This window comes from Mesorhizobium sp. M0571 (genome assembly GCF_040320985.1).
Taxonomy (GTDB): Bacteria; Pseudomonadota; Alphaproteobacteria; order Rhizobiales; family Rhizobiaceae; genus Mesorhizobium.
The window spans coordinates 1-112,869 of record NZ_JAMYQT010000004.1 but is presented as its reverse complement, the minus strand read 5'-3'; the positions used below and the strand labels follow the sequence as shown (position 1 = coordinate 112,869).

106 protein-coding genes, 3 pseudogenes and 1 riboswitch are annotated in these 112,869 nt (G+C 62.4%); of the genes and pseudogenes, 63 read left to right on the top strand and 46 right to left on the bottom strand.

The features are described 5' to 3' along the window. Positions 1 to 7: 7 nt before the first annotated feature. The 3 genes from NKI85_RS06950 to NKI85_RS06940 form a co-directional block, all read right to left on the bottom strand. On the bottom strand, positions 8 to 595 hold the full coding sequence (locus NKI85_RS06950) for a LysE family translocator (RefSeq protein ID WP_352527110.1): 588 nt from the start codon (positions 593 to 595) through the stop codon (positions 8 to 10). Between the two features lie 50 nt (positions 596 to 645). Further along, positions 646 to 804, bottom strand: coding sequence for a hypothetical protein (locus tag NKI85_RS06945; protein ID WP_352527109.1), 159 nt, complete (start codon positions 802 to 804; stop codon positions 646 to 648). 112 nt (positions 805 to 916) lie between these two features. After that, entirely contained in the window at positions 917 to 1,747 is an 831-nt protein-coding gene (locus NKI85_RS06940; RefSeq protein WP_352527108.1) for an SIR2 family NAD-dependent protein deacylase, read from the bottom strand. A gap of 327 nt (positions 1,748 to 2,074) precedes the next feature. On the opposite strand from NKI85_RS06940, the gene NKI85_RS06935 reads away from it, so the two are divergent. From NKI85_RS06935 to NKI85_RS06895, 9 genes are read left to right on the top strand one after another with little or no spacing between them, the layout of a single operon-like run. Then, a complete protein-coding gene (locus tag NKI85_RS06935) occupies positions 2,075 to 3,868 on the top strand; it encodes a methanol/ethanol family PQQ-dependent dehydrogenase (RefSeq protein ID WP_502896061.1) in 1,794 nt (597 codons plus the stop codon). Beyond that, positions 3,849 to 4,718, top strand: coding sequence for a substrate-binding domain-containing protein (locus tag NKI85_RS06930; protein ID WP_352527106.1), 870 nt, complete (start codon positions 3,849 to 3,851; stop codon positions 4,716 to 4,718). Before NKI85_RS06935 ends, NKI85_RS06930 begins: the two co-directional genes overlap by 20 nt. Further along, positions 4,715 to 5,248, top strand: a complete 534-nt coding sequence (locus NKI85_RS06925) for a c-type cytochrome (protein WP_352527105.1) — start codon at positions 4,715 to 4,717, stop codon at positions 5,246 to 5,248. The genes NKI85_RS06930 and NKI85_RS06925 overlap by 4 nt, the downstream gene beginning before the upstream one ends. After that, positions 5,245 to 6,261 (top strand): cytochrome c oxidase subunit II, encoded by a 1,017-nt coding sequence (gene coxB, locus NKI85_RS06920; protein WP_352527104.1) that lies wholly within the window; start codon positions 5,245 to 5,247, stop codon positions 6,259 to 6,261. Before NKI85_RS06925 ends, coxB begins: the two co-directional genes overlap by 4 nt. Continuing rightward, on the top strand, positions 6,258 to 8,234 hold the full coding sequence (gene ctaD / locus NKI85_RS06915; protein WP_352527103.1) for a cytochrome c oxidase subunit I: 1,977 nt from the start codon (positions 6,258 to 6,260) through the stop codon (positions 8,232 to 8,234). Before coxB ends, ctaD begins: the two co-directional genes overlap by 4 nt. Continuing rightward, the gene (locus NKI85_RS06910; RefSeq protein WP_352527102.1) at positions 8,231 to 8,836 is read left to right on the top strand and encodes a cytochrome c oxidase subunit 3; all 606 of its coding nucleotides are present in this window, start codon (positions 8,231 to 8,233) and stop codon (positions 8,834 to 8,836) included. The genes ctaD and NKI85_RS06910 overlap by 4 nt, the downstream gene beginning before the upstream one ends. 40 nt (positions 8,837 to 8,876) lie before the next feature. Further along, positions 8,877 to 9,179 (top strand): hypothetical protein, encoded by a 303-nt coding sequence (locus tag NKI85_RS06905; protein WP_352776452.1) that lies wholly within the window; start codon positions 8,877 to 8,879, stop codon positions 9,177 to 9,179. Next, the gene (locus tag NKI85_RS06900) at positions 9,176 to 10,060 is read left to right on the top strand and encodes a cytochrome c oxidase assembly protein (protein ID WP_352527101.1); all 885 of its coding nucleotides are present in this window, start codon (positions 9,176 to 9,178) and stop codon (positions 10,058 to 10,060) included. The genes NKI85_RS06905 and NKI85_RS06900 overlap by 4 nt, the downstream gene beginning before the upstream one ends. Continuing rightward, positions 10,041 to 10,610, top strand: coding sequence for a c-type cytochrome (locus NKI85_RS06895; RefSeq protein WP_352527100.1), 570 nt, complete (start codon positions 10,041 to 10,043; stop codon positions 10,608 to 10,610). Before NKI85_RS06900 ends, NKI85_RS06895 begins: the two co-directional genes overlap by 20 nt. Positions 10,611 to 10,690: 80 nt before the next feature. Here the strand turns inward: NKI85_RS06895 and NKI85_RS06890 are convergent, their stop codons facing one another. From NKI85_RS06890 to NKI85_RS06865, 6 genes are read right to left on the bottom strand one after another with little or no spacing between them, the layout of a single operon-like run. Further along, positions 10,691 to 11,164, bottom strand: coding sequence for a DUF2269 family protein (locus NKI85_RS06890; protein WP_352527099.1), 474 nt, complete (start codon positions 11,162 to 11,164; stop codon positions 10,691 to 10,693). Then, complete coding sequence (locus NKI85_RS06885) at positions 11,164 to 12,450, bottom strand: SDR family oxidoreductase (protein WP_352527098.1); 1,287 nt, start codon at positions 12,448 to 12,450, stop codon at positions 11,164 to 11,166. Before NKI85_RS06885 ends, NKI85_RS06890 begins: the two co-directional genes overlap by 1 nt. 34 nt (positions 12,451 to 12,484) lie before the next feature. Further along, on the bottom strand, positions 12,485 to 12,823 hold the full coding sequence (locus NKI85_RS06880; RefSeq protein WP_352776451.1) for a hypothetical protein: 339 nt from the start codon (positions 12,821 to 12,823) through the stop codon (positions 12,485 to 12,487). Then, positions 12,823 to 13,185, bottom strand: coding sequence for a hypothetical protein (locus NKI85_RS06875; protein WP_352527096.1), 363 nt, complete (start codon positions 13,183 to 13,185; stop codon positions 12,823 to 12,825). The genes NKI85_RS06880 and NKI85_RS06875 overlap by 1 nt, the downstream gene beginning before the upstream one ends. Continuing rightward, complete coding sequence (locus NKI85_RS06870; protein ID WP_352527095.1) at positions 13,185 to 14,405, bottom strand: NRAMP family divalent metal transporter; 1,221 nt, start codon at positions 14,403 to 14,405, stop codon at positions 13,185 to 13,187. The genes NKI85_RS06875 and NKI85_RS06870 overlap by 1 nt, the downstream gene beginning before the upstream one ends. Next, positions 14,402 to 14,800 (bottom strand): hypothetical protein, encoded by a 399-nt coding sequence (locus NKI85_RS06865; protein ID WP_352776450.1) that lies wholly within the window; start codon positions 14,798 to 14,800, stop codon positions 14,402 to 14,404. Before NKI85_RS06865 ends, NKI85_RS06870 begins: the two co-directional genes overlap by 4 nt. Positions 14,801 to 15,018: 218 nt before the next feature. Here NKI85_RS06865 and NKI85_RS06860 point away from each other — a divergent pair, with 218 nt between their 5' ends. Further along, complete coding sequence (locus NKI85_RS06860; RefSeq protein WP_352776449.1) at positions 15,019 to 15,231, top strand: DUF2934 domain-containing protein; 213 nt, start codon at positions 15,019 to 15,021, stop codon at positions 15,229 to 15,231. Positions 15,232 to 15,621: 390 nt separating this feature from the next. Here NKI85_RS06860 and NKI85_RS06855 read toward each other — a convergent pair whose 3' ends face one another. From NKI85_RS06855 to NKI85_RS06830, 6 genes are all read right to left on the bottom strand, one after another. After that, on the bottom strand, positions 15,622 to 16,392 hold the full coding sequence (locus tag NKI85_RS06855; RefSeq protein ID WP_352527092.1) for a GntR family transcriptional regulator: 771 nt from the start codon (positions 16,390 to 16,392) through the stop codon (positions 15,622 to 15,624). 112 nt (positions 16,393 to 16,504) lie between these two features. Next, positions 16,505 to 17,287, bottom strand: a complete 783-nt coding sequence (locus tag NKI85_RS06850; RefSeq protein WP_352527091.1) for an SDR family NAD(P)-dependent oxidoreductase — start codon at positions 17,285 to 17,287, stop codon at positions 16,505 to 16,507. A 96-nt stretch (positions 17,288 to 17,383) separates the two neighbouring features. Next, complete coding sequence (locus NKI85_RS06845; protein WP_352527090.1) at positions 17,384 to 18,301, bottom strand: PfkB family carbohydrate kinase; 918 nt, start codon at positions 18,299 to 18,301, stop codon at positions 17,384 to 17,386. Continuing rightward, on the bottom strand, positions 18,298 to 19,497 hold the full coding sequence (gene uxuA, locus NKI85_RS06840; protein WP_352527089.1) for a mannonate dehydratase: 1,200 nt from the start codon (positions 19,495 to 19,497) through the stop codon (positions 18,298 to 18,300). Before uxuA ends, NKI85_RS06845 begins: the two co-directional genes overlap by 4 nt. 159 nt (positions 19,498 to 19,656) lie before the next feature. Next, positions 19,657 to 20,316 (bottom strand): ThuA domain-containing protein, encoded by a 660-nt coding sequence (locus NKI85_RS06835; RefSeq protein ID WP_352527088.1) that lies wholly within the window; start codon positions 20,314 to 20,316, stop codon positions 19,657 to 19,659. 11 nt (positions 20,317 to 20,327) lie between these two features. Continuing rightward, on the bottom strand, positions 20,328 to 21,425 hold the full coding sequence (locus NKI85_RS06830; protein ID WP_352527087.1) for a Gfo/Idh/MocA family protein: 1,098 nt from the start codon (positions 21,423 to 21,425) through the stop codon (positions 20,328 to 20,330). A gap of 351 nt (positions 21,426 to 21,776) precedes the next feature. Here NKI85_RS06830 and NKI85_RS06825 point away from each other — a divergent pair, with 351 nt between their 5' ends. Further along, positions 21,777 to 22,733 (top strand): dihydrodipicolinate synthase family protein, encoded by a 957-nt coding sequence (locus tag NKI85_RS06825; RefSeq protein WP_352527086.1) that lies wholly within the window; start codon positions 21,777 to 21,779, stop codon positions 22,731 to 22,733. Here the strand turns inward: NKI85_RS06825 and NKI85_RS06820 are convergent. From NKI85_RS06820 to NKI85_RS06795, 6 genes are all read right to left on the bottom strand, one after another. Next, positions 22,687 to 23,085 (bottom strand): DUF1801 domain-containing protein, encoded by a 399-nt coding sequence (locus NKI85_RS06820; protein ID WP_352527085.1) that lies wholly within the window; start codon positions 23,083 to 23,085, stop codon positions 22,687 to 22,689. The genes NKI85_RS06825 and NKI85_RS06820 overlap by 47 nt on opposite strands. A 92-nt stretch (positions 23,086 to 23,177) precedes the next feature. Continuing rightward, positions 23,178 to 23,648 (bottom strand): DUF1801 domain-containing protein, encoded by a 471-nt coding sequence (locus NKI85_RS06815; RefSeq protein WP_352527084.1) that lies wholly within the window; start codon positions 23,646 to 23,648, stop codon positions 23,178 to 23,180. Between the two features lie 4 nt (positions 23,649 to 23,652). After that, complete coding sequence (locus tag NKI85_RS06810; RefSeq protein ID WP_352527083.1) at positions 23,653 to 23,883, bottom strand: hypothetical protein; 231 nt, start codon at positions 23,881 to 23,883, stop codon at positions 23,653 to 23,655. 87 nt (positions 23,884 to 23,970) lie between these two features. Further along, positions 23,971 to 24,363, bottom strand: coding sequence for a VOC family protein (locus tag NKI85_RS06805; protein WP_352527082.1), 393 nt, complete (start codon positions 24,361 to 24,363; stop codon positions 23,971 to 23,973). A 74-nt stretch (positions 24,364 to 24,437) separates the two neighbouring features. After that, positions 24,438 to 24,848: an SRPBCC family protein gene (locus tag NKI85_RS06800; RefSeq protein WP_352527081.1), complete on the bottom strand. Its 411-nt coding sequence runs from the start codon at positions 24,846 to 24,848 to the stop codon at positions 24,438 to 24,440. After that, the gene (locus NKI85_RS06795; protein ID WP_352527080.1) at positions 24,845 to 25,168 is read right to left on the bottom strand and encodes an ArsR/SmtB family transcription factor; all 324 of its coding nucleotides are present in this window, start codon (positions 25,166 to 25,168) and stop codon (positions 24,845 to 24,847) included. The genes NKI85_RS06800 and NKI85_RS06795 overlap by 4 nt, the downstream gene beginning before the upstream one ends. A gap of 609 nt (positions 25,169 to 25,777) precedes the next feature. On the opposite strand from NKI85_RS06795, the gene NKI85_RS06790 reads away from it, so the two are divergent. From NKI85_RS06790 to NKI85_RS06780, 3 genes and pseudogenes are all read left to right on the top strand, one after another. Then, a complete protein-coding gene (locus NKI85_RS06790) occupies positions 25,778 to 26,356 on the top strand; it encodes a TetR/AcrR family transcriptional regulator (RefSeq protein WP_352527079.1) in 579 nt (192 codons plus the stop codon). An 86-nt stretch (positions 26,357 to 26,442) separates the two neighbouring features. Then, positions 26,443 to 27,732: a beta-ketoacyl-ACP synthase II gene (fabF, locus tag NKI85_RS06785; protein ID WP_352776444.1), complete on the top strand. Its 1,290-nt coding sequence runs from the start codon at positions 26,443 to 26,445 to the stop codon at positions 27,730 to 27,732. Positions 27,733 to 27,819: 87 nt separating this feature from the next. Then, positions 27,820 to 28,549: pseudogene (locus NKI85_RS06780) on the top strand (NADPH-dependent F420 reductase). Between the two features lie 93 nt (positions 28,550 to 28,642). Here the strand turns inward: NKI85_RS06780 and NKI85_RS06775 are convergent. From NKI85_RS06775 to NKI85_RS06765, 3 genes are all read right to left on the bottom strand, one after another. Next, entirely contained in the window at positions 28,643 to 29,899 is a 1,257-nt protein-coding gene (locus NKI85_RS06775) for an RNA polymerase sigma factor (protein ID WP_352776442.1), read from the bottom strand. Positions 29,900 to 29,984: 85 nt separating this feature from the next. Further along, positions 29,985 to 30,377: a YciI family protein gene (locus NKI85_RS06770; RefSeq protein ID WP_352776440.1), complete on the bottom strand. Its 393-nt coding sequence runs from the start codon at positions 30,375 to 30,377 to the stop codon at positions 29,985 to 29,987. Positions 30,378 to 30,774: 397 nt separating this feature from the next. After that, positions 30,775 to 31,710 carry a GNAT family N-acetyltransferase gene (locus tag NKI85_RS06765; protein WP_502896060.1) on the bottom strand — a complete coding sequence of 312 codons (936 nt, stop codon included), beginning with the start codon at positions 31,708 to 31,710 and terminating at the stop codon, positions 30,775 to 30,777. A 209-nt stretch (positions 31,711 to 31,919) separates the two neighbouring features. Here NKI85_RS06765 and argE point away from each other — a divergent pair, with 209 nt between their 5' ends. The 6 genes from argE (at position 31,920) to NKI85_RS06735 (ending at position 38,621) form a co-directional block, all read left to right on the top strand. After that, a complete protein-coding gene (argE, locus tag NKI85_RS06760) occupies positions 31,920 to 33,044 on the top strand; it encodes an acetylornithine deacetylase (protein ID WP_352530278.1) in 1,125 nt (374 codons plus the stop codon). Between the two features lie 116 nt (positions 33,045 to 33,160). Then, positions 33,161 to 34,084, top strand: a complete 924-nt coding sequence (locus NKI85_RS06755) for a 2-hydroxyacid dehydrogenase (RefSeq protein WP_352530276.1) — start codon at positions 33,161 to 33,163, stop codon at positions 34,082 to 34,084. A 24-nt stretch (positions 34,085 to 34,108) separates the two neighbouring features. Further along, positions 34,109 to 34,465, top strand: a complete 357-nt coding sequence (locus tag NKI85_RS06750) for a cupin domain-containing protein (RefSeq protein WP_352530274.1) — start codon at positions 34,109 to 34,111, stop codon at positions 34,463 to 34,465. Between the two features lie 158 nt (positions 34,466 to 34,623). After that, positions 34,624 to 36,087 carry an aldehyde dehydrogenase family protein gene (locus tag NKI85_RS06745; RefSeq protein WP_352530272.1) on the top strand — a complete coding sequence of 488 codons (1,464 nt, stop codon included), beginning with the start codon at positions 34,624 to 34,626 and terminating at the stop codon, positions 36,085 to 36,087. A gap of 16 nt (positions 36,088 to 36,103) precedes the next feature. Beyond that, complete coding sequence (locus tag NKI85_RS06740; protein ID WP_352776435.1) at positions 36,104 to 37,147, top strand: tartrate dehydrogenase; 1,044 nt, start codon at positions 36,104 to 36,106, stop codon at positions 37,145 to 37,147. Between the two features lie 16 nt (positions 37,148 to 37,163). Further along, complete coding sequence (locus NKI85_RS06735) at positions 37,164 to 38,621, top strand: NAD-dependent succinate-semialdehyde dehydrogenase (RefSeq protein WP_352530268.1); 1,458 nt, start codon at positions 37,164 to 37,166, stop codon at positions 38,619 to 38,621. 15 nt (positions 38,622 to 38,636) lie between these two features. Here NKI85_RS06735 and NKI85_RS06730 read toward each other — a convergent pair whose 3' ends face one another. Together NKI85_RS06730 and NKI85_RS06725 are read right to left on the bottom strand one after the other, a co-directional pair. Then, a complete protein-coding gene (locus tag NKI85_RS06730; RefSeq protein WP_352530266.1) occupies positions 38,637 to 39,914 on the bottom strand; it encodes an NAD(P)/FAD-dependent oxidoreductase in 1,278 nt (425 codons plus the stop codon). A 13-nt stretch (positions 39,915 to 39,927) separates the two neighbouring features. Further along, the gene (locus tag NKI85_RS06725) at positions 39,928 to 40,596 is read right to left on the bottom strand and encodes a haloacid dehalogenase type II (RefSeq protein WP_352530264.1); all 669 of its coding nucleotides are present in this window, start codon (positions 40,594 to 40,596) and stop codon (positions 39,928 to 39,930) included. 308 nt (positions 40,597 to 40,904) lie between these two features. On the opposite strand from NKI85_RS06725, the gene NKI85_RS06720 reads away from it, so the two are divergent. Beyond that, positions 40,905 to 41,741, top strand: a complete 837-nt coding sequence (locus NKI85_RS06720) for a GNAT family N-acetyltransferase (RefSeq protein ID WP_352530262.1) — start codon at positions 40,905 to 40,907, stop codon at positions 41,739 to 41,741. Positions 41,742 to 41,755: 14 nt separating this feature from the next. Further along, positions 41,756 to 43,129, top strand: a complete 1,374-nt coding sequence (locus NKI85_RS06715; protein ID WP_352530260.1) for an aspartate aminotransferase family protein — start codon at positions 41,756 to 41,758, stop codon at positions 43,127 to 43,129. A gap of 27 nt (positions 43,130 to 43,156) precedes the next feature. Here NKI85_RS06715 and NKI85_RS06710 read toward each other — a convergent pair whose 3' ends face one another. Beyond that, complete coding sequence (locus NKI85_RS06710) at positions 43,157 to 43,633, bottom strand: Lrp/AsnC family transcriptional regulator (protein ID WP_111548027.1); 477 nt, start codon at positions 43,631 to 43,633, stop codon at positions 43,157 to 43,159. A gap of 335 nt (positions 43,634 to 43,968) precedes the next feature. Here NKI85_RS06710 and NKI85_RS06705 point away from each other — a divergent pair, with 335 nt between their 5' ends. After that, positions 43,969 to 45,294: an NAD(P)/FAD-dependent oxidoreductase gene (locus NKI85_RS06705; RefSeq protein WP_352530257.1), complete on the top strand. Its 1,326-nt coding sequence runs from the start codon at positions 43,969 to 43,971 to the stop codon at positions 45,292 to 45,294. A gap of 4 nt (positions 45,295 to 45,298) precedes the next feature. Here the strand turns inward: NKI85_RS06705 and NKI85_RS06700 are convergent, their stop codons facing one another. From NKI85_RS06700 to NKI85_RS06670, 7 genes are all read right to left on the bottom strand, one after another. Continuing rightward, a complete protein-coding gene (locus tag NKI85_RS06700; RefSeq protein ID WP_352530255.1) occupies positions 45,299 to 47,125 on the bottom strand; it encodes an ABC transporter ATP-binding protein in 1,827 nt (608 codons plus the stop codon). Then, positions 47,122 to 47,988: an ABC transporter permease gene (locus tag NKI85_RS06695; RefSeq protein WP_352530253.1), complete on the bottom strand. Its 867-nt coding sequence runs from the start codon at positions 47,986 to 47,988 to the stop codon at positions 47,122 to 47,124. The genes NKI85_RS06700 and NKI85_RS06695 overlap by 4 nt, the downstream gene beginning before the upstream one ends. After that, complete coding sequence (locus NKI85_RS06690) at positions 47,985 to 48,932, bottom strand: ABC transporter permease (RefSeq protein ID WP_352530251.1); 948 nt, start codon at positions 48,930 to 48,932, stop codon at positions 47,985 to 47,987. The genes NKI85_RS06695 and NKI85_RS06690 overlap by 4 nt, the downstream gene beginning before the upstream one ends. A gap of 67 nt (positions 48,933 to 48,999) precedes the next feature. After that, positions 49,000 to 50,613, bottom strand: a complete 1,614-nt coding sequence (locus tag NKI85_RS06685; RefSeq protein ID WP_352530249.1) for an ABC transporter substrate-binding protein — start codon at positions 50,611 to 50,613, stop codon at positions 49,000 to 49,002. Positions 50,614 to 50,823: 210 nt separating this feature from the next. After that, entirely contained in the window at positions 50,824 to 51,546 is a 723-nt protein-coding gene (locus NKI85_RS06680; RefSeq protein WP_352530247.1) for an HAD-IA family hydrolase, read from the bottom strand. 77 nt (positions 51,547 to 51,623) lie between these two features. Continuing rightward, complete coding sequence (locus NKI85_RS06675; RefSeq protein ID WP_352530245.1) at positions 51,624 to 51,788, bottom strand: hypothetical protein; 165 nt, start codon at positions 51,786 to 51,788, stop codon at positions 51,624 to 51,626. A gap of 53 nt (positions 51,789 to 51,841) precedes the next feature. Beyond that, on the bottom strand, positions 51,842 to 53,896 hold the full coding sequence (locus NKI85_RS06670; RefSeq protein WP_352530243.1) for an oxidoreductase: 2,055 nt from the start codon (positions 53,894 to 53,896) through the stop codon (positions 51,842 to 51,844). Between the two features lie 436 nt (positions 53,897 to 54,332). On the opposite strand from NKI85_RS06670, the gene NKI85_RS06665 reads away from it, so the two are divergent. Further along, entirely contained in the window at positions 54,333 to 55,286 is a 954-nt protein-coding gene (locus tag NKI85_RS06665) for a LysR substrate-binding domain-containing protein (protein ID WP_352530241.1), read from the top strand. A 52-nt stretch (positions 55,287 to 55,338) separates the two neighbouring features. Here NKI85_RS06665 and NKI85_RS06660 read toward each other — a convergent pair whose 3' ends face one another. The 4 genes from NKI85_RS06660 to NKI85_RS06645 are packed head-to-tail and all read right to left on the bottom strand — an operon-like array spanning position 55,339 to position 59,255. Then, a complete protein-coding gene (locus tag NKI85_RS06660) occupies positions 55,339 to 56,379 on the bottom strand; it encodes a membrane dipeptidase (RefSeq protein ID WP_352530239.1) in 1,041 nt (346 codons plus the stop codon). Between the two features lie 22 nt (positions 56,380 to 56,401). Further along, on the bottom strand, positions 56,402 to 57,553 hold the full coding sequence (locus NKI85_RS06655; RefSeq protein ID WP_352530237.1) for an NAD(P)/FAD-dependent oxidoreductase: 1,152 nt from the start codon (positions 57,551 to 57,553) through the stop codon (positions 56,402 to 56,404). Continuing rightward, the gene (locus NKI85_RS06650) at positions 57,550 to 58,953 is read right to left on the bottom strand and encodes an FAD/NAD(P)-dependent oxidoreductase (protein WP_352530235.1); all 1,404 of its coding nucleotides are present in this window, start codon (positions 58,951 to 58,953) and stop codon (positions 57,550 to 57,552) included. Before NKI85_RS06650 ends, NKI85_RS06655 begins: the two co-directional genes overlap by 4 nt. Beyond that, a complete protein-coding gene (locus NKI85_RS06645; protein ID WP_352530233.1) occupies positions 58,935 to 59,255 on the bottom strand; it encodes a (2Fe-2S)-binding protein in 321 nt (106 codons plus the stop codon). Before NKI85_RS06645 ends, NKI85_RS06650 begins: the two co-directional genes overlap by 19 nt. A 74-nt stretch (positions 59,256 to 59,329) precedes the next feature. Between NKI85_RS06645 and NKI85_RS06640 the strand changes: the two are divergent. The 10 genes and pseudogenes from NKI85_RS06640 to NKI85_RS06595 all read left to right on the top strand — a co-directional run. Continuing rightward, positions 59,330 to 59,539: pseudogene (locus tag NKI85_RS06640) on the top strand (LysR family transcriptional regulator); the annotation flags it as partial. Between the two features lie 57 nt (positions 59,540 to 59,596). Continuing rightward, positions 59,597 to 60,274, top strand: coding sequence for a LysR substrate-binding domain-containing protein (locus NKI85_RS06635; protein WP_352530286.1), 678 nt, complete (start codon positions 59,597 to 59,599; stop codon positions 60,272 to 60,274). Between the two features lie 300 nt (positions 60,275 to 60,574). After that, complete coding sequence (locus NKI85_RS06630; protein WP_502896051.1) at positions 60,575 to 62,221, top strand: ABC transporter ATP-binding protein; 1,647 nt, start codon at positions 60,575 to 60,577, stop codon at positions 62,219 to 62,221. A gap of 320 nt (positions 62,222 to 62,541) precedes the next feature. Next, positions 62,542 to 63,030, top strand: a complete 489-nt coding sequence (locus NKI85_RS06625) for a MarR family winged helix-turn-helix transcriptional regulator (RefSeq protein ID WP_352530229.1) — start codon at positions 62,542 to 62,544, stop codon at positions 63,028 to 63,030. Continuing rightward, on the top strand, positions 63,027 to 63,746 hold the full coding sequence (locus NKI85_RS06620) for an SDR family NAD(P)-dependent oxidoreductase (RefSeq protein ID WP_352530227.1): 720 nt from the start codon (positions 63,027 to 63,029) through the stop codon (positions 63,744 to 63,746). The genes NKI85_RS06625 and NKI85_RS06620 overlap by 4 nt, the downstream gene beginning before the upstream one ends. 2 nt (positions 63,747 to 63,748) lie before the next feature. Beyond that, positions 63,749 to 65,080 carry an NAD(P)/FAD-dependent oxidoreductase gene (locus NKI85_RS06615; RefSeq protein WP_352530225.1) on the top strand — a complete coding sequence of 444 codons (1,332 nt, stop codon included), beginning with the start codon at positions 63,749 to 63,751 and terminating at the stop codon, positions 65,078 to 65,080. A gap of 145 nt (positions 65,081 to 65,225) precedes the next feature. Next, a complete protein-coding gene (locus NKI85_RS06610) occupies positions 65,226 to 66,809 on the top strand; it encodes a peptide ABC transporter substrate-binding protein (RefSeq protein ID WP_502900641.1) in 1,584 nt (527 codons plus the stop codon). A gap of 108 nt (positions 66,810 to 66,917) precedes the next feature. Then, positions 66,918 to 67,868: an ABC transporter permease gene (locus tag NKI85_RS06605; RefSeq protein ID WP_352776424.1), complete on the top strand. Its 951-nt coding sequence runs from the start codon at positions 66,918 to 66,920 to the stop codon at positions 67,866 to 67,868. Positions 67,869 to 67,879: 11 nt separating this feature from the next. Further along, complete coding sequence (locus tag NKI85_RS06600) at positions 67,880 to 68,767, top strand: ABC transporter permease (protein WP_352529862.1); 888 nt, start codon at positions 67,880 to 67,882, stop codon at positions 68,765 to 68,767. Positions 68,768 to 68,778: 11 nt separating this feature from the next. Beyond that, complete coding sequence (locus tag NKI85_RS06595) at positions 68,779 to 70,101, top strand: NAD(P)/FAD-dependent oxidoreductase (protein WP_352776422.1); 1,323 nt, start codon at positions 68,779 to 68,781, stop codon at positions 70,099 to 70,101. A 284-nt stretch (positions 70,102 to 70,385) separates the two neighbouring features. Here the strand turns inward: NKI85_RS06595 and NKI85_RS06590 are convergent, their stop codons facing one another. After that, positions 70,386 to 70,865, bottom strand: coding sequence for a TetR/AcrR family transcriptional regulator C-terminal domain-containing protein (locus tag NKI85_RS06590; RefSeq protein WP_352529866.1), 480 nt, complete (start codon positions 70,863 to 70,865; stop codon positions 70,386 to 70,388). Here NKI85_RS06590 and NKI85_RS06585 point away from each other — a divergent pair. The 9 genes from NKI85_RS06585 to NKI85_RS06545 all read left to right on the top strand — a co-directional run bounded on the left by NKI85_RS06585 (position 70,785) and on the right by NKI85_RS06545 (position 77,947). Further along, entirely contained in the window at positions 70,785 to 71,147 is a 363-nt protein-coding gene (locus tag NKI85_RS06585) for an ArsR/SmtB family transcription factor (protein ID WP_352529868.1), read from the top strand. The two genes, NKI85_RS06590 and NKI85_RS06585, sit on opposite strands and share 81 nt — an antisense overlap. Beyond that, positions 71,128 to 71,649: an SRPBCC family protein gene (locus NKI85_RS06580; RefSeq protein WP_352776420.1), complete on the top strand. Its 522-nt coding sequence runs from the start codon at positions 71,128 to 71,130 to the stop codon at positions 71,647 to 71,649. Before NKI85_RS06585 ends, NKI85_RS06580 begins: the two co-directional genes overlap by 20 nt. 106 nt (positions 71,650 to 71,755) lie before the next feature. After that, the gene (locus NKI85_RS06575) at positions 71,756 to 71,932 is read left to right on the top strand and encodes an ISAzo13-like element transposase-related protein (RefSeq protein ID WP_352776419.1); all 177 of its coding nucleotides are present in this window, start codon (positions 71,756 to 71,758) and stop codon (positions 71,930 to 71,932) included. 665 nt (positions 71,933 to 72,597) lie between these two features. Next, positions 72,598 to 72,714, top strand: a riboswitch (TPP riboswitch). Between the two features lie 104 nt (positions 72,715 to 72,818). Beyond that, a complete protein-coding gene (gene thiC / locus NKI85_RS06570; protein ID WP_352529874.1) occupies positions 72,819 to 74,654 on the top strand; it encodes a phosphomethylpyrimidine synthase ThiC in 1,836 nt (611 codons plus the stop codon). Continuing rightward, positions 74,651 to 75,652 (top strand): glycine oxidase ThiO, encoded by a 1,002-nt coding sequence (gene thiO, locus NKI85_RS06565; RefSeq protein ID WP_352529876.1) that lies wholly within the window; start codon positions 74,651 to 74,653, stop codon positions 75,650 to 75,652. The genes thiC and thiO overlap by 4 nt, the downstream gene beginning before the upstream one ends. Then, positions 75,621 to 75,818, top strand: a complete 198-nt coding sequence (gene thiS / locus NKI85_RS06560) for a sulfur carrier protein ThiS (RefSeq protein ID WP_352529878.1) — start codon at positions 75,621 to 75,623, stop codon at positions 75,816 to 75,818. Before thiO ends, thiS begins: the two co-directional genes overlap by 32 nt. Position 75,819: 1 nt before the next feature. Next, positions 75,820 to 76,593: a thiazole synthase gene (locus NKI85_RS06555; RefSeq protein WP_352529880.1), complete on the top strand. Its 774-nt coding sequence runs from the start codon at positions 75,820 to 75,822 to the stop codon at positions 76,591 to 76,593. Further along, positions 76,590 to 77,195 (top strand): thiamine phosphate synthase, encoded by a 606-nt coding sequence (locus NKI85_RS06550; protein WP_352529882.1) that lies wholly within the window; start codon positions 76,590 to 76,592, stop codon positions 77,193 to 77,195. Before NKI85_RS06555 ends, NKI85_RS06550 begins: the two co-directional genes overlap by 4 nt. Continuing rightward, positions 77,186 to 77,947 carry a hydroxymethylpyrimidine/phosphomethylpyrimidine kinase gene (locus NKI85_RS06545; RefSeq protein WP_352529884.1) on the top strand — a complete coding sequence of 254 codons (762 nt, stop codon included), beginning with the start codon at positions 77,186 to 77,188 and terminating at the stop codon, positions 77,945 to 77,947. Before NKI85_RS06550 ends, NKI85_RS06545 begins: the two co-directional genes overlap by 10 nt. Before the next feature lie 725 nt (positions 77,948 to 78,672). Here NKI85_RS06545 and NKI85_RS06540 read toward each other — a convergent pair. Further along, complete coding sequence (locus NKI85_RS06540) at positions 78,673 to 79,659, bottom strand: methyltransferase (RefSeq protein WP_352776415.1); 987 nt, start codon at positions 79,657 to 79,659, stop codon at positions 78,673 to 78,675. Between the two features lie 31 nt (positions 79,660 to 79,690). Beyond that, positions 79,691 to 79,918, bottom strand: a pseudogene (locus tag NKI85_RS06535) (transposase); the annotation flags it as partial. A gap of 411 nt (positions 79,919 to 80,329) precedes the next feature. Here NKI85_RS06535 and NKI85_RS06530 point away from each other — a divergent pair. From NKI85_RS06530 to NKI85_RS06515, 4 genes are all read left to right on the top strand, one after another. After that, positions 80,330 to 80,593: a hypothetical protein gene (locus NKI85_RS06530; protein WP_352529888.1), complete on the top strand. Its 264-nt coding sequence runs from the start codon at positions 80,330 to 80,332 to the stop codon at positions 80,591 to 80,593. Positions 80,594 to 80,855: 262 nt separating this feature from the next. Further along, positions 80,856 to 82,070 carry a glycosyltransferase family protein gene (locus NKI85_RS06525; protein ID WP_352529890.1) on the top strand — a complete coding sequence of 405 codons (1,215 nt, stop codon included), beginning with the start codon at positions 80,856 to 80,858 and terminating at the stop codon, positions 82,068 to 82,070. 1 nt (position 82,071) lies between these two features. After that, entirely contained in the window at positions 82,072 to 83,316 is a 1,245-nt protein-coding gene (locus NKI85_RS06520; RefSeq protein WP_352529892.1) for a glycosyltransferase, read from the top strand. After that, positions 83,313 to 84,491: a glycosyltransferase family protein gene (locus tag NKI85_RS06515; protein WP_352529894.1), complete on the top strand. Its 1,179-nt coding sequence runs from the start codon at positions 83,313 to 83,315 to the stop codon at positions 84,489 to 84,491. Before NKI85_RS06520 ends, NKI85_RS06515 begins: the two co-directional genes overlap by 4 nt. Before the next feature lie 213 nt (positions 84,492 to 84,704). Here the strand turns inward: NKI85_RS06515 and NKI85_RS06510 are convergent, their stop codons facing one another. Then, complete coding sequence (locus tag NKI85_RS06510) at positions 84,705 to 85,373, bottom strand: class I SAM-dependent methyltransferase (protein WP_352529932.1); 669 nt, start codon at positions 85,371 to 85,373, stop codon at positions 84,705 to 84,707. Between the two features lie 130 nt (positions 85,374 to 85,503). Here NKI85_RS06510 and NKI85_RS06505 point away from each other — a divergent pair, with 130 nt between their 5' ends. The 4 genes from NKI85_RS06505 to NKI85_RS06490 all read left to right on the top strand — a co-directional run bounded on the left by NKI85_RS06505 (position 85,504) and on the right by NKI85_RS06490 (position 90,140). Next, positions 85,504 to 85,824, top strand: coding sequence for a hypothetical protein (locus NKI85_RS06505; RefSeq protein ID WP_352529896.1), 321 nt, complete (start codon positions 85,504 to 85,506; stop codon positions 85,822 to 85,824). 17 nt (positions 85,825 to 85,841) lie between these two features. Beyond that, a complete protein-coding gene (locus NKI85_RS06500) occupies positions 85,842 to 88,556 on the top strand; it encodes an ABC transporter transmembrane domain-containing protein (RefSeq protein ID WP_352529898.1) in 2,715 nt (904 codons plus the stop codon). Positions 88,557 to 88,713: 157 nt separating this feature from the next. Beyond that, complete coding sequence (locus NKI85_RS06495; protein ID WP_352529900.1) at positions 88,714 to 89,163, top strand: cyclic nucleotide-binding domain-containing protein; 450 nt, start codon at positions 88,714 to 88,716, stop codon at positions 89,161 to 89,163. Between the two features lie 122 nt (positions 89,164 to 89,285). After that, positions 89,286 to 90,140 carry an MBL fold metallo-hydrolase gene (locus NKI85_RS06490; protein WP_352529902.1) on the top strand — a complete coding sequence of 285 codons (855 nt, stop codon included), beginning with the start codon at positions 89,286 to 89,288 and terminating at the stop codon, positions 90,138 to 90,140. A gap of 1 nt (position 90,141) precedes the next feature. Here NKI85_RS06490 and NKI85_RS06485 read toward each other — a convergent pair whose 3' ends face one another. After that, entirely contained in the window at positions 90,142 to 90,906 is a 765-nt protein-coding gene (locus tag NKI85_RS06485; protein ID WP_352529904.1) for a polysaccharide deacetylase family protein, read from the bottom strand. Further along, positions 90,903 to 91,991, bottom strand: coding sequence for a glycosyltransferase family 4 protein (locus tag NKI85_RS06480; RefSeq protein ID WP_352529906.1), 1,089 nt, complete (start codon positions 91,989 to 91,991; stop codon positions 90,903 to 90,905). The genes NKI85_RS06485 and NKI85_RS06480 overlap by 4 nt, the downstream gene beginning before the upstream one ends. A gap of 74 nt (positions 91,992 to 92,065) precedes the next feature. Here NKI85_RS06480 and NKI85_RS06475 point away from each other — a divergent pair, with 74 nt between their 5' ends. From NKI85_RS06475 to NKI85_RS06440, 8 genes are all read left to right on the top strand, one after another. Then, on the top strand, positions 92,066 to 93,244 hold the full coding sequence (locus NKI85_RS06475; RefSeq protein WP_352529908.1) for a DUF3095 domain-containing protein: 1,179 nt from the start codon (positions 92,066 to 92,068) through the stop codon (positions 93,242 to 93,244). Between the two features lie 105 nt (positions 93,245 to 93,349). After that, positions 93,350 to 94,693, top strand: coding sequence for a nucleotide sugar dehydrogenase (locus tag NKI85_RS06470; protein WP_352529910.1), 1,344 nt, complete (start codon positions 93,350 to 93,352; stop codon positions 94,691 to 94,693). A 51-nt stretch (positions 94,694 to 94,744) separates the two neighbouring features. After that, a complete protein-coding gene (locus NKI85_RS06465; RefSeq protein WP_352529912.1) occupies positions 94,745 to 96,085 on the top strand; it encodes an adenylate/guanylate cyclase domain-containing protein in 1,341 nt (446 codons plus the stop codon). Positions 96,086 to 96,234: 149 nt separating this feature from the next. Further along, the gene (locus tag NKI85_RS06460) at positions 96,235 to 98,130 is read left to right on the top strand and encodes an ABC transporter ATP-binding protein (protein WP_352529914.1); all 1,896 of its coding nucleotides are present in this window, start codon (positions 96,235 to 96,237) and stop codon (positions 98,128 to 98,130) included. Continuing rightward, positions 98,127 to 100,025: an ABC transporter substrate-binding protein gene (locus NKI85_RS06455; RefSeq protein WP_352529916.1), complete on the top strand. Its 1,899-nt coding sequence runs from the start codon at positions 98,127 to 98,129 to the stop codon at positions 100,023 to 100,025. The genes NKI85_RS06460 and NKI85_RS06455 overlap by 4 nt, the downstream gene beginning before the upstream one ends. A gap of 2 nt (positions 100,026 to 100,027) precedes the next feature. Next, entirely contained in the window at positions 100,028 to 101,026 is a 999-nt protein-coding gene (locus tag NKI85_RS06450; protein WP_352468851.1) for an ABC transporter permease, read from the top strand. Continuing rightward, positions 101,023 to 102,204 (top strand): ABC transporter permease, encoded by a 1,182-nt coding sequence (locus tag NKI85_RS06445; protein WP_352529918.1) that lies wholly within the window; start codon positions 101,023 to 101,025, stop codon positions 102,202 to 102,204. Before NKI85_RS06450 ends, NKI85_RS06445 begins: the two co-directional genes overlap by 4 nt. Before the next feature lie 174 nt (positions 102,205 to 102,378). Further along, positions 102,379 to 102,858 (top strand): class I SAM-dependent methyltransferase, encoded by a 480-nt coding sequence (locus NKI85_RS06440; protein ID WP_352529920.1) that lies wholly within the window; start codon positions 102,379 to 102,381, stop codon positions 102,856 to 102,858. Between the two features lie 39 nt (positions 102,859 to 102,897). Here the strand turns inward: NKI85_RS06440 and NKI85_RS06435 are convergent, their stop codons facing one another. Beyond that, a complete protein-coding gene (locus NKI85_RS06435; protein ID WP_352529922.1) occupies positions 102,898 to 104,313 on the bottom strand; it encodes an adenylate/guanylate cyclase domain-containing protein in 1,416 nt (471 codons plus the stop codon). A 205-nt stretch (positions 104,314 to 104,518) separates the two neighbouring features. Here NKI85_RS06435 and NKI85_RS06430 point away from each other — a divergent pair, with 205 nt between their 5' ends. The 3 genes from NKI85_RS06430 (at position 104,519) to NKI85_RS06420 (ending at position 107,523) form a co-directional block, all read left to right on the top strand. Next, the gene (locus NKI85_RS06430; RefSeq protein WP_352529924.1) at positions 104,519 to 105,343 is read left to right on the top strand and encodes a hypothetical protein; all 825 of its coding nucleotides are present in this window, start codon (positions 104,519 to 104,521) and stop codon (positions 105,341 to 105,343) included. 74 nt (positions 105,344 to 105,417) lie between these two features. After that, a complete protein-coding gene (locus tag NKI85_RS06425) occupies positions 105,418 to 105,942 on the top strand; it encodes a GNAT family N-acetyltransferase (RefSeq protein ID WP_352529926.1) in 525 nt (174 codons plus the stop codon). Between the two features lie 195 nt (positions 105,943 to 106,137). After that, on the top strand, positions 106,138 to 107,523 hold the full coding sequence (locus NKI85_RS06420; protein WP_352529928.1) for a hypothetical protein: 1,386 nt from the start codon (positions 106,138 to 106,140) through the stop codon (positions 107,521 to 107,523). Positions 107,524 to 107,610: 87 nt separating this feature from the next. Here the strand turns inward: NKI85_RS06420 and NKI85_RS06415 are convergent, their stop codons facing one another. Beyond that, entirely contained in the window at positions 107,611 to 109,383 is a 1,773-nt protein-coding gene (locus NKI85_RS06415; protein WP_352776408.1) for an adenylate/guanylate cyclase domain-containing protein, read from the bottom strand. Between the two features lie 242 nt (positions 109,384 to 109,625). On the opposite strand from NKI85_RS06415, the gene NKI85_RS06410 reads away from it, so the two are divergent. Beyond that, on the top strand, positions 109,626 to 112,869 hold a 3,244-nt coding region (locus NKI85_RS06410; protein ID WP_352776406.1), incomplete at its 3' end, for an adenylate/guanylate cyclase domain-containing protein.

Here is a 112,869-nt window from a genome sequence, read left to right as displayed (position 1 = left end):
TCGATCCTCAGCGGTGCGCGCCACCGATTGCCATGCGGATACCGAGACCGACGACGAAGCAGCCTGCCACGCGCTGCTGCCAGAGCCTTACCTTCGGTCGTCTCATGGTCCAGGCCCCGAGCGTACCGGATGCGAGCGCATATGTGCCCAGCACCAGCACACCGGTCATCTTTTGGGTGCCGCCGAGCAGCAGCAATTGCAGTGTGACCGATCCGCGCGCGGGATCGACGAACTGTGGAAGGAAAGCCACCATGAAGGTTATTGGCCAGGGATTTACCAGATTGGCGATCATCCCTTCGCGCGCTGCCGCGAGCGGCTCAACGGCCCTAGGCTCCTCGAGGGCCACGCCGGCCGACGGCGACAATACCAGACGTGATCCAAGCCAAACCAGATAGGCTGCACCCACCCAGCGAAGCATGGCAAAGGCAAGGGGCGATGCCTGGAGCAGCGACGATATGCCGAGGGCAAGGAGCGGCAACTGGACCATGCCGGCGCCGAGGGTCATTCCCAGGACGGTGAACAGGGCAACCTCACGGCCCTGCCCGATGCCACGCGCCATCACCAGCAGACTGTCAGGCCCCGGCGGCATCTGCATCAGGATGACCGTCCCAAGAAAGGCCGCCCACGAGGCGGGACTCTATGCCGCTACTTCGCCCCGGTTTCGTAAGATGCCTTCGCGCCATCCTTGAACCGACCGGCATCTCGCATCATCTTGAGCGCTTCGTCCCTGGTCAGGCCGCACCTGCGGGCAAAGAAATTGATCTCGTAGGCCTGCTCGGCCGACAGGCCATGTTTGGTATGCATTCTTCGCTTGTGTTTGCGTCCGCTCATACAGGCTGGATCCCCGTGAGACTTAGCCTCCCCAACTCACTTCGGGCCAGCCGGTTCCCCACAGCTTCGTCACTGCGCAGGCTTTTCAGGCGCCGTCGGGCCGGCCGATGCTGTCCTTGAGTTCGTTCAGGAATGCGAGCAGCGCGTCCTCAGGATCGTCGGCCTCTTCGGTCAGCATATCGATTCCCCAGCGGCCGAGGACAGCCTCCTGGACGATGCTCGGCTGCGACATGAAGATGAAGGATTTCGGGCGATTCTTCTCGTAACCCGACCGCCGCCAGGTCTGCCAAAGCCTATGCAGCAGCAGACGGATGTTCATATCGGACATGCTGTAGCCGATGAACAGGATAGTACGCCCAAGCGCGTCGGCGCGAAACTTCACGTCGAGCGGCGAATCGAATGAAAGCCGGTCGAAATAGTCGGTCTCCGCCAGGACCAGCGATTTGTCGTCGTCGAAATCGCCGTGGAATTTGATGATCTGGGTGACCTCGCCGGTCGTCTTGGGCAAGTCCTTTGCATTGGCCACTTTCACAAAGGGCCGGCCATGTATCTCGAAGGCAACCTCGAGGTTGCGATCATAATTGGTGGTGTAGATGATCGGAAAATCGAGCGACACGATAAGCTTGTGGATCGCCGAACCCCGCACTTTTTCCCGCGACACGCTCCATTCGCGATCCATCCACCTGCGCAACGAGCCGAGGCTCCCCTGCTTCAGCCGGTAATATTCGGCAAGGGCCTGATAGCTGGCCTCCGGTGCGCCGGTCGTGTCGTCATCGAGACCGAGCTCGTTTTGCATGTGCTCGATGAGCTTTTGCCAGGACGGCAAGCCGACGCTCATCGACACCCCGGCTCCAACGAACAAGATCGCTCGCCGCTCTTTCACCGATTGAGCCAGTTGCTCGACTGCAGACAGCATTCGACACAACTGCGAAAAGCGCCGCTCCGTTCCAGCCGAACCCGGACCGCCGCGGGAGCAGTTTTATTTCCGACTTGAATACGAACACTCGGATCGGCTGTCCCGACCGCCCGGCCGTCGACTTTGGCCAACCGAATCCGACATTTATTTCATTCCATTGGCACTTCTGCGCCGCTCACGCGTTGGAGAGTGTTCAACAAACACGGCGCCGCTGCAGCTAATGGAGCTCGGCGCCAACGTCGGCAGCTCGACATGCAAATGAGGCAAGCGCGACTGGTGGCGGCGAGAATTAGGCCTGGCAAAGCGGGAAAGAGGCCAATGGCGGCGATGCTGGGTTGGACGCTGCTGGCAGGGTTTGCGCTGATCGCCGCGGCGGTTGCTCAGCCCGCATCAGGCCCTGCGATAAATCCGCCGGCCGCAGCTGCTCCGCCCGACGACGGCCAGTGGACGATGCCGGCTAAGAACTATGCCTCGACCCGCTACAGCGAACTTGCGGAGATCACTGAGGACAACGTCAAGAACCTGCAGGTGGCCTTCACCTTCTCGACCGGCGTCAACAAGGGTCACGAGGCCGCGCCGCTGGTCATCGGCAACACCATGTACATCGTGACGCCGTTTCCCAACATCCTCTACGCGCTTGACCTTACCAAGCCTGGCGCGCCGATGAAGTGGAAGTTCGAGCCCAATCCCGAGCCCGCGGCGCAGGGCGTTGCCTGTTGCGACGTGGTCAACCGCGGCGCGGCCTTCTTCGACGGGCGCATCTATTTCAACACGCTTGACGGCCACGCCATCGCCGTCGATGCGGCCACCGGCAAGCCGGTCTGGAACACCCATATCGGCAACATCAATATCGGCGAGACCATCACCATGGCGCCGCTGGTGGTGAAGGGCAAGGTGCTGGTCGGCAATTCCGGCGGCGAAATGGGCGTGCGCGGCTGGATCAAGGCCCTCGACGCCGGCGACGGGCACGTCGTCTGGACGGCCTACAACACCGGCCCCGACGCCGAGGTGCTGATCGGCCCCGATTTCAAGCCGCATTACGATATGGACAGGGGCAAGGATCTCGGCGTGACCTCGTGGCCGCCCGACGCCTGGAAGATCGGCGGCGGCAATGTGTGGGGCTGGATCTCCTATGACCCGGATCTGAACCTGATCTTCCACGGCACCGGAAATCCCGGCCCGTGGAATCCGGATCTGCGACCCGGCGACAACAAATGGACCGCCGGCGTCTTTGCCCGCGATCCCGATACCGGCGCGGCCAAATGGTTCTATCAATGGACCCCGCATGACCTGCACGATTATGACGGCATCAACGAACAGGTGCTGCTCGACATGACTTGGCAGGGCAAGCCCCGCAAGGTGCTCGTGCGGCCGGAACGCAACGGCTACGTCTACCTGTTGGATCGCACGACCGGCGAGGTCTTGTCGGCGGTGCCGTTCGGGCCGGTCAATTCCAGCAAGGGGGTCGATCTCAAGACCGGCCGGCTGATTGCAAATCCGGACAAAAAGACCGGCACCGGCAAGGTGGTGCGCGACATCTGCCCGACCGCATCAGGCCTGAAGGATTGGCAGCCCTCGGCGTTCTCGCCCAAGACCGGCCTGCTCTATATCCCGCACAACAACCTGTGCATGGACGAAGAAGGCGTCGAGGTGAATTACATCGCCGGCACACCCTATGTCGGCATGAATGTGCGCATGATCCCCGGGCCGGGCGGCAATCGCGGTGCATTCACCGCCTGGGATGTCGCTGCCGCCAAGCCGGCATGGAGCCTGAAGGAGGGTTTTCCGGTGTGGAGCGGCGCCGTCGCCACCGCCGGCAATGTCGTGTTCTACGGCACCATGGAAGGCTGGTTCAAGGCGGTCAGCGCCAGGACCGGCGAACTGCTTTGGCAGTTCAAGACGTCGTCCGGCATCATTGGCCAGCCGATCACCTATCGCGGCCCGGACGGGCACCAATATGTCGCGATCCTTTCGGGCGTCGGCGGCTGGGCCGGCGCGATCGTGTCCGGCGATCTCGACCCGCGCGACGCCACCGCTGCGCTCGGCTTTGTCAACGTCATGAAGGATCTGAAGGATGTAACCACGCCGGGAGGTACGCTGTATGTGTTCCGGCTGCCTTGAGAGGATCGACCGCGTTGCGCGCCCACGGCGAAAGCGTTCCCGGCACCTTGCCGCCGCGATCGGCGCACTGGCGCTCTCGCTTGTCGCCACCCTTGCCGATGCGCGCGAGCTGAGGGTCTGCGCCGATCCCAACAACATGCCATTCTCCAATGCCGCCAGAGAGGGCTTTGAAAACAAGATTGCCGAACTCGTCGCCAGCGAGCTTGGTGCGACGGTTTCCTACACCTGGTGGGCACAGCGCCGTGGCTTCGTCCGCAACACACTGAAAGCCGGCCTGTGCGATCTGGTGCCCGGCACGCCCGCCAATCTCGAGATGCTGCGCACCACCGCGCCCTACTACCGGTCTTCCTACGTGTTCGTGACACGCGAGGATGCGCCGGAAATTACGTCCTTCAACGATCCTCGCCTGCGCGATCTGCATGTCGGCGTCCAGCTGATCGGCGACGACGGCGCCAACTCGCCGCCCGTCCAGGCGCTGGGGCGCCGCGGCATTGTCGGCCATCTCATCGGTTTCCCGGTCTATGGCGACTATTCAGCGCCGAACCCGCCGGCGCGCATCATCGAGGCGGTCGCCAATGGCGACATCGATATGGCCGTCGTCTGGGGACCGTTGGCCGGCTACTTCGCCGCCAGGCAAAAAGTGCCGTTGCGGATTACGCCGGTTGCGCCGCGCATCGACGGCCCGCTGCTGCCGATGATCTACGACATCTCGATGGGCGTGCGCCGCCAGGACGATGCGCTGCGCAGCGAAGTAGACGCCGCTCTCGCCAAGCACCGCGCCGAAATCGGTGCAATCCTGGCGGAATATGGCGTGCCCCGCTTGGACATCACCGGGACAGCAGCGCGATGAACCGCGGCCTTCCATGCTTGCTGTCGGCAATGCTCGTCCTTGTCGCTTGCCAGCGCGAGGAACGCGATACGCGTCCACAGTCGGCGCTTGGCTCGGGTGACCAACCGGCAGCCGTCACAGCCCTTGAACCGGGCGGCCAGCGGCCGGCCGCGTCCGACGACAAGGCCGGCGTGTTCGAGGCCAATGCCTTCCACCTCAGCGAGGGCAAGCGCCTGTTCAACTGGTTTAACTGTTCCGGCTGCCACGCCAATGGCGGTGGCGGCATGGGCCCGGCCCTCATGGACCAGAAGTGGCTCTATGGCAGCTCGATCGAAAGCATCCACGCCACGATCAGGGACGGCCGGCCAAACGGCATGCCGAGCTTTCGCAACAAGATCCCGGATGACCAGATCTGGGAGCTTGCCGCCTTCGTCCGCGCGCTGAGCGGCAACGCACCGAAGTCCGCTGCGCCGGGCCGCGACGACGACATGATGCCCCATCCATCCGAAAATCGCCTGCCGCATGCCGCGACGCTGGGAAAGTCGCCGTGAACCGCCTTGTCTGCAAGGTGTGCTGCTGCACAACCTGCACGCTGCTCCTTGCAGGGTGCAGCGGCTGGCAATCCGCGCTCGACCCAAAAGGCCCGGCCGCGGGCGAGCTCGCATGGCTGATCTGGTTCTTCACCGCGCTTTGCACGGTGGTCTGGCTTCTGGTGATGGCCGTGCTGATCATGCCATTGGCCCGGCGCCCGGCTCCGCTCGGCGATCCGCTTGTCCTTGATCCCGCCGCCGAGCGCCGCAAGATGCGAATTGTCGTCGCCGCACTCGCCGCTACTGCCCTGATCCTGGTCGGCCTGACGCTGCTGAGCTACTTCGCCAACCGGACGCTCGCCGCCATCGGCTCGGATGCGGCGCTGACGATCCGGGTGACCGGGCATCAATGGTGGTGGGAGGTGCGCTACGAAAACGATCAGCCGAACCGCATCCTGACGACAGCCAATGAAATCCACATCCCGGCGGGCGAGCCGGTGCGGCTTGTAGTGACTTCGACCGACGTCATCCATTCCTTCTGGGTGCCGAACCTCTCGGGCAAGCTGGACCTCATTCCAGGCCACGAGAACATTCTCGATCTGAAGGCGGACAAGCCCGGCGTCTATCGTGGCCAGTGCGCCGAGTTCTGCGGTGCGCAGCACGCCAATATGAGCACCTTCATCGTCGCCGAACCCCGGCCTGTTTTCGACGCCTGGCTGAACGATCAGCTGCGGCCGGCCATCGCTCCTGCCTCGGCCGAGGCGAAAGCCGGCCATGACCTGTTCCTCAAACGGCCCTGCGTGATGTGCCACAAGATCGGCGGCACCATCGCCGGCGGCACGGTCGCCCCCAACCTCACCCATATCGCGAGCCGGCAAACGCTCGCCGCCGGGACGCTGACGATGAGCCGTGGCAATCTCGCAGCCTGGATAGCCGATCCGCAGGGGATCAAGCCAGGTGCCCACATGCCCGTGGTGGGACTGAACGGCGACGAGCTGAATGCGATCGTCGCCTATCTCGAGGGCCTGAAATGAGCAGCGCCAACCTGGCCCATGAGCGTCACCTCGCCCAGCAACGCGAGGCGGCACAAAAGGGTGACCTGGCTCCCGAGCGCGACGGTCCTCGCGATACCGGTCTCGACGACGCCAGCCTTGACCGCTGGCTGGCGCGGACATGGCAGACGACGCCGGGCATCATCGGTGCGCTGTCGAGCGTCGACCACAAGATCGTCGCGCGGCGCTATTTGATCACCGCTTTCGTGTTCCTGTGCCTCGGCGGCCTCAGCGCCGTTGCCATGCGCATCCAACTGTCGGGGCCGGAGCGGGGACTGATCGGGCCCGACCGCTACAACCAGCTGTTCACGATGCATGGCGTGACCATGATGTTCCTGTTTGCGGTGCCGATCGTGCAGGCGACCGGCATCTACCTCGTGCCGCTGATGGTCGGCACCCGCAACATCGCCTTTCCGCGCCTGAATGCGTTCAGCTTCTGGATCTATCTCTCGGGAGGCCTCTTCGCCTGGGTGTCGTTTGCACTCGACATGGCGCCCGACGTCGGCTGGTTCTCCTACGTGCCGCTATCGGGCCCCGAATTCGGGCCAGGCAAGCGCTCCGACGTGTGGGCGCAGATGATCACCTACACCGAAGTGTCGTCGTTGGCGGTCGCCGTCGCCACCATCGTTACCGTGCTGAAGCAACGCGCGCCGGGCATGTCGCTGGACAGGATTCCGCTCTACGTATGGGCGATGCTGGTCACCTCATTCGTGATCGTGTTCGCCATGCCGGCGGTCATGATCACGTCGACGTTCCTGATCCTCGACCGGCTGGTCGGCACCCATATTTTCAATCCCGCGGAGGGCGGCGACGTACTGCTCTTCCAGCACCTGTTCTGGTTCTTCGGCCACCCCGAAGTCTACATAATATTTCTCCCGGCAACCGGCATCGTGTCCTCGATCATCGCCGCTTTCGCCCGGCGTCCGGTATTCGGCTATCTGGGCATGGTTCTGTCCTTGATTGCGGTCGGATTCCTGTCGTTCGGACTGTGGGTTCATCACATGTTCGCAACCGGCCTGCCGAAGCTCGGCGCGAGCTTCTTCACCGCATCGAGCATGATGATCGCCATTCCGAACGGACTGCAGATCTTCTGCTGGCTGGCGACGTTGTGGGACGGAAGGCCGATAGTCAGGACGCCGCTGCTGTTCGTGTTCGGCTTCTTCTTCACGTTCGTCGCGGGCGGCCTGACCGGCGTGATGCTGGCGTCGGTGCCATTGGACCTGCAAGTGCACGACACCTACTTCGTGGTCGCGCACTTCCACTACGTTCTGATCGGCGGCTCGGTGTTCCCATTACTGGGCGCGACCTATTTCTGGTTCCCCAAGATAACCGGCCGGATGATGAGCGAACGTCTCGGACGCTGGCACTTCTGGCTCGCCTTCATCGGCTTCAATGCAGCGTTCTTCCCGATGCACATTGTCGGCCTGTGGGGCATGCCGCGCCGCGTCTACACCTACCCGGTGGAGCTCGGCTGGGGCAACATCAACCTGTTCATCACAGCCGGGGCGGTCATCCTGTTTGTGAGCTTCGTGCTGTTCACCGTAAATCTGGTGCACAGCGCCTTGAGAGGTGACCCGGCCGGCGACAATCCCTGGCATGCGGGCACGCTGGAATGGGCGACGGCGTCTCCGCCGCCGAGCTATAATTTCGCTCGGATTCCGGTGGTTACGCACTCCGAGCCGCTCTGGGCCGAACGCGATACGCTGCCCGTAGCGATCGGGCTTCGCGTCGACGTGCGCGAACTTGTTATTTCGACGGTGGCAGAGGCGCATCCCGATGTGCGCGAGACGTCGGTGACGCCATCGATCTGGCCATTGTTCGCCGCGCTCGCGATCGGCGCAACCTTTCTTTATTCGATCTTCAGCCCGTGGGCGGTGGTCTGGGGAGCCGGGCCGATCGCCATCACTCTGATCGGCTGGTTCTGGCCAAAAGGCGACCCGGAGGATGAGGAATGAAACAGCGCCTTGCCGCCGATCTTTCCAAACTCCCGACCTTCGGGCTCGGACCACGCAGCCCGACCTGGTGGGGCACTCTCGCCTTCATGGCACTGGAGGGCACTGGGTTCGCGCTCGCCGCAGGCGCCTATCTTTACCTTGCGTATCTGTCGCCCGAATGGCCGCCAGGCGTGCCGCCGCCCAACCATTGGCCAGGCACCATCGTCACGCTGTTGCTGCTCGCCAGCGTGGTGCCTAACCACATACTGAACCGCTATGCCGAAGCCTGTGCGATGGTGCCGGTTCGCATCGGCCTGGTGGTGATGTCGGTGCTCGGCATCGCACCGCTTGTCGTGCGCTGGTTCGAGTTTCCGGCCCTCAACATCTATTGGGATGCCAACGCCTACGGCTCGATGCTGTGGGTCCTGCTCGGCCTTCACACCACACACCTGATCACCGATGTCGGCGACACGCTGGTGCTGACGGTCCTGATGTTCACGCGCCATGGCTACAGCGGTCGACGTTTCGGCGATGTGGGCGACAACGTCTTCTACTGGGATTTCGTGGTCGCGACCTGGATCCCGATCTATCTGTTGATCTACTGGACACCGAGGCTTGGTTGAAATGCGCGCGGTTCGGTATGGAACTTCATGGGGTGGGCTGTTGTCGGGGCCATTGGCCTGGGCGGTGTCGACGCAACTGAATTACGCGGTTGTCGAGTGGCAGTGCGCCCACGGTATTCCTGTCATACCAGTCATTGCACTGGTGCTGGCAGTGCTGGCCCTGCTTGGCGGCGCGCTGTCGTGGCGGGCGCGACAGCAAGGCGGCGCCGCCTTCAAACCGGAGCGTACGCGCGGCACCGAAGATTTCGTCGCCAATGTCAGCATTCTCAGCGCGGTGCTGTTTGCGCTGGTAATCGTCATGCAGGGCGCTGCCTCGCTCATTCTTGACGGCTGCATACGATGAGCTTCGAGGCACTCTTCTCGACCTCGATCTGCTACGGTGCCGGCGCCCCGCAGGCCGGTTGGACGCTGGCGCTGCCAATCACGCTGCCGTTGGCAGCGATCGCACTGCTTTACACGGCCGGAGCCGCTCGGTTGTGGCGGCGGAGTGCTCGCAGCCGCCCGTTGCGGCTGTGGCAAGCCCTGCTGTTCGCGGCCGGCTGGGTCATCCTGGCAGCAGCGCTGGTCAGTCCGCTCCATGCATTGGGTGAGCGCGTTTTCACCGCCCATATGATCGAACATGAGCTGCTGATGGCGGTGGCGGCGCCCTTGCTGGTCGCCTCCTGTCCGGCCGCGGCGATGATGTGGGCATTGCCGATCAAGCTGCGGCAGGCGCTGGGCACAGCCGGGCACGCCAAGATGCTGCGAGCGATTTGGGCCGCCATCAGCCGCCCTGCAGCCGCCACCGTCCTGCACGGCGTCGCGATATGGGCGTGGCACGTTCCGGCCCTGTTCGAGGCAGCGCTTGCACAGGGTGCCCTGCACTATGCGCAACATGCCAGCTTCCTCGGTAGCGGCCTGCTGTTCTGGTGGGTGCTGCTGCCGCGCCCCGGCCGCGAACAAGCCTATGGCAGCGCGGTCATGCACCTTTTCTTCACCTCGCTGCACACTGGTCTGCTCGGAGTGCTGCTGCTGGTCTCGCCAAGGCTGTGGTACCCGGAAAACGCCGCCGGCGCAGAATTGTGGAGCCTTAGTCCGCTCGAGGACCAGCAACTCGCCGGTCTGGTGATGTGGGTTCCGGCCGGCCTGATCTATGGCGGCGCGGCGTTGCTGTTGGCCGGCCTGTGGATCCGCTCCAGCGGCCGAAAGGATCGGGAGGCGTCGCATGCGCTCCACCCTGTCTAAGATGGTCATTGGTGCCGGGACGGTGATTGCCGTGTTGGCCACAGCCTGGGTGGCCTTGACATTATGGCAGAAGCATCCCGACCGGGTCGAGCATGAGGCCGACAATGCCACCAGCGGCGTTGGCGTGCGCAGCACACCGCGCTTCATGCTGTCTGGACCGGTAATCGGCGCCGGGGCAATCGTTGTGATCGTTGCAGCTTTGGCTGGGGTCACGTTGTACTCGGAGCAAAGCCGCCGAGTCGAGGACAAGGCCAACAGGGCGACCGGCGGTGTCGCCGCCCGCGCCATACCGATCATGACGGCCAATGGCTGCACCGGTTGCCATACAATAACCGGCGTCCCTGGTGCGCAAGGATTGGTCGGTCCACGCCTCGACGCCAGCCTGGCAGCTAAGGTCTATGTCGGCGGCGTATTGTCCAACAAGCCGGAAAACATGATCCGCTGGCTACGCGCCGCAAGGGAGGTCAATCCGCATACGGCGATGCCTTCGACCAGAATTTCCGAGCAGGAGGCGCGGGATATCGCGGCCTATCTCTATTCGCTGAAATGAAAGTCATTGCTCGCCGCGTCGGGACGGGAGGCGGTGCCGGACCGGAATAGCTAAACCGCGGCAGCTGCCGCCGCTTGTCTTCACCAGTCGATCGCAGGCCGCGCGATCATCAGCCAGAAAATCCCGAGCACCGCAGCGAAGGCGGGAAAGCCGAAGGCGAACCACAGCCAGAAGAGCCGATGATAGCGCGGCGGCAACGGCGCGCCTGCAGCAGCGGCTAGCGAGGCCAGCTTGCGCATCTCCATTTGCATCCAGACGACCGGAAGCCAGAACATTCCTGTGAAGATGTAGAGCGCAATCGAAAGCACGATCCAGCCCTCGGACAGCGAGTAGCCTGCCTGCCAGGCGAGCGCGGCTCCGGTCAGCGGCTGCGCCACGACGGCTGTTGCGGTGAACAGAAAGTCGGCGACGACAACGATGCGCGCCACCGCCGCAACCGTCGCCGCGTTGCCGCTCCTGTGGGCGAGCAGCATGAAGAAGGCGATGCCGGCGCCGGTGCCAAGCAGCACGGATGCGCCGATGACATGCAGAAATTTCAGCAGGAAATAGAGCATCAACGCTCCTCCAGCACTGCCAACGCCACAAAATGCAGCACCAGGATCGGCAACACTTTGAGGAACGGTCCAAGCGGTTCGTTCCACAGCTCCGGGCGCAGGAAGCTTCCCACCACTAGATAGAAGAGCGACAGCGCGATCCCGCCATAGAGGCCCTTTCGCGTCGTCGACCGCCAGGCTATGAGTGCCCCGACGGCGATGTCGGCAAGAGCGCCGGCGATCACGGTCGGCGCCGACAAAATGCCAGCCCCCGTGCTTTGCATCAGGCCGATGCCGCTGTCATAGCCGGTGGTCAGCGACACAATTCCCGTCACTATCCAGAAGAAGGGCAGGACGACGAATATCGCCGGCTTGATGAAATACAGCCGGGCAAACCATTTTTCCTGCACCGTCGCCGGATTGAGCGCGAGGAATCCCGCCAGGGTCTGCGGCCGTATGCCGGTCGAGGCGGTCCAGTCCGAGGGATCTCCGACCGCCCCTCGTGCGATCTCCCTGGCCGCGTTGGTGCGCATCGGAGGCCGCCAGCCGAACATCGCGGCAAGATCACCGAGGCGGTAGAGAAGCTTTGCAAGTATCCCGGGCAAGACAAACCTGGTTGCCGGAGCCCAGCCGAGCCATCGGCGATAGGTGCCGACGACCTCGTCCATGCTCAGCGGTTCGGGACCGACAAGTTCCAGCACAATGCGAGACGGACTGGCCGGATCGAGAAAGAAGACGACGGTAGAGACCACGTCGTCGAGTTGCACCACCTGCAGCCGGCCGGTGTCGGGCATGGACGGCAGCATCGGCAGCGAGGCGAGACCCCGAAACAATGCGCTGGCTCCAAACACCGGCCGGCCTAGCACCACGGACGGGCGAAGGATCGCCCAGTCCAGATCAAGCGCCATAAGCGCTTCATCGCCGGCTAATTTCGTCGCCGAGAACGACGAAGGCTGCGCCCGATCGACGCCTATCGCCGAGAAGTGGATCACCCGGGCAACCCCTGCCCGCGCACAGGCAAGGAAGAGCGCAGCCGCCGCATCGCGATGGACTTCGCGCGTCTTTTCGCGGGGGCTGTCCTGCAGAACGCCCGCACAATTGACGACGGCGTCGACGCCCGTCAGATGCGGCAGCCAGTCTTCGGGCTGCAGCGCCACCGTCATGTCCAGCACCAGCAACTGATAATTGCCGGCCCGGTTTGCGCCGGGGTTGCGGACCAATCCGATCACCTCATGCCCTTCGGAAAGAAGGCGTGCGACGACCGAGGCACCGATCAGGCCGGTGGCGCCGGTAACCAGAACTTTCACTGGACCGCATTCTCCGACGGCGGGAAAGTATCGTTCATTCCAGCGTATCGCCCTCGATACTCCCCTTCATACCTGAAAGTTCTTCCTTCGTGCATAACAGTCGCGGCCGCGACGGGTCGGAGATGTCGAGCTTGTCCCAGGGAATGCGGTACATGCTGTCGCGACTGCGCAGTCGAAAGATATCGAGAACCGCTATGCCGATGGCCGAAGCGGAAAGACGCTCGAATGCGGCGTAAATGCCGACATGGTACTCGGTGATCACGAGGTCGTCGCCCTCCGGTTCGGCGCGTATCTCCTCGATATGGCCGATGCTTTTGCCGCGCTGCGAAAGCACATTTCTGCCAGCCAATTGCTCAAGGTTGACAGTGGCCATCATCCGGCCCCCGGGATACGCCCAATGACATGGTCGCGCAGCCAGTCCTGCCAGTCGAGAATCGCGGTTTCGCGGACGTCGATGTCGAACTCGATGTCGACGCCGATGTCGCGCACCTTGTTCCAGGCGATGCGGTGCGGCTCGGCATGGCGCTTGCCGCCAAGCCTCGCGGCAAGCCGCGCCATCCAGCGCCCGGGCCGCTCGCCAAGCCTCCGCGCCAGCGTGATCGAGCCGAGCTCGACGGCAACGATTTTGGGCGGCTTGCCTGGCCTGAGCTCAACCACCAGCCCGTCCACCTTGCCGATTTTGACCTGCTCGCGGTCGACAACTTGCTTGTCCAGAATGTCGCGCAGCAAATCCATCACGTGCCTCCGAATATCTGCAACGGAATGGTCACGACTGCGAGCACGAAACCGAGTGCGATAATGAAGATGACCGCGGCGTTCGAGATCATGCCATTGCGGTGCTCGCCGACATACCGCTCGTCGTTCAGCAAGAAGAGGAACGGAACCACGGAGAGAGGCAGGCTGGCGGCCGTCAGTGCCATGGAAAAGATCGTGAGCCTCAGTGGATCGAGACCCAGCGCGATCGGAATGGCGGCGAGGAGCAACGAGACCGTGTAGACGGTGCTGAAGCCCGGATCGTCGCGCGGTTTCTGGTCCTCGCCCCAGGTCCAGCCAAAACCTTGCGCCACGAGGTAAGCTTGCTGCAGCCCGACTTCCAGCGCAGCACCGAAGCAGGCTATGCCAAGTGAAGCGACGAACAGGACGAACCCCCAGAAGCCGAAGATCGGGATCAGCATCAGCGGCAGTTGGTGGTAATCGTCGACCTGGTCTATGCCGTGTGCCGCAAGCACGAGCGCCGCCACGATCAACACACCGATCGCGATCGTGCCGCCAAAACTCATGCCCAAGCCGGCAATGGCCCGATTGGTCCCGAGATAACTCTTGTCCCACTGGTCCTCGATCGCTCCCGACGAATAGAACATGAACAGGTAAGGCGATATCGACGCGCCAAGAATGCTGACCGCCATGAACCAGTATTTGGCGGCGTCGTGGTCCGGCAGAGTGGGCACGGCGCCGGCCGCGACCTGCCCCCAATCGGGTCCCAGCATGACGGCGCCAACCACGAAGCATAGCGTGACGAGGCCGAGGATCGAGACGCCTTTTTCGATGAAGCCGAACGTGCCTTTCCAGAGGAACAGCCATGCCAGAAAAGCGACCGGCAGCGCCCACCATTGAAAGCCGATGCCGGTCGCGAGCTCGAGCGCAATGGCAGCGCCGCCGATCTCGGCGGACATCACCAGGAAGTTGACCAGCAAAGTCGCAAGCAAGGGCCACAGAAAGACGTTGAAGCCAAACCGTTCCCGGATCCCGTCGGCGATGGTGTGATGACTTACGGCGGCGAACCGGCCGGCCATCTCGACCAGAAAGATGATGCAGATCGTGCCCAGAACGACGGCCCAGATCAGCTGGAACCTGAACGCCGCGCCCGCCTGAGCGGCGGTTGCCATCGATCCGACCTCGAGAAAGCCACCAACGCTGGTGACGATACCCAACGATATTTCGAGCAGCTTCTTCATGGTTTCGGCGCGAAATATTTGGACTGGGACGCGTTCAGGGCCGCAGTGGCAGCCCGGAGATCCTGCTGCGCCTGTTCCACTCCCGGGCGGTTGCCGTCCTGCACTGCCGTCGCGGCGCGTGTCACCGCCGTCGAAAGCTGTCCGACTGCCGCCGTCAGACCGGCTTGCTCGCTGGCTTCAGGCGACTTGGCGGACTGGATTTGCGCACCGGCATCGGCGAGCGTCTTGCCTACCGATTGCAAGGTGCGCGACGTGTATTTCGAGGGGGCCGCCCCTGAAGCCCAGGCATCCAGCACCAGCGATGCGGTCTGTGCGGCGGAAGCCGCGGTTTTCGACTGCTGCTCGATCTGGTCGGAAGGCGAGCATGCCGTCAGCACAAACATCGTCAGCAGCAAGCACAGGCGGTCTGGTCGAAGACCGACAGCTGCAATGGCATCTACAATACGTGCTTGTAGCGTGGCTGCCACACGATTGCTCTCCCCGCACCAAGCGACTTCCGCGTGCAATTTGATCTAGAGCGCTCGGTGATCACGTCAACTAACCGCGATGACTGCCCTGGCCGCCCGGAACAAACCACCGATCGCCGGATTAGGGGGATGAGGAGGCAAAGGTCATGGACAGGGAAGAGCGTATCAGGCAGCGAGCCCATGAGATCTGGGAGCGCGAAGGCCGTCCGCAAGGACGCGAGCGCGAGCATTGGGATCAGGCCGTGCAGGAGATCGAAGCTGAGGCTTCCGAGGCCGAACGCGGTCCGGTCGTGCCCGATCCAACGGTCGGGGCCGGCTCCGATCCCGAGGCGCGCGGCAGCAAGCGGCGGGGGAAATGAGGCCCAATGCCTCGTCTCGTTGCCTGGATCGTGGTCGTACTGGTCGTGCTCTTCGCCGCATGGCTGATGCTTGGGCGCGACAGAACCAGTGGCGGTCCTCAGCCCGCGCCTCATGCAATAGACCAGAATGGATAGGAGCTGACATGACGGCTAGGGAAAGCCATCCCGAACAAGACCCTGCGGAAGGATCGCGATCGACAGTGGAAAAGCAACTCCGCAAGGAGCAAGGCGGCGAGGGGCAAAAACGCGAAGCCAAGCCGGCTTCCGACAAATCCCGCAGCAAGACCAAAACGCCTTCGGAACCGCCGAAGAAAGGCTCAGGCCTGGACTGAGCCGGCTGGTTTCACGTTTTCACGTCGTCTCCTCCTCGCTCTGTCGCGCGACCGGTTGTCATTCGGGCAGACCGCCGGCAGCCGCTTCTGTCCTCTTTCCCGTCGAGCCTGGTGCCTCGAAATAATGGGGATAGCGCTCCTGGACGATTTCGAGCACGTCGAAGATGCGGCGAAGATGCGTTCGCATCGCCTCTTCCGCCGCAAGCGCGTCGGCCTGCTCGAGCGCATCGACAATCCGCCGATGTTGGCCGAGGACCACGGACATGCTGTCGAGGCGCGGGAAGGACAGGAAGCGGAAGCGGTCCATGTGCAGCTTCGCCGCACTGATGTCGGCCCAGATTCCGGGGAAGCCGGCATGGCTGGCGATGTGCTGATGGAACAGCTCGTCCGACTTGAAGAAGCGCCTGTCGTCCGCGATAGAGGCGAACGTCTCCTGGACCGCCAGTTCGCCTTTGAGCATGGCGAGCAGTTCGGCGCGGCGCGGGCTCTCGACCGCACGCTTGATCAGGCCGACTTCAAGCGATTCGCGCAGAAATTGCGATCTCTCGAGATCGGCGATCCGGAGCGGCGCCACCATGCTGCCGCGCTGCGGATAGATGTCGATCAGGCCAAGACCGGCGAGCCGGGCGAGCGCCTCCCTGACCGGCGTGCGGCTCACGCCGAGGGCTTCCGACATCGCCTTTTCGGATATCAATTCGTGCGGCTTCAGCCGGAAGGTCAGGATCTGGTCGAGCAAAACCTCGAAGGTTCTCGCCGCGACCGATACGCCGGGGCCAGATTCGAGCAGCCGTCCCTCGGTGATGGTCCGCATTCCCAAAAGCCCCGCCATCGGCAATCCCCTTAAAGACTCTCGCCAGCACTGTGGCCGTCATGACGAGGTTGGGCGAGCCATGGCGATGCGCTGGCGCTGGCCGTCCAGGCTGACATGAGACACAACGGCGTTATTCCTTGCGCGGAGAACCGCCGATGCGCGCCAGCAGGCCGCCATCGACGCGCACGACCTCGCCGGTGACGAAGGAGGCATCGTCGGACAGCAGGAAGGCAACGACGGCGGCAATCTCTTGCGGCCGGGCCGTGCGGCCGAGCGGATGCATATTGTCGAGGATGCGCAGGATCTCCTCGGGGTTGTCGTTGAGCTTGACCGCATCCCGCAGCATCGGCGTGTCGACCGCGCCCGGAGCGACGGCATTGACGCGCACGCCGAGCGGCGCATAGTCGACGGCCATCGACTTTACGAGGCCGATCAGGCCGTGCTTGGCCGTGGTATAGGCCAGAACGCCTTCCTGGCTGGCCAGGCCCTGCACCGAACTCATATGGACGATGGCGCCGCGGCTTTGGCGCAGCAGCGGCATCGCCGCGCGCGACAGCAGATAGGCAGCCTTGAGGTTAACGTTCATCACCTCGTCCCAAAGCGCCTCGTCGGTGGTTTCCACCGTTCCGTAACGCTGGATGCCGGCATTGTGGGAAAGCATGTCGAGCCCGCCGAACGCGGATCGGGCAAGCTCGACGGCGCGGCCGCAGGTCTCAGCATCGGCGGTCGAGCCAAGTATGGTGCGCACGGTCACGCCGCGCGTCGAAAGCTGCGCCGCGACCTCATCCAGCTGATCGCCCGCCCGGTCGAACAGGACCAGGTCTACGCCTTGCTCGGCCAGCCTTTCGGCGACGGCACGGCCGATACCCATGGCCGCCCCGGTGACCAGCGCGCGTTTTTTGAATTCAGCCATTTATCCTCCACGAGCGGTTGTACAGCGATTACCATGGTAGTCGATCAGCGCTACTTGACGTGCCCTTTTCCGTCGAGCCGGCAAGCGGGTTCGGCGTCATGTCGGCGATCCTTGCATGAAGGCCAGCGTTTCCGCGCGCGTCGGTGCGCCGAGACGTCCGCCAAAGCGCAGGCATTTCAGGGCGGCGGCAGCGCTGGCCACTGCTATGGCCCACTCTTCATTCCAGCCTTCGGCCAAACCCAGAGCGAAGGTGCCGTGAAACACGTCGCCCGCCGCCAGGGTGTCGACGGCTTCGACCCGTGGCGACGGCAGATGACGGACATCATTGCTGCCCGGGTGCTGGAACGCGGTGCCGTTCGCCCCATCGGTGACCGCGACGAAGGCGCCGGTCCGTTCGCCGAGAATGGCGACGGCGGAACCAGCGGAAGCCTCTGGACCGCACAGAATACGCGCCGCCGGCAGCGAAGCAACGACATGCGAGGCGAGCGGCAGTAGCCGGTCGAGCACCGGTCGCGACGCGACATCGGCGTCAAGGATCGCCGGAATGCCGCATTCGCGGGCTTTCGCCAGCGCCAGCGCGGCGGCTCCCGGCCAGCGTACGTCGACCAGGACGGCGTCGAAGCGGGAAAAATCCGCGGGCGGAAGACGGTCCGGATCGGCTTGTGTGATGGCATCATAGAAGGGCACGATCATGCGCTCGCCGACGGCGTCGACCAGGATCGTGGCAATGGCGGAGCGGCCACCTTCGACCCTGCGCACCAGCGAACAGTCGACCCGCTCCGCCTCCATCTGGGCGATGACGTCGCGGCCGACGGCATCGTTGCCGACGCTTGCCCATAGCCAGACCTGCCCGCCCTGGCGGCTGGCCGACGCGGCGGCACTTGCCGCCATGCCGGCCGCGATCTGCACGGCCTCGCTCGGCAGGAACTTGCCGGCGCCGGAGGGCAGGACGTCGAGGCGCAAGATCGTGTCGTAGGTGAGCGCGCCGACACAGAGCAGGCGGGGCGCCGTCATTGAAGTCGGTAGCCGCGCTGATGAGCAATCGCCGTCATTACGCCTCTCAGTTCGGCAAGGCCGCGAAGACGACCGATCACGGGGTAGCCGGGATGGGTGTGCCGCGTGGCGTCATCGATCAGCTCGTGGCCATGATCCGGACGAAACGGCAGCAGCGCCGCCGGCTCTCCGGCATCGCGGCGGCGTTGCTGCTCGTCGAGCAGGATCGAGACCACCGAAACCATGTCGACATCGCCGTTCAAATGCTCGGATTCCATGAAGGAGCCGTCCGGATCCTTGCTGACATTGCGCAGGTGCACGAACTTGATCTTATGCGCAAAACGCCTGGCGATGGCAGGCACGTCATTGGCCGGATTGGCGCCCAGCGACCCCGTGCACAAGGTAAGTCCACTGTTGGCCGAGGGCACGGCGTCCAGGATAAAGGCGATGTCTTCGGCATTCTTGACGATCCGGCACAGTCCGACGAGATCGCGCGGCGGGTCGTCCGGATGGATCGCCAACGTGACGCCCGCCTCTTCGGCCGCCGGCAGCACGTTTTCGAGAAAACGGACGAGATTCTCGCGCAACCGGTCGTGCGACAGGCTCGACTGCTCGGCCACCACTTCGCGCAATTCCGCTATGTCGTAGCGCTTGAAGGCACCCGGCAGGCCGGCCATGATATTGGCGAGCAGACGTTCTTTCGCCGCATCCGGCGTCGTCTCGAACCACTCGCTCGCCCGCTGGAGAACATCGGACGCATAGTCGCGCTCCGACCCTTTGCGCTGCAGCATGTAGCAGTCGAACGCGGCAAGCTCATGCATGTTCAGGCGCAGCGCCCGTCCGCCGCCCGGCAGCGGCACAGCCAAGTCGGTGCGGGTCCAATCAAGGATCAGCATGAAATTATAGCAGACCGTGCGCACACCGCAGGCGCCGAGATTGCGCAAGGTCTGCCTGAAATTGTCGTAGAGCCGGTCGAGATCGCCGCGGCCGAGCTTGATGTCCTCGTGCACGGGCACGCTCTCGACGACGCTCCATTTGAGGCCCATCACCGGATCCGCTTCGATCTGCGCCCGGCGCTGCCTGATGGCGTCGACCGGCCAGACTTCGCCGTATGGAATGTCGTGCAATGCCGTCACGATGCCGGTTGCGCCGGCCTGCCTTGCGTGGGCAAGCGTTGCCGCGTCGCTCGGCCCAAACCATCGCCACGTCTGCTCCATTCGACCTCCAGCTGCGGAATTCCCGATGACGGCCGCCGGTGTATTGGATACTACCATGGCAGTCAATCGCCTGTAGTTCGGGACCCTGTGAGTTAGCCGTCGGACGGCTTTGCTCCTTGAAAAAAGACGACGACGATACGTGGCGTTCAGATAGAAGGGCTACGCAAGGTCCGGGTTTCGGCTGGCCCAAATCGCGCCGCGCTCGAAAATCATGCGCATTTGCGGCACGGCGAACTCGTCGGCGGTGTGGCCGAGCGCGCTGTAGAAGACGCGGCCCTTGCCGTATCGGCGCTTCCAGACGACCGGCATGACGACGCCGGCGATGAAGTCGAGATGCTCGCCGGTGAAAGTCGTCGTCGCCAGCACCTCGTTGGTCGGATCGACATGCATGTAATACTGCTCTGAGCGGTAGGCGAAGCCGTCGATGCCTAGCACGACCGGATCATCGGACCTGATGACATCGACCCTGTAGTCGATGATGTTGCCGGGATGGGCGACCCACTGGCCGCCGGTCATGAACTGGTATTCCGGCTCATTGCGGAAGCTGTCGCACATGGTGCCGTGAAAGCCCGCAAAGCCGGTGCCGGCCTTGACGGCGCTGGTCAGGTTTTGCAGCTCCGGCTTTTCGATCGTCGACATGGTGATCACCGGGACAATGAGATCGAGCTTGGATATTTGCGGATCGGCGAGTGCCGAAGTCCCCTGTTCCAGCCGCACGTCGAAGCCGTTGCCGGTCAGCATCTCCTTGACGATTTCGGCGCTTCGAGCCGGGGTGTGACCTTCCCAGCCGCCCCAGAAAATCAGTGCCGTCTTGCTCATTGCATTATTCCCTATTCCAGAATTCCGAAAGGCAGGTCGGCGTGCATCGGCGCCGGACGGGCGCAGCCATATCTCAGGTCGATACGCCGCCCTCTCTCTGCTGAAGAGATGATCGATTCCATGATTTCCAGGACATGGAGGGAAAGATCGAGGCTGGCGCGGTGTTGCCTGCCGGAGACGATCGCCTGCGCCATGTCGGCGAGGCCGAGGCCCCGGTAATTGCCGTTGCCATAGGAATGGATCTGATCGGCCATCGTCCAGTCGCCCTTGCGTTGGCTGGTGCTGATGTCGCCCTGGAACTGGTTGGGATCGGAGACGATCATCGAGCCGGTGGTGCCGTAGAGCTCAATGTGATTGTGATCGTGCTTCCAGACGTCGAAGCTGGTGGTGATCGAGACCGCCGCGCCATTCTCGAATGTGAGCAGGCCGGAAATATGGGTCGGCACCTCGACCTGGATCGTTTCGCCCTGGCGCGGTCCAGAACCGATGGTACGGGTGGCATAGGATGACTTCGCCTGCCCGGTCACCGATTTTACCGGCCCCAGGAGATTGACCAGGCAGGTCAAATAGTAAGGTCCCATGTCGAGCATCGGCCCGCCGCCGGGCTGGTAGTAGAAATCCGGATTCGGATGCCAGAGCTCGTGGCCGGGCACCTGCATGAAAGCAGAGCCGGCGACAATGGTTCCAACGGTATCCTCATCGACCAGCCGCCGCGCCGTCTGGTGGGAGCCGCCAAGAAAAGTGTCGGGTGCGCAGCCGACACGCACGCCCTTTTCGCGCGCGGCCGCGACGAGCCGCTCCGCGTCGCTGAGCGTCGTTGCCAGCGGCTTCTCCGAATAGACGTGCTTGCCTTTGCCGACAGCCTGCAAGCCGACCGGCACGTGATGCTGCGGCGTCGTCAGGTTGAGCACGATCTCGACCCGGGGATCGGCCAACAGCGTGTCGACCGGCATGGCAGCCAGGCCGTAGGCCGCTGCCTTGGCCTCGGCCGCCGTCCGGTTGATATCGGCGACGCCGACAATGTCGAGCACCGGAAATTGCGGTGACGCCTTCAGATAGGCATCTGAAATGTTGCCGCAGCCAATGATGCCGACACCGATCCTCCGCATGGGCTTCTCCTCAAAAAGCGGCATTGATGGAACAGCAGAACTCGTTTGTCACCCCCCTCGACCAGACGATGTTATCCGGTGCCAGGATATACCTCGAGAGCCTCGTCGAGTGTCAGGGACGTCCGGCCCTGTTGCGCCTAGTCCGCTTCGCTTCGTAGAGTCTGGCGTCGAGCCGTTCGCACAGGCTTCAGAGCCGTCGCCCGATCACAATCGCGCGCCTATGCACGAGCGGCTTGCGTTCGGGGCCGAACGGCCGGTACTTCAGCAGCACTGCTCATGTGGCTTGCCCGGTGGGGTACAGGTCACCGGGTTTTGAGCACTGCACAGATTTTCACCGGTAGAAGGACGCCCATGATCCGCCCGCAAGGAACCATCGCTCCGATCCTGACGCCTTTCGAAAACGACGGCCGCATCGCCCGCGACCTCTGGACATCCCACGCCAAGTGGGTGCTGGATCAGGGAGCGCATTTCCTGTCGCCGTTCGGCACCACGGGCGAGGCCTTGTCCGTCTCGTTGCGCGAGCGCATGCAAGCGCTGGAGTGGCTGGTCGAGGCCGGCATTTCGCCAAGCCGGCTGATGCCCGGCACCGGTGTCACAGCACTTGCCGAGACCGTCGAACTGACCGCGCATGCGGTCGGTCTCGGCGGTGCCGGGGTGATGGTGCTGCCGTCATTCTTCTACACGGCTGTCGGTGACAACGGCCAGGCCCGCTACTACAGCGAGCTGATCGAACGGGTGGCGAACCCGGCTATGAGGATGATCCTCTACCACATCCCGCAGAATTCAGGCGTGCCGGTGAGCCCGGCGCTGACCGCCCGGTTGAGCAAAGCGTTTCCCGATGTCGTGGTGGCCTACAAGGACAGCGCCGGCGACTGGAACAACACCGCGGCGGTTATCGCGGCGGCGCCAAGGGTCGCGGTCTTCCCGAGTTCGGAAGCACAGCTGACCAAAGGCCTCGCGAACGGTGCTGCGGGGTGCATCTCGGCGACAGTCAATCTGAATGCCGCAGCGATCCGTTCCCTCTACGACGCGGCACTGGCGGGAGAGGATGTTGCCGAGGCGGACGCCGCCGTCAAAGCGTTTCGCAAAATCATCCAGGACGCCGGCCTCATCGCTGCAATGAAGGCGGTGCTGGCGGTACGGTCCGGCGACAGACGCTGGCTGAACCTGCGCGCGCCGCATGAGAATGCAACGCAAGCCAGCGGCGAAGCCTTGCTCGCCGCTCTCGGCCCGTCGGCCGACCATATCGGCCGGGATCCGACTATCGGGCCGCGTTCAGGGCTGCAGCGGCGCGTATCAGCGTCTTGAACGCGTCCTCATCTATTTCCTCGCCCTCGCGGATATCGATGGCGCGCCTGGTGTTGCCTTCGAGGCTGGAGTTGAACAGGCCGGAAGGGTCCTCCAGCGCGGCGCCCTTGGCGAAGGTCAACTTCACGACGTTCTTGTAGGTCTCACCGGTGCAGATTATTCCGGCGTGCGACCATACGGGAACGCCTCGCCACTTCCACTCCTCGACCACTTCGGGGTCGGCCTGCTTGATCAGAGCGCGGACATGGGAAAGCGTTTTGCCTCGCCAATCGCCTAGCTCGTTGATTCTGGCATCGATCAGCTGAGAGGGAGAGTTGCCTGCATTTCCTTCCATCGAGCCACTTTTCATCATTATTGTCGCTTTCCCTAGGGTTGTTGCCGCTCGCCCGTCACTTGAATACCGCCAGTCGGCACCGGGTTTGCGGGGATGACTGGCATTCCCACTCACATTCGCTCGCCTGGCAATTGGCTGGCTTGCCTCACCCAAGCGGCGAGCTGAGCTTCGTCGAGCTGGTCGTCCTCGTGGATGTCGAGGTAGCGCACTTCCTTGTGCTTGGACTCGCCGGGAGGGACAGGACGCAGCGACGTGCCGCGGAAGAAAGCCAGCTTGATGTACTTTGTGAAGCAATGGAAGTTGAGGAACCAGCCTTGGCCCTCTACGCCATAGAAGGGCGAGTTCCATTTGACGGCCTTGCGGACGTTGGGCACGTTCCGCACGATGAGCGCGTCGAGGCGGCGCCCGACGTCGCGTTTCCAGCCCGGCATGGCCGCGATATAGGCCTGCACCGGAGCGTCGCCGTCGGCCTTCGCGATCTGAGGGTTGCCGCCTGCGAGGAGGGCCGGCTTGGCAGCGGCAGGCTTGGCGGCGGGCTTCTTTGCGACCGCCGATGGCTTTATGGACGTCTTGTTGGCCATGCGTTCACTCCAATGCGCCGGTGCCTCCTGCGCTGCGCCACTTGGGCGCGTAAGGCAGCACGAACATGTACAGACCGGTGAGCAGGAGCAAGCCGAGCGGGAACAGCGGCAAGAAGTACACCCAATTGGCGGGTTCCTTGCCTACTCCCAAGCTGATGAAGATGGCGGCGACGACCGCCGCAAAGATAATCGACAGCCAGCGATGGATCTGCCGAACCCATTTGTTCCAATTCATTGAGATCTCCTGTGAAGACGAGCCGAAGCGGATCGGGCGGCCCGTTTGGCGGCTCTCGCCGGGCAGCCACGCCACCGAACGTGTGCCCTACCAGCGCGCCAGCTGGGTGATTTGAATGAGATTGCCGCAGCTGTCGTTCAGCTGGGCAATCGTCGAGCCGGTTACCTCGGTCGGCGGCATGGTGAACTCGGCGCCACGCGCTTTGATGCGCTCGTCGTCGCCCTTGATGTCGTCGGTGAAGAACATGACCGCTGGCTGGCCCTGCTGGAAAATGGCTTGCTGGTAGGCCTTGGCTGCCGGGTTGTCGTTGAGCGCGAGTTGCAGCTCGGTCCCGTCCGGCTCGTCGGGCGATGCGACGGTCAGCCAGCGAAACGGTCCATTGCTGAAATCGGCCTTCTTGGTAAAGCCAAGCATTTCGGTGTAGAAGCCCAGCGCCTTCTCCTGGTCGTCCACGTACACTTTGGTCAACTTGATCTTCATTGGCTTGCCTCCATTGTCGCCTCATGACGTGCCGCTCTGGAACAGAGCCCTTGCTTGAATAGCGCCGGCGGACCTCAGTCGGTTCGCGCCAGAACCTCCTCCAAACTGTCAAAGAATCTCGGCCAGCCAACTTTGGCGCCCCGGAAGTAAGGCTGCTGATCCGGCCGGAAGCCCGACTGCTCCATGCGCAAGCGGGCTCCGGCGCTTGTAGGAGTGAGCGTCCAGGAGACGACACTCTTGAGATCCTTGGTATCCCACGTGTAAGTCAGCGTTCTGTTCGGCTCGACCGTCTGGACCTGACATTCGACAGAGCCCCAGTCTGCGTGAAGATTGAAACGGTGGTCCGCGACAGGCTTGAAGTCGTTTTTCATTAGCCACTCCTCGATCAGGTGTGGTTGCGTGAGCGCGCGCCAGATCTTCTCGGGCGGATAAGCGATTTCCCGTTCGACGACGACGGAGAGCGTTTCGGTCGACGTTTGGTTCACTGGTCCATCCTTTTGAGCAGGTCTTCGAGGTCATCGAACCGGCTCTGCCAGAACCCGGTCATCTGGCTTGTCCAGTCGATCAGGGGGGCAAGCGCAGCGAGCTGCGCGCTGTAATGGGTCTGCCGTCCTGCATGGCGGTCGCGCACCAGCCCGGCCTGCCTCAAAACCCCGAGATGCTTCGACACGGCCGGTTGCGAGATCCCGGCGCGAGCCGTCAGAGCCCCGACCGTCTGCTCTCCTTCGCGACACAGCCGCTCAAAAATAGCGCGCCGAGTCGGATCGGCAAGCGTTCTGAAGAGCACATCGTGAGCGTTTGGCATTGGGATCGATAACCCTTCGGCTATTGATCGATGCATAACCACCGGGATATGTGTGAGTCAAGCCAATTCGTCAGGGTAGCGTGGCCGATCTGGACAGGCCGGCGTCTGCCCAGACGTTTTCTCGGCTAAGCAAAGCCTGGTCGCGCCCTACCCGGATCACACCAACCAGTCCGCCCATCAAGGGTGAGAACAGCGGCTACGGCGAGGCCAATGCGAGGAGCCGATTCCAGCGAAACGAGCGAGAAAAGCATCGTCATGATGACAGCGCCCGTCGTCTGCCCAACAAGGCGGGCCGTGCCCTGCATGCCGCCAGCGGCGCCACTCCCCTCGCGTGGCGCCAAAATGAACATGTTCCGGTTATTGGCAGTCTGAAAGAACCCAAGACCCAGCCCGCTCAGCATGGTGAACGGCACGATTGGCAGAAGATTGCCTTGCAGCGGCCACATACATGCGAGCGCGAGCCCGGCGGCATACACTGCCTGCCGCACATATCCATGCCGTCGAACCAGCCTGACGATCGGAACTTGCTGCGTCGGGTGCGCCAAATAGATTGCAATCGAACACTATATGTAATAGATGTCGATCGCAATCTAATTGTGGAGGTCGACGATGCGCGTCAGTCGCATTCAGGCAGAGGAAAACCGGCAGACGGTGATCAATGTGGCGAGCCGCCTTTTTCGGGAGCACGGCTTTGACGGTGTCGGCCTTAAGGACCTGATGAAGGGTGCCGGCCTGACTCAGGGCGCGTTTTACAAGCAGTTCGCGTCAAAGGACGACTTGGCGGCGCAGGCGTCCGGGCGGGCGCTTGAGAGCGCCTCCCGGCGATGGTCAGCCGCGGTCGCAGCCAATCCGCAGGACCCGCTTGGCGCGGTGATCGCGTTCTACCTCAGCATGGAGCATCGCGCAGAAAGGATGGACGGCTGCCCGATCGTTGCGCTCGGCTCAGATGCTGCCCGGCAGGGCGTCGATGTGAAGGCGTCATTCGAAGCCGGGATCAAGGCGCATCTCGAAATCCTCGGCCGTTTGATCGGCGAGACGAACGGCGAGGAGCGCAAGGGTAAGGCCTTGGCCATTCTCGCGACGATGGTCGGTGTGCTGACGCTATCGCGCTCCGTCAACGACCCGGACCTCGCCCGGGCCTTTCTGGATGCGGCAAGCGAACAGGTTCACGCAGCCGTCGTCGCCTGAAAGGAAACGCAACGTCGCCGCGTGCAAGTGTCCGCACAGCCACGGCGTGGGCCGCTGGCGGCGCACCCAAATTGCTAGGAGAATAGATGCGACGGATTGTTGTTACAGGCATGGGAGCGGTCACGCCCCTTGCTGCAGAGGTCGAAGCGTCCTGGTCGCGTCTCCTGGCCGGTCGCTCGGGCATCCGAAGGCTTCCGGACGATGTGGCGGGAGACCTGCCGGCGAAGGTCGGCGGAATGGTTCCCTCCTTGGAAGACGACCCCAAAGCTGGTTTCGATCCGAATACCGCCTTTGCGCCGAAGGACCAGCGCAAGGTGGACCGCTTCATTCTCTTCGCGCTGGCGGCGGCACAAGAGGCGCTTGCTCAGGCGAGATGGGCACCCATCTCGGAAGCGGATCGCTTGCGCACAGCCACGATCATCGCCTCGGGCATCGGAGGATTCCCCGCCATAACCGCGGCAGTGCGAACGGTCGATCAGCGCGGCGTCCGCCGTCTATCGCCCTTTACGGTGCCATCCTTCCTGGTGAACCTCGCGGCGGGCCACATCTCGATTCGCTACGGCTTCAAAGGTCCGCTCGGCGCACCGGTGACCGCGTGCGCTGCCGGCATCCAGGCGATCGGCGATGCGGCTCGTCTTATCCGCGCCGGTGAAGCCGATATCGCCGTGTGCGGCGGAACGGAAGCATGCATCAATACCGTCAGCCTCGGCGGTTTTGCTGCGGCTCGTTCGCTTTCGACCTCCTTTAATCACCGTCCGGAGCAGGCCTCTCGCCCATTCGATACGTCGCGGGACGGCTTTGTCATGGGCGAAGGAGCCGGCATCCTGGTCGTCGAGGCATTGAGCCATGCGCTTGCGCGCGGCGCCAAACCGCTCGCCGAGCTCGTCGGCTACGGCACGACGGCGGACGCTCATCACGCCACATCCAGTCCCGAGGACGGCGACGGTGCGCGCCGAGCCATGGAGATCGCGATTGCCCAAGCCGGCATTTCGGCGCGTGAGGTTCGCCACCTCAATGCGCACGCGACCTCCACGGCAGTCGGTGATCTGGGAGAAATCGAGGCGATCAGAAGGCTCTTCGGCGCAGATTTCACCATAGCTGTCAGCGGAACAAAGTCGGCGACCGGACACCTGCTTGGCGCCGCCGGCGGACTTGGGGCCATCTTCACGATCCTGGCGCTCAGGGACCAGGTGGCGCCCCCGACGCTCAATCTGAGAGTTCCCGACCCGGCGGGCGACGGCATCGACTTCGTCGCAAACCAGGCGCGGCCGATGGCGATGGACTACGCGATCTGCAATGGCTTCGGCTTCGGAGGAGTCAACGCCAGCGCGTTGTTCCGGTGCTGGACGGACAAGCTGGCCGGGGCGAGCGCATAGCAGGAGCTGTGAGCGCGTTCGGGAGGTAGCAATTGTGGCGCTGCGCGGACAAGGCAGGCGCTCTCACTTTTCACGAAAGGACATCTAATGAAGATCGGAATCCTCGGCGCGGGAGCCATCGGCGCCACTTTGGCACGGAAGCTTGCCGCCAGCGGCCACGAGGTCAGGCTCGCCAATTCGAAGGGGCCCGACACCATTCGCGACCTTGCCCGCGACGCAGGAGCTAGGGCTGTGTCGAGGGACGAAGCCGTGCAGGGCGTGGAGGTGATCGTTGTTTCGATCCCGTTCGCGAATTATCCCGATCTCGCCAGCCTCTTCAACGAGGTGTCCGCCCACGTCGTCGTGATCGACACCTCTAACTATTACCCGTTCCGTGACGGCGTGGTCGCCGAGGTCGATGGCGGCAAGCCTGAAAGCGTCTGGGTGAGTGGGCAGATCGGTCGTCCCGTCATCAAGGCATGGAACGCCGTGCTGGCTGCAACGCTGGCCGAGAGAACCGGCCGGGGCATCTCGGCGTATCGCAATTCCGGTTGCCGGTGACGACCCGAGGGCCAAGGCCACTGCCATGGAGCTGGTCGAGGCCACCGGCTTTGACGCGCTAGACTCTGGGAGTCTCAGTGAGTCCTGGCGTCAGCAGCCGGGCACCCCGGCCTATTGCACGGAACTGACGACGAACGAGTTGAAATCGGCGCTGCAGTCGGCCGACCGGTCTCGTGCGCCTGGCAATCGCGACGCACTACTCAAGGAATTCATGGCGGCCGGCGGCAAGCTGACCCACGATGAAACCGTCGCCCGCAACCGGGCGGTGACCGCGTGAGGCCTCGACCAATCCCCGCGGCCACAGCGCCCGCTACATCCACCGTGGGGAAGCCCAGCCCGGGCCGCGCTTCAGACACAGAGATCGACGCTGTCAACCACAAGCGTCTGCGCGGGCGAGGAGAAAGGCCGCTTCCCGCACATTGCGGGTGAGCTTGGCCGCAGCCTCGAATTCGGCGCGGGCCTCGGCCAGTCGGCCCGCCCGAAATAGAAAGTCGCCCCTCGCCGCCGGCAATGGCGCGTAGTTGCGCAGGGCGGCGGCGTCGGCAATCTCGTCTACCAGCCGCAGGCCCGCTTCAGGCCCGAAGGCCATGCTGTGGGCGACCGCTCGATTGAGATCGACCACCGGCGAGGGCATCACTGCTCGCAGCCGGTCGTAGAGCGCTGCGATGCGGGGCCAGTCGGTATCGGCCGGACTGCGCGCGCGCGCATGGCAGGCTGCAAGCGCGGCTTGCAACGCATAGGGGCCATCGCCCCCGAGAGCTTCGGCGCGGGCCAGCGCGTCAAGGCCTCGGCGGATCAGCAGCTGGTCCCAGCGTGCGCGATTCTGCTCGGTCAGCGTTACGAGGGCGCCGTCCGGCCCGATGCGTGCCGACAGGCGCGATGCCTGGATTTCCATCAGAGCGAGCAGACCGAACACCTCGGCATCCTCGGGCATCAGCCCCGCCAGCATGCGGCCCAGCCGTTGCGCCTCCAGGCACAGGCCCGGCCGGACAAGGTCGTCGCCCGCCGTGGCAGCATAGCCTTCATTGAAGATGAGGTAGATAACCTCCAGCACCGAGGAGAGACGCGCCGCACGCTCGGCGCCGCGCGGCACCTCGAAGCTCAGTCCGGCCTTTCCGATCGTCCTCTTCGCGCGGACGATGCGCTGGGCGATGGTCACCTCGCTCGACAGGAAAGCACGGGCGATCTCGTCAGTCGTCAGACCGCCGATGACACGCAGCGTGAGCGCCGCACGCGCGTCGGCCGAAAGTACGGGGTGGCAGGCTGTGAAGATGAGGCCCAGCAGCTCGTCGCCAAGATCATCGTTAGTGGCCACTTCGATCACCTCGGCAGAGTCGTCGCACTCGCCGTCCAGCTCACGCGCGATCTCTTCATGCTTGCGCTCATGCATCTTGTCGCGACGGATCGCGTCGATGGCGCGGCGTTTGGCGACCGTCATCAGCCAAGCGCCGGGATTGGCCGGAACGCCGGTCCTGGACCATTCGGACAGGGCTATGACCAGGGCGTCCTGCACCAGTTCCTCTGCAAGGTCGACATTGCGCACGAAGCGAACCAGGCCCGCGATGAGCCTGGCCCGTTCAATGCGAAAAATCGCTTCGATCGCCTGATGCGTCTCGCCTGCAGTCATGCTGTCTTGTTGGCCAAAGCCATGAGGGAGGCAAGCAGATTGCGGCCGACAGTCTCAGTTGCCGCTGCGCTTCTCGCGCATCCGGTCATGGATTTCCGTGACCTCCGGCGTCAGGTTCCCATTGCCAATCAGCCATCTCGTACAGCGGCCGGATTTCGATCTCGCTTGGTCCCGGCATGGGATTGGGGCAGCGCTTCACCCAGGCAACTGCCTCGTCCATGTTCTTGACTTCCCAGAGCCAAAAGCCGGCGACCAGCTCGCGGGTCTCGGCGAAAGGCCCGTCGATGACGGTACGGCGGGGACCATCGAACGCAACGCGCTTGCCCTGCGAGGAGGGCTTGAGGCCGTCGGCGTCGAGCAAGATGCCAGCTTTGCGCAGCTCATCGTTGAATCTGCCCATCGCCTCCATCGCCTCCTTCGCCTCGGGCGTGGGAAGAAAGCCCTTTTCGCTGTCCTCGGTAGCCTTCACCAGCACCATCACACGCATCGTCTGTCTCCTTGTTTGAGCCGGCCTCATCGGCCTGGCATCGGAACGACGAACGGAGTTTTAGGAAATCGACATCGTCCTGCAATTTTTTTCGACGGTTGCGGCGCAGGGCGCCAATGCCGGGTCCAGGTCAGGGGTCGCGATGGCGCGATATCGAGAGTGGGCGCAAAGCGGACCGCCGATTGCAAGTAATTCTACGCCGGAGTCCTCCCGACAGCGTTAGGCGCTTTACCCGTCACTGACCAACTCGGCCGGTTGACCTGGCGAAATGAACCAGCGTCGATTCCACTATCGCAGGCTGTTGGGCGTGTGATCCGATTCGGGTTATGCGCTGTCGACGGGCCGACTCTCCCACGACGGACGATCCCGTCGTCATTTCAAGAAAAGATCAGCCAAAGGCCTGGCTGGCCAATGCGTAGGTGACTGGCAACATACCGGTATCCTGTTCGCTTGCGACAGCCCACGGCCGGCCAAGCCACATGCTGGTCACCGTATCGTAGACCGGCAGACCTGACCGCGCCACGAACTCCGGGAACGGGCCCGTCTCCTGCCGCGTGTCGAGGCGCAGAAATTGCCCGACGTGCTCCGCGACATGCGGCCCCGTGACGGCAATCGCATCGTCATCCGTCGCGGCCACCACCGGCCCGACAACATGGCCGCGTCCGAAAGGACGACAAAGAGCGAAAGCCTGGATGCGGCCTTCGCGCAGAAGCGCCACGCCCTTCGAAACGTCCAACAGCCGTGCCATCAGCGCGGAACGATCAGTGCCGTAGGCGCTGCGATCGAGAGCCACGAGTCGGGCTAGATCGGAATGCTCGATGTTGCGCAAGGTAGCTCCGGCAGGCAGCAATGCGGATGCGGGCATCACCGCGTCGCCCTGGCACTGGTAGACGAGCCGCGCGGGAGCAAAACCAAGAGACAGATAAAGACGGCGCGCCGCTCGGGTGGCGTTCAAGCCTAGGCTGCGCGAGCCGACCCGCGCCAATACGTTGTTCATGATCCAGCGGCCGGCGCCATGGGCCTGCAAGCGCGGCGAGGTGATGACCATGCCAACCGTGGCGAAGTTCGCTCCGAGGGGAAACCACATGGCGGTGGCCACGACCCGCCCGATTTCGTCCTGAGCCGCTATTCCTTCGCCGATTTCCAGCAACATCTGCCAGTCTTCGGCCCGATGCGGCCAGCCGACGCTGATCGAAAGCCCATGCAGCTCTTCAAGCTCAACGTTGGCGATGTCGCCGACCTTCAACTCGAAAGAACTGAGCCGGATGGATTCCGCTGCCTTCAACGACGCCTCTCGGGGCAAATTTGATGGACCTGACTTCATCGAGTCAAGCATAGCCATCTAAATCACAGAATCCGCTTCAGATGAGGCTGTAGTCGAAACTTTTCACTGTAGATCAACGGCTTTCCGCATCCAGGATTTGGAGCGCGTCTCTATGTTGAAGCGGAAGGCTCCCGGAATCGCCCGCCAGTTTGCCGCAGAGGATCCGCAATGTCTCCTTTCGTCCGACACCGTACCCGCGAGCAAGCAACATGACGGCCGAGCAAATCCTGGCCCAGCTTATTGCCTTTGCCTCGGTCGTCGGCCAGCCAAACTGGGCGATCGTGGAATGGATTGCCAACCATGCCGAAGGTTGCGGCGCGAAGGTAACGATCCTCCCCGGACCGGAAGGCGACCGGGCAAACGTGTTCGCCACTTTTGGCCCGGCAGACGTGCCGGGTTTCATCTTGTCCGGTCATATGGATGTGGTCCCGGCCGAGGAGCCGGGCTGGACAACCGATCCGTTTGTGCTGCGCGCCGAGGGAAAGCGGCTCTACGGACGCGGCACCAGCGACATGAAAGGCTTTCTGGGCTGCGTTCTGGCCGCCCTGCCCGTGTTGGCGGCCAAGCCTCTTCTCCGTCCCATCCATCTAGCCTTCTCCTATGACGAGGAAGCCGGCTGCCGCGGCGTGCGGCATCTGATCGAACGTCTGCCTCAGCTCTGCGCAAAGCCGCTAGGCTGCATTGTCGGCGAGCCAAGTGGGATGCGCGCGGTCCTCGCCCATAAAGGCAAGGCCGCGGCGCGTGTCGAAATTCGCGGCCGTTCAGGCCACTCCTCGAGACCCGACCAGGGGTTGAACGCGATCCATGCCATGGCCGCGGTCCTGGCCGGGGCTGTGCAAAGCGCCGAAGCACTCAAGGCAGGGCCTTTGGATGCAAGTTTTTCGCCGCCCTATTCCTCGCTCCAGGTTGGCGTAATTGGCGGCGGACAGGCGCTGAACATCATTCCGGATTTCTGCGCCGCCGAGATCGAGGCGCGCGCCATCGCTGGCGTCTCTCCCGCCGCATTGCTGGCTCCCCTGCAGGCCGCAGCGGCAGACCTGAGCATTCAGGGGTTCGATATCAGTTGGGACATGCTCAGCGAATATCCGGCGCTCTCACTCGCCGCCGAAGCGCCGCTCGCCAGCCTGCTGCGGGACCTGTCGGGGCAAGAGCCGCTAGCCGCAGTGAGCTACGGCACCGAAGCAGGGCTTTATCAGGCGGCGGGAATAGAGGCGATCATCTGCGGGCCGGGCGACATCGGTCGTGCACACCGGCCGGACGAATACATCGAGATCGGCGAGATGGCCGCTTGCCAGCGGATGATCGAGGATCTGGGGGAGCGGCTTCGCTCCTGAAGCCTTCTCGACTGGTGATGAATTTCAGCGCGATCTGCCGTCAGGCTCGACCGCTTCAACGCATCCTGCGGCGCTGCGTCAGCCAAGCTCGATCATCGCTTGCCAAGGAACCTCGAATGGCTTTCCTGATCAATTCCGATCCCGAGCGGGTCCGGATTTTCGCGGACGAGTTCGCTCGCGAATTGCCGGGACTGCGTTTTGCTGCCGACCCTGCCGCGGTCAACAAGGCCGAGGTCCGTTATCTGCTGACCTGGTCGGCACCCGAAGATCTCGGCAGTTTTCCCAATCTGGAAGTGCTGTTTTCGATCGGTGCCGGCGTCGACCAGTTCCGCACAGACCTCCTGTCCGCGAAGGTCAAGCTGGTGCGGATGGTCGAGGAAGGCATCATCCGCATGATGCAGGAATATGTGACACTCGCAGTGCTGGCGCTGCATCGCGACCTGCCGGGCTACCTTGCCCAGCAGGCGCGCAGCGACTGGCGGGCTCGTCCAGTGCGGCAGGCGCCGGACCGGCGGGTGGGCGTGCTCGGCCTCGGCATGCTGGGGTCGGCGGTCCTCGATCGGCTGCGGCCCTTCGGCTTTGCGCTGTCGGGCTGGAGCCGCTCCGCGCGCGACATCCCCGGCATCCGCTGCCATAGCGGCGAAGCGGGGCTGAAGACCTTTCTCTCCCAAACCGACATTCTGATCTGCCTCTTGCCGCTGACCGCCGAAACACGTGGTTTCCTCAATGCCAGTGTGTTCGCCAGCCTGCCTGCCGGGGCGAGCCTGGTGCATGTCGGACGCGGGCCGCAACTCGACCAAGCAGCTCTGCTTGCCGCACTCGACAGCGACCATCTTGCGGGGGCGATGATCGACGTGACCGATCCCGAGCCCTTGCCGGCCGACCATCCGTTCTGGCGCCATCCCAAGATCCTGCTGACCCCGCATGTGGCCGGCGTCACGCAGCCGGAGACGGCGGCAAAAGCCGTGGTCGCCAACATTCGCCGGCATGAAGCCGGACTCGATCCCATCGGTCTCGTCGACCGCAACCGGGGTTACTGACCCTCGCTCGACAAAGGAAATCCCATGTCCCTGCTCAAGACAATCGATCCGAAGCCGCTCAACGCGCCGCGGGAATCAAAGGCGCTGCCCGACCGCCTGATCTCCGGCGATCCCTCCTTCAAGACCTGGGCGCAAGACACCGCACGCGACGCCACGATTCACACCGGAATATGGGAGGCGACACCGGGCGAGACGCGCTCCATCAAGGGAACGACCTTTGAATTTTGCCATATCCTCGAGGGCGTGATCGAGCTGACGGAAGACGGCGGCAAGACCAACACCTATCGCGCAGGCGACAGCTTCGTCATGAAACCGGGTTTTACCGGAATATGGCGAACGGTCGAGACCGTGCGCAAGATCTACGTCACCGTCACTGACTGATCTTCGCGATCGCCCTTCGGTGGCAGCCCTATCCTCCGAAGATTGCGCTGAAACAACGTCGTGAAACGGGATATTCCATCGCCGGCCCCGTCGCGGTCGATGCAAACTGCGCTGCGATGACGGCTAGAGTGCCCCTGTCCTCAAGACAAGGCGACACCATGTCCCTCAGCTTCGATCCCGACGCCCTTGCGTTCCCGCATGGCCACTTCATCGGCGGACGGCTCATCCCCGCAGCCGGCGTGCTGCCGATGCATCGCCCGTCGGACGGCGCGGCCTATGCGGACTGTCCGGTGGCCGGCACCGACGTCGTCGACCAGGCCGTCGACGCAGCAAAGCACGCACTCAAGGACAGTGGCTGGGCAGGCCTGCGCCCGCGCGAACGCACCCGTGTCCTGCAGCGCTGGGCCGACCTGATCGAGGCCGAAGCCGAGACAATGGCCCGACTGGAGGCCGTCGCGTCCACCCGCCCCGTCGGCCAGCTCATCGAAGGTGACATCGCGATCACGGCCGAGCAGATCCGCTTTTTCGCCGAGTTCGCCGACAAGGAAGGCGGCGACCTGGTGCCGACCGCCGACGCCAGCCTGGGAATGATCCTCACCGAGCCCTACGGCGTCGTCGGTGCGATCACGCCGTGGAATTTCCCGCTCTCGATGGCAGGCTGGAAGCTGGGGCCGGCGCTGGCCGCGGGCAACGCCGTGGTGCTGAAGCCCTCCGAGATGACCCCTTTCTCAGTGCTCTACATGGCCGAACTCTCGGTTCGGGCCGGCCTGCCTGCCGGGCTCATTAACATCGTTCTGGGCGACGGCCCGACTACCGGCAATGCGATCACCGGCCATCCGGAAATCGGCAAGATCAGCTTTACCGGATCGACGGCTGCCGGTGCCGCGATCATGCAGAACATCGCCCGCACAGGCATCAAGCCGATGACCCTGGAATTGGGCGGCAAGAGCCCGCAGCTCGTCTTTGCCGATGCCGATCTTGATCTCGCGGCCAGGGCCGTCGCGCAAGGCATTCTGTCGAATGCGGGGCAGGCCTGTGTGGCAGGTTCGCGGCTGATCGTGGCCGAAGCGATCGCTGAGCCGTTGGCACAGGCCATCGCCGCGCACATGGCGGCAATCCGTCCCGGCCCGACCTGGGACGAGGCGACGCGTTATTCGCCGATCATCTCGGAACGCCAGCTCGGCCGGATCGACGCCATCGTCCAGGCCGCCGTCAGTGCCGGCGCCGAATGCCTCGTCGGCGGCAAGCGGCTCGACCGGGAGGGCTATTTCTACGCGCCGACACTGATCGGGGGCGTCGACCAATCCTCCCCCGCGGTGACTGAGGAGATTTTCGGGCCGGTGTTGACCCTGCAGACATTTGCCGAGGAGGAAGAAGCAATGGTCCTCGCCGACCATCCGACCTATGGGCTCGCCGCTGGTGTCTTTACCCGCGATCTTTCCCGCGCCATCCGGGTAACGAAGCGCCTCCAGGCCGGCACCATCTGGGTCAACCGCTACAACCGCTCCCGCGACCACATCCTGTCGACCGGCGGCTACAAGCGCTCCGGCATCGGCAAGGATCTTGGCCGCGAGGCCTATCTCGCGAACCGCAAAAGCAAAAGCGTGCTGATCGACCTTTGATGCTGAAGGACGGAATATGAAGAGCTATTCCATCGCGTTGATCCCCGGCGACGGCATCGGCAAGAGCGTCACCGACGCGGCCTGGCAGGTGCTCGAGGCCGCGGCCAGGGGCTCCGGCTTCGCGCTGCAGGGCCAGCACTTCCCCTGGTCCTGTGCCTACTACAAGCAAACCGGCAGGATGATGCCGGAAGACGGGATCGAGACCTTGCGCGGCTTCGACGCGATCCTGCTCGGCGCAGTCGGCTGGCCGGCGGAAGTGCCGGACTCGGTGTCTCTGTATGGGCTCCTTCTGCCGATCCGCAAGGCGTTCGTGCAATACGCCAACATCCGGCCGCACCGGCTGCTGCCCGGGGTCGAGGGACCGCTGAAGGCCGCAAGTTTCGACATCCTCTGCATCCGCGAGAATACCGAGGGCGAATATTCCGGCGCCGGCGGCCGCGTGCACCAAGGCACCGGCGATGAGGTCGCGGTGGAGACCTCGATCTTCACACGCAAGGGCGTCGAGCGGATCCTGCGCTTTGGCTTCGAGCAGGCGCGGTTGCGGAAGCGAAAACTCGCTTCGGTGACCAAGTCGAATGCGCAGAAATACTCGATGGTGTTCTGGGACGAGGTGACGGCGCGCCTTGCCACCGAATATCCGGACATCCAGGTCACCAGCTACCATATCGATGCCATGGCCGCGCGGATGGTGATGGCGCCGGAAAGCCTCGACGTTGTCGTTGCCTCCAACCTGTTCGGCGACATCCTCACCGATCTGGGCGCGGCGATCCAGGGTGGCCTCGGCTTCGCCGCCTCCGCCAACATCAATCCGGATCGCAGCGCGCCTTCGATGTTCGAACCGGTTCATGGCTCAGCCCCCGACATTGCCCATCTCGGCATCGCCAACCCGATCGCTGCCATCTGGTCCGGGGCGATGATGCTTGGCCATCTGGGCGAGCATGACGCGGCAGCGAGGGTGATGGCGGCGATCGAAGCCGCGACCGCGCGCGGCATCGGCACGCGGCCGGGCGAGGACCGGACCGAGGTGATCACCACGGCCGTGCTGGCAGCACTTGCCTGAACCGGGAGGGAAAGACATGAAAGAATTGAACGACAAAGGCCTGTTCCGGCAGCAATGCCTGATCGCCGGCGGGTGGCAGGATGCGACCTCACGCGCCAGCGTCGAAGTGATCGATCCCGCCGCCCAGGCAGCGATCGGCTCGGTCCCCGATGTCGGTAGGGTTGAAACCCGCGCGGCGATCGAGGCGGCGCAAGCGGCCTTCGGCCCATGGCGTGCGAAAACGCACGCCGAGCGTGCCGCGCTGCTGGAAGCATGGCACATGCTGATGATCGAAAATGCGCAGGACCTGGCCCGCATCCTGACGCTCGAGCAAGGCAAGCCGCTGGCGGAGGCGCTTGGCGAAATCCGCTACGGCGCCTCTTTCGTCAAATGGTTCGCCGAGGAGGCGCGCCGGATCGGCGGCAGCACCATTCCCTCGCCGACGCCGGATCGGCGGATCGTGGTGCTGAAGGAACCGGTCGGCGTCTGCGCCATCATCACGCCGTGGAACTTCCCCAATGCCATGATCACAAGGAAAGTCGCGCCAGCGTTGGCGGCGGGCTGCACCGTGGTGGTCAAGCCTTCGGAATTCACCCCGTTCTCGGCGCTGGCGCTCGGCGTGCTGGCGGAGCGCGCCGGCATTCCCGCCGGCGTCATCAACATCGTTACCGGCATGCCAGCGGACATCGGCGCCGAACTGACGGCCAACGAAACGGTACGCAAGATCTCCTTCACCGGCTCGACCCGCGTCGGATCGTTGCTGATGCGCGGGGCGGCCGACAGCATCAAGCGCCTCAGCCTCGAACTCGGCGGCAACGCGCCGTTCATAGTCTTCGACGACGCCGATCTCGACCTCGCCATCGAGGGTGCCATCGTCTCCAAGTTCCGCAATGGCGGGCAGACCTGCGTCTGCTCGAACCGTCTCCTCGTGCAGTCGGGTGTCTACGACGCCTTCGCCAGCAAGCTCGCCGCGCGGGTTTCGGCGATGAAGGTGGGGCCAGGCACCGAACCCGGCGTGGAGATCGGACCGATGATCAACGCCGCCGCCATCGACAAGATCGACCGGCATGTCTGCGACGCGCTGGCCAAGGGCGCCCGCGTGCTGTCGACAAGTCCCGCGATGCCTGAGGGCAAGCAATATGCGACGCCGATGGTGCTGGGCGATGCGACGGCGGACATGCTTCTGGCCGGCGAGGAAACCTTTGGTCCGGTCGCGCCGCTGTTCCGCTTCGAAACCGAGGCCGAGGCCATCACTCTTGCCAACGGCACACCCTACGGTCTAGCCGCCTATTTCTACAGCGAGAGCCTGAAGCGGTCATGGCGGGTGGCGGAAGCGCTTGAATTCGGAATGGTGGGGCTGAATACCGGCGCGATTTCAACCGAGGTCGCCCCGTTTGGTGGTGTCAAGCAATCGGGCCTGGGACGCGAAGGGGCGCAGTGCGGCATTGAGGAATATCTCGAAATGAAGAGCTTCCATATCGGCGGGCTGAGCTAGCCAGTCCAATGGCCGTTACTGAAAGCGATCGAGCGTCTTATAGTAGAGACCGACGAGCGGCAGGAACCAGGGCTTGCCGAAGTGACCCGGGACCGCGGGCCACCCAAGACCGGCGACCGGGTTGCGATCGGCCTTGCCCAGAATGGCGTCGGCGATGATCATTCCCATGTGGGTGGACATCTGCGCGCCGTGGCCGGAATAGCCCATGGCGAACCAGAGACCGTCGGCAAAGCCCGCGCGCGGGAACCGATCCTTTGTCATGTCCACCAGCCCGCCCCAGCAATAGTCGATCTCGACCTTGGCCAGATGCGGGAAGATCTGCGCCAGGCTTGCGCGCAGAATCGCGCCGCTCTTTTCGTCCGACTGCTGGTCGGAGGTGGCCGAAAATCGCGCGCGTCCACCGAAGATCAGCCGGTTGTCCGGCGACAAGCGAAAGTAGTTGCCTACATTCAGCGAGGTGACGAAGGTCCGGTTGCCCGGCACCGTTGCCGCGATCTCGGCCGGGGAAAGCGGCCTCGTGGCAATGATGAAACTGCCGACCGGCACGATGCGGCGGCGGAAGTAGCCAAAGGCACTGGTGGTATAAGCGCCTGTCGCCAACAGGACATTGTCGGCGGCGACAGTGCCTCTCGGTGTCGTCAGCTCATGCCGGCCCGCGGCCGACCGGTGCCCGGTCACCGGCGTGTTCTCGAAAATCGTTGCACCCTGCCGCACCGCGGCCCCGGCGATGCCAGAGACAAACCGTCCCATATGCATCATCGCGCTCTTCTTCGACAGCATCGCGCCATGGAATACGGACGAGCCGATCTCGCTCTTCAGATCAGCTGCCGTCAGCAGTGCGGTGTCGGGATCGACCTCGCGGTTGACGGCTGCAAAATTGCGGGCGATTGCCTCGAAATGCGCCGGCTTGGAGGCAAGCTTCAGCTTGCCTGAGCGGCGGAAGTCGCAATCGATCGCCTCCTCCGCCACGATGCGCTCGATCGTATCGACGGAATCGTCGAAGGCGCGATAGAGCGCCACGGCACGTTCGGGTCCCAGTTCGGACTTGGCGGCGAGAAAACTATGGGCGAGGCCATTGTTGAGATGGCCGCCATTGCGGCCCGAGGCGCCGCAGCCGACGCGGCCCGCTTCCAGTAGGACCACCTTGGCGCCTGCCTTGGCCAGGTGCCGCGCCGCCGCCAGCCCGGTGAAGCCGCCGCCGATGACGGCCACGTCGTAGCGACCCTCGGCCGGTCCTTCGGCCGCTCCTGCGAAGACCGGAGCGGTATCGTGCCAGTAGGACTCGAACTTCATCGCCAAGACTCCATCAGAGCCCGACAACCCCGGGCAGGCCCGAGATGTCCTTGATCTCGGTGTATTCATAGTAGGGGTTGGCGGGCTCATGGCCGCGATTGACCCAGACCTTGTGCTTGATGCCCAGATCATAGGCGGACATCAGGTCGTAGCGGAACGACGAAGAGCAGTGCAGCACGTCCTGCGGACCGCAACCCAGCATGTCGAACATGTATTCGAAGGCTTGGAAGCGCGGCTTGTAGGCATTGGCCTGCTGGGCGGTGTAGACGGCGTGGAAGGGTGCACCGAGCTTTTCCACATTCGACATGATCTGCTCGTTCATCGCGTTGGACAGGATGACCAGCGGGATTTCCTTGGCGACCTTTGCCAGACCAGCCGGCACGTCCGGATGCGGGCCCCAGCTCGGCACAGTCTCGTAGATGGCACGCGCGTCCTCGGCGCGGAAGGCCACCCCGTTCTTGCGGCAGGTGCGTTCGACGGCATTGTGAATGACTTCGTTGTAGGGCTTCCAGTCGCCGAGGATTTCGTCCAGCCGGTAGGCCGCGAAATTCTTGATGAACTGCGCCATCTCCGGCGCGTCGAGCTGGGGTCCGTATATCCTCTGCGCGGCCTCGGCCATCTGGAAGTTGGTAAGCGTGCCGTAGCAGTCGAAGGTGATGTATTTGGGCCGGAACTGTGACATGTCGCGAAAGTCCTTCCAAATTGCGGTGCGGGCCTGGACTGCATCATAGGCAGAGGCATCCCCGTTCGATCACCGCAATTGCAGCCATTGAAAGCAGAATGTTTCGTATCATTGCTGCCGGGGCGGAAAGTTGTGCCGTCGCCGCCACCTCAGGGGAGCGGACGTTCCATCGCGGTCGTCAACCTGCGGCAGAAGATGCGGCGAGCGCCGCAAGGGACGGCGGAAGATACCGCGCCCGGCACGTCGTCGGGACGATCTTCTTTGCCGACGGGTCTATCACAGGGCAGCGAACCGTCGGAAATGAGCTCATGCAGACAGACGAAATCACACTCGTGGATTTTGCCCCCGAGCATCTCGATGGCGCGGTGGCTTTGTCGTCCCAGGCGGGCTGGCCGCACAGGCGGGAGGACTGGGCGATGGGGCTGGCGCTCAGCGCCGGCTTCGTCGCATTGGAGGGCGAGCGGGTTGTCGCAACCACGCTGGTCACACCATACGGCAAAGCTGCCGCCACCATCAACATGGTAATCGTCGATGTTGCGATGCGCGGCCGGGGCATCGGGCGCAAGCTGATGGATCTTGCCCTGCAAGCGAGCGAAAGCCGCGAATGCCGGCTGGTGGCGACACGGGAAGGCCTGCCACTTTACGAAAAGCTCGGCTTCCAGGCGACCGGGGCGGTATTGCAGCATCAGGGCCTGCTCGCCGAGACCCTTGCCGGCGAAGGCGTCGAGTGGGCGACGGCGGACGATGCCGCTGCATTCGTGGAGCTGGACCGTTCGGCCTGCGGCATGGACCGCGGTGGTCTGATCAGGCTGCTGTGCGAACAGGCGCGCATCGCCGTTCTGCGCCGGGAGGGAAAGCCCGTCGGTTTTGCGGCGGTGCGCACCTTCGGCCGCGGCAAGGTCGCGGGGCCGGTCGTAGCAGAGACATCTGAGGCCGCCCGCAGCCTGCTCTCATTCCTTTTTGCCGCCAGCCCCGGCACCTTGTTGCGTGTCGATACATCAGAGAGTTCAGGGCTGTCGCCGTGGCTTGCCGGACTGGGCCTGGCCAGGGTGGGAGGCGGGATCACCATGCGCAGGGGCGACCCCGCTTCCCGGCGGGCGCCACGCGTCCAGACCTTTGCCCTGGCCAGTCAGGCCCTTGGCTGAACCCGGAGGAAAACATGCGGAGCAATTCCTTGATCGAACTCGACCGCGCCCATCTGGTGCATCCGGTCGCCTCCTATCGCGGCCATGAGAAGGCCGGGGTACGCGTCCTGCAATCCGCCACCGGCGCCACCGTCACCGATGCCACCGGCCATCAGATGATCGACGGCTTTGCCGGCCTGTGGTGCGTGAACGCCGGCTATGGCCAGGAAAGCATCGTCGAAGCGGCGACCCGGCAGCTGCGCGAATTGCCGTATGCCACCGGCTATTTCGGCCTCGGCTCCGAACCGGCCATCCGGCTGGCGGCGGAACTTGCCGAGCGGGCGCCGGGCGACCTCAATCACGTCTACTTCACGCTTGGCGGCTCCGATGCCGTCGATAGCACCATCCGTTTCATCCATTATTACCAGAATGCCAGGGGCATGCGGCAGAAGAACCAGTTCATTTCGATCGAACAGGGCTACCACGGCTCGTCAACGGTGGGTGCGGGGCTCACCGCCTTGCCTGCTTTCCACGCCGGCTTCGGCGTGCCGCTGGACTGGCAGCACAAGATTCCGTCGCACTATGCCTACCGCAATCCGGTAGGAAGCGATCCGCAGGTGATCATCGCCGCCTCGGTCGCCGCACTACGCCATAAGGTGGAAGAGCTCGGCCAGGATCGTGTGGCGGCCTTCTATGCCGAACCGATCCAGGGTTCCGGCGGCGTGCTGGTGCCGCCGCCGGGCTGGATGAAGGCGATGCGCGATCTGTGCACGGAGCTGGACATCCTCTTCGTCGCCGACGAGGTCATCACCGGCTTCGGCCGCACTGGACCGCTGTTTGCCTGTTCCGAGGACAACATCGTCCCGGATCTGATGACCACCGCCAAGGGCCTGACCTCCGGTTATGCGCCGATGGGGGCGGTTTTCATGTCAGACCATGTCTACGACACGATCGCGGACGGCGCGGGCGAATCCGCCGTCGGCCATGGCTATACCTATTCCGCTCATCCCGTCAGTGCGGCTGTCGGCCTCGAGGTTCTGCGGCTCTATGAAGGCGGTCTGCTGGACAACGGCCGCAAGGCAGGAGCCCGGCTGATGTCGGGCCTCGAAAGCCTAGCCGACCATCCGCTGGTCGGCGACGTGCGCGGCCGTGGCATGCTGGCGGCGATCGAGCTGGTCGTCGACAAGCAACGCAAGACCCCGCTTCCACCAGCGGCCAATCCGTCGCGGCGGATATTCGACCGCGCCTGGGACAACGGGCTCATCATCCGGGCTTTCGGCAATGGCGTGCTGGGTTATGCCCCACCGCTCTGCTGCACGGAGGCCGAGATCGACGCCATCGTCGATCGCACGCGCATGACACTCGACCAGACGCTGGAAGACCCGGACGTTCGCGCCACCATGGCGTGAACCCGAAGCGCGTCACTGCATGGCCTGCTACAGCGGAAACAGGCTCTTGAGCGGCATGTAATTTTTGACGATCGGCGACTTCAGCACGACGAAGCTGAAGTACTTGTCGATGCCGATATCCATGTCCGTAAGCCGCTCCATGATCGCCTGATATTCGGCAATCCCGGCGGTGACGAATTTCAGCAGATAGTCGTAACCGCCGGAAACGAGGTGGCATTCGACCACCGAATCCACCTTTTCAACAGCGGCGAGGAAGCGCGCGAAGTCGATCTGGCGGTGGTTCCTCAGCGTCACCTCGGTGAAGACGGTGAGCGTCTGCCCCAGTTTTGCGATGTCTATCTGGGCGGAATAGCGGACGATATAGCCTTCGGCCTGCAGCTTCTTCACCCGCATCAGGCAGGGGCTGGGCGAGAGATTGACCAGCTCCGCCAATTCCACATTGGTGATGCGGCCGTTCTTCTGCAGTTCGTAGAGGATCTTGATGTCGATCCGATCGAGTTTCATGCACGGTCCAAGGCAAAGGCTCGGCACGGCGCCGGCGGATCTGATCGAAGCATATTATGCCGAAGCCGAGCAGGAGCAAGGACAAACACCCGCTGCCGCTTTCGGCAATTCCAGGAAACCTGCACCCAAGCGCGCGTTTGAACGGATTTGTACGATGTCCTGAGGTCTTCGTTCTATGCATTTCGTCGGCCTGCCGCGCGCTTTTGCTCGATTGCGGTAGCAGAATCCCCCGCTGGCAGAGCTCTTGACCAAAGGAAATGCTGCGGCCCGTCGATCTGTGGCAATCGTCGCCTCGCCCGGAGCAGTAGAGTGGTCGCCGCTGCCGGAGATTTCGCATGCCCTCCCCGCTTCTGCATATCGAGACCACGCCAACCTTGCCGGCGGCGGCCGATGTCGTCGTGATCGGTGGCGGGATCGTCGGCGCCTTCGCGGCATATTATCTCGCCCGGCGCGGCTTGCAGGTGGCCTTGCTGGAAAAGGGCCGGATCGGCGCCGAACAGTCCAGCCGAAACTGGGGCTGGTGCCGGCAGCAGAACCGCGACGCCCGGGAACTGCCGATGGCCACGGCAAGCCTCGCACTCTGGGAGCAGCTTGCCAGCGAAATCGGCGAAGATCCGGGCTTTCGCCGTTGCGGGCTCCTCTACCTCAGCAACGACGAGGCCGAGATAGCCCGCTGGGCCCGCTGGCGTGATTTCGCCCACGGCGTCGGCGTGACCACGCATATGCTCAGCCCCGACGAGGCAAGCGAGCATGGAAAAGCCACCGGCCAACGCTGGAAGGGCGGCGTCTTTTCACCTTCCGACGGAACCGCCGACCCCTCCCGCGCAGCACCCATAGTGGCGCGTGGCGTCCTGAAGGCCGGCGGAAGTGTCCATCAGATGTGCGCCGCGCGCGGCATCGAGACCGAAGCGGGCCGGGTCAGCGCGGTGATCACCGAGGCGGGCACAATCCGTACCAGGACAGTGGTGCTGTCGGCGGGCGCATGGGCCTCTTCGTTCTGTCGCCAGCTCGGCGTACGCTTTCCGCAAGCCTCCGTCCGCTCTTCGATCCTTTCGCTCGCACCCGGACCTTCGGGGCTGCCGGATGCGCTGCACACTGCCGAGATCTCGGTCACCCGCCGCGGCGACGGCGGCCACACGCTGGCTATCAGCGGCCGCGGCAGCCTTGATCCGACGCTGCAGCAGCTGCGTTTCGCCCGCGAATTCGTACCGATGTTCGCCCGGCGCTGGCGCAGCCTTGCTCCCGGCACCTTGCAGGGATGGCAATCGGGACACGAGAGGCTGGCCCGCTGGCGGCTCGATGCGCCGACGCCGATGGAGCACAACCGCATTCTGGACCCGCGCCCCGACCGGGGATTGATCCGGGAAACACACCGGCGCGCCTGCGCGTTGCTGCCGACGCTGCAAAATGTGCCAGTCGCGGCCAGTTGGGCCGGCTATATCGACAGCACGCCGGACGGCGTTCCCGCCATCGGCGAGGTCGAGGGGCTGCCGGGCTTCATCCTGGCGGCCGGCTTCAGCGGTCACGGCTTCGGTATCGGTCCTGGCGCGGGCCACCTGATCGCCGATCTGGCAACCGGCTCGACTCCTGTGGTCGATCCCATGCCCTATCGCCCGGAGCGGCTCGATGCGTCCGCCTGGGGCAAGGTGGCGGAGTTCTGACGAGCTAGGCGCCCACGCCCATTGCCAACAATTCCCGCTCCTCCAGATGGCAAAGGATTTCGCTTCCCTTCGACAGGTGACGAATGGGCGGCGCCAGCACGTCGCAAACTCCGAGCTTCCTGACCGGGCATCGTGGCACGAAGGGACAGCGGTCGGATCGCGCCAAGACGGGTGCGACGCCCATTTCCGCCGAGGCAGCCTTTTTGCCGAGGCCGTCCAGCCAGCCTGTGCGCAATTCGGGGATCGAGGACACCAGAAGGTCCGAATAGGGATGGAGCGGCGCCGCACGCATTGCCGCGCGGCTGCCGGCTTCGACCTTGCGCCCGGCATAAAGCACCATCACGTCGTCGCAGATCGCGCGCACCGTCGACAGGTCGTGGCTGATGAACAGATAGGAAAGCTTCAACTCCTTTCGCAACTCGGCCAGCAGATCGAGAATAGCCGCGGCGACCACGGTGTCGAGGGCTGACGTCACCTCATCGCACAGGATCAGCGCCGGCTCGGCAGCGAGCGCGCGGGCAAGGTTGACGCGCTGCTTCTGGCCGCCGGATAGTTCGCCCGGAAGCCGTTCGGCAATGTTGGCCGGCAGATGCACGAGGTCGAGCAGCCGGCGCACCCTGCGGCTGCGCTCGGCACCGTTCACGTTATGATAGAAGGTCAGCGGCCGGCCCAGGATCTGCCCGACCGAGCGGGTCGGATTGAGGGCCGTGTCGGCCATCTGGAAGACGATCTGGATGTTGCGCAATTGATCCCTGGAGCGCTGCGCCACGGATCCTGCCAGGGTTTCGCCGCGGAACTTCACCGTTCCGCCGGCAGCGGGAAGCAGTCCGGCGATAACGCGGGCCAATGTGCTCTTGCCGCAGCCGGACTCGCCGATGACGCCGAGATTGGTGCCCGGCTGCAGGCTGAGGCCGACATCGTTGAGCACCGTCACATTCGGCAGGCCGTCCGGACGGGACTTGCCGTATCCGGCGACCAGCCCCTCGACCTCGAGCAAGGGCAGCTCCCGCGTCATCTCGGCAGGCGGAGCGGCCTGGGCGTGCACGGCGGGATTGGCCGCGGCGAGCAGACTGCGGGTGTAGGGACTTTGGGCGTCCGTCAGAATCTGCCCGGTCGGAGCGCTTTCCTGAATGGAGCCATCGCGCAGCACGACGATGTGGTCAGCGATCTGCGCCACCACCGCCAGGTCGTGGGAGACATAGACGCCGGTGGTGTTGCGCTCGCGGATCACCGACTTGAACGAGCGCAAAACCTCGATCTGGGTGGTGACGTCGAGCGCCGTCGTCGGTTCGTCGAAGATCACCAGCTCCGGTTCAGCGATCAGCGCCATCGCCGCCGCCAGGCGCTGCAGCTGGCCGCCCGACACCTGGTGCGGATAGCGTGACCCGACCCCTTCGGGATCGGGCAACGCCAGCGCGCGAAACAGCTCCACCGCCTTCGCTTCCGCTTCTGCTCGCGGTGCCAGCTTGTGGATCATCGCGCTTTCCACAACCTGCGACATGATCGTTCTCGCCGGGTTGAAGGCGGCTGCCGCGCTTTGCGCAATATAGCTGACATTGCGGCCGCGGATCTTGGCCTTTTCTGCTTCCGACAGGGACAGGATCTCACGCTCGCCGATCCGGATCGAGCCGCCGGTGATGCGGCAGCCGCTGCGGGCATAACCCATCAGGGAAAGCGCAATCGTCGTTTTGCCGGAACCGGACTCACCGATTAACGCGACGACCGTTCCGCGCGGGACCGTGAAGCTGATATCGTGGACGATCGGCGTCTCGCGGCCGCTGTCGCTACGGGCGATGACGCGTAGGTTCTTAACTTCGACGAGCTCGCTCATGGCAGGCGATCCCGCAGGCGGCGCGGAAGATTGTCGATCGCTAGATTGACGCTGATGGTCAGCGAGGCGATGGCGAGCGACGGCATGATCACGGCAGGCGCCCCATAGGCCAGCCCGGATACGTTCTCGCGCACCAGCGCTCCCCAGTCGGCGTTGGGCGGCTGTACGCCCAGACCGAGAAAGCTGAGACCGCTCAGCAACAGCACGATGAAGACGAAGCGCAGGCCGAAATCCGCCAGCACCGGCCCGATCATGTTGGGCAGGATCTCTTCGCGAACCGTGTAGACGAAGCCTTCGCCACGCGCCTTGGCGACCTGCACGAAGTCGAGCTCGTTGATGTTGACGGCGAGCGCACGCGCTATGCGGAAAGAGCCGGGAAAATAGAGAAAGGCGAGCGTTCCCACCAGCACCGGAAGCGAACTGCCGATCGCCGCTATGATCACGAGACCGAACATCAGGTGCGGGATCGCAATCAGTGCATCTATGCCGCGGCTGACTATCGTGTCGAACCAGCCGCCGAGGACCGCGCTGATCATGCCTAGTGCGACGCCGATGGTACAGGCGATAAAGGCGGCCGCAATCGAGACGCCGACCGTGTATCGCGCCCCGAGAATGATGCGGCTCAGCATGTCGCGTCCAAGGTAGTCGGTGCCGAGCGGATAATCGCGGCTCGGCGAGGTGAACACGTCCATGCTGACGATCTTGCCGATCGGGTACGGCGCAAGCCATGGGCCGACGAGCGTAATCACGACCCAGAACAGTATGATGCAGAAGCAGACCGCACCGACCGCGGAGATGGTCAGGCCGCCTGCGCCAAACGTCGTTCGCCGGCTCTCGGGAATGATATCGGTGTGCTTGGTCATTTGTATCGCAGACGCGGGTTGGCGAGGATCGCGCATATGTCGGCTACGGTCACGAGGGCGAGATAGCCGAAACAGAAGATCATCGCGCAGGTTTGAATGAGAGGCATGTCGCGGGTGGCCACCCCGTCCACCATCAGCTTGGCGATGCCCGGGTAGTTGAAGATGGTTTCGACAATGATGACGCCGCCAAGCAGATAGGACAGGCTGAGCGCGACGGCATTGGCGATCGGACCGATCGCATTGGGCAGAGCGTGCGTCAGCACCGCACGAACCCGGCCGGCGCCCTTGAGCGTCGCCATCTCGACGAATGGCTGGCCGAGCGTGTCGATCAATGCGGCGCGGGTCATGCGGATCATCTGTGCCGAGACGACGAAACTCAGGCTGATGACCGGCATAGCGAAGACACGCAGCAATTCACCCAGCGAATGCACGTCGTTTGCGAAGGAAAGTGCTGGAAACCAGTGCAGGTGCACGGCGAAAACCAGCACCGCAATCGTGGCGACCATGAATTCCGGCACCGACACGACCGCGATCGTGGCAAAACTGACAAGCCGATCGTAGAGCGTGTTTCGCCACATCGCCGCGGTGATCCCCAAGGTAAGGGCGATCGGAACGGAAAAGGCGGCGGTGACGCCGGCAAGCAGTAGGGTATTGTGAAGGCGGCCGCCGATCAGCGTGACGATCGGAATGTCGTTGACCAGCGACGTGCCGGGATTCCCCGTCATCATCCCACCCAGCCAGAAAATATAGCGAAGCACCGCCGGCTGATCGAGATGCATCGCCTTGCGCAGGCCGGCGACCGCTTCAGGCGTGGCGGCCTGACCCAGAACGATCTGCGCCACATCGCCCGGCAGCATGTTGGTCGCCACGAAGACGACCACCGAAACGATCAGCAGCGTGAGCAGGGCCACCCCGAGGCGGGTCAGGATCATGCGCGTTATCATGCCGTGCAACTCCAGCGGAATGCGGGCGAAGCGCGAGTGGCGAGCCACCCGCGCCAGGTCGGTACCATCAAGCTTCGAGCCAGACGTTTTCCGAAAACGCAAAGCCCATCATACCACCGGTAGCCATCGGCTTCAGCCCCTTGAGCTTGGAGCTGTGAGCGTCGATGTTGCTGATGAAGACCGGGATCGCGACGCCGCTCTCCTCGTGCACCATCTTCTGCAGTTCGCCGTACATCTCCTTGCGCTTGGCGTCGTCGCGTTCCTTGCGGGCCTCGACAAGGATCTTGTCGAAACGCTCGCTCTTCCAATGCGATTCATTCCAGGGCGCGCTCGATGTGTAGAGCAGCGAGAACAGGATATCGGCCGTCGGGCGGGGATTGATATTGCCGAAACAGATGGGCGCCTTAAGCCAGTAATTCGACCAGTAGCCGTCTGCAGGCACCTTCTGGATATCGAGATCGAGGCCAATCTGGGACGCGGACTGTTGCAGCAGCACCGCCATGTCGATGGACTGGTCGGCGGCCGTCGAAGCAACGACCGGGATCCTTGTGCCCGCCAGCGACGACTTGGCAAGCAGCGACTTGGCCTTCTCGGGGTCATAGGGGCGCTGCGGCAGGTCGGCATTGTAGAAGCGGTTCGTCGGCGGCACCGGCTGGTCGTTGGCGACCTCGGCGTAGCCGCGGTAGATCGCCGTCTTGATCTGCTCACGGTCGAGCAGCAGCTTCATCGCCTCGACGAAATTCGGATCACTGCCCGGCGCGGTGTCGAGCCGCATGTTCAGGTCGGTATAGTTGCCCGCCGTCGTCGTCAGGAGATCGAAACCGCCGGCCTGCTTGATCAGCTGCGTCGACCGCGGATTGACCGAGCCGATCAGCGCGACGTCGCCCGAGAGCAAGGCGTTGACGCGAGCATTCTCGTCGGCAATGGCGAAGAACTCGACCTGGTCGAGATAGGGTCCGGTTCCTTTCCAGTAGTTCTCGTTACGAACGGCGATGGAATGCACGCCAGGCTGGAACTCCTTGCATTTGAAGGCGCCGGTGCCGTTGGCCGTGGTGAAGTCGGTTGTGCCAGCCTTGACGATCAGGAAATGGAACGTCCCGAGGATGACGGGAAGATCGGCGTTCGGCCCCGTCAAAACGATGGTGACCTCATTGTCGCCTGACTTCTTGACCTCGCCGATCTGGTCGGCGAGCGACTTGGCCTTCGACCCTACGGCCGGGTCCTTATGCCGGTTGAGCGAATAGACGACGTCGTCCGGACCGAAGGTCGAACCGTCATGGAAAGTCACGCTCTTGCGCAGCTTTACGGTCCAGGTGACGGAATCGTTGGTGTCGAAGCTCTCAGCCAGGTCCATTTGCGGCGAGAGCTTGTCGTCGAGGCTGGTAAGGCCGTTGTAGAAGCTGGTGCAGCGAACATAGTCGGTGGAAAGCGATGACTTGGCCGGATCGAGTGTGTCGGTGGTGCCGCTCGAATAACCGGCGGCGCGCATGCTGCCGCCTTTCTTCGGTGTGTCGGCATAGGCCTTGGTGGCAGAGCCCAGCACCGTGCCGGCCAGCGCGGCGCCCATTCCGCCAGCCAGAAGCATGCCGAGAAGCTCGCGCCTTGTGGCACCGTGGCGGATGGCGCTTTCGATCCGGGCGGTGTCGACCGGGCGCAAAATCTTGTCAAAATCGGGTTTCATCGTGTCAGCCTTTCGTTGAGCCGGCCGGCCAGGCTTGGCGCGCACCGGAGACCATTCTGGTTCATTTTCAAGCGCCCGAAGGCACCTCAGGCGATGACATTCAGTGTGGCTGTCTTCCCATCATTCCATTCCTGTTCCCCTGTTGGTTTCTTTGGTCTTGTTATGATCTTGGCGCCACTGTCTGAGCGGACGCGGGTATCGCAGGCGTATTCAGGCGACGCGATCCAGGCGGTCCTCGTCGACCGCGTCGGCCAGTTCGGCAAGTGTCGAGAAATGGTGGTCGGGCACCGTTAGCCTGGCAGGTTCGAGCGTGCCGCCAAATCCCTTCATGCCCTTGCGGCGCTCGATCCAGCAGACGGTGTAGCCAAGCTCGCGCGCCACGCCGATATCGTGATACTGGCTCTGCGCCACATGCAGAATGTCCTTCAGGCCGAAGCCCCAGGCGCTGATGCGGCCACGGGCGAAGGCGAAGAATTGTGGGTCCGGCTTTTCCAGGCCGACATCGTCCACCGTGACGGTGAGGTCGAACGGATTGCCAAGTGTTTGTGAAAAATGCGCCAACGCCCAGTTTTGGGCGTTGGTCATGGCGACCAGCTTGAACCGCTTGTGCAAGCGGGCAAGCGCCTCGACCGAATCCGCGAAGGCCGGCCAGTGCTTCACGGATTGGCGCAAGCCTTGCGCCGCCTCATCCGTAGCCGGCAGGCCGAGCGCCCGAGCAATTTCGAGGTAGCAGCGGGCGAGATCGTCCGGAAACAGGCCGGCATCCGGCTTGGCGCGCGCCTTGCGATAGGCGGTCAGAACCGTTTCGCCATCGACGGATAGTCCTGCCTTTTCGGCGACATCCCGCACATAGCTGGCGATGCCCGTTTCGAAATCTATCAACGTCCCGACGACATCGAAGGTCAGCACTCTGAAGTCTTTTTTCACGTGCATGCGCCTTTTTCCGAGGGGCTGCCATTTTTCCGAGCTTATGGCATCCGGACGGTTTGAATGGCTGAAGAGACTGGCTTTCACGGCAGAGAATTCTGAACTGGCGGCGAAGTCGCAATATTGCGCGGCGCAGACTTGCCCCGATGCCGCCCAACGATCACCGCCGAAGCGGCGAGGATGTTCTCAGCCGGTCTGTCGCCGTCGACCGAGCCAAGATCGTCGTGAAAACCCGATGATTTTGACATTTTTCGCTCCAATTTTCGCCGGAAGTTCCAGCAACTGTAAGCACGATTTAAGCTTAAATTTCCGCACACAATCGATAAGCGTCATAGATCGAGGAATATATATCCCGACTGGAGACCGCATCGCCAATACGATATAGCTTAAACTTTCCCACCTGATGTTCTTCTACAAAATCACCCTGATTATCATTGACAAAGAACGCGTCGGGCACCCCATCGTTTGCAGACCTGGACCTCAGCTCCTGGTAAATTTCTTCCGCCGGAATGGTCCCATTTTCGATGACTACCTGCGAGACGGCAAAGGTCGTTTCCGTGTCCGTCAACTCGTTGCGGAAGATTGCTGTCAGGCCGTTGCCCTGGCGGGCCACCTTGGTCAGCCTGATGTCCACCATCGTCCGAATGCCGAGTTCCGAGATGCGTTTACGGAAGCTGGCCTTTTCGGGATAAGGCATCTCCACCGCCACGGCGTCATCAGGGGTCGCGAGACTGACCGACTTCCCTTGCCCAGCAAGCTGGAGAGCACAGGACGGGGCCGCCTGGCGCCCGGTGCCATCATAGATGAGGATATCGTCCTTGCTGGATGCCGTACCGGTCAGCAGGTCCCAAACACTGTCGCAGAGTTCGGCCCCTTCCAGCCATTCCATATCGGGAACACCGCCAGTTGCCACCACAATGACGTCTGGACCTTCAGCAAGCACGGTATCGGCGTCGGCATATGCGTTCAGACGAACATCGACACCGAGGCGCTCAAGCTCGGTTGCCCGCCAGTCCACGATACCGAGCAGATCCCTTCGCTCGGTCGCGGACGCGGCAACCAGGATCTGCCCTCCAAGTTTCGCCCCCGCCTCGAAGAGGATGACAAAATGTCCTCGCTCGGCGGAGACTCTGGCTGCCTCCAGGCCTGCCGGCCCACCGCCCACGACAACGATCCTTTTGGAGCTGGCGGCGCGATCGATCGTGGAACTCAGCGTGGTCTCTCGGCCGCTCACTGGATTGTGGATGCAGTTCACCTTCTTATAGAGGCAGTAGGTGGCGCCAACGCATGGACGGATCCGCTCTTCTTCACCGCGCAGAATCTTGTTGACGATATCCGGGTCGGCGATGTGCGCCCGCGTCATGCCTATCAGGTCGACGATGTTCTCGCGGATCGCATGGCGAGCGGTCGCCACGTCCCTGATGCCTGCCGCATGAAGCAGGGGAAGTCTGGTCTCCTTCCTGAAGCGCGCGACTTGCGACAGGAACGGGGCACTGCGCTGAAACATGCCCGGCATGTTGTGCTCGGCCAACACCAGATCCGTATCCATGCGCCCGTAGATGCAGTTGAAGAAATCAACGTGCCCTTCCGTCTCGAACAGACGGGCAAGCTCGAGACAGTCGTCGAAGTCCGAGCCATCGTCGGTGCCCTCGTCGATCGCGAACCGAATGCCGACAATCATGCCGTCGCCGACAGCCTTGCGGATCGCCTCGTGAACCATCAGGCCAAATCGCGCCCTGTTCTCGACAGAGCCGCCATAGGCGTCGGTGCGCTTGTTCGTCCTCGGCGAGAGAAACTGACCGATCAGATGGCCACCCGTTACGGTTTCGACACCATCGAGGCCGCCCTCACGGCACCGGACAGCGGCAGAGGCGTAATCCCTGATGATGCGCCTGATATCTGCCTCATCCATTTCCTTTGGAAAGTTTCGGTTGCGCGCCTCGCGGATCCGTGACGGGGCAACCGCGGGCAGCCAGTTCCCCGCATATGCCGTTGCCCGCCTGCCCAGATGCGAGACCTGGGACATCACGGCCGCACCATGTTGATGGATGCGTCGCGCCAGGCACTGCAGATGCGGGATGATCTCGTCGCTGGACAGATTAAGCTGCCCGCCGCCCCAGCTCGAGTCCGGAGAGGTCATTGCCGAGCCGCCGATCATCGTCATGGCGAGACCGCCGCGCGCTTTCTCTTCGTGGTAGCGTTGATATCTTTCCAGCGGCATCCCGCCTTCGTCCAGCATCGAGGCGTGGCTGGTGCTGATCACGCGGTTGCGGAACTCAAGCTTCTTGATCCGGAACGGTCTGAGAAGCGGGTCGCCGCTTGTCCCCGAGGTCTGGCCTTCCGTGAGCTGGTTCATTCGCATCGTCCTGCATCCACGGCTTGCCCCGCCTGGGCCGGCACATCACGTACCGGGCTGTTCGAGCGCGGGCTGCGAGCCGCTCGAACACTGCCGCTTCAATCATGGTTGTACATTTCCGAGCGGTTCAGAAGCTTGAAAAACCACATGGTGGCATACGCTGTGGTTATGACCATGGTTCTCCGGTCACCTCTTACGCGCTGCAGAGTTCAGCAAGCAAACAGCGGCGGATTGCACCATTCCGTTTCAATTTTTGGTTATATGATTTGTGTAAAGGCATATAAAAAACGTATGCCCTCTGGATGAACAGTTCGGGGCCGGGCATCAAAAACTCTAACCGCGGGGTCAAGATCGGGCGCGAGACCCTCACCCTTCAAATACGCCCCCGATCGTATGCTGGCCTGAAGACGTTGCAACTTGGGACAACAGTGATCGCATGGTGGCATTGTCCAAACTCATCCCCTCCGCGAGAGGCCTGTTTGTTTTCGAGGCCGCGGCACGAACCGGCAGCTTCACTGTCACTGCCGGTGAGTTCAATGTAACCCAGCCTTCCGTCAGCCGAACCATCGCCCAGTTCGAAGCCGAGCTGGGAATGCGGCTGTTCGATCGTGGCCCGACCGGGCTTACGCTTACAGATGACGGCCGGGTGCTCTACGCCTCTGTCCGTGAGGGACTCAGCCAGATTCGTGACACCATTTTGATAATCCAGGACCAGAAGAAAGCCAGCAAACCACTGGTTACCTTGTCACTCTCAAGTTCATTCGTCACCCATTGGCTGGTATCGAGGTTAGGGGCTTTCAACGCCACGTTTCCGAACGTGGATCTGCGCTTTGATTTGATTGCGGGCGTCATGCGTGGGATGCCGGACAATGTCGACCTGGGAACGCGGATCGTTGGCGACGATGATACTCAGTATCACCGGTGGGACTTTTCACCGGAAATCATCCTTCCGGTATGCAGTCCTTCCTACCTTCGCGCCCACGGCAAGCTTGATCACGATGGCGACGGCGACGGCCACGTCTTCTTGCATCTTACCGATCACCGTCTGCAGCAATGGGCCGACGTGTGGGGAAACGTGGCGAACCGCAAGACTGCCAAGGGAACGTGGCTGGAGTTCTCCGACTACGCGGTCATCCTTCAGGCGGCTCTCAACGGCGAAGGTGTCGCGCTTGGCTGGCTCAGTGTCACCTCGACCGCACTGCTGAAAGGGATACTGGTTCCAGCATCGGATCGCCTCATCAACACGGGGCGTCACCACCGTCTGATCGCTCCGCGTTCGAGGCCCCTTCGACCCGTCGTGGCGGAAATCGCCAATTGGTTGAGATCGCAAATGATGGAAGATGTCGACGCGCTGCAACCCCTGCTTCAGTCGGCAGTCACGCACAACTGACATCGCTCGCCGCTATGTCGCGGTACCCCGCGCAGGGCGGCTTGTCCCGCGATCATCCGCAAAAGTGGCGAAAGGTTTTCAGCCAGTTGCCGCCTATGATCGCCGCCGTCTGTTCGCGACCGTAGCCGCGGTCGAGAAGGCCCTGCGTCAGGTTCGGCAGCTTGGTGACCGTCTCGATGCCGACCGGGTAGGACTGCCGGCCAAAGCTCGAAAGCGGCCCGAAAATGTCGGGGCGGCGGGTGCGCCAGGTGACGACGCTCGGCGGTGCGATGACCGACGCCTGCTCTTGGTACTTCTCGACATAGTCCACCCCGATGCCGACATGCTCGGGGCCGACCAGCCGGACCAGATGATCGACGTGATCGAGGAAATCATCCAGCGTCGGCGTTCCATCCGCCAGCGATTGCGGCAAGCCGCAGACGCCGATCATGCCGCCTTTCTCGGCCATCGCCTTGACCGTCCTGTCCTCGGTGTTGCGGCCGTTCGACCGCAGCCCGTCGGCATTAGAATGCGTACAGACCGGCGCCCGGGCCAGTGCAGTGGTCTCGGCGCGCGTACGATGGCCGCAATGCGAAAGGTCGATCATCAACGGCAGGGTGTTTGCCAACGCCACCAGTTCCTCGCCAAGATAGCTGAGGCCGGCATCGCGCCTTTCGCCGCATCCGTCGCCGAAGATATTGGCTGTCGTGTAGGCAAGGCCGAGCACGCGAAGCCCCATCCTGGTCAGCAGTTCCAGCCGCCAAAGCTGATCGTCCAGCATGGTCGCGCCTTGGGTGCCGAAAACGACGCCAAGCTTGCCGGCCCGCTTCGCCGCCAGCATGTCGTCGGCCGTCAGGCAGAGTTTCAGGCAGGCGCTCTTCTCGATCATCGAGAGATAGCGCTCCGCATTGCGCATCACGACATCCCAATTCTCCTCCAGGGCGAAGGTGACATTGGTCGCGTTGACCCCGCCGGCCAGGGTCCGTTCGGCATATTTGTCCTCCAGCACATACGCGATGGACAGCGCGTCGAAGACGAATATTTCGTCGTGGAAGCGTCGCGTCTCTTCGCTGGCTTGCCCGGTGGCCGGGCGGACGGCGGATACAACTGACATCTCGATTTTCTCCTTGATGGATTCAGGTTGAAACCAGGCGAGCGGCCTCGGCCGCAAACCGCTTGATGTGGAATGGCTCGATCGGTGTCGTGGTGGAGCCCCGGTCGATCAGTTCGGCCATGACGTCACCGACCCCTGGGCCGAGCTGGAAGCCATGGCCGCAAAAACCGAAGGCGTAATAGAGCCCGGACACCCGAGCGCTAGGCCCCATGATGGGAATATCGTCAGGCAAGTAGCTCTCGATGCCGCTCCAGGTGCGGATGACCCGCATGTTGGCGAGCGCCGGCACCAGGCGCCGGATCTGCCGAAGCTGGTTGCCGAGATGACCCGGCACCGCATAGGCGCGCCTTATGTCGGCAAAGGCCGGGCCGCGCGTGCCGCCGCCGAAGACGACATTGCCGCGTTCGACCTGCCGCAGATAGACGACCTCTTGCGGAATTGCAGTCGATACGCCGATCACCGGTCTGAGACGGTAGGGCAAAGGTTCCGTCACCGCCATTTGCGGCCCGTGCACGGCGATGGGAACCGGCTCTTCGAACTGCTGTGACAGGGCCCCACCCCAGGCTCCGGCGGTAACCAGCGCAATCGGCGCGCTGAATATCCTCCCGTCCGTTGCGATCGCCTGGAAATCATCGCCTGGCTTGGCGATCGAGATGATCTCGGTGTTCTCGAACACGGCAACGCCGGCTCGAGCGGCAGCGCGCCCGAAGGCGGGTGCCGCAAGCCGCGGATTCGCGTGGCCGTCATTCGGCGAATAGGAGCCGGCAATCGCCTCAGGTCCGAAAAAGCCGAAGCGCGCCCTGAGCTCGTTGGCGCTCAACAGTTCCAGGTCGAGGCCATAGTCGCGCGCCTTTTGCGCATAGGCTTCGATCACTCCGATCTGCCTGGGATCGTAACAGACGCGGATATGGCCGGTCGCCAGGAACTCGGCGTCTTCGCCAAGCAATTCCTTCAGTCTGCCCCAGATTTCGCGAGAACGATTGGCCAGGGGGAGCTGCGGCAGAAAGCGTCCCTGCCGCCGCACATTGCCAAAATTGACCCCGCTCGCCTGCTGGCCGAGCAGTCCCCGTTCGAGCAAGGTGACCGAACGCCCACGCCGGCGCAGGAAGAACGACGCGGCGGTTCCCATCAGGCCGCCGCCAATAACAATCACATCGGCCTGCAGCGGCTTCATGCTGCCTGCTCCGTGTCGCTCTCGGCACCGATGACGAGGGGCTTCACCGGCGCCTGGCCACGGATGCGGCCAACCGCTTCAACCGGGATGCCGGCACAAGCGGCGATCACTTCGGCCGCGGCATGTCCGCAATAGCGGCCCTGGCATCGGCCCATGCCGACACGGCTGAAGGCCTTGGCGCGATTGACCTCGACAGCGCCATTATCGGAGACGGCGGCACGCAGTTCACCGGCGGTGATGTTTTCGCAGCGGCAGACCACAGTGTCTTCGCTGAGAGCGGCGGCTGCTGCGGCAGGCCATGGAAAAGCAGCGGCGATGCCACCCCGAAACCGCTCGAAAATACGCAGGCGGCGGCGAAGGCGGGCGACATCGCGCGACGCGACCGGGCGTCCCAAATCGGACAGCACCGCGAGCGCGGTCAGACGCCCCGCGGCCTCGGCCGCGTCGGCTCCGAGTGTCATGGCGCCATCGCCGGCCAAATAGACACCCGCCACGCTGCTGCGGCCGTCGACGTCCTTTACCGGAAAGAACTGGCGTGTCTGCGCATCGAAACGGAACTCACAACGGGCAAGGTCCGCCAGTTGCGTCTCCGGACGCAAATGATAGCCGAGCGCGACGGCGTCGCAGGCAATCGCCCTGACCTGCCCTGTGCCGGTGCGGAAGCGGATCGTCTCGACGCCAATCTCAGGCCGGCCTTCGATCTCGACCGGCGTGATGCCGGTTTCGATCTCGATGCCGGCACGGCGAAGCTTCATGGTGAGGGCAAGTCCCTTCAGCAGGACGTCCGGGCGGGCGATCAGCTTGGGCAGTGCCTTGACCCGCAGGCGGAAAGGCGAGGTATCGAGCACCGCGGCCACTTCGGCGCCGGCCTTCGAATATTGTGCCGCCACGAGATAGAGCAGCGGTCCACTTCCCATGAACACGACGCGCCTGCCGATCACGGCGGCCTGTGACTTCAACGCAATCTGCGCGGCGCCCAGGCTGTAGACACCGGCCCGGTTCCAGCCCCGCACCGGCATCAGGCGGTCGGTTGCCCCCGAGGCGATGATCAGCGCATCGAAATCGACCGCACTGGTCCGGGGCCCCTGAAGGAGATGCAGCTGCTTTTCCCATATCCCCCAGGCGAGCGTCTCGGGTCGATAGTCGATGCGATCGCGCAAGGCGTCGAAGCTGCGGTGCAGATCCTCGGCACGGCCGGCTTCCGATCCGTAGAGCGAGGCGTAGGAGCGGCGAAAACCCTCCGGCTGGCGGCGGTAGATCTGGCCACCGTCACGGCCGCCTTCGTCGATCACGATCGGCCGAACGCCTGATGTAACCAGCGTCTCGGCGGCACGTACGCCCGCTGGACCGGCGCCGACAATCACTATGCGAGGATCGGGCGCTATGCGAGGCTCGGCCATGCCTGCTCCGGAGCTTTGGTGGCAATGCGCATGCCTGCGGCAAGCGACGTGGTGCAGGCGCGCAAGCGCTCGCCTGTGTCGGTCCATAGCCAGCAATCCTGGCAGGCGCCCATCAGACAAAAGCCGGCACGATCGCCATCGCCGAACTCGGAACTTCGCAAATGACGGATCTGCGTGAGCATCGCCACCAGCAGCGTGTCGCCCTTGCAGCCTTCAGCCGGCTGGCCGTCGATCGAAAAGACGAGCCTCGGCCTGTCTTCCTCGCCAAGGCGCCGGAAACGGCCGCTTTCGTTTGACGTCATGGGGGATCCTCCTTCGGATCTGGCTGTCTGCCACCCCATGATCTTCTCAGCCCGCCGCGTCCGCCACCAATACTATGTGTTTTGCCATCCAGAACTTTTGGTTATGCTGGGCCATGAACGCCAAGCATCTCGAAGTCTTCCGCGCTATCATGCGCCACAATTCGCTTACCGCGGCCGCGGAAGCCTTGCATGTTTCCCAACCCGCGGTGAGCAAGATGCTCAGGCATTTCGAAATCGTGATCGGTTACAAGCTCTTCGAACGCATAGGCGGCCGCCTCGTGGCTACACCAGAGGCGCATCTGCTGTTTCGCGACGCCGACCGGATTTTCCGCGAGATCGAAGTGCTGAAGATCTATTCGAACCGAATTCGCGACAAGCAGTTGAGCCTGCTGCGCGTCGCAGCCAGCGCGCCGCCGACCTTCGCGCTGCTGCCGGCCGCCACCCAGCGCTTCCGCCGGCGCAATCCCGGGGCACGCCTGGTCCTTCAGACGCTACCGGCGGAGGAGATTGCCGAGCGCATCCTGATCGGCGACATCGATCTTGGCCTGACCATGACCACCCTGCCCCAGCCGCAGATCCGCAATGAGGTTGTCGGCGCGGCGAACATCGTCGCACTGGTCCTGCCGGAATCGCCGCTCGCAAAGCTCGAGGTTGCTACGCCGGCCGATCTGACTGACCAGACCTTGATCAGTTACGGCAGGAACACACCTGCCGGCCAGATGCTTGCGCGCGTGTTTCAGGACCAGGGACACGTCTGCGATCCACAGATTGAAATAAGCCTGTCGATCGCGGCCGCGCCTCTTGTGGCGGCTGGACTGGGTATTGCGTTGGTCGATGGGCTGGTTCCCTGGGCGAACCTCGGAAACCTGAAAGTGTTGCCGTTCCAGCCCCGCTCAGCGCTCGATATCGTGCTCGTGACAAGCACCACCTTGCCGCAATCGCGCTTTGGGCGCGAATTCGCCCGCGACATACAAGCCGCGATCCACGATCTGGGCCGGGCCAGATCTTCACCTGCCTAGTCGGCGAATGGCGCGCCAGCGGCCGAAATCGTCTGGTTTTTTGGCGCGACCTCGCAGTGCTGTTGCAAACCACGACCAAGACCGAGGTTCAAGCCAACTAGGGCGCGCTGCCTGCTCCAGGCTCAAATGCGGACTTTAGGGGCACGGTCCCTCTGCCAGTTCGAGACCGCATATTACGCGACTTCAGACGCAATGGTTCGTCGGCTAGCCGACGAATGAAATGGTCGTCGGGGCTTGCGCTGACCGTAGGACGTGCGCCTAGTATGCGCAGTCAGATCATTGGATTTCGAAAGGCCAGCAATGTCGCCGAGCGAAACGACACCCCGAGCGCCGAGTGAGCAAACTGTTCTCTCTGTTCAAAATCTGACTGTCCGCCTGCCCGCGAATATGGAGCGGGAGAACGCAGTCGAAAACATATCCTTCGACATGCGGAGGGGTGAGATGCTCTGCATCGTCGGCGAGTCCGGCTCCGGCAAGTCGGTCACCGCAAATGCGATCATGGGCCTGCTGCCATCTTCGGTGCGGATCACGCAGGGGAGCATCCGGTTCAAGGGCCACGATCTGGCCAGCGCACGGGAAGATGTTCTGCGCGGCCTCAGGGGCCGTTCGGTCTCCATCGTCTTCCAGGATCCGCTTTCGGCGCTCAATCCGCTGATGACCGTCGGCCAGCAGATTGCGGAGGTCATGGAAGCGCACCACGCAGGCACTTCGGCGACCCGCACGAAGGCGGTTGTCGATCTGCTCGGCGAAGTCGGCCTGCCGGAGCCGGAGGTTCTGCGGCACCAGTATCCGTTCCAACTCTCTGGCGGGCAACGCCAGCGCGTCATGATCGCCATGGCGCTCGCGCTCGGGCCCGATCTGCTGATCGCCGACGAGCCGACGACGGCTCTCGACGTCACCACCCAGGCGCAGATCCTTGCGTTGATCCGGCGGCTGCAGCGCGAAAAGAACATGAGCGTGATGTTCATCACGCACGATTTTGGCGTCGTCGCAGAAATCGCCGATCGCGTCATCGTCATGGAGAAAGGCGCGATGGTCGAACAAGGCGTCGCTTCCGACGTGCTTGGCAATCCAAGCCATCCCTACACCAAACGACTGATCGCCGCCGTCCCGCATATGATCGAGAATGAGACGAAGTCGCGCGGCGATGCTCCGATTGTGCTGGAGGTGCAGAAGCTCGACAAGACCTACCGGCCGGGCATCGGCTTCTTCTCGCGGTCCCGCATCGTGCACGCCGTCAAGCAGGTCAGCTTTGAGGTCCGCCAGGGCAGAACGCTCGGCATCGTCGGCGAGTCCGGCTCGGGGAAATCGTCGCTGGGCCGCCTCCTGCTGAAACTCCTGGACTGCGATGGCGGCGCGATCCTGTTCGACGGCAAGGATATCGCCGCACTTTCGGCTTCCGAGTTCCGGCCGATGCGGCCGCACATCCAGATGATCTTCCAGGATCCGTTCGCCTCGCTCAATCCGCGGCAGACGATCGCCAAGATCCTCACCGTCGGCCCGATGGCGCATGGCCTGTCTGCTCGGGAGGCGCGTGCGAAGGCGCTGCAACTGCTTCGGCTGGTTGGGCTCGACGAGGGTGCCTATGACCGCTTTCCGCATGAGTTCTCAGGCGGCCAGCGTCAGCGGATCGGCATCGCACGCGCCCTGATGATGGACCCCAAGGTCCTGGTCGCCGACGAGGCGGTCTCCGCTCTCGATGTCTCCATCCAGGCGCAGATCCTCGATCTGCTGGCCAGCATCCAGGAAGAAATGAAGATCGCCATGATCTTCATCACTCACGACCTGAGGGTGGCAAGCCGCATCTGCGACGAGATTCTGGTCATGAACCGCGGCGAAGTCGTGGAATCCGGTCCGCCTTGGCAGATATTCCGGTCGCCACGTCATGCCTATACCCAGCAACTCATCTCTGCCATTCCCGGCAAGGAATGGGTCCCCGCCGCCTAATGCATGTCGCCCAAAAGCATGCCCCTCGGTCTTGAACCGAGGGTGCGCAGCGATTTTGGGATAACAAAAGCAAGTCGCGTGAATCCCTTCAGAGGCGACGCGCTTTAGGTCGGCGCGCGGCCGCAAGGCCTTGTCTCGATCGAACTGCGCGCGCGCACCTCGGACCCTTCTGCAGGGCAAGATAGTTGCGTTTGTCCATCAAAAGTAGTTGCAATTGTCCACTACCCGCTCAACTATGCCTTCGAAGGCCCGCGGCAACCCCGATTTTCGAGGCTGCCGGTGATCTCGACGCAGGCTGCCAAGCCTCAGGAGAGTGTCCGTTGCCGAAGAAGAAGAAAGGCCCTCCTCACACTGTCGAGACGGTAGGGCTCGATGTCCTCGAAGACACGTTGAGCTTCTATATCCGAAGCATCAATATCGCCCTTTCTCGTGATCTCGATGACCGCCTGGAGGGTCTCGATGTGGCTCGGGGAACCGGCAAGATCACCACCCTGCTTCTTGTCGACAGCCATCCGGGGATACGGCCATCTGTCATCGCGCAGCTCATTATGCGCGATCGTTCCGCCATGGGCAGGCTGGTCGACCAGATGATCGAGCACGATCTTCTGACGCGTGAGGCCGCAACGGATGACGGACGCGCGCAGGAGCTCCATATCACCGAAAAAGGAGCGGACCTCGCCCGCAAGGTGCGCAAGATCGCCACCAAACAATCCAGCGATTTCTTCGCCGGTGTGCCCGAGAAAGACCAGAAGCGTCTGCTCGACATATTGCGGCGCGTCTACCGCCGCACCGCGGGACTCGACCAATGAGGGAACCGGCAAGAAGCCGAGCCGGCCAGCGTGTGGCTCTCGTGTCCGGTGCCAGCCGCGGCATTGGTGCGGCTTGCGCCCGGCACCTGTTTGAAACGGGCTGGTCACTGTCGCTCGGCATGCGCGAACCGGTGCAGCCTGACTGGGCCGACAACGAGCGCGTCCGCGTATTCTCCTATGAGGCCACGGCGGCCAACGCCGAACGGGCGTGGATCGACGGTACCATCGATGGCTTCGGCCGGATCGACGCAGTCATTGCCTGTGCCGGCATTATGATTCCGAAGTCGGTCATCGACATCGACGACGCGGATCTCGATCTCATGTTCGAGATCAACGTCAAGGCTCCGCGCCGTCTGGTGCGCGCGTCATGGGAGTGGCTTGCGGCAAGTCGAGCAGGCCGTGTCATAATTCTCGCCTCGCTGTCGGGCAAGCGGGTCAAGTCCCCGAGGGCCGGCGCCTATTCGATCTCGAAGTTTGCTGCCGTCGCCCTTTCCCACGGCATCCGACAGGCGGGGTGGGATCTTGGAATTCGAGCCACTGCCGTCTGCCCCGGTTTCGTCGCCACCGATATGGCGCGCAGCATCACCGATCGCGCCGACGCGCTGATGACCGATCCCGATGATCTCGCACGGACCATCGGCTTGCTCCTCGACCTGCCCGACCATGCGAGCGTCGCGGAATTCTCCATCAATTGCCAGCTCGAGGAGCTCTACTGAGCATGCCCGGACCGTTCGTCGTCCCCGTTCATGGAGATATTGAACTGCCAAAGGAGGTGGATTGCGTCGTCATCGGCGGCGGCATCATCGGCGCCTCCTCGGCGCTGGAACTCGCAGAAAGCGGTTTGCGGGTAGCGTTGTGCGAAAAGGGAGGAATCGGCCAGGAGCAGTCCAGCCGCAACTGGGGCTGGGTACGCATCTCCCGTCGGGATCCGCGCGAGATCCCGCTGATGGCGGAAGCACTGCGCATCTGGACGAGGCTCTCCGAACGTACGGGCCGAGATACAGGCTACACGCGCGCCGGAATTGTGTTCACCTGCGCGAACGACAAGGAATACGAACAGCACGAACGCTGGGGACGTCATCTCGAAGGTTATCAGCTCGAGTCGCGAATGATCGGTGCGACGCAATTGCGTGAGCTCCTCCCCGGCTCCAATCTCGACGTCAAAGGAGCGCTGTACACACCCGCCGACGGTCGCGCCGAGCCGCAGAAGGCCGCTCCGGCGATTGCCGAAGCAGCGCGTGAGCGCGGCGCCGCCATTCTAACGGAGTGCGCGGTGCGTGGCGTGGAGACGACCAACGGCGCCGTCTCGGGCGTCGTGACCGAACGTGGCTTCATTGCCTGCAAGGCGGTCGTCCTTGCCGGAGGGGCCTGGTCGAACCTGTTTTGCGGAACGCTTGACCTTGACCTGCCGCAGCTGAAAGTCATGAACACAGTTCTTCGCACGACGCCGGTCGAAAACGGACCGGAACAGGCCGTGTGGGCAAACAATTTCGCCATGCGCAAGCGCCAGGATGGCGGATATACCATCGCCTCCAGCACCACCAATGTCGTCGATATCGTGCCGAACTCCTTTCGGTACGCGCGCGATTTTCTTCCGGCCTGGAAGATGGAGTGGCGATCGCTGAATTTCCGTCTGGGAGGCCGTTTCCTCGAAGAGGCAAGAGTGCCGACCCGTTGGGCAATGGATGAGGCCAGTCCTTTCGAATACTATCGCGTGCTCGACCCCAAGCCGTCGAAGAAAAGCTCCGAGCGTGTCCTTTCGAACGCCCGCAAGGCATTTCCGGTTCTGGACAAGGCAGAGATCGCGCAGCGCTGGGCCGGCTATATCGACGTCACGCCCGACGCCGTCCCTGTCATTTCCGCCGTCGATGCCGTCCCCGGCTTCCATGTCGCGACCGGATTCTCGGGCCATGGTTTCGGCATCGGCCCGGCGGCAGGCAGGCTGATGGCGGACATCGTCACCGGACGGCCGCCGATCGTCGATCCAAAGGATTTCCGGTGGTCGCGGTTTTCGGACGGATCGAAAGTCGCGCCAATCAGTGGATTCTAACCGCTCCGACAAGAGAGCGGGACGCAGCAAAAGTGGAACACTTCAACAGGAGACTCTAATGTCGAACCAGAGCAGCAGCACAATTTTTCGGCCGACGCGTCGTCAGACGCTTGGAATGGCAATCGCCGGCGCCGCCGGCCTCGCCATGCCCAACCTGACAGGAGCCGGCAAGGCCCTTGCCGCAACCCCGCCGAGCGCGCCCAAGGGGCAGGTGATAGTCGGCTTTTCCCAGGAGCCCACCGTCTTCAACCCGCATCTGGTGCATATCGAGGTCGACGAGGGCATTCACTTCAGCGTCTTCGATCCGCTGTTTGGCGTCGATCCGAAAGGTAATTTCTTCCCCGCACTCGCCAAGGAGGTGCCTACCGTCGAGAACGGCGGCATCTCGGCCGACGGACTCGAATGGCACGTAAAGCTGCGCGACGACGTGAAGTGGCATGACGGAAAGCCGTTCACGGCCGAGGACGTCAAGTTCACGCTCGAACTCTTGGTCGACCCGAAATTTCTGAGCTGGCGGCGCGCCGGCCACGAACTTGTCCAGGACCTCACCGTCGTCTCGCCAACCGAGATCAGATGGAAGATGAAGGAGCCATACGCAACCTACCCGTCAATTCTGGCCGCGACCTTCATCGTTCCGAAACATGTGCTCGGTGCGGCGGAGGACAAGAATACCGCGCCGTTCAACAACGCCCCAATCGGGACCGGGCCGTTCAAATGGGTGGAACGCATGGCCGGCGATCATATCGAACTGGCCGCCAACACCGACTACTTCGGCGACGGCCCTTATCTCGAGCGGCTGATCTATAAATACATTCCGGACCTGACAGTTCTCTACACCCAATTCAAGACCGGTGACATCGACGTCATCGGACTGCAGTGGATCACGGCCGACCACTATGAGGAAGCCAAAGCATTGAGCGGAACGTCCGTTGCCGTCATTCCCGCCGCCACGGTCGAATCGCTCAGCTTCAACATGGAGCGCCCGCAGTTCAAGGAACTCGCCGTTCGCCAGGCGCTGTACTATGCGCTGGACAAGAAGACGATCATCGACGCCCTCTACTACGGGCTGCCGACCCCGACCGAGACCTACATGCCGCAGCAATCCTTTTACTACAATCCGGATCTGCCGAAGCAGGAATACGATCTGGAAAAGGCCAAGAAATTGCTGGACGAGGCCGGCTGGGTCCCCGGCGCGGATGGCATCCGCGTCAAGGACGGCGTCCGCCTCTCGTTCAAGAACTCGACCACGGCGGGCAATCATATCCGCGAACAGGCGCAGCAGTTCATTCAGCAATCGTATCGCGACGCCGGTGTCGAGGTGGTGATCTCCAACCTGCCACCGGCCGTGATGTGGGGCGACTACTGGATGAAGTCGGAATACGATTCCGTCGTCGTCGGCATCAACTTCCTGACAGGATCCGACCCCGACACGTCGGATTACCTCAGTTCGAAATCAATTCCGGCCAAGGGCGGCGCCGGCCAGAATACGTGGCAATATGCCAGCCCTGAGGTGGACAAGCTGCTCGAAGCCGGCGGCGTCGAATTCGTGCCGGAGAAGCGCAAGCAGGCCTACCTGAAAATCCAGGAGACCGTGCGCAACGACCTGCCTTTCCTGCCGATGTTCCAATACGCGACCGTCCGCGGACACAAGTCCGGTGTCGAAGGGGTCGAGCCGAACATCAATGTGCGCATCGACTCCTGGGACGTGGCCACCTGGTACTGGTCCTAGCTGCGGACGTGAGGCCGGGCCGGCACTGACGGCTCGGTTTCAATCGCCGACAAAGGCGCCACTGGCGCGACCCATATCCGACGGACAGCAAAAACGGAGACATCCGGCATGCTTCGCTATCTGCTGGGACGCTTCTGGCAAAGTCTCGTCCTGCTCCTGCTGGTTTCGGTGATTGGCTTTGCCGTCTTGAACCTCGCTCCAGGCGGACCGCTCTCGCAGTTCAGCCTCACGCCAGGGATGACGCAGGCCGATCTCGATCGCATCGCCTCGCAAATGGGGCTCGACCGACCTCTTCCGGTTCAGTACATCGACTGGCTGTCACACCTGCTTCGCGGTGACTGGGGACGTTCCTACCGGGACGGAAGGCCGGTGCTCGACATCATCTGGGAGCACCTTGTCGCAACATTGCTGCTGATGGGCGTATCGACCGCGATCGCCATCTCCGTCGGTACGTGGGTAGGTGTCCTTGGCGCGCTCAAGCGGTATTCGATCTTCGACTACGCGGCGACAGTCGGCGCAATGGTAGCGTTGTCGATCCCGACCTTCTGGTTTGGGTTGATCGCGATTTACATCTTCTCGCTCCGGCTCAAATGGCTGCCGGCCGGTAACATGTACACGATCGGCAATGGCTCGCTCGGCGACTACGCGATCCATCTCATCATGCCGAGCATCGTTCTTGCGCTGGTCAATGTCGCCGTGTGGAGCCGCTACATGCGCACCGCGACGCTCGACGTCATCAACCAGGATTTCGTCCGAACGGCCCGGGCCAAGGGGCTGAGTTCCCGACGCGTGTTGATCCGCCATATCCTCGGAAACGCCCTGCTGCCGATGATCACGCTGCTGGGACTGCAACTGCCGACAATACTGGGTGGCGCCCTGGTGACGGAAACTGTCTTTACCTGGCCCGGCATGGGGCGGCTGTTCCTCGATAGTCTCGGTTACAGCGACTACCCCGTGGTGATGGGCCTGTTGATGATGTCCGCGGTCCTCGTCCTGGTCGGCAATCTGGCCGCGGACCTCACCGTCGCGTTCGTCGATCCGCGCATTCGATTGAGCTGAGGAACGAAGCGATGACCCAGTCGGATTTCCTTGTCCCCACCCACGCCAGGCAACGCTGGTGGCATAGCCGCAGCGTGCGCCGATTTGCCCGTCATCGACTGGCGATGTTCGGCCTGGTGATGATCATCGTTCTGGTGCTGGCCTGCGTCTTCGGACCCTTGCTGCTGCCCTTTGACGATCTCTACATCGACCTGCGTGGCCGGTTCTCGCCGCCGTTCACGGGCTATCATTTCTTCGGCACCGATCCGCTTGGCCGCGACATCGCGGCGCGCCTCTTCATGGCCGGCCGCATTTCGCTCCTGGTCGGCTTCGCCGCGATGATCATCAGCACGGTCTTCGGAACCGTGCTCGGGATCGCCGCCGGCTTCTTCGGCGGCCGCATCGGCACGGTACTGATGCGTTTCGTCGACGCGATGCTGTCCTTTCCCAACATCTTCCTGCTGCTGGCGATGGCGGCCTTCATCAAGCCGAGCCCGATCATGATCACCCTGATCATCGCGGCAACGAGCTGGATGGAAATCGCGCGCATCGTGGAGGCGGAAGTGCGTTCGTTGCGCGAACGCGACTTCGTCGTCGCCGCCCGCATGCTCGGGCTCAGCAACAGCCACATCATGTTTCGCGAGCTGTTGCCCAATGCGATCGGTCCGATCATCGTCGCGGCCACGCTTACCGTTGCCCGCGCCATCCTTCTGGAAGCCTATGTCAGCTTTCTCGGCTACGGCATCCAGCCTCCGCTGCCGAGTTGGGGCAACATGCTGAACGGCGCCCAGCAATATCTCGACAGCGCGCCGTGGCTGGCAATCGTTCCTGGTGCCGCAATCACACTGGCGGTCACCAGTTTCAACTTCATCGGCGACGGATTGCGCGATGCGCTCGACGCACGAAGCGACATGCTGTGAGGCCGCCCGGAATGGCAAGGTTTTCGCCGTTTGAAGTCTCGCTCTGGTATGCGACCGCGCCGCCGGCGCCAGAGACCAGCCCTCTGCAAGGACGCAGGCGGGCGGACGTCTGCATCGTCGGCGGCGGCTACACCGGGTTGACCACCGCACTCGATCTCGCCCGTGACGGCATAGACGTCGTTCTGCTCGAAGCCCAGGAGATCGGGTTCGGCGGCTCGGGCCGCAATGCCGGCCACTGTACGCCAACCTTCACCCATTACAGCCTGCCCGAACTGCGTGCCATGCTGGGCGAGCCGTGGGCCGAACGGCTGATCGCCCGGCAGACAGGGGCAAACAAACAAGTCGCTGGGATGATCGAGCGCTATGGCATCGATTGCGAATGGCAACAGAACGGCTACGTCATGGGCGCGCTTACGCCAGGCGCTGTCGCCAAGCTCGAGGCAAAGGCGCAGCAATACAATGCCGTCGGCGCCAAGACGCGGGTGCTCGACAGGCAGGCGAGCGAGGAGATGACCGGCAGCCCGCGATATTATGGCGGCTGGTTTCATTCCGAGGCCGGTCACCTCAATCCATTGGGATATGCAAGAGGCCTAGCACGTGCCGTCATGGAGGAAGGTGGCACAATCCACACTGGGTCGCCGGTCCGCGATGTCGTGCGACAGGATGGTGCCTGGGCAGTGCACGCAGGCGAAGGAACCGTCGTCGCCGACAAGGTCATCTTTGCGACCGGCGCCTACACCGTCGACGGATGGCCCGGCCTCGACCGGACCTACAGGATCCAGAGGGTGTTTGTCGCCGCCACCCAACCGCTGACCGCCAGCGAACGCCAAACCATCCTGCCGCGCGACACGACGATGCATGACGGCCGCGGCGACATCTTTGTCTACAAGTACAACGCCGAGGGACGGATCGTCGCCTCGATGTTCCCGATGGGCCGGCGCGGCCGGGACCTGGCCTTTACGCATCGCCTCATGTCCGACCGCCTGCGCTGGCTCCATCCGCAGCTCAGCAGCGACTTGAGATGGGAGTATTTCTGGTTCGGCGAGTTGGACATGCAGAAGCGCACCATCCCGAGATTCTATCAACTCGCGCCGGGCGTCGTCGCGTTGACGGGGCTATCCGGTCGCGGCGTGCCTACCGGAAGCATGCTCGGCGGCATACTCGGCGAATGGGCGAAGGGCGTTCCTGAAAAAGACCTTTCGCTGAAACTCGAACCGCTCCGGCGGGCACCCTTCTTCATGTCGTTCGCTCCGGCCGCGATGTTACGATACTATCGCGTCTCGGACTGGCTGCGGGCAAAGGCTAGCGGGTCTCAACTCCCACCCCACGCCTAGCCAGGATCGAATGGAAGATTTCGCGACGCCTTCGGACCTGAGTCTGGCACTGGCAGACAAGGGTATGCGCTCCTCGATCCGTCAAAAATTTGCGCTCTTGAATTCAAAAGGGAATTTCGGCGATTCAAAATCCGCTCGATTTCAGCGACTATCGGCATCGATCGGTCGGCTTTCGATAGCGCCGCGACGAATCGCGACCCGCTTGGCGCCGGAGAAAGACCGTCAACCAAGACCGAGCGGTCCGTTTGATTGCGACCGACATCCGCTCACCGCCGTGGCGTGCCTCACTTGCCGTACGACGCAAGGAACACGTGCACGCCGGCTGCGGCGTGTCGTCGAAGCTCCGCTGGCTTTGGAATCGCCTCGTCACCCAACAGCATGGCGCTGCTCAATGGCTCGCCCATAATCAACCAATTGAACTGGGAAGCAGCGGCAGCTGGATCATCGATCGCAATTAGGCCGCGCTCGGCCAAGCGCTCGAACAGCACTGCCATCGCCGCTATTGCGCGCCTGGGTCCGCCCTCAAAGAGCGCCCTCGCCAGTTCAGGGAAACGGCCGACCTCGCCGATCACCAGGCGACGCAGTTGCATGACGCGCGGCGTGAGCACAAGGCGGCCGGCAACGCAGCGCGCGCTCGGCTTCCCCTTGCATGCCGCCAATCCGCGTGTTAAATACTGAACCACATGGTTCAGTATTTCCGGCCCCGCCTCGATGCCTCGTTCGCCGCGCTCTCGGACGCCAACCGACGCGGCGTTCTGGAGCAACTCGGGCGTGCAGACGCTTCGATCACGGACCTTGCCGAGAAGTTCCACATGACCCTCACGGGCATGAAGAAGCATGTCAGCGTCTTGGAGCAGGCGGGGCTCGTCACCACGGAGAAGGTCGGGCGCGTGCGGACCTGCAAGCTCGGCCTGCGCGGACTGGAGGAAGAGGCGGCATGGATCGAGAGGTACCGCCAGCTCTGGGACGCACGCTTCGACGAGTTGGACAAGGTTGTCGAGGAATTGAAACGGAAGGAGAAAGTCGATGGACGAAAGAAGAGATAGTGAGCCCACCCCCATGAAGAACCGCACGACGGTGGAACGCAAGTCCGAGCGTGAGCTCGTCGTTACGCGAACCTTCAACGGCCCGGCGCGCATCGTGTTCGAGGCGTGGACCAAGCCCGAGCTGTTCAAGCAGTGGTGGGCGCCGAAGTCGATGGGCATGTTCCTGCGTTCCTGCGAGATGGATGTTCGTGTCGGGGGCAGGTACCGTTTGGTGTTCGGCCACGATGGCTCAAACCCTGACGAGTTCTTCGGTAGGTATATCGAAGTGACACCGCACTCGCGCCTCGTCTGGACCAATGACGAAGGTGGTGACGGTGGACCCGTCACCACGGTGACCTTCGAGGAAAAAGGTGGCAAGACGCTGCTGGTCATGCACGAACTCTATCCCTCGAAGGAAGCTCTCGACGCTGCCGGCACCGGGGCGGCGGATGCGATGGGCGAGACGTTCGAGCAACTGAACGAGCTTCTCGTCACGCTGGGCGCGAGCGTGGGGCGGTCATGAAGTCGTCGATCTCGCGGTCGGCCGCCTGGCTCTTCACTACGCGGAAGAGAACCCCGACGAGGTCGTCGCCGCCCTCTGCGGACCTACGAGACCATCATCAACCCCATTGGCAACACGACCAACCGAGGTTGGTCTCGTCGTGCGCGTCCGACTCGATCGTCGGCGCTATCCCATCGGCAAGAATATCTCAAAGAAGGAACTGCGAGAACTGAAGGTCGAGTGCGAAGAGTTTCACGGCGAGTGGGACTACGTCATCAGATCGCGCATGGAACGCCGGATTTGATCATGGCGCAAATTCCCTTGTTAGTACCGTTGGCGTTGGTCGTGCGCGTGATTGGAAAATTGACATTGCGCTATCGCGATGCTCGACGCCCCGTAGAGGCAACGTGTTCCCGCTTACGACGTCCTCGTCCTGAATGCGTCCATAGAGTTGATCATGACATCATCGAGTGACCTTGAGCCGATCGGCTCTTACAAACGTCGTGAGGCTGAGACCGTACGCCCCGATTCTCCGGCTGATACGGCTGACTATCCGTGTCATTCGCATGCTATCGATCACAAGACTACGCAACGCTATCCAAATCTATCCGACGCTATCCCCGTCATTCCCACTCGATTGTTTCAACCCATGATAACCCATTGATCTCGCGAAGCAATTTGTTTGCGCTCTGCGCAGCTGCCGTCAGGCATAACCGTCAAAAATTTGGTTTTTGATTGACGAATTTCGGCTGCCCGAGGGAATCCATCTATCGCCTACTATCGGCGTTTTCGGCAGACCGACGGACTCCTCCCCAGTACGGTACACTCGCAGAAAGTACCGTCCGCGCGGTATATTCAGGGACTTGTCCCGACGCCTGCGCGAGCTTTTCTGCCCGGTTTGATCGCCCGACGATCACCGCCGCGGCCCGAATGCGCTTGACAAGATAGCGCTGGCCAGCTCAATTTCGATGCATTCACCAGGGGAGTCCCGGCAAGGGGCTGAGATACTGCTGGCTTTCGCGGCGCAGTGACCCGTTGAACCTGATCCAGTTCATACTGGCGTAGGGACGGTGCAAGCGCTTTGCGGGAGTTCGTGCCCGAGGTCCTGTTTCGAGCAGGTCGACCAAAGCGTCTTTTCATCCTTCCGGCACAGAACTGGGTCTCCAATGCATGAGCAAAGGAGCCTCAAGATGAATGCCCTCACCCCCGCGGTGTCGACGGGACCGCTGCCCGCCTCTCGGAAAATCCACAAGTCCGGCGTCCTCCATCCGCAGATCAGGGTGCCGATGCGCGAAATCTCCGTCCATCCGACGGCGGGCGAACCGCCTGTCGCCGTCTACGATCCGTCCGGCCCCTATACCGACCCGACTGTCGAAACCGACATCGAAAAAGGCCTCGCCCGACTTCGCCACGAATGGATTTTGGCGCGTGGCGATGTCGAAGCCTATGACGGCCGCCATGTCCGGCCGGAAGACAATGGATTCGCCGCTGGCGAGCGCCTGACGCCGGAATTTCCCGTTCGCAACCGGCCGCTCAGGGCCAGATCAGGCAAGGTGGTGACCCAGCTTGCCTATGCGCGCGCCGGCATCATCACGCCCGAAATGGAGTTCGTCGCCATCCGTGAGAACCTCGGCCGCGAGATCGTCCGCGGCAAGCTGCAACGCGACGGCGAAGCCTTCGGCGCGGCGCTTCCCGATTTCGTGACGCCGGAATTCGTGCGTGACGAAGTGGCGCGCGGGCGGGCAATCATTCCCGCCAACATCAATCATCCCGAAAGTGAGCCGATGATCATCGGCCGCAATTTCCTGGTCAAGATCAATGCCAATATCGGCAACTCCGCTGTCACCTCCTCGATGGCCGAAGAGGTCGAAAAGATGGTCTGGGCGGTCCGCTGGGGCGCCGATACAGTGATGGACCTGTCGACCGGCCGCAACATCCACAACATCCGCGACTGGATCGTGCGCAATTCACCGGTGCCGATCGGCACGGTGCCGCTTTACCAGGCACTCGAAAAGGTCGGCGGCATCGCCGAGGACCTGACCTGGGAGGTCTACCGCGACACGCTGATCGAACAGGCCGAACAGGGCGTCGACTATTTCACCATCCATGCCGGCGTGCGGCTGCACTACATCCCGCTGACCGTTGACCGGGTCACAGGCATCGTCTCGCGCGGTGGCTCGATCATGGCCAAATGGTGCCTGCACCATCACCGGGAAAGCTTCCTTTACGAGCATTTCGCGGAGATCTGCGACATCTGCCGCGCCTATGACGTGTCCTTCTCGCTCGGCGACGGTCTTCGTCCCGGCTCGATCGCCGACGCCAATGACGCAGCACAATTCGCCGAGCTGGAAACGCTCGGCGAGCTGACGAAGATCGCCTGGGCGAAGGATTGCCAGGTGATGATCGAGGGCCCTGGCCACGTGCCGATGCACAAGATCAAGGCGAACATGGACAAGCAGCTCGCTGTCTGTGGCGAGGCGCCGTTCTACACGCTGGGGCCGCTGACGACCGACATCGCGCCGGGCTATGACCACATCACCTCAGGCATCGGCGCCGCCATGATCGGTTGGTTCGGCACCGCCATGCTCTGCTACGTCACGCCCAAGGAGCATCTCGGCCTTCCCGATCGCAACGATGTCAAGACCGGCGTGATCACCTACAAGATCGCCGCCCACGCCGCCGACCTGGCGAAGGGTCATCCGGCGGCGAAAATCAGGGATGATGCCCTTTCCCGCGCGCGCTTCGAGTTCCGCTGGGAGGACCAGTTCAACCTGTCGCTCGACCCCGAAACCGCGCGGTCCTTTCACGACCAGACCTTGCCCAAGGAGGCGCACAAGCTGGCGCATTTCTGCTCGATGTGCGGACCGAAATTCTGTTCCATGCGCATCTCCCACGACATTCGCGCCGAGGCACAGAAGGAGGGCATGGCTGCGATGGCGGCGAAATACCGCGAGGGTGGCGATCTCTACATGCCAGCTGGCGAGACCGGCGTGCCACTCATGCCAGAGGCGCCGGAACCGTCATGAGGGTGCTGGTCAAAGGGGCCGGCGTCGCCGGCCTCACCGCCGCCTTCGAACTCGCCGCCCGCGGCGCGACGGTCACGGTCGCCGAGATCCGGCATGGCCTTGGTGGCAATGCGTCGTGGTTCGCCGGCGGCATGCTGGCGCCATGGTGCGAGCGTGAAAGCGCTGAGCAGCCGGTGCTGGACCTTGGCCGCGACGCCGCCAACTGGTGGAATGCGGTACTGCCGGGTCAGGTGACGCGGGCCGGAACACTGGTCGTGGCCGCGCCGCGCGATACTGGCGAACTCGACCGGTTCGCCAGCCGCACGTCGGGGCATCGCCGTGTTGGTAAAGACGAGATTGCGATCTTGGAGCCCGACTTAGCCGGCCGCTTCCGGCGCGGATTGCTCTTCCCCGATGAGGCTCATCTCGACCCGCGCCAGGCGATGGCAGCACTTCATGACAAGCTTGCAGCCATGGGTGTCGAAGTCCACTTCGGCACCGACGCCCGGCATGTTTCCGGTTTCGATCGTCAGATCGACTGCACGGGAATGGCCGCCGTCGATAACAGGCTGCGCGGCGTTCGCGGCGAAATGCTGGTCCTGCACACGCCCGACATCTCGCTGTCGCGCCCGGTCCGGTTGCTTCATCCGCGCTTTCCGCTCTACGTGGTGCCGCGTGCCGACGCCCAGTTCATGATCGGCGCGACGATGATTGAAAGCCAATCCGGGGAGCCGGTCACGGTCCGTTCGATGATGGAGCTTCTGGGTGCTGCCTACGCCCTCCATCCGGCCTTTGGCGAGGCCGAGATCGTTGAAACCGGTGTCGGCGTCCGTCCTGCCTTTCCCGACAATCTGCCGCGTGTCGAGGCACGTGGAGGCACCGTCGCGATCAACGGGCTTTATCGCCATGGCTTTCTTCTTGCGCCCGCCATGGCGCGCCAGGCGGCCGACCTGGTTTTCCATCAAGACGGAACGAAGGAGCTTGGTTATGAAACTGATCGTCAACGGCGAAGCGCATGAGGTTGCCGCCACCACGCTGGCCGAACTGCTTGCCGCTCTCGATTATGAGGGCGATTGGCTCGCAACGGCCGTCAACAGCGACCTCGTGCACAAAGCCAACCGGGCGGAATTCCAGTTGAGCGACGGCGACCGTATTGAAATCCTCTCGCCCATGCAGGGAGGCTAACATGTTCGATCTTCTCGGGATGACGCTTCAGTCCCGCCTGCTTCTCGGCACCGCTCAATATCCTTCGCCGGCCATCCTTGCCGATGCAGTCAAGGCGTCGGGCACGTCGGTGGTGACCGTCTCGTTGCGCCGTGAGATGGCAGGCGGCAGGGCTGGCGAAAAATTCTGCTCGTTGATCCGCTCGCTCGGCGTAGGAATCCTGCCCAACACTGCCGGCTGCCACTCCGTCAAGGAGGCGGTCACGACCGCGAACATGGCGCGCGAAGTCTTCGGTACGACCTGGATCAAGCTCGAAGTGATCGGCAACCACGACACGCTGCAGCCGGACGTGTTCGGCCTGGCCGAAGCCGCCCGCATCCTGTGCGAGGACGGTTTTGCGGTATTCCCCTATACCACCGACGACCTTGTCGTTGCCGAGCGGCTGCTAGAAGCGGGCTGCAAGGTCTTGATGCCGTGGTGCGCGCCGATCGGTTCCGCCCTCGGGCCGGTCAACATCATGGCGCTGCGCTCTATGCGCGGACATTTCCCAGGTATCCCGCTGATTGTGGATGCGGGACTCGGACGACCGTCGCACGCGGCAACCGTCATGGAGCTCGGCTTTGATGCCGTGCTGCTGAACACCGCAGTCGCCAAGGCGGCCGATCCGGTCGGTATGGCGCGCGCGTTCGGCAAGGCGGTCGATGCCGGTCGTGAAGCTTTCAGCTCGGGAATGCTCGAACCGCGCGACGTCGCCGTGCCATCGACGCCGACGATCGGCAGGGCAGTTTTTTCATGAAGCTCGATCCCTTCTACCTGATCGTCGACAGCGCTGCCTGGATCGAACGGCTGTTGCCGCTCGGCGTCAAGCTGGTGCAGCTGCGCATCAAGAGCATGGATGAAGCCGGGTTGCGCGCGGAGATCCGCAAGGCCAAGGCTTTATGCGCCCAGCACCAATGCCGGTTCATCGTCAACGACCACTGGCGCCTGGCAATCGAGGAAGGCTGCGACTTCGTCCATCTCGGCCAGGAGGATTTGCTATCCGCCGACCTCGCGCGGATACGGGCAGCCGGCGTGAAGGTCGGGGTCAGCACGCATGATCATGTCGAACTGGAAACGGCCATGGCCGCCATGCCCAACTACGTCGCGCTCGGCCCCATTTATCCCACCATCCTGAAGAAGATGAAATGGGCGCCGCAAGGGCTCGAACGGATCAGCGAGTGGAAGCGCCGGGTCGCGCCGATCCCATTGGTCGCCATTGGCGGCCTCAACCCTAAGCGGCTCGACGGTGTTTTCGAGGCTGGCGCAGACAGCGCGGCAGTGGTCACCGACATCACATTGAACGCCGATCCCGAAGCGCGCACGCGAGAATGGATCGAAAAGACAAAGCGATGGCGCTGAGGCGAGAACCGCATGTGCTCGTCGTCGGTGGATCGGACTCCAGCGGCGGCGCCGGAATAGCACGCGATATCGAGACGATCGCTTCCATTGGCGTGCGCACCTGTCTTGCTGTCACCGCGCTGACGGTGCAAACGCACGAAGCCGTCATGGAAATCAGTCATTCGTCACCGAACTTGGTGGCCGATCAGATGCGCGCCTCGCTGCAGGCCAACGAAGTGGCGGCCATCAAGATCGGTATGCTCGCGACGGCCGAGATCGTCGTTGCCGTTGTCGCTGTGCTGCGCGAAAATCCGCAAGTGCCGGCAGTACTCGACCCGGTGCTGGCCTCCACCTCAGGCCGGGCGCTCCTGGAAGCCGATGCCGTCGCCGTCATGAAGCGTGATCTGATGCCGCTTTGCCGCCTCGTGACACCCAATCTCCTCGAACTGGCGCTCCTTGTTGGCGCGGAACCGGCGGCGGATGAGAGCGGCGCGGTGAGACAGGGACGGGAATTGCTGGTAGCTGGCGCGCGGGCCCTGCTGATCAAGGGTGGCCACGCTGCGGGACCCCGTTCGATAGATATTCTGTTGAGGCGCGATCAGGAACCAATCCGCTTCGACTCGCCACGCCTTCCCGCATCGATGCGCGGGACGGGCTGCATGCTGGCCAGCGCGATTGCGGCGCACCTAGCGAAGGCGAGCCCACTCGAAGACAGCGTGCGCGAAGGCAAGCTGTTTGTGTTCGAGAAGCTCCAGAAGAATGCAGCCGAATGACCGTGGCCTTATGGTCAAGTCGATCGGCCGAGGGTAACCGTTCGCCCGCCTAAGCCGATGTCCGTCTTTCGACACCTAAGTCGTTGAATGCTGTCATGGGCGCGAAGCAGGCCGCCGATTCGCACGCCATAGCACGCTGTAGCCCTCTGCGAGACTGAACGGGATTTACTTCCGAGGCAACGACATGTCAGATCGGCCAAGCGGTCAGGAAGGAGTGCAGGAAATTGGTCGCAGGCAAAAGGCGCGCACTGAAAAATGGGGATCGATAGGGCTGCCGTTTCTACACTGCGGCCGCAGTTCCCTCTACTCTCACTCCATTGTATCCTGGAAAACTAAACTATTGATTCCAAAAAGGAATTATTTTTCAAATTTTTGGATACCGTCAAAAATACCGTCACATAACTGATTGAATCCAAATCTGCGACAGAATAGGTCGCAGTATCCGAAACCCCGCCGATCGCCGCACGGTTAAGTTCTGCAACAACGCTATACGTCCTGCTCGCAACAGTCGAGGACTTCGCCGGACGACCGGCCGAAGCGCGGCTGCTGGTGGAGAGTTTGCGAAGGAAGTCTCCCGACTTCACTCTCGCCGATGTACGCGCTCCGCTATCGCGAGACGGAGAACCTCGAGCGAACGCTCTCGGCGCTGAAGGTTGCAAGGCTGCCCGGATAGGGTCGGGGCGCCTCGGAGAGCCTTGCGTCCGAAACCAACCATTCAGCCACTATCAGCCCGTGAGGCGCGCACGAAACAACGTGCAGCCGTCCGTCAGGCGCGACCTGGAGATATCCCGGAATCCAGCCTCGGTCATCCACGCGCGATACTGACCTTCAGTGTACGATTCGCCGTGGCGATAGAGGTTCAAGAAGGTGAGATTCAGAAAGACACCCTCAGGCGGGCCGAGGCGGTCGTCATCGACGACACCCCACCCCGCAATTGCGATCTCGCCTCCGGGTGTGAGGCAACGCGCCGCGTTCAGGATCGAACTGCGCGCCTGGTCCGGCGGAAGGACCTGGACGACGGCCTTCAGGATCGCCAGATCGTGCCGACCGATCGATGGTGCGACAGTTATGTCCCCCTCTTCGACAACCACGTCGTCGGCACCGTACTCTGACAGGATATCTGGCGCGACCGCTGCGACTGTTGGGAGTTCCATCAGCGTCGCCGCAATCTGCGGCCGCCGCTCGCGAAGTCCGACGAGAATGGTCCCGGGGCCCCCGCCGATGTCGATCACCGAACCGATCGCCGAGAGGTCCATCTCCCGGGCCAGATGTCGGCCGAAAATCACCCCGCCCGGTGCGAGCATGCGGCTGAAGGCCGCCGCGGCCTCGGGCCCCGCTTCGGAAAAGTCGTGCAGCGCAGCCGGCCGGTTCTGTCGCAGCGACTCTGCGGTCAGCAGGTCGGCTCCCCAGAGCTCGCGCAGGAGCGCATGATCGCCGCCGCGATAGGTCGGCTTGGACGCGTCGAGGAAGGCCGACGCTTCGGCTCCGTTGCGAAATTGACCATCCTTGACTTCGAGGAGACCGATGCTGGCGAGCGCGTAGAGGAGCCGCGACAGACGATCGGGCTCGACTTTGAGCGCGGCCCCAAGGCTGTCAGCAGTCACCGCGTTGCCACCGAGCCGGGTGAAGATGCCAAGGTCCAGCCCGGCGCGAAGCGCCAAGGCGGGGGGCACCGCTGCGATCAGGTTGTCGATCCGATCAGAATCCACCATCACATCCCCTTCCGCGATCCAGGACCGACTTTGAAGCAGCCAGGTGATGGGCACGAACGGAGGTGCTGTCAATTATCTGAATATTGCCGTCGCGCGCTGCGGCAATAGTGTCCATAAGCCTGTCCCACACCCCAGCCTTTCGCCATCGCACGAAGCGGTTGCAACAGGTGGTGCGGGGGCCATATCGCTCCGGCAGGTCGCGCCATGCTGCGCCAGACCGCAGCACCCAGAAGATGCCATTCAGTATTCGGCGGTCGAGGCTCGTTTCGCCGAATTTTGCAGGTCTTTCCCCCTACTCCCACTCGATTGTTTAAACAGCATATAACTCATTGACATTACTGTAAAATATTTTTCATCACCTTGCAAAGTCCGACACCAGAACCGTCAAAAAATTACGCTTTTGATTTTAAAGGGAAAATCGCCACAAAAAGATATTTGAGGTTTCGCCAACTATCGGGGCCAATCGGCCGATTTTTTTGCACCTTGCGGCGTTCGACGCCGCGCCCAAGCCGTCTCGAAAAGTACCGTCACCGCCCCAGCTAAGGCATTAGCGAGAGGCCATAGCGATCGACAAGCAACCGGTGTTGCACACACCCTGCTGCCGGCGGTGTGTTGCGAGCGCTGGCATCCACTCGATTCCTGGCGAAATTCCGGCTAGCTTGGGCGATAGATGGCTCAGTTCTGGTCGGTGAATCATAATCAGACCGCCCGTCAAGGGATTGATGGGCAGCACCTTTGGTCCCTCAAGACCGAGAGCAATGGCGCGCGAAATGAGTTCCGCAACAACATGCGCCGTGCGACGCCCGGCGACCCTGTCGTTTCGTATGCCGATCAAGCAGTTGACTATATGGGCAGGATAGCGGAATTCGCCTTCGCCGTTCCGAAACCAATGGAGTTAGGAGAGACCGGAGCTTATTGGAATCAAGAGGGATGACTTCTGCCGATCTTTTGGACACCGCTTTCCCCTTCGATCCATCCCATCACAACAACAGGGAGTCTCGGCCCACTCCCGCCGAGGCGATATTCGGTAATCCATCTAGTTTCGGACTCAGGCAATCAGAAAGCCTACCTGACAGGCATTCCACAGAAGTAATACAAATTGAAAACCGCGGCCTCATGTTTCAAAACCAGGATTGTTTCGAAGCCGGCGGGTCGCTCACGGTCCTCAAAGCGAGAATTCTAAGAGACGTTCAACAATGACCCAGCACGCAGAAAACGCTCGAATTCTCATGTACAGCCACGACACGTTCGGGCTCGGCCACTTGCAGCGCTGCCGGACCATCGCGCATTCGCTGGTCGAGGATTTCCGCGGACTTCAGGTGCTTATCATTTCGGGTGCGACTATCGCTGGCGCCTTCGACTACCGCGCCCGTGTCGACTTCGTGAAAATCCCCAGCGTCATCAAGCTGCGCAACGGCGAATACACCTCGCTGGAAAAGGACATCGATCTGCATGAGACGTTACGGATGCGCCAGTCGATCATCCGCCATACAGCTGAGACCTTCCGGCCGGATATCTTCATCGTCGACAAGGAACCGCTCGGCCTGCGCGGTGAGATTGAGGACACGCTGTCCTACCTCAAGACGCGGGGCACCACGTTGGTGCTTGGCCTGCGCGAGGTGATGGATGCGCCGCATCTGCTCGAAGCAGAGTGGGCACGCAGGGATGTGATGCGCAAGATAGCCCTGTTCTACGACAAGGTCTGGGCCTATGGCCCGCCGGATTTCTACGATCCGTTGACCGGCTTGGACGTGCCGCCGGCTGTCAGGGCAAAGATGAGGTTCGTCGGTTTCTTGCAACGGAGCCTGCAGCGGAACGAGTTGCCCGGCCACCGGCCCGAGGGCGACTATATCCTCGTTACCACCGGTGGTGGCGGTGACGGCGCCGAACTGATCCACGACGTCATCGATGCCTATCAGCAGGATCCGCAATTGCAGCATAGGGCCCTGATCGTGCTTGGGCCTTACATGCCGGCGCGCAAGCGCAACAAGCTGCTCAAGAAGGGGTCCAAGATCCCCTACATCAAGATCATCGAGTTCGACAACCGCATGGAAGACCTGATTGCCGGCGCCAAGGCGGTAGTGGCCATGGGCGGTTACAACACCTATTGCGAGATACTATCTTTCGACAAGCCGGCGCTGATCGTGCCGCGCATCGAGCCCCGCCAGGAACAACTGATCCGCGCTCGGCGGGCAGCCGAACTCGGCCTCATCGAGATGCTTTTGCCGGAGGAAGCCAAGGATTCCCAGCGGTTTGCCGATGCACTGGTGGCGCTGCCGGACCGGCCCCACCCATCACAGAGCAATCCGCATCTGACGCTGGAAGGGCTGCCTCATATTTCCGAAATCGTCGCGGAACTACTCGACCGGCGGGCCGGCCATCACCTTTCGGTCATTGAAGGAATGACCTGAGTTGCAACATCGCAAGATCGTCGTGGTTCTGAAGGGCTATCCTCGGCTGTCGGAAACCTTCATCGCGCAGGAACTGCTCGGTCTGGAGCGTGCAGGTTTCGACCTGATACTCGTCGCGCTCAGGCGGCCGACCGACGCAAAACGCCACCCCGTGCATGACGAGATCAAAGCTCCCGTCCATTATCTGCCGGAATATCTGCATGAAGAGCCGCTGCGCGTGGTTCGCTCGCTGTTTGCTTATCTGCTGCGGCCGGGCTTCTGGCGCGCGCTCGGATCGCTGGCTGCCGATATGCCCCGCGACTTTTCGCGCAATCGAGCGCGCCGCTTCGGGCAAGCGCTCGTGCTGGCGGCCGAATGGCCGGAAGGCGCGGGCTGGCTGCATGCACATTTCGCGCACACACCGGCATCGGTGACGCGCTATGCCAGCCAGCTTCGTGGCCTGCCCTGGACCTGCTCGGCCCATGCCAAGGACATCTGGACTTCGGCGGACTGGGATCTGGCCGGCAAGCTTTCCTCGGCGCGCTGGACGGTCACTTGCACGAAAACCGGCTTCGACCGCCTGAAAAAACTCGCTAACGGCAACTCGTCTGTGCATCTGAGCTATCATGGGCTCGACCTTGATCGCTTCGGCAGTTTCGGCGAGGCGCGAAAGCAGCATGACGGCTCGACGCCGGACGAACCGGTTGTCGTTCTGAGTGTCGGGCGCGCCGTTGAAAAGAAAGGTTACGATACCTTGCTGGAGGCTCTTGCCCTGTTGCCCGGTGATTTGGCGTGGCGTTTCGAGCATATCGGCGGCGGCGAGGAACTGGAACGGTTCAAGGCGCTGGCGCAAAAGCTCGGACTGGATGGTCGAGTCTCTTGGAAAGGCGCGCTTGCGCAGGAGGAGGTGCTTGAGCACTACCGCCGCGCCGACATCTTCGCCCTGGCCTGCAGGATCACCGCAAATGGCGACCGGGACGGTCTGCCGAATGTTCTGGTGGAGGCGGCTAGCCAGCGGCTTGCCTGCGTGTCGACCGATATTTCCGGCGTGCCGGAGCTTTTATCGCCGGATGAAACCGGGCTGCTGGTTCCGACGGAAAACCCAATTGCCCTGGCACAGGCGCTGGAGCGCCTGATCCGTGATCCCGTACTGCGCGCCCGCCTCGGCGACGCCGCAGAGCGGCGCGTGCGCGACGATTTCGATCATATGGCAAGCATTGGACAGCTCAAGGAACTGTTCGAGCGGGAGTGGCGGGCCGCCGAATGAAGCGGCTGCGCGCTTTCTTCTATGTCCAGCACCTGCTCGGCATCGGCCATCTCGCGCGCGCCAGCCGCATTGCGGCGGCTCTGGTCGATGACGGGTTTGACGTTACCGTCGTGACCGGCGGAGCGCCGATCGCCGGGTTTCCGGGACTGGGTGTACAATCTGTAACCCTGCCACCTGTCACCTCCGGTGATGAAGGATTTTCGGGACTTGTCGACCTGCAAGGCAACCCGATCGACGATGATTTCAAGAAATGGCGTTCAGAGATGCTGCTGCAGGCATTCCGGGATTGCAGGCCTGATATCGTCATTGTCGAGGCGTTTCCATTTGGACGCCGGCAGATGCGTTTCGAACTCTTGCCGCTGATCGAGGCCATCGACGCGACGTCGCCCAGACCGCTGCTGGCGACGTCCGTCCGTGATATCCTCCAGGAGCGCGTCAAGCTGGGCCGAAACGAGGAAACGGTCGATCTCATCAACAGGCATTTCGATCTTGTTATGGTCCACGGCGATCCGGCTTTCGCAACCATCGACAAGACATTTCCACTGGCTGGGGCGATCAGGGCCGAGGTCACCTACACGGGGCTCGTTGCCGCGCCGCCATCGCCCGCGGCCTCCGAGCGCTTCGACGTTCTGGTGTCGGTTGGCGGCGGGGCTGCCGGAAAGAGCCTTGTCAGATCCACCATCGCAGCGGCGCGGAATGCCAACAACGCTTGGAAATGGTGTTTGATCACCGGCCCAAACCTGCCGAAAGACGAGTTTGACGCGATCGCACGCGATGCCACGCCGGGCCTGTCCATCTTCCGGTTCCGCGAGGATTTCGCCAGCCTGCTGACCGGCGCCCGCCTGTCAATCTCGCAGGCGGGTTACAACACGGTCTGCGATGTCCTGCGCGCGGGTTGTCGCTCCCTGCTCGTCCCATTTGCAGCCGGCGGGGAAACCGAACAGACGGTTCGCGCCCTGATGCTCGAAGAACTCGGTCTTGCAACGGTGCTGATGGAAAAGGACCTGACGCCTGAAGGTTTGGCGCAAGCGATCGAACAAGCGCTTGGGGAACCGACGCCATCCGCGCATCGTCTCGATCTGGAAGGCGCGCGTCGCTCCGCGCAAATCCTGCGCGAGCGGCATCGAACATGGTCCCTAAAAATGGGGCCCGGTTTCGGAAAAGTTCATGATTAAACAGACGATAGATCCTAGAGCGGTTCATCGTTTCACGCAGAACCGCTCTGTCTCTTTGTTTTGACGCAATTCCGGACGGAAAGCCGTTTCCACACTTTCCTGCAAATGCTCTAACGCGCGTCGCGTCTGGTGAGATTCGTGCGACGCGCTTCAAGTCCTGTTTTTATGCGTGTCGTTGTCCCAAAACCGCTACGCGCTTTTGGGCGAAATGCATTAAACAGTTCCAATCAGCATGAAGCGCGTATAATTTTTTGTCGGCAGTTCGCCGGAGAACCGCACCTCCCGTAGCGCCGCCATTTCCTCGAAGGCTGCAAGCGAAGCCACGCAGTTGATGTGCGTCGGCTCGCTGAAATAATCGTTCGATTGCAGCAGTACATTCGTGCCCGGCGGAAGCAGAGCAAGCCAGGCGCGCAGATCGGCTATGTGTTCGCAGCTCGTATTGACCATCAGATCGGGCCGCCCGGCCGCATAGTCGAGTGCGTACATATCTGCCGTCAGCGCCCGGAACCGGTCGCCGGCTTCCCGGTTGAGGGTCCGGGCGACCGGCGCGACTTCGGGATCGATGTCGATGCTATCGACCGCCGCGATGTCGAAGCGGGCGTCGTTGAAAAGCATTGCCGGCAATACGCCGTACCATCCACCCAGAACCCATATGCGCCCGAAGCGGCCGCCGCCGCTTTCGAACAGCCTGTCGAGCGCCCACATCTTGCAGGCGACCTGCTTGTGGTTGAAGGCGTTGGCGATATCGGCCTTCGGATGCTTGGCGACGACGCGCGCCAGCCCTGCCACGAGAGGGCAGTTGACATAAGCAGCAATTCCCCGCGTGAGGTCCAAGGCTTGCTCGTACCAGTCCATGGCATTGCGTGGTTGCGTGACATCCATCATAATTCGTCTTGTATGTTGGGATTTTGGGCGACACAACGCAATCTTGCCTCCCGCAAGACTGTTTGATTCCGCGGACGTGATCATGCTGCAAGCCGCTTGGCTATTGCCCGGTGCCGGAGAGAGCCTGTTGCATCTGTCCGGATCATCGGCGTCCATCCGCCAGCACCAGCCGCGCAGCTGCGGCCTCGTGCTGCTCGGCTGTTCGCCAAAGCCCTACGAAAGCCGCGGACCGTTTGGCCAGCTGCTTTCTTCGCCGATCAACAATGCCCATGTCGTTGCCATCGACCATGCGCCGGAACTGGATCGCGCCGCCTCGCAGGTTCCTTGCATCGTTGAGCGCAGGACAATGTCCGTGCACAGCAGCTTCGAGCTTGTCGTTGGCGATGAAGAAATTGCCGATACGCCATTCGCCAGCAGGTGCTTTTACATCCTGCATCCTTCCAACTGAAGGGTCCACAGTCGCATATGGAAGCCAGCCTAGCCCGCTATATCTGGACGCACACCAAGAAGCAGCAGCTCTGGATATTGATGATCGTCGTGCTTTCGATGATCCCGTATTTCATGTCCTTCGACCTGCCGAAGCTGATCGTCAACGGACCGATCCAAGGTCGCGGCTTCGAGCAACCGGGCGCGACCCAGCCATTCATGAGGCTACACTATAACCTGCCGTTCATTGGAGAGGTCCAGTTCTTCTCCGGTTTTCAGCTCGACCGCAAGGAGACCCTGTTTGCCCTGAGCCTTGTGTTCCTCTTGCTAGTCGTCATCAACGGCCTGTTCAAATTCTACATCAACACCTACAAGGGCCGCCTCGGCGAACGCATGCTGCGGCGTATCCGCTTCGATCTGGTCGACCGTGTGCTGCGTTTTCCGCCGGTTTACTTCAAGCGGGTGAAATCCGCCGAAGTGGCGACCATGGTGAAGGACGAGGTGGAGCCGCTGGGCGGCTTCATCGGCGACGCCTTCCTGCAGCCGGTACTGCTCGGCGGCCAAGCGCTGACGGCCATGCTGTTCATCATGATCCAGAACGTCTGGCTCGGAATGATAGCGGTCGTGATCGTGGCGATCCAGATCGTGCTCATCCCGCGAATGCGGCGGCGGCTGATCGTGCTCGGGCGCCAACGGCAGTTGACGGCGCGCGCGCTTTCGGGCCGGGTTGGCGAAATCGTCGACGGCATCGGCGCGGTTCACGTCCACGATACATCAAACTACGAGCGCGCCGACATAGCTGCCCGGCTCGGGCTCATCTTCAAGATCCGCTTCGATCTTTACCAATGGAAATTCATGGTGAAGTTCCTCAACAATTTTCTCGCGCAGCTCACGCCCTTTCTGTTCTACATGATCGGCGGGTATCTGGTCCTCCAGGGGCGGCTGGACGTCGGCCAGCTCGTGGCCGTGATCGGCGCCTACAAGGACCTGCCCGGACCGATGAAGGAACTGATCGACTGGGATCAGGATCGGCAGGATGTCCAGGTCAAATATCAACAGGTCGTTGAACAGTTCACCGTCGAAGGTCTCATCGCGCCGAAAATCGGGGCATTGACGATCGACGATCCCGATCCGATGACCAAGCCGCTGTCGGCGATCAATCTGTCCATAGCAGACGATGGCGGTGCAATGCTCCTCAACCGTATCTCCCTCCAGGTCAAGCCGGGTGAGACGGTGGCACTGGTCAGTACCGCAACAGGTGGAGCGGAGGCGCTTGCAGAAGCCTTCGCGCGGCTGAACTGGCCGGACAGCGGAAGGGTCGCTTCGGGCACCGACGACCTGCTTGAACTCCCCGAAGCAGTAACCGGCCGGCGCATGTCCTATGCCTCGTCGGATGTTTTCCTGTTCCAGGCAAGCCTCCGCGACAACCTGCTCTACGGGTTGAAGCATGCGCCGCTGACATCGGTGCCTTATGACGGTGCTGCGGCAGATCAGCACCGCTGGAACATTCACGAGGCGCGCCGGTCGGGCAATCCGGATCTTGATATCCACAGCGACTGGATCAACTATGCTTCCGCTGGCGCTACCGGCCCGCACGACCTCTTTGAAGCCGTGCGCCGGGTGCTCGACGCGGTTGTTCTGTCGCGTGACATTCTGGATCTCGGCTTGCGCTCTTCGGCCGACCTCACGCGTCACACGGAGCTTGCCAGGCGGATCGTCGAACTGCGTGCGGCGCTGCGGACCCGGCTGGAACAAGAGGGGCTGAGCGGACTGGTGGTTCCTTTCGAACCGGGCGCCTACAACAAGGAAGCAACGATCGGCCAAAACCTGCTCTTCGGCGCTGCCGCCGGCCCCGAACTGGCCGACAGGGCCCTGGCGGCCAATCCCTATTTTGCTTCCGTGCTGAGGCAAGCCGGCCTCGACCGCACGCTCTACGAAATGGGCTTGGAGATCGCCAAACAGGCGATCGAGCTGTTTGCCGACCTGCCGCCCGATCACCAGTTCTTCCAGCAGCTCGCCTTCATGAGCGCGGAGGAGATACCCGCCTACGAAACCTTGCTGCAACGGCTCAAGAACCGTCCCTACGAGGCGGTTTCGGAGAACGATCGCGCCATGATCGTCACCTTGAGCTTTGCCTACATCGAGCCCCGGCACCGCTTCGGCCTGCTGAGCGACGAGCTGATGAGCAAGATCGTCGCTGCACGCAACCGGTTCTATGAAGACCTGCCGCCCGAGCTGCACAATGCGGTCGAACGGTATGATCCTGCCAAATACATTGCCGCGGCCACCGTCATGGATAATGTCCTGTTCGGGCGTGTGGGCAACAATCATCCCGACGCGCCCGACCGCATACGCTCCATCGTCTATGACATTCTTGACGAACTGGGGCTTTATGGCGAACTTCTGGATGTCGGCCTGGACTTCAACGTCGGCTCCGGCGGCAGGCGGCTGACCGGTGGACAGCGACAGAAGCTCGATGTTGCCCGGGCCTTGCTCAAGCGTCCCGATTTTCTCATTCTCAACCGGCCGCTGTCGGCGCTCGACCAGCGCATGCAAGATAAGGTGCTGCGAAATGTGCTCGAGGAAGCCAGGCGCGACGGCCATTCGCCGGCAATTGTGTGGGTCGTGACGAATCCGGCCATGGCGATGATGTTCGATCGCGTTATCGTCTTCGACTCGGGTCAATTGGCGGAAGACGGAACACACGAGACACTTTTGGCAGGGAACGGTATCTTCAAGGAACTGTTGTCATAGAGCAACGGACATTCAGATGGGATCATTCTGCCGGTGCACGACATCGGGCTCGCCACCTTTCGCGTGGTTTGTCTCGCCATCCCGGAAAGAGAATTGATTCCATCTGGGCGTCCGTTGCTCTAGTCTGGCAAACGCGAATTTTGGAAGGTTTGCGACAATGCTGCTCAAGGATGAAGTTGGAATGCTGCAACGCGTTCCCTTGTTCTCTGCCATCGAGCCGACAAAGCTCAAGCTGCTTGCGTTCACATCCGATCGTGTGAGCTACAGCGCCGGCCAGATCCTTTTCCGGCAGGGCGATGAGGGAGACGCCGCCTATGTCATCCTTTCAGGCAGGGCGGATATTCTGGTCGATTCCGACAGCGGACCGATAAAGGTTGCCGAACTAATGCCAAATTCGATCGTTGGCGAGATCGCCATATTGTGCAACAGCTCCCGCACTGCCACCGTCAGAGCGGCAAGTCCGCTGGAAGCCCTGAGAATCAGCAAGGATCATTTCCTAAGGCTTATGAGGGAGTTCCCGGAAATGACCATCGAGATATTGCGGGTTCTTGCCGATCGCCTAAGCCATACGACCGCGGATCTGATCGACGCACGAAGCGCCAAATAACGAATGACGTGCGCTCGATCCTCGCCGTAGTGACGGCACTGTCCTCTCGCTGAGAAGGTCACCCGGAGAAAGCCTGTCTCGCCTAGCAGCAGTTGTTTGGATATGATGGGCGAAGGGGTAGCATGGACGACGACGTTTTCCTGGTCAGGTTTTGGGGTGTCCGCGGCAGCATTTCGGTATCAGGCCCAGAATTCTCTCGCTATGGCGGCAACTCAATCTGCATTGAGATGCGATGCGGTAAGCATACGCTTCTGTTCGACGCAGGCTCTGGCCTACGGCCTGCCGGCGGCGCGCTTCAGGCGTTGGGCTTGACCGATTTCGACCTGCTTTTCACCCATTGCCATTACGATCACATCATCGGGCTGCCGTCTTTTGCGCCGATCTATGACCGGGGCGCCAAGGTTACGCTTTGGTCCGGGCATCTTGCAGGACACATGACGACCCGGCAGATGGTTGATGAGTTCATGCGGCCGCCGTGGTTTCCGGTGAAACTGGAGGTCTGCAAGGCAAGCCTCGACTATCGCGACTTCGTATCGGGAGACGTGCTTCGCCCGCGCGAAGGGGTGGTGGTCCGAACCGGCAGTCTTATGCATCCGGGCGGCTGCATAGGCTACCGGGTCGAATGGGGCGGCCGCGTCGTGGCGGTGATCACAGACACTGAGCACGAGCCGGACAAACTCGATCAGGCGGTGCTCGGCCTGATCGAAGATGCCGACCTCGTCATTTACGATTGCACCTACACCGAGGAGGAAATGGAACGCCGCCGCGGTTACGGGCACTCGACATGGCAACAGGGCGTCAAGCTCTGTGAGGCGGCCGGTGCGCGGAGGCTTGCGCTATTTCACCACGATCCGACACGCACTGACAAGGAACTGGACAAGATCCAGAAACTGGCCAAGGACAGGTTCACCGGCGCTTTTGCCGCGCGGGATGGCCAGACGCTCAAACTTCCAGTCTCACTGCGCAAAAAGCGCTGAGCTATTTTCCTCTACCGGCACTGCGCCCGATCAATGTCCTGATCGGAAGCCATGCGCAGGCTTCAGTCTGTGCGGTGACGGTGAACAGCCGTTCGAGGAAAAGCCAGGCCGATTCATCATGTACGAGATGGTGGGTGAGCAGTCCGACCGATTCGCCGCCGTCGATTGCATGCCGCAGTTGCGCGATGATAGCCTCAACCAATAGGCCGTGATCGCGGCAGCCGCGCGTGCTATGCCAATCCATGATGTCGACATTGCTGTTGATGACCGCCAGTGGAGCCCGCCTCGGCGGCCCATAGACCGACAATGCCGCAAATCCTATCGATCCAAGTTCGGATACCAAGCCGGCGTCGATCCTGTTCCAGGGTGGCACCAGCATTGGAACGGCACGTGCGCCGTGCAGGCCGGTTACGTGCGACAGCCCGCGAGCCAGATCATCGAGCACCGCCTCGCGTGGCCGATGCGCGCCGAGCTCCTGCTTTTTCTGGCCCTCGGGCGCATGATTTCGGTGCGCCCAGCCATGGATGGCGACCGTGGCATGCGGCGCCTCGTCAAGCCGGACGACAAGCTTCTCATCAGTCAGGGCCGGAATGACGGCCAGAGTCACCGGAACCGCGAATTTACCGGTGAGGTCGAGCAGCCGATCAAGCGCAGGCGTCGGATCCACGGCGTCATCGTCGCGCAGCCAGAACTCTGCCTTACGGTCCGCCCGTTGCCGGCTCGCCAGTTCCTCCACCAAGTGTTGCCAGATCTGATCGGATGTCATGAAACCGGGATCTTCGCAAGAAGTTCGGCCAGACGCGCCGCCGCAGCACCGAGAGAACGTTCTTCGAGGATGAAACGTCTGGCTTCCGCGGCCATGATGGTTCTTTCGTCGTTACGGGCCAGAAGCCTTTCAATGGCAGAAGCGAATGCCGCCACATCGCCCGGCGGGGTGAGAAACCCGGCCTGGCCATCCCGGACGACCTCCGGCACGCCGGCGATGTCCTGAGCCACGACCGGAAGGCCGGCGGCCTGTGCTTCAAGATAGGCAACGCCATAGGCCTCGCCGAAACCCGGCCAGACGTAAATTCCCCCACTGTAGAGGACATCCGGCACGGCGGCTGGCTCAATCGCGCCAAGCCATTCGATACGCTCGGCGGGCAAGCCGGCGAATTGCGCTTTGATCTCCTCGCGGGCAGGTCCGTCCCCGACGACCGACATGGTCCAGGGCAGGTGACCGATCGAACCGAGCGCCTGCGCCAGCATGCGATAGCTTTCGACTTTGTCGCCCGGGCGCATCATGGCGACGGTAACGAGGCGCGTCGGACAACCCCGTGCCGGCGTTTCCCGGAATAGCGATGTGTCGATGAAGGGCGAAAGCATGCCGAAAGCGGCGTCGGGTACCGCATCTGCCAGTCCCTGACGATCCCTTTGCGTGAAGCAGATGTTCAGCGCCGCCTGTTCGACGGCTCGCGCCACCAACGCTTGCGTATCGGCCCACAAACCGGTGTTGCGCCGCCTCGAATAGGAGGCTTCCGCTGTCACATAGGGGACACCAAAGGCCAACGCCAGTTCGGGCCCGATCAGGTCGGGCGCCTTGTAATAGGGATGATAGGTGAACCACAGATCGGGCTTGCCGTCACGATCCCAAAGCCTTGCCAGCCGCGCGGCTTCCTCCCGGGCCTCGATCTTGAGCGCATCGAAACTTTTCGAATCCGGTTCGCGTAGATAGAAGCGCAATTCGGATGCCAGTTCGACGCTATGCCCTCCATGCTCCAGCGCCTTGACCAGCATCCGTGCCATCTGGCGGTCGCCGGAGGCAACGGGATGATTGGGCGACTTCAGCGGCGCATAGAAGGCAATTCGCATCGCCGGACCCTATCATCGGAAAGCCTGCGCAAGTCAATTTCGAAGCATGATCGACTTCACCCTCAAGCACTGGAATGTGCTATCTGATGCTCATGGAAACAGCTGCCGCGTCCGATCCGTTTGTTGCTTCTCTGCCGGTCTTCGCCAGGTTCGAAAGCGTTGCCGATATCGATAACTATCGGCCTCTCCCCGATAGCTGGGCGCTGGCCACCGCCGACATCGTCGGCTCGACCAAGGCGATCGAGGCGGGGCGCTACAAAACCGTCAATATGGCCGGCGCCAGCGTCATTTCGGCGCTGCTCAATGCGCTGGGTAGGCAAGATCTTCCCTTTGTCTTCGGCGGCGACGGCGCGCTCGTGGCGTTTCCCGGCTCGGCGCTGGAGATCACCCGCAACGCGCTGGCGGCTGTCCAGAGATGGGTGGCGGACGAACTGGATCTGACCTTGCGTGCCGCAATCGTGCCGATAAAGGATATAAGAGCGCAAGGCCTCGACGTTCGCGTGGCGAGGTTCCAAGCCTCCGATGCGGTCTTCTATGCCATGTTCGCCGGCGGTGGCGGCAGTTGGGCGGAAGCCGAGATGAAAGCGGGGCGCTACCGCATCGATCCTGCGCCGGCCGGCGCGCGGCCGGATCTGACCGGCCTCTCGTGCCGCTGGAACCCGATCGAAGCCCGGCATGGCGAAATCGTCTCGATCATAGCCATACCGGGGGCGTCGCGCGACCTGCGCGGTTTTCAATCTCTGGTTTCCGACATCATCGCCCTTGCCGGCAGGCAGGAACGTGATGGCCACCCGGTGCCGGTGAACGGGCCGGACTACAGTTTGCTGCCCGCCGGCCTCGATATCGAGGCGCGCGCCACGGCGCCGGCAGGATGGCGGTGGCTGTCGAAGCTGTGGATAGTGTTCCTGATGACGCTTACGGCCGTCACCGACAGATATGGCTGGACGATCGGCAGATTCGATCCGAAGATATACAAACGCGAAGTGGCCAGCAATTCGGATTTCCGGAAGTTCGACGATGGCTTGAAGATGACCATCGACGTTGACACGGATGTGTTGCAACGGATCGAGAACCGGCTGAAACAGGCGGAAGAGGCGGGCATCTGCAGCTATGGCCTGCACCGCCAGAAATCGGCCTTGATGACATGCCTCGTCGCATCGCCGCTGCAGCGCGATCACGTTCATTTCATCGATGGCGCCGCCGGCGGCTATGCGATGGCTGCCGCAAGCCTGAAGGCGAAGGTGCCGGTCTGACGGCTTGCGGACATCGATTTTCCGCAATATGCCTCGGGGCTCTTGGGGCCGGTGGGCCTCACCATGGAAGCGGACGGCCTGTCCGAATTGACGGGAAGCAGATTGTTGGACGCCTCACGATCGACATATGACCGTCTTCTGAACCGGATTTCGACGCGTGCCGCGCAAGTCGGCGTGATCGGACTGGGCTATGTCGGGCTGCCGCTGGCGGTTGCGATCGCACGCGCCGGCTTCCCGGTTTCCGGCTTCGACATCGAAGCCCAGAAGGTCGAGAGCCTGAACAACGGCCAATCCTACATCGAGGCGGTGACGTCGACAGCCCTTGCCGGCCAGGTGGCGAGCGGACGGTTCCGCGCCACTGCGGATTTTGCCGAACTGGCCGTCTGCGATGTCATCATCATCTGCGTTCCGACACCGCTGACGAAACACCGCGAGCCGGATCTCTCCTTTGTCAGGAACACGGCAGGCACCATCGCGAAGCATTTACGTCTCGGCCAGCTGATCGTACTGGAATCGACTACCTATCCTGGCACCACCGACGACGTGATCAAGCCCATACTGGAAAAAACCGGCTTGCAGTCGAAGATAGACTTCTTCCTCGGCTTCTCGCCCGAACGCGAGGATCCCGGCAACCGCAGCTTTGAAGTCGCGACGATCCCCAAGGTCGTGGCAGGTGACGGCATTGAAGCGGCGACGCTCGTGCAGGCTTTCTACCAGGGTGTGGTCAAGACCGTCGTTCCGGTTTCCACCACGGCGACCGCCGAGGCGGTCAAGCTGACGGAAAACATCTTCCGCTCGGTCAACATAGCCCTGGTCAACGAGTTGAAGGTCTTGCTCGGTGCGATGGGAATCGACATCTGGGAGGTGATCGAGGCGGCAAAGACCAAGCCCTTCGGCTACATGCCTTTCTATCCTGGCCCTGGACTTGGCGGGCACTGCGTTCCGATCGATCCCTTCTACCTGACGTGGAAGGCGCGCGAATACGAACTGCCGACCCGCTTCATCGAGCTGGCGGCAGAGATCAACACGGCGATGCCGCGTCATGTAGTCGATGAACTGGCGAAGGCGCTGGACCGGCGCTGCGGCAAGGCGCTCAGCCGCTCGCGCATTCTCATCATCGGGCTCGCCTATAAGAAGAATGTGCCCGACATCCGCGAAAGCCCCTCATTGCGGCTCATTGAACTCATCGAGGAATGGGGCGGCAAGGCGGAATTCCACGATCCGCATGTTACCGAAATCCCGGCCACACGGGAGCATATGGCGATCAAGGGGCGTCGCTCGGTCGAATTGACCGAGGTGGCCTTGAAGGATTTCGACGCTGTCGTCGTTGCAACCGACCACGACGCGATCGACTATCAGGCGATCGCGGATTACGCTCGACTGATCGTCGATACACGCAATGTTTTTGGCCGCCTCGGGCTAGCCCGAGAGACCGTGGTGAAGGCCTGACGGCGTCCGAGCCGGCGAATTTGTGGCGGATCAAGGAGATTTCGAGATAGCATGAACACAGCGCAAGCAGAAATTTCTGCCATTCTCATGGATAAGGTTGCCGATTGGCTGACCCAATCGGCGTTGGCGGGCGACGACCTGAAAACATTGGTAAGGGGCTTTTGTGAACGGCTGGCTGCTGCCGGCCTGCCGTTGAAGCGGGTGCATTTGAGCTTTTCGATGCTTCATCCGCTTTATGACGCGCTTGGCTTCACCTGGCTCCGCGGCCAGGGCCTGGAAGTGGAAGGCTTCCGCAATGAGGACGGCGTTCATTCTGACAGATTCCTGACCAGCCCATACTACCATCTGCTCAGCCACAAGCTCGACCATCTGCGGCGCCGGCTCGACCCGTCGGTGCCGTCGGAATTTCCTGTTTTCGATGACCTCAAGCTTATGGGCGTCACCGACTACATGGCTTTCGTCCATCCCTTCAGCGGCAACACCAGTCAGGGCATGATCGGGTCTTGGTCCACCGACAGTGCTGCAGGCTTCAGCGACAGCATGATTTCGGCGCTGCTGCGCATCCAGAACCATCTCGCTATCGCAACCAAGATGGCGGTGCTCACCAAGCTTGCCGACAACATGATGACCACTTATCTCGGCGGCGACGCCGGCAGGCGGGTGCTGGACGGCCAGATCAAGCGCGGCGAGGGCGACACAATCCGGGCTGCACTGGTCATGGCCGATATGCGCGGGTCGACAAGGCTTGCCGAAACCTCCGGCCGCGAAATCTATATCGATACGCTGAACCAGTTTTTCGATGCCATTGCTGCACCTTTCAATCGCAGAGGCGGGCAGATCATGAGTTTCCTGGGGGATGGCTTCATTGCCGTCTACCCTTGCGAAAGGCACCGTGCGCAGTCCGAGATCGCCTGCCGGGCTGCCCTTGCGGCAGCGCACAAGGCCACCGCGCGCATGATGGATCTCAATCTGCGCAGAAAGGAGCAGCGGTTGGGCGACATTAAATTCGGTATCGGCCTGCATGTCGGCAATGTGATGTTCGGCAATGTCGGGCTTACCGACCGGCTCACATTCTCTGCCTTCGGCTCGGCTGTAAACGAGGTCCAGCGCCTTCAGACCCTGACCAAGAAATATTCGCACAGCGTTCTCGCCAGCGAAGATTTCGCCGGCTATTGCAGCGCCAATAGCTGGCTGACGCTCGGCAAGGAGGAACTGGCGGGCATCAAGAAGAAGCTGACGGTGCTTTCACCCGATTTGTCGGGTGCTCTCGCACTCGATGAAGACGGTGCGCTGGAGCCGATTTACGACCGAATATCGGACGCCGAGCAGGTCATGCTGCTTCATCGCGATGCCGCGCGGCTGTCGGCGGGCGACCCGAGGAAGCTCCAGTAACCGCCACGATCTGATCCGAACGCGTTTGGTATGCAGTCCGGTCGCCGGTTCCGCCAGGGAACTGGCAACTGTTCGAATCCAAGTTGCTCTAGGCTGGCAATGCGGTAGTCTCGCCTTCTGGACCTGCCAGAGTGGGGGCTGGTGTGAGAATGAATTTGGGCGTTGATCTACTGCGGATCGAGGATGTTGGCATCTCTTTTGCCATTATAGGGGGACCGTTGCATGCCGTCAGGCGTGCAAATCTTCGCGTCCTGCCCGGCAAGGTTACCGCGCTTGTGGGCGAGTCCGGTTCCGGAAAATCGGTTCTCAGCCAGGCAGTGATGGGCATTTTGCCGAACACAGCCCATGTTCGCGGCCGTATCCTGTTTTCCGATCCTGAAAAGCCCGGCACGACGCAGGATATCCTGCAGATGCCGCGTGACGGACCCGAAATCCGGGCGTTGAGAGGCAGCCGCATCGGCAAAATATTTCAGGAGCCGATGACATCACTGTCGCCGCTGCATACGATCGGCAATCAGGTGAGCGAATCCCTGCAGATTCATACGCCCATGGCTCGGGTGAAGCGCAAGGCGCGGACCGAGGAAATGCTCGGCCTTGTCGGCTTTCCCAACCCCAAGCGCGCCTATGACATGTATCCCTTTGAACTTTCGGGAGGATTGCGTCAACGCGCAATGATCGCCATGGCGCTTATCTGCCGGCCCGCCCTGTTGATCGCCGACGAGCCGACGACGGCGTTGGACGTCACCATCCAGGCGCAAATCCTGCAATTGCTGCGCGAGCTTCAGACGAAGCTGAACATGGCGATGCTGCTGATCACGCACGACCTTGGCGTAGTCGCCAATGTAGCCGACGAGGTGGTGGTCATGTACCATGGCGAGATCATGGAAGCGGGACCCGTGGAGGCGATATTCCGCCGGCCAGGCCACCCTTACCTGAAGGGCCTGATGGCAGCCGTTCCGCATTTCGACCTAAAGCCTGGCGAAAGGCTACAGGCGCTCCGCGAGGTGCCGGTGAATGTCGAGAACCTGCTCGGCAAGCAGACGGCGCCGGCATCGAAGGGGCCGGACGACCTCCTGCTGTCGGTCAAGGATCTGACAAAGACCTTCACGATCCGCAAGTCCGGATGGTTCGGCGGAGATCATCAAACCTCTGTTCGCGCCGTGGACGGCGTGAGCTTTGATATCAGGCGGGGTGAGTGCCTGGGTCTTGTCGGCGAAAGCGGCTCCGGCAAAACCACCGTCAGCAAGATCCTCATGCGGGCTGTCACCCCTAGCGGCGGCTCTGTGATCTTTAACGGCCGCGATGGTCCGATCGACGTCTTGGAAGCCGAGGGAGACGCGCTGCGCCTGTTGCGCGCGAAAATCCAGATGGTCTTTCAGGATCCGGTTTCGTCGCTTTCACCTCGCATGACGGTGGAGAACATTTTGAGCGAGCCGCTGGAAATCCATCGACGTGGCAATGCCGCGTCCCGACTCGCCACAGTCAAGAGCCTGATGCAGGCAATCGGGCTCGATCCGCGCTTCATAAAGCGTTATCCCCACAGTTTCTCCGGCGGGCAGCGTCAGCGTATAGGCATCGCGCGCGCGTTGGCGCTGGGGCCTGAACTCCTGATCTGCGACGAGCCGGTTTCGGCACTCGACGTCTCTGTCCAGGCGCAGATCCTGAACCTTCTGAAGGACCTGCAGAAGGAACTGGGCCTGACCTACCTGTTCATATCCCACAACCTGGCGGTGGTGGACTACATGGCAGACCGCATCGCGGTGATGTGCGGCGGGCGTATCGTCGAGCTCGCGCCGCGCGAAATTCTGCTTAGGAAACCTATCCACCCCTACACGCGCTCACTGGTCGCCGCAGTACCTTTCCCCGATCTCGACAGGCCGATGGATTTCAAGACGCTGAAACTCAGCGGCGCTTCCGACACCAGCGCATGGGGGCCGCAATTCCGCGACGAGGGCGACGAGGATATGCTGTCGCCGCTCGATCTTGGCGGCGGCCACCTCGTGCTGGCCCGACGTTCGGCCGATGTCAGCGAGCTACGCCATTGATCAGCCGGCGCACCGTCCTTGGACTCATGGCTTCGGCATTTCTGCCGGGCACGTTGCAGGCCGGCGATTTGGAGCCGGAATTTCTTGAGCCGCAGCTGAAGGCCAGAGCGCTGCCGGCACTCGCCGAACGCCTGCCCAAGCGCCCGCGCGCGTTGAATCTCGCTGCGATGGGCCGGCAGCCCGGCCAATATGGCGGCACGCTGCGCACGATCATCGGCAGCCAGAAAGATATCCGGATGATGACGATCTACGGGTACGCTCGCCTGGTCGGCTATGACGAAAACCTTAACCTGCAAGCCGACATTCTCGAAAGTTTCGATGTAGCGGATGATCGTGTATTCACTTTCAAGATACGAGAAGGACATAAATGGTCTGACGGTAGCCTGCTGACGTCGGAGGATTTTCGCTATTGCTGGGAAGATGTCTGGCTGAACGATGAGCTTTCGCAAGGCGGGCTCGCCCCGGCCCTGCTGGCGGACGGCAAGCCGCCACGCTTCGAGATCGTCGATCCGTTGACGGTCCGCTATAGTTGGGATGCGCCCAATCCCGACTTCCTGCCCAAGCTCGCCGCTGCTTCGCCCCTATCGCTTGTTCTGCCAGCCGCCTATCTCAAGCAGTTCCACAAGAAATACCAGGATCCATTCCGGCTCGCCGGCCTAATGAAGGAGAACCGGGCCCAGAAATGGACGCTCTTGCATATCCGCATGTCGCGGCAGTATCGCCCGGAGAACCCGGAACTGCCGACGCTCGATCCCTGGCAGAACCGGACCAAGCCGCCGGCTGAGCAGTTCGTCTTCGAGCGGAACCCGTTCTTTCATCGAATAGACGAGAATGGCCGGCAACTGCCCTATGTTGACCGGATTGTCATGAATGTCAGCTCGTCGGCGATCATTTCCGCCAAGACCGGTGCGGGCGAGAGCGACCTGCAAGCCATGGGAATTGACTTCAGCGATTACTCCTTCCTGAAGGATACGGAGAAGCGCTACCCGGTGAAGATGCATCTCTGGAAACGCACACAGGGTTCGCGGCTGGCGCTGCTGCCCAATCTGAATTGTGCCGACCAGGTGTGGCGTGGCCTTTTTCGTGACGTGCGGGTGCGCCGCGCACTTTCGCTCGCTGTGGACAGGCGCGAGATCAATTTGGCTGTGTTCTACGGATTAGCGCAGGAAAGTGCCGATACGGTCCTGCCTGAGAGCCCGCTCTACCGGCCGGAATTCGCGAAAGCCTGGGTCGCCCATGATCCCGACCAGGCCAATGCCCTGCTCGACGAGGTCGGGCTTCAGGCGCGTGACGATGACGGCCTGCGGATACTTCCCGACGGACGCTCGGCGCAGCTGGTAGTGGAAACGGCCGGCGAAAGCACGTTGGAAACCGACGCGCTCGAGCTCATCACCGATCACTGGCGCAAGATCGGCATCGCCCTGTTCATCCGGACTTCGCAGCGCGACATCTTCCGCAGCCGCGCGCTTGGTGGCCAGATCATGATGTCGATGTGGTCGGGCATCGACAATGGTGTGCCGACCGCCGACATGAACCCGTACCAACTGGCCCCCACCGTCGACGACCAGCTGCAATGGCCGCTCTGGGGTGCTCACTACTTGTCCCGTGGCAAGGTCGGTGAAGCGCCCGATCTTCCGCCTGTGGTCGAGTTGATGGCTTTGCTCAAGCGCTGGAACGCATCGACCGAAGCCACGGAGCGCGCCGAAATCTGGAATTCAATGCTGTCGATCTATACCGATCAGGTGTTTTCGATCGGCACGGTGAACGGAACGCATCAGCCGATTCTGGCATCCTCGCGGCTGCGCAATCTGCCTGACAAGGCGCTCTACGGCTACGACCCGACCGCCTATTTCGGTGTCTACATGCCGGATACATTCTGGCTTGGAGAGTCCTGAGCGTGCTTCGATATTTTGTCTGGCGCATCGCCGTGATGGTTCCAACGCTGCTGGTCATATCGGCACTGGTGTTCACGATCATCGAACTTCCACCAGGCGACTATTTCGACAGCTATGTTGCCGAGCTTCGGGCTCAGGGCGAAGCGGTGGATTCCGATCGCATCGAGATGATGCGCAAGGAATATGGTTTCGACCAGCCACCGGTCATTCGCTACTTCTACTGGGTCGGCGGGATGCTGCACGGCGATTTCGGCTATTCCTTCGAATATGAGCTGCCGGTTCGCGACGTCGTCGGAGACCGAATGTGGCTGACCGTGCTGGTTTCCTTCGTCACGATCATCTTTACCTGGCTCATCGCCTTTCCGATCGGCATGTACTCCGCCACGCATCAATACAGCTGGGGCGACTACGGCCTGACTTTCTTCGGCCTTCTCGGCCTTGCCATTCCGAACTTCATGCTGGCGCTGATCCTGATGTATTTCGCCAACATCTGGTTCGGCACGTCCATCGGCCATCTCATGGACCAGCAATATCTCGGCGAGCCGATGAGCTGGGCCAAGGCGAAGTCGATCCTCGCCCATCTCTGGATCCCGGTCTTGATCATCGGCACCGGGGGCACGGCAAGCATGATCCGGCGGCTGCGCGCCAATCTGCTCGATGAGCTACATAAGCAATATGTCGTGACCGCGCGCGCCAAAGGCCTTCATCCCTTCAGGGCGCTGGTCAAATATCCGCTGCGTATGGCGCTCAATTTCTTCATTTCAGACATCGGCTCTATCCTGCCGGCCATAATCTCCGGCGCCGAAATCACGGCGATCGTGCTGTCTTTGGAAACGACCGGGCCGATGCTGATCAAGGCGCTGCAAAGCCAGGACATGTATCTGGCAGGGTCGTTCCTGATGTTCCTCGCCTTCCTGACGGTCATCGGCGTCCTGATTTCCGACCTGGCGCTGGCGCTACTTGATCCGCGAATTCGTTTGCAAGGCGGCAGCACCAAATGAACACGCAATCGCCGCTGCCCGCTCCGGGTGCCCCACTGCAACATTACGTTTCCATCGAGCCCTTTGACCTGCAGTCGGTCGAGGCGATGACGCCGGAGCAGTCGAAGGTTTTTCAAGCGTCGCAGTTGCGGCTGATGTGGTGGAAATTCCGTCGGCACCGGCTTGCCGTTGTATCCGGCATATTCCTGGCAGCGCTTTATTTCGGGATACTGATCTGCGAGTTCCTGGCGCCCTACGATCTGCACACGCGCAACATGGACTACATCTATTCGCCGCCGCAGCGGGTGCACCTGTTCCACAACGGCCAGTTCGTCGGGCCGTTCGTCTATGGCCGCCAGATGAGGCTGGATATGGACACGCTCAAGCGGAACTACATCGAGAGACAGGATGATGTTCAGCGGATCCGTTTCTTCTGCAAGGGCGACAGTTACCGGTTCTGGGGCCTGATCGAAGGTGACAGGCATTTTGTCTGCCCCGCCGAAAACGGCCAGCTCTTTCTAGCCGGCACTGACAGGCTGGGGCGCGATGTGCTCTCGCGCATCATCTATGGCGCACGCATTTCACTGACAATCGGCCTCGTCGGCATCAGTTTCAGCTTCCTGCTCGGCATTGTCATCGGCGGACTGGCCGGCTATCACGGCGGTATCTTCGACCTGATCGTTCAACGGATAATCGAAGTTCTGCAATCGATCCCCAGCATTCCGCTATGGCTGGCTCTGGCGGCGATCATGCCGATAACCTGGAGTCCGATCCTGATCTATTTCGGCATCACCGTCATCCTCGGGCTGCTCGACTGGACCGGACTGGCGCGGGCCGTGCGTTCAAAGCTTCTAGCCTTGCGCGAGGAGGATTACGTTCTGGCCGCGCAGTTGATGGGCGCCAGAAGCAGCCGCATCATCGGGCGGCATCTCATTCCCGGCTTCATGTCGCATCTGATCGCGACGGCGACGATCTCCATACCCGGCATGATCCTGGGCGAGACGGCGCTGAGCTTCCTCGGGCTCGGCCTGAGGGCGCCGATAACCAGCTGGGGCATCCTGCTCACCGAGGCGCGCAGCGTCAGCGTGATCGCGTTCTATCCATGGCTGCTTTTGCCGATGCTCCCCGTCGTTCTCGTCATCTTGGCGTTCAACTTCCTCGGCGACGGGTTGCGGGACGCCGCGGACCCGTACAAGTGACATCGCTATTCCGCCGCGCGCAGCGCCGCCGACTCTACCCGGTATGATCCTTGTCGGCAGCCTGTTTGCTTGTTGCAGTGTTCATCGTTCGCCTCTACACGCGGCAGACTCGTCGCGAAACGCTCTGGTCGGGGCAGTTGAGTCCGTGGACTGGTTCAGGACATACAATCGCACATGAGTCGCCTCGACAGTTTCATCCGGAGGATGACCGCACAGCGCGACATACTCGATCATGTCTGCGCCGAGGTGGCGAAGATGGAGGGGCCCGTGCTCGAGCTCGGCCTCGGCAATGGCCGGACGTTCCACCATCTGCGCGAGCGCCTGCCCGGACGCCGGATCGTAGCGTTCGACCGCGCACTTGCCGCACACGCCAGCTCAATTCCTGAAGCTGAAAACCTCGTGCTCGGCGAAATACGCGAGACGGCGAGCAGGTTCATTGGCATCGAGGCCGCTCTTGTTCATGCCGACATCGGCACCGGCTATGAAGATCGCGATGCGGTGACGTCTACCTGGCTTCCCGATCTGACCGCGCGCCTGCTTCGCGTCGGCGGCATCGCTGTCAGCGGCACGCCGCTCGATCACCCGCAGTTGCAACGCCTCCCGCCGCCGCCTTCGGTGCCCGCCGATCGTTATTTTATCTATAGGCGCGTGTGAGGGGCGCGGGACGCGCCCAAGTCTCCAGGGTCCAAGTCTTCAAGGGATCGTATATACTGCTATCTCCCGGTCAATGCCGCGCAGCGAGACCTCGTGGGGCACGGGCGTCAGAGCGTTCCTGTGCAAGAGATCGGCGGTGAGATTGTCGTCGACCACCGCCCGAGTGGCGAAGATCGCCTGTGCGTTGGCAAGGTTCTGGACCCGCGAAGCAATGTTGACCGTCTGGCCGAAATAGTCCTGTCGCTCGTTCATAGACACGGCGATGCAGGGGCCGGCATGGACTCCGATCTTGAGCAGCAGATCCTCGCGCCCGCTCTTGTCGTTGAGCGCACGCATGGCATCGCGCATCCTGAGGGCCGCAGCCATCGCACGATCAGGCGTCGCGAAGGTCGCCATCACCGCATCACCGATCGTCTTCACCACCGCGCCTGCCTCCGCCGCGACGATCTCGTGCAGAACTTGGAAATGCTCGCGCACGAGATCGAAGGCTGAAAGGTCGCCCACCCGCTCGTAAAGCGCGGTCGATCCGCGCAGGTCGGTGAACAGGAAGGTCAGGCTGGTGATCTTCAGGCGCTGGTTGATGTCGAGCGTATCCGTGCGATAGAGATCGCGGAACGTCTGGTTGGTGAGCAGGCGCTTGGCGGTCAGGAAGGGCCGGCGTTTGCCCAGCAAATCATGCAATGCCTGGCCGGCGATGAAGACCGTCGGCAGCACGCGGGTGTCGGTCCTGTTTTCCAGCGAAATGCGCATCGGGCCGGGTTGCATCTCCAGCGTCTGGCTCTGGACATGGTCGCGGTCGAAGACCAAAGAGAGGCTTCGGCGCTCCTTTGTTGGTTCGCCCTTCCCGTCGATGAACTGCGCTGAATGGGTGACCGGCTCGAAGACGATGATGAATTCGGACGGAAGCTGTATGGGCAGAACCGCCCTTTCACCGGGCGCAAGCTCGATATCCTCCAGCGAGAACGCTTCCATCTTTTTCGCGAAATCGTCTTCCGGCAGATCGACGCCGGACGCCCAGTAGATCTGGCGGAAATATTCAACCAACGGCAGTTCGTGTGGATTGTGGGCGGCAATCCTGCGCACGCGGGGACTGACGGTGAATGTCACCTCGACCATCTCGTCGAGGGTCGGCGAATAGCCCTCGGAGCACAGTGCGCAGGTGTATTCATCCTTCTGCAGGGTTTTCAGCGTGGCGTTGGTGTCGAGCACGCCGCCACAGCCGGGGCACAGAACATTCCAAGAAATGTCGAAGATGCCCACCCGCGCCGCGTGGAGAAAGGCGCTTATGGCGCGTTCCTCGTCGAGGCCATGCTTGCTGGCGAAGGCTGGCGCATTGATGCGGCAAAGTTCGCGGTCCTTGCCCTCCGCGATGGTTCGCTTGATCGCGTCGATTGCCTGTGGATCGACATCGGTCGATTGCCGCAGAAGCGAGAACAGATCCTGAGCTTCGTTCATCGTGCAGGCTCCGGAAAATGCATCCCCGAGGCGTGTTGACCGGACCGGTCTTTGGTCCGAGTGCTCCATCTTACTTCGAAACGGACCGTACGGCCATTCGAATAGATGGGCCTGGTGACAGTTCAATTTCCATTCGGCGGATTTTCACAGGCCGCAAGCGGCACTATGATGGTCCATGGGGCATTCATCTTTGGGACTTTCTCCCATGCCAACATCCAACAACCCGCCATTTCCCGCGGCCCTGCGCCTTTTCTCTATGGTGGTCATCATCGTCCTGATCGTAGGCGCCGGCCTGTTTTTCGCGCCTGCGCTGGTCAAGCCGGGCTGGCCTTGGGCCGTCACGCCGTTCAATGCCCGCTTCCTCGGCGGCTTCTACACCGCCGAAATGGTCGTGATGGCGGCGCTGCTGGTCTGGAATCGCTGGTCGCCCGGCAGGCTCGTGCTCGTCATGGCCTTCATCTTCACCGTCATCGTGTCGGTGGCTTCGTTCATCAATCTCGGCTATTTCAACTTCGAGCGCAAAGCGCCCTGGCTCTGGTTTTTGGTCTATCTTGCTTCGGTCGCGGTATCCGGGCTGTTCCTGTGGCGGGCCAGGGCCCGTCCTTCTGCAAAAGGCGTGACCTTAAACCCCGCATGGCGTGGCTACATGCCGGTGGAATCGGCGATCCTTGGACTCTATGGCGTCGGCCTGTTGCTGTTTCCCTTGACGTTCAGCAGCATCTGGCCATGGCCGGTCGATGCCTTCCACGCTCAGGTCTACAGCGCCATCTTCCTCGCTGGTGCGGGCGGCATATATCTCGTCTGGAGAAACGCGCCGCGCGAGGAACTGCTGGTGCTCGGCTTGGCGCAGTTTCTGATTGGCCTGCTTGCCATCCTTGGCCTCGTCATCACCGATGCTGCGGTGCACCGGATCGACTGGACGGCGACCGGGACATTGTGCTGGCTCGCCCTTTTCGGCTGGATCGGCATCAGCGGCGTCTTCAAACTCTACGCCGCCTCCTGGTATTTTAGCTCGCAATCGGCATCATAGGTTGCAGAGACGGCTGGATTTTCAGGTGACGTCCGGTGCATCGTGCCGGGCCGATTGCCTTCGCCGGGAACGCCATGACCAGCACGACCTCGCCATCCTCCGAGAAAATCCAGCCGCAGCTCCGGTCCGTCCGGCCAAGCGATGCGGAGGCGCTTTGCGCTATCTTCAACATGCCGGGCTTCCGCTGGGGCACGCTCAGGATGCCCTTCGAGATGGTGGAGCAGGTGGAGCGGCGCATCGCCAAGTCCGGCCAGGAAACCACCTGGATCGTTGCCGAGTTGGACGGCAGGGTCGTCGGCCATGGCAGCCTGGTCGTGCAGGGTTCGCCACGCCGTTCGCATATCGGCGAGATCAATATCGGCCTTGACGATGCCTTTGTCGGCAAGGGCATCGGCTCTGCCATACTTGGCGCGCTGCTTGACGTGGCCGACAACTGGCGCGCCCTGAAGCGGGTCGAATTGACCGTCTATGCCGACAACGAACCGGCCGTCCGTCTCTACACAAGCCACGGCTTCGAGGTCGAAGGTCGGCATGTGAAGGCCGGTTTTACCGACGGGCAGTACCACGACCTCCTGAGCATGGCCCGGCTGCGGTTCTGAGATACGCTGTTTGGCCTTAACTGTTTAGCCGATCTAACAATTCGTGCCGAGTCGGCGAACAGGTGATTGCTCATGGAGAACTCCGTAGGATGCGGCCAATTTCGTCTCACCATTGACGATCTATGTGTGGGCCGGCCGCATCCAGCAAATCTGGTCTCCCTTGGCGTTTGAACCGCAAGCGGCTAGACGGGACCAATGACCGCCGTCTTTGATCCAACCCCTACGCCTCCGGCGGAAATTCTGGCTGTGCTGTCGCTGCTCTGCCCGGAAGTCGCGCGTGACATCGAGCAGAACTGGAATGCACCGGTTTCCGATTACGCCCGCCATCTGTGGCGGCCGGTGGCAAGGCCTGCATCGGGCCCGGCGATCGCTGCCCGCTCGATCCTGCGCGAAGTCCTGCATCAGCGCCTTGGTGTGATCATGCAGCCTGAAGAGATCGGCAAGGCCCTCGAAGAGTTCGAGCACAGACCGGTGATTCAGTCCGGCCTGCACTGCCTGCTTCTGATGGACCGGATCACCTTCGATGCCCTCCTGCTTGCCTGGCTCGGCGCGGTCGAAAACGGGCTGTCGGCCTTCTTCGGCTTCATGGGAACGACGATGACCATGGAGACAATTGGCCGGGAGGGGCCGGGATGGCTAGATGTCGGCGACGACAAGGTCAACCTGTTTGGCATGGGGCGGCACAAACTGTGCCGCAAAAGCGCCTGCGTGGCCGGTCCCGTCGCCCTCAACAAGCGCGCGCTCGAAGCGGTGGGCGATGAAACGGATGCCAGCCGCTGGCTGGGCACACTGCTTGCCAGCCAGGACAAGGTGTTTGGAACCGCCGCCGATGCGCTGACAGCCCTCAACGAGGATCTGGTCGCCAATTGGGATCGTTCCGGCATGGCCCTGCCGGTTTTCATCGATGATCGGCTCGCCGCGGCTGCCATGGCGCGGCATCTAGAATATGACGGCAGCCTTCTTTCCAGGCTGCTCATTGAGCCCACAAGGCGCCAGCGTCTCGAACGTGCCTTGCAAGAGGCCGCATCGAGCCCATTTGGCAGATTCCTGCCCAATGCCACGGCCCATTTCTGGGGCATCCGCGAGGAGCGCGTGCGCAAGCTCGTCCTCGAGAACGGGCACCTGATCGAGCCTGACAGGCCGCATGGTCTTTCCATCCCGTTCGAGCGGCCGCATCTCAAGCAGGCGCTGCTGGACGGCGTGCTGCTGCCGAACTTGTTCCTGATGTTCCTCGTCCTTGCTATATTGCCGCGCGTGCGGGTTGTGGGCGGCCTGAGACAGATTGGCTATGTAGCGCTTTTCCACTCGATCCTGTTGGCTGTGCTGGACGAGAACGCGCCGGAAGAGCGCGATCTGGCTGCGGAGCTGCAGGTTCGGGAAAATGCCTGGGGCATGCGGGTCATCGATGAAAAGATCTCGGTTCGCGAGCAGCTTGCCGGCCTGCCGGAAGGGGCGCTCTTCCCGGACCTGCTCCGGCAATACCGATTGCGGACACTTGCCGAGACGACCGACGACCTGAAGCTGGTTCGCGAAAACGCCCGATGGCGCAAGATCGGCCAGACAGAGATCAAGGCGACCTGAGCCTCACTTCAGGCCTTATTCCAGGTTGATTTTCTAGTGCGCAACCGCAAGCGACGCGATCTATCTAACCTGACATGGCCCCACCTGTCATTGCACGACACCGGCCTTGCGGAGCCCGTCCACCACGAGTTCGAAATCGGCAGGGTTCTTGTAGGGCAAGACTTTGCGACGGTATTCCAACGAATAGTCGGGATTGACGCGAAGCACCGCCTGCCATGCCGCGCGGGCCTCGGCGAAACGGCCCAGATGGCCGTAGCTGGCGGCCAGAAGCGCGCGCGAGACGTCGGTGACAGCGTTGCGAGCCAGCCGTTGCATCAAGAGGTCAACGGCCTCTTCGTACCTTCCTAGTTGAAACGAGGCCAAAGCCTGGAAGTGCAGAAGCACATCCGGAAAGTATGGATTCAAGGTCTTCCCCCGGGCGAAACTCTCGAGGGCTTCCTCGGATCTGCCCGAATAGTACAGCGCCTCGCCGAGGATGACGTGCCCTTCGGCGAAGTTCGGATTGAGGACTATCGCGCGCTCGGCCTCGTTGATGGCCCCATCGTGCCGTCGTGTGTACAGCTTGGCCATAACCAGCGCCCAGTGCGCCCAGGGATCGCTGCCATCCAGCGTTACCGCTCGCGTTGCGGCCTCTTCCGCTTGCGCCATCGATTCCGGCGGCGACGCACTCCACCTGTTCAGGTAATCGAGTCCGTGCGTGAGGGCGAGGAAAGCGTGGGCAGAGGCAAATTTCGGGTCCAGTTCGATGGCACGTTGCAAGAGGTCGCGGGCTGCGACGTTCGTCTCCTTCATCAGCCGGTGCCACAGCTCCCGGCCCCGCAGGAAACAGTCATACGCCTCCGTGCTGCGCGGGTGCTCGGGCGCCAGCCGCTGACGGTCACCCTCAGTCAGATTGAGCGCCAGCGCACCGACGATCTGCTGCGTCACGTCGTCCTGCACGGCGAATATGTCGGTCAGGTCGCGATCGAACCGCTCCGCCCAAAGATGGCCGCCCGAGGTTGCATCGATGAGCTGCGCGGTGATGCGCGCCCTGTTCCCCGACTTGCGTACGCTGCCCTCAAGTACATGCCGCACGCCGAGCTTCGTGCCCACCTCCTGCACATGCACGTTCTGGCCCTTGAAGGTGAACGACGAATTGCGTGCGATGACGAAGAGCTGCGACAGTTTGGATAGCGCCGTGATGATGTCTTCAGAGATGCCGTCGGCGAAGTAGTCCTGTTCGGCGTCACCGCTCATGTTGGCGAACGGCAGGACGGCGATCGACAGCTTCGGCGGCGCTGCCGTCGCCGGCCGGCTCGTCGCGGTTTCCGAGCTCGCGGCCGGCTTGGTCCCGGCGCTACCGACTTGCAGCGAATAGACCCGGATCGGCTCGGCGATGTTCTTGAGCTGCGTGCTGCCGAGATCGCTGACCGAGAGGTCGAGCCTCGCCTTGACCTGGCGATAGGCATCCTCGGACAGGCAGATGGCGCCGGGCGCCGCGACGCCCTCCAAACGCGAGGCGATGTTGACGCCGTCGCCCATCAGGTCGCCGTCGCTTTCTTCGACCACATCCCCCAGATGGATGCCGATCCTGAACTCGATGCGGCGGTGTTGCGGCACGCCGGCATTGCGCTCAACCATACCATTCTGAACCTCAACGGCGCAGCGCACGGCATCCACCACACTGCGGAACTCAACCAGCGCCCCATCCCCGGTGCGCTTGATCACCCGCCCGTGGTGCACTGCGATGATCGGATCGATCAGGTCGCTGCGCAGTGCCCGCAACCTCGCCAAAGTACGATCTTCGTCCGCGCTCGCGAGCCGGCTGTATCCGACCACATCCGCAGCCAGGATTGCAGCTAGCTTACGATTCTCGCTCATCTGTCCGTCTCCTCATCTCCACGATAGCAGGAAGACGGAGGGTAAGAGGGAACTTTCGCAAACGACGGCCACGCAGCCGCTTGAATCGGCAGCGCTCTGCCACCGGACCCACACGGATCGCTCGATGCCCATTTGCGCTGCCGCTTGCCGTTCGACGGCTATCGGTGCATCCTTGTGAATAGCCTGGCCGTGAAGTGCGTGGCGAGATCACGCCGTTACGGCCTCTAGTGAGGTCTTGTTCGATGGACTGCTCGGGCTGCGGTTTCGAGGTTGAGGGCGGTTACGCCTTCTGTCCGAAGTGTGGCAGGCGCCAGCCCGTGCCATGCGCCAGTTGCGGCTACCCCTGCGCACCTGATTTCGAGTTCTGTCCGAAATGTGGGGCAAGCGTCGGTGCGCCCGCAAAAGTCGTCGAACGGCCTGCTCCGACACCAAGCCGGACCATTGTGCCGCCTTCTCCAACTCCGTCGCTGCTTCCGAACATCGAAAGTGAAGAAGGGCTGCATCCCGTCTCAGACGCCGATCGCCGGACGGTAACGGTCCTGTTCGCCGACCTTTGCGGCTTCACGACACTCAGCGAGCAGCTCGACCCCGAGGTCACGCAAGCGCTGCAGAACGAACTGTTCAAGGAATTGACGGCGGCCGTGCGAAACTTTGGTGGTTTCGTCGACAAATTCATCGGCGATGCACTGCTCGCTTTGTTCGGTGCGCCGGTCGCGCATGAGGACGATCCGGAACGTGCGCTTCGCGCCGCTCTCGACATGATCGCCCGGACGGCGCGGCTCGGCGAAAGCGCCCCCCACTCCGGCTCGCCTCTGTTACTCCACATCGGCATAAACACTGGTCCGGTCGTCACCGGCGGATTGGGCATCGGCACCGCCAAATCCTATTCGGTGACCGGCGACACAGTGAATACGGCGCAACGCCTGCAATCGCTGGCCGCACCGGGTGAGGTGCTGGTAGGCGAGCTCACTCACAGGCTGACCCGGCATGCCTTCTCTTACGAGTCGTTGGGTGATGTCGTGCTTCGCGGCAAGGCTGGCAGTGTGCTCGTCCATCGACTGGATGCACCGCTTGCGGCGCCGCGTGCAGCGCGTGGGCTCGAGGCGCTCGGCCTCAGCGCGCCGATAATAGGTCGTGGTGCGGAGCTCCATAGAATGCTGGCGAGCCTTGACCAGGCGTGCGGCGGCTCGGCCCAACTTGTCCGCCTCGTCGGAGAAGCCGGTATCGGGAAATCGCGGCTGGTGAAGGAGTTCGTCGCCCGCGTCGGCGACGAGGATCGTTTTCGCAACGTCGCCGTGCGGCAGGCCACGTGCTCACCGCTGGGCGAACAATCATTTGGCGCCTTGGGCGCAGTGGTGCGCAGCGCTGCCGGGATGATGCAAAACGACAATGGGGACGAAATGCGGGGGAAGCTCGCAGGCTTGCTTACCGATCTCGGCCTGCAGGGCGAGGAGGCGAAGCGGCTGATGCCTTTGCTCTACCATGTGCTTGGCCTTGGCGACCCCGATGCCACCTTGCAGCATGTCGAGCCCGAGCAGCTGCGGCGGCAAATTCTCTACGCAGTCCGCACAATCATCGAACGGCGGCTTGCGTTGTCGCCGCTGCTGATTGTCGTCGAAGACCTGCACTGGGCCGACGCCGTGTCGCTCGAGGCACTACGTTTCGTGATGGACAGGTTGGAACGCACGCGGTTGATGTTGCTGGTCACGCATCGTCCGGCGCCGGACAGCGACCAGCTCGACTCAAGTCGGGTCAGTCACACAGCGCTCAGGCTTTCGCCGCTCAACAGTGACGACGGACGCAGCCTGCTGGCGGCGCTTTTCGGCGAGAGCTGGGTAAACTCCGCAGGAAGGCTTCCTGACCAGATCCTCGAGCGCGCGGGCGGCAACCCCCTTTTTGTAGAGGAGATCGTTCGCGGCCTTATCGATCGCGGTGTACTGATGCGCGAGGGCCAGCGATGGCGGACTGTGGCAGGCGAAGTCGCAACCGGCATTCCCGCCACTATCCAGGCAATGTTGCTTGCTCGCGTCGACCGGCTGCCCCAAGAGGTGCGCCGGTTGGCCCAGGAAGCCGCGGTAATCGGCCCGCGCTTCGATGCCACACTTCTGAAAACCGTGACAGCCGACCCCGGCCGGCTAGAAGCCGGCTGCGAACTGCTTTGCGATGCGGAAATCATCGAGGAAGTTGCCGGATCAGGCTCGGTCTCGTCGCAAAGCTACCGCTTTACGCAAACATTGCTGCAGGACGTGATCTACCAGAATCTGCTCCTGCAACGCCGGACCGACATCCACGGGCGGGTCGGTGCTGCCTTGGAGCAACTGTGCGGCGACAAGCCGGAACGGCTCGAGGATTTGACCGTGCTCGGTCATCATTTCGCACAGAGCGCCGAGCGGGAGAAGGGCGCGTATTACCTGCAGGCGGCGGGCGATCGCGCTCGCATGATATACGCCAACGACGACGCCCTTCGTTTCTACGAGCGAGCACTGACTGCGTTGGACGCGATCGGGCAAACACCGCTCAAACTGGCAATTGCAGAGCGCATTGCCGATTTGAGCGGCCCGGTAGGCCGCCGCGAGATCGCGCACCACCACTACGAGACGGTGTTGCAGGCATACCGCGAGTCAGCCAATCGTGTCGCTTCGGCGCGGGTTTTGCGTAAGATCGGTCGGCTGCTCTGGGACGTTGGCAAGCGGGACAACGCAGAATCCCGCTATGCTGAAGCGGCAGCGCTCCTCGATGGAGCGGATGCCCCGATCGAGCAGGCGCATCTGTGGCAAGAACGTGGCCGACAGGCGTTCCGTAGCGGAGATCACGCTCTCGCGGCAAAATGGGCAGACGCGGCGCTGGATTGCGTACGCACTCTGACAACGGAGAATGTCTCCGAGGTAGGGTGTGATGCCACTCTTGTGACCGCCGAGGCACTTAATACCAAGGCTGTTGCGCTGGCTCGCCTTGGGCGAAACCGTGAAGCCGTGCGTCAGGTTGAGCGTAGCATTGAATTGGCCGAAGCCGCCGGTCTACTGGGCGCGGCCTGCCGCGGCTACACCAATCTCGGCGTGCTTTACACGACCATCGATCCGGCAAAGGCGATGGAGGTCTGTCGGCGCGGTCTTGAAGTGGCGCGCCATATTGGTGATTTGGGTTTCCAGGCGCGCCTCCTCGCCAATCTGGCGGTCGCTTGTTGTACTTTCACGGATCGCTGTCCAACGGAGGGCGTGCCTGCTGCCGAGAAGGCCATCGAGATCGACCGGGCGCTCGACCAGCGCGAGCACCTGCCGGTGCCGTTGATCGTGCTTGGGCAGATCCACCAGTGCCACGGCCGTCCGGAACTGGCGGTTGGCTTGTTCCACGAAGCACTGGACGTGGCCCGCGAAACGGGTGAACCGCAACTGCTGTTTCCGTGCTATGATGGTCTTGCAACGCTTAATCTCGACCTCGACAATCTGGCCGAGGCCGAACGCTACTTTTCCCTGGCGCAGGGTATAT

Excerpts from the sequence above, each read along its gene's own strand:
- NKI85_RS06950 (WP_352527110.1), bottom strand. The coding sequence starts at position 595 with ATGCAGATGCCGCCGGGGCCTGACAGTCTGCTGGTGATGGCGCGTGGC.
- NKI85_RS06945 (WP_352527109.1), bottom strand. The coding sequence starts at position 804 with ATGCATACCAAACATGGCCTGTCGGCCGAGCAGGCCTACGAGATCAAT.
- NKI85_RS06940 (WP_352527108.1), bottom strand. The coding sequence starts at position 1,747 with ATGCTGTCTGCAGTCGAGCAACTGGCTCAATCGGTGAAAGAGCGGCGA.
- NKI85_RS06935 (WP_502896061.1), top strand. The coding sequence starts at position 2,075 with ATGCTGGGTTGGACGCTGCTGGCAGGGTTTGCGCTGATCGCCGCGGCG.
- NKI85_RS06930 (WP_352527106.1), top strand. The coding sequence starts at position 3,849 with ATGTGTTCCGGCTGCCTTGAGAGGATCGACCGCGTTGCGCGCCCACGG.
- NKI85_RS06925 (WP_352527105.1), top strand. The coding sequence starts at position 4,715 with ATGAACCGCGGCCTTCCATGCTTGCTGTCGGCAATGCTCGTCCTTGTC.
- ctaD (WP_352527103.1), top strand. The coding sequence starts at position 6,258 with ATGAGCAGCGCCAACCTGGCCCATGAGCGTCACCTCGCCCAGCAACGC.
- NKI85_RS06910 (WP_352527102.1), top strand. The coding sequence starts at position 8,231 with ATGAAACAGCGCCTTGCCGCCGATCTTTCCAAACTCCCGACCTTCGGG.
- NKI85_RS06900 (WP_352527101.1), top strand. The coding sequence starts at position 9,176 with ATGAGCTTCGAGGCACTCTTCTCGACCTCGATCTGCTACGGTGCCGGC.
- NKI85_RS06895 (WP_352527100.1), top strand. The coding sequence starts at position 10,041 with ATGCGCTCCACCCTGTCTAAGATGGTCATTGGTGCCGGGACGGTGATT.
- NKI85_RS06890 (WP_352527099.1), bottom strand. The coding sequence starts at position 11,164 with ATGCTCTATTTCCTGCTGAAATTTCTGCATGTCATCGGCGCATCCGTG.
- NKI85_RS06880 (WP_352776451.1), bottom strand. The coding sequence starts at position 12,823 with ATGGCCACTGTCAACCTTGAGCAATTGGCTGGCAGAAATGTGCTTTCG.
- NKI85_RS06875 (WP_352527096.1), bottom strand. The coding sequence starts at position 13,185 with ATGGATTTGCTGCGCGACATTCTGGACAAGCAAGTTGTCGACCGCGAG.
- NKI85_RS06870 (WP_352527095.1), bottom strand. The coding sequence starts at position 14,405 with ATGAAGAAGCTGCTCGAAATATCGTTGGGTATCGTCACCAGCGTTGGT.
- NKI85_RS06860 (WP_352776449.1), top strand. The coding sequence starts at position 15,019 with ATGGACAGGGAAGAGCGTATCAGGCAGCGAGCCCATGAGATCTGGGAG.
- NKI85_RS06855 (WP_352527092.1), bottom strand. The coding sequence starts at position 16,392 with ATGGCGGGGCTTTTGGGAATGCGGACCATCACCGAGGGACGGCTGCTC.
- NKI85_RS06850 (WP_352527091.1), bottom strand. The coding sequence starts at position 17,287 with ATGGCTGAATTCAAAAAACGCGCGCTGGTCACCGGGGCGGCCATGGGT.
- NKI85_RS06845 (WP_352527090.1), bottom strand. The coding sequence starts at position 18,301 with ATGACGGCGCCCCGCCTGCTCTGTGTCGGCGCGCTCACCTACGACACG.
- uxuA (WP_352527089.1), bottom strand. The coding sequence starts at position 19,497 with ATGGAGCAGACGTGGCGATGGTTTGGGCCGAGCGACGCGGCAACGCTT.
- NKI85_RS06835 (WP_352527088.1), bottom strand. The coding sequence starts at position 20,316 with ATGAGCAAGACGGCACTGATTTTCTGGGGCGGCTGGGAAGGTCACACC.
- NKI85_RS06830 (WP_352527087.1), bottom strand. The coding sequence starts at position 21,425 with ATGCGGAGGATCGGTGTCGGCATCATTGGCTGCGGCAACATTTCAGAT.
- NKI85_RS06825 (WP_352527086.1), top strand. The coding sequence starts at position 21,777 with ATGATCCGCCCGCAAGGAACCATCGCTCCGATCCTGACGCCTTTCGAA.
- NKI85_RS06820 (WP_352527085.1), bottom strand. The coding sequence starts at position 23,085 with ATGATGAAAAGTGGCTCGATGGAAGGAAATGCAGGCAACTCTCCCTCT.
- NKI85_RS06815 (WP_352527084.1), bottom strand. The coding sequence starts at position 23,648 with ATGGCCAACAAGACGTCCATAAAGCCATCGGCGGTCGCAAAGAAGCCC.
- NKI85_RS06810 (WP_352527083.1), bottom strand. The coding sequence starts at position 23,883 with ATGAATTGGAACAAATGGGTTCGGCAGATCCATCGCTGGCTGTCGATT.
- NKI85_RS06805 (WP_352527082.1), bottom strand. The coding sequence starts at position 24,363 with ATGAAGATCAAGTTGACCAAAGTGTACGTGGACGACCAGGAGAAGGCG.
- NKI85_RS06795 (WP_352527080.1), bottom strand. The coding sequence starts at position 25,168 with ATGCCAAACGCTCACGATGTGCTCTTCAGAACGCTTGCCGATCCGACT.
- NKI85_RS06790 (WP_352527079.1), top strand. The coding sequence starts at position 25,778 with ATGCGCGTCAGTCGCATTCAGGCAGAGGAAAACCGGCAGACGGTGATC.
- fabF (WP_352776444.1), top strand. The coding sequence starts at position 26,443 with ATGCGACGGATTGTTGTTACAGGCATGGGAGCGGTCACGCCCCTTGCT.
- NKI85_RS06775 (WP_352776442.1), bottom strand. The coding sequence starts at position 29,899 with ATGACTGCAGGCGAGACGCATCAGGCGATCGAAGCGATTTTTCGCATT.
- NKI85_RS06770 (WP_352776440.1), bottom strand. The coding sequence starts at position 30,377 with ATGGTGCTGGTGAAGGCTACCGAGGACAGCGAAAAGGGCTTTCTTCCC.
- NKI85_RS06765 (WP_502896060.1), bottom strand. The coding sequence starts at position 31,710 with ATGAAGTCAGGTCCATCAAATTTGCCCCGAGAGGCGTCGTTGAAGGCA.
- argE (WP_352530278.1), top strand. The coding sequence starts at position 31,920 with ATGACGGCCGAGCAAATCCTGGCCCAGCTTATTGCCTTTGCCTCGGTC.
- NKI85_RS06755 (WP_352530276.1), top strand. The coding sequence starts at position 33,161 with ATGGCTTTCCTGATCAATTCCGATCCCGAGCGGGTCCGGATTTTCGCG.
- NKI85_RS06750 (WP_352530274.1), top strand. The coding sequence starts at position 34,109 with ATGTCCCTGCTCAAGACAATCGATCCGAAGCCGCTCAACGCGCCGCGG.
- NKI85_RS06745 (WP_352530272.1), top strand. The coding sequence starts at position 34,624 with ATGTCCCTCAGCTTCGATCCCGACGCCCTTGCGTTCCCGCATGGCCAC.
- NKI85_RS06740 (WP_352776435.1), top strand. The coding sequence starts at position 36,104 with ATGAAGAGCTATTCCATCGCGTTGATCCCCGGCGACGGCATCGGCAAG.
- NKI85_RS06735 (WP_352530268.1), top strand. The coding sequence starts at position 37,164 with ATGAAAGAATTGAACGACAAAGGCCTGTTCCGGCAGCAATGCCTGATC.
- NKI85_RS06730 (WP_352530266.1), bottom strand. The coding sequence starts at position 39,914 with ATGAAGTTCGAGTCCTACTGGCACGATACCGCTCCGGTCTTCGCAGGA.
- NKI85_RS06725 (WP_352530264.1), bottom strand. The coding sequence starts at position 40,596 with ATGTCACAGTTCCGGCCCAAATACATCACCTTCGACTGCTACGGCACG.
- NKI85_RS06720 (WP_352530262.1), top strand. The coding sequence starts at position 40,905 with ATGCAGACAGACGAAATCACACTCGTGGATTTTGCCCCCGAGCATCTC.
- NKI85_RS06715 (WP_352530260.1), top strand. The coding sequence starts at position 41,756 with ATGCGGAGCAATTCCTTGATCGAACTCGACCGCGCCCATCTGGTGCAT.
- NKI85_RS06710 (WP_111548027.1), bottom strand. The coding sequence starts at position 43,633 with ATGAAACTCGATCGGATCGACATCAAGATCCTCTACGAACTGCAGAAG.
- NKI85_RS06705 (WP_352530257.1), top strand. The coding sequence starts at position 43,969 with ATGCCCTCCCCGCTTCTGCATATCGAGACCACGCCAACCTTGCCGGCG.
- NKI85_RS06700 (WP_352530255.1), bottom strand. The coding sequence starts at position 47,125 with ATGAGCGAGCTCGTCGAAGTTAAGAACCTACGCGTCATCGCCCGTAGC.
- NKI85_RS06695 (WP_352530253.1), bottom strand. The coding sequence starts at position 47,988 with ATGACCAAGCACACCGATATCATTCCCGAGAGCCGGCGAACGACGTTT.
- NKI85_RS06690 (WP_352530251.1), bottom strand. The coding sequence starts at position 48,932 with ATGATAACGCGCATGATCCTGACCCGCCTCGGGGTGGCCCTGCTCACG.
- NKI85_RS06685 (WP_352530249.1), bottom strand. The coding sequence starts at position 50,613 with ATGAAACCCGATTTTGACAAGATTTTGCGCCCGGTCGACACCGCCCGG.
- NKI85_RS06680 (WP_352530247.1), bottom strand. The coding sequence starts at position 51,546 with ATGCACGTGAAAAAAGACTTCAGAGTGCTGACCTTCGATGTCGTCGGG.
- NKI85_RS06675 (WP_352530245.1), bottom strand. The coding sequence starts at position 51,788 with ATGTCAAAATCATCGGGTTTTCACGACGATCTTGGCTCGGTCGACGGC.
- NKI85_RS06670 (WP_352530243.1), bottom strand. The coding sequence starts at position 53,896 with ATGAACCAGCTCACGGAAGGCCAGACCTCGGGGACAAGCGGCGACCCG.
- NKI85_RS06665 (WP_352530241.1), top strand. The coding sequence starts at position 54,333 with ATGGTGGCATTGTCCAAACTCATCCCCTCCGCGAGAGGCCTGTTTGTT.
- NKI85_RS06660 (WP_352530239.1), bottom strand. The coding sequence starts at position 56,379 with ATGTCAGTTGTATCCGCCGTCCGCCCGGCCACCGGGCAAGCCAGCGAA.
- NKI85_RS06655 (WP_352530237.1), bottom strand. The coding sequence starts at position 57,553 with ATGAAGCCGCTGCAGGCCGATGTGATTGTTATTGGCGGCGGCCTGATG.
- NKI85_RS06650 (WP_352530235.1), bottom strand. The coding sequence starts at position 58,953 with ATGGCCGAGCCTCGCATAGCGCCCGATCCTCGCATAGTGATTGTCGGC.
- NKI85_RS06645 (WP_352530233.1), bottom strand. The coding sequence starts at position 59,255 with ATGACGTCAAACGAAAGCGGCCGTTTCCGGCGCCTTGGCGAGGAAGAC.
- NKI85_RS06630 (WP_502896051.1), top strand. The coding sequence starts at position 60,575 with ATGTCGCCGAGCGAAACGACACCCCGAGCGCCGAGTGAGCAAACTGTT.
- NKI85_RS06620 (WP_352530227.1), top strand. The coding sequence starts at position 63,027 with ATGAGGGAACCGGCAAGAAGCCGAGCCGGCCAGCGTGTGGCTCTCGTG.
- NKI85_RS06615 (WP_352530225.1), top strand. The coding sequence starts at position 63,749 with ATGCCCGGACCGTTCGTCGTCCCCGTTCATGGAGATATTGAACTGCCA.
- NKI85_RS06610 (WP_502900641.1), top strand. The coding sequence starts at position 65,226 with ATGCCCAACCTGACAGGAGCCGGCAAGGCCCTTGCCGCAACCCCGCCG.
- NKI85_RS06605 (WP_352776424.1), top strand. The coding sequence starts at position 66,918 with ATGCTTCGCTATCTGCTGGGACGCTTCTGGCAAAGTCTCGTCCTGCTC.
- NKI85_RS06600 (WP_352529862.1), top strand. The coding sequence starts at position 67,880 with ATGACCCAGTCGGATTTCCTTGTCCCCACCCACGCCAGGCAACGCTGG.
- NKI85_RS06595 (WP_352776422.1), top strand. The coding sequence starts at position 68,779 with ATGGCAAGGTTTTCGCCGTTTGAAGTCTCGCTCTGGTATGCGACCGCG.
- NKI85_RS06585 (WP_352529868.1), top strand. The coding sequence starts at position 70,785 with ATGGTTCAGTATTTCCGGCCCCGCCTCGATGCCTCGTTCGCCGCGCTC.
- NKI85_RS06580 (WP_352776420.1), top strand. The coding sequence starts at position 71,128 with ATGGACGAAAGAAGAGATAGTGAGCCCACCCCCATGAAGAACCGCACG.
- thiC (WP_352529874.1), top strand. The coding sequence starts at position 72,819 with ATGAATGCCCTCACCCCCGCGGTGTCGACGGGACCGCTGCCCGCCTCT.
- thiO (WP_352529876.1), top strand. The coding sequence starts at position 74,651 with ATGAGGGTGCTGGTCAAAGGGGCCGGCGTCGCCGGCCTCACCGCCGCC.
- thiS (WP_352529878.1), top strand. The coding sequence starts at position 75,621 with ATGAAACTGATCGTCAACGGCGAAGCGCATGAGGTTGCCGCCACCACG.
- NKI85_RS06555 (WP_352529880.1), top strand. The coding sequence starts at position 75,820 with ATGTTCGATCTTCTCGGGATGACGCTTCAGTCCCGCCTGCTTCTCGGC.
- NKI85_RS06550 (WP_352529882.1), top strand. The coding sequence starts at position 76,590 with ATGAAGCTCGATCCCTTCTACCTGATCGTCGACAGCGCTGCCTGGATC.
- NKI85_RS06545 (WP_352529884.1), top strand. The coding sequence starts at position 77,186 with ATGGCGCTGAGGCGAGAACCGCATGTGCTCGTCGTCGGTGGATCGGAC.
- NKI85_RS06540 (WP_352776415.1), bottom strand. The coding sequence starts at position 79,659 with ATGGTGGATTCTGATCGGATCGACAACCTGATCGCAGCGGTGCCCCCC.
- NKI85_RS06530 (WP_352529888.1), top strand. The coding sequence starts at position 80,330 with ATGGCTCAGTTCTGGTCGGTGAATCATAATCAGACCGCCCGTCAAGGG.
- NKI85_RS06525 (WP_352529890.1), top strand. The coding sequence starts at position 80,856 with ATGACCCAGCACGCAGAAAACGCTCGAATTCTCATGTACAGCCACGAC.
- NKI85_RS06515 (WP_352529894.1), top strand. The coding sequence starts at position 83,313 with ATGAAGCGGCTGCGCGCTTTCTTCTATGTCCAGCACCTGCTCGGCATC.
- NKI85_RS06510 (WP_352529932.1), bottom strand. The coding sequence starts at position 85,373 with ATGGATGTCACGCAACCACGCAATGCCATGGACTGGTACGAGCAAGCC.
- NKI85_RS06500 (WP_352529898.1), top strand. The coding sequence starts at position 85,842 with ATGGAAGCCAGCCTAGCCCGCTATATCTGGACGCACACCAAGAAGCAG.
- NKI85_RS06495 (WP_352529900.1), top strand. The coding sequence starts at position 88,714 with ATGCTGCTCAAGGATGAAGTTGGAATGCTGCAACGCGTTCCCTTGTTC.
- NKI85_RS06490 (WP_352529902.1), top strand. The coding sequence starts at position 89,286 with ATGGACGACGACGTTTTCCTGGTCAGGTTTTGGGGTGTCCGCGGCAGC.
- NKI85_RS06485 (WP_352529904.1), bottom strand. The coding sequence starts at position 90,906 with ATGACATCCGATCAGATCTGGCAACACTTGGTGGAGGAACTGGCGAGC.
- NKI85_RS06480 (WP_352529906.1), bottom strand. The coding sequence starts at position 91,991 with ATGCGAATTGCCTTCTATGCGCCGCTGAAGTCGCCCAATCATCCCGTT.
- NKI85_RS06475 (WP_352529908.1), top strand. The coding sequence starts at position 92,066 with ATGTGCTATCTGATGCTCATGGAAACAGCTGCCGCGTCCGATCCGTTT.
- NKI85_RS06465 (WP_352529912.1), top strand. The coding sequence starts at position 94,745 with ATGAACACAGCGCAAGCAGAAATTTCTGCCATTCTCATGGATAAGGTT.
- NKI85_RS06460 (WP_352529914.1), top strand. The coding sequence starts at position 96,235 with ATGAATTTGGGCGTTGATCTACTGCGGATCGAGGATGTTGGCATCTCT.
- NKI85_RS06445 (WP_352529918.1), top strand. The coding sequence starts at position 101,023 with ATGAACACGCAATCGCCGCTGCCCGCTCCGGGTGCCCCACTGCAACAT.
- NKI85_RS06440 (WP_352529920.1), top strand. The coding sequence starts at position 102,379 with ATGAGTCGCCTCGACAGTTTCATCCGGAGGATGACCGCACAGCGCGAC.
- NKI85_RS06435 (WP_352529922.1), bottom strand. The coding sequence starts at position 104,313 with ATGAACGAAGCTCAGGATCTGTTCTCGCTTCTGCGGCAATCGACCGAT.
- NKI85_RS06430 (WP_352529924.1), top strand. The coding sequence starts at position 104,519 with ATGCCAACATCCAACAACCCGCCATTTCCCGCGGCCCTGCGCCTTTTC.
- NKI85_RS06425 (WP_352529926.1), top strand. The coding sequence starts at position 105,418 with ATGACCAGCACGACCTCGCCATCCTCCGAGAAAATCCAGCCGCAGCTC.
- NKI85_RS06420 (WP_352529928.1), top strand. The coding sequence starts at position 106,138 with ATGACCGCCGTCTTTGATCCAACCCCTACGCCTCCGGCGGAAATTCTG.
- NKI85_RS06415 (WP_352776408.1), bottom strand. The coding sequence starts at position 109,383 with ATGAGCGAGAATCGTAAGCTAGCTGCAATCCTGGCTGCGGATGTGGTC.